Raw genomic sequence first — 115,343 nt, 5'->3', positions numbered from 1 at the left:
GCTTGTCGTCGATTGTCTCTGTCACTCTTGGGGCTATGGCTGCATATGGTTTAACCAGATTTAGATTCAAAATCAACGAACTCATTGTTTTTGGTTTGCTGATGCTCAGGATGATTCCACAAATATCCCTTTCTGTTCCCTTTTACATGATTTTCCGCTCACTTGGTTTGAATGACACTTTGATTGGTCTTTCTCTTGCGCATATAAGTTTTAACTTACCATATGTGATAGCCTTGCTGCTTCCTTTCTTTTCAAGCATTCCAAAGGAATACGAAGAAGCCGCAAAAGTTGATGGTTGCAAAGGTTTTCAAATATTCTTGCGAATATTCTTCCCGCTTGCATCGGCTGGTATCGTTGTCGCAACTGTTTTTGCTTTCTTGATGAGCTGGAACGAGTTCATATACGCCTTGGTCTTAACTGGTTCAAAGGCTAAAACCGCACCGGTGGTTGTCAACGCATTCTTGGGTCAGTACGCTCCACTTTGGGGGCAGCTTTCAGCCGCCGGAACAATAATGCTTTTGCCGGTTTTTGTCGTAACGCTCAGTTTGCAAAAGTACATAATAAAGGGATTGTCAGCTGGTGGAATAAAAGGATAAGGAGGGAAAAACATGCTATTCTTCTTGGACAGTGCAAAACTTGATGAGATTGAATATGCAATCAAAAATTGGAAGATCGATGGAATCACAACAAACCCCAAACACCTTATGACTGCAGGTATGAAAATGGACGAATTCATCAAAAAAATTAAACCTATGGTTGAAGGAACACACATAACGGTGAGTTTGGAAATCGATCCACATCTACAAGACCCAGAAAAAATGATAGAACAAGCAAGAAATTTGGCAACTTTATCGGAGAACTTCGTGATAAAAATCCCAGCAACAGAACCTGGCTTCATCGCCCTTGAAAAGCTTGCGAAAGAAAACGTGAAAGTTAACATGACGTTGATTTTCAACGTTTTGCAAGCACTCCAAGCCGCTAAACTTGGGGCTTACTACATAAGCCCATTCGTCGGTTGGAAAGAAGAAAGAGGAGATTTCGATAAGGACTTCATAGCAACCATTGTAAAAGCTGTTAAGAACTACGGTTTCAAATCCAAGATTTTGATAGCTGCGGTTAGAAATTTAAAACATTTTGAAGAAGCAGCACTTGCCGGTGCGGATATCATAACCGCTGGATTTGAGGTTTACAAAAGAGGTTTTGAAAATCCCTATGTAAAACTTGGCCTTGAGATATTCTGCGACGCTTGGCAAAAGATTCAATAATGGGAGGGAAGGGTTATGATCGATTTCTTGGTTCACAAACATGGGGATGACGTTGGAGTTGCTGTTAAAGATTTGAAAAAGGGTGAAATCGCTAGAGGAAGAACTTTTGACGGAGAACAAACTTACGAAATAGAAGTAGTTGAAGACATTCCCTATGGTCACAAAATCGCCTTAAGGGATATAGAGGAAGGTGAAAAAGTAAAAGAGTACGGTGAAATTATAGGAAAAGCAACTCAAAGAATATTGAAAGGATCACACGTTCATGTTCACAACATCAGATCTCTCAGATGGGGGTGAAAAGCATGGAAAGACAAATTCTTGCATACAGAAGACCCGATGGTAGTGTTGGTGTTAGAAATTACGTGATTTTACTAACAGTTGATGACATATCTAACGCTGTCGTTGAGGCCGCTGAAAAAGCCGTTGCAGGGACACTTGCCATACCACATCCTTACGGAAGATTGCAATTTGGAAAGGACTTAGAGCTTTTGTTTAGGACACTCATAGGTACTGGGAGTAATCCGAACGTTGCTGCAGCAATAGTGGTTGGAGTTGAACCAAAATGGACGCAAATCGTTGCCGATGGAATAGCAAAAACAGGAAAACCAGTGGAAGCATTTTGGATCGAAGGAAGTGGTCAGATAAGAACTATTGAAAAGGTCACAAGAGCTGCTGTGAAAATGGTCGAAGATGCAACCAATTTAAGAAGAGAACCTGTTGATATAAGCGAATTGATAATCAGCTTGAAATGTGGTGAATCAGATACAACCTCTGGTTTGGGAGCAAACAAAGTTGTAGGTAGGTTCACAGAAAAATTCCTCGAAATTGGTGGAACTGTTTTGTTTGGAGAAACCTCTGAGTTAACTGGGGCAGAACACATAATCGCTTCAAGGTTCAAAAGACCCGAGGACAGGGAAAAGTTTATGATGTTTTTCAACGAATATCAACAGTTGATAAAATCTCAAGGCGTAGATCTTCTTGGTTCCCAGCCTACGCAAGGCAACATAGCAGGTGGTTTGAGTACCATAGAAGAAAAAGCTCTTGGCAACATTCAAAAAATTGGAAATGCACTCATTGATGGTGCTCTTGACTACGCTGAAAAACCAACTGGAAAAGGACTTTATTTCATGAACACATCGTCTGCAGCTGCTGAAGCGGTAACGCTTTTTGCTGCCGCCGGAGCCGTAATACACCTTTTCCCAACAGGCCAAGGAAACCCAATTGGAAACCCAATCGTTCCTGTGGTAAAGATCACTGCGAACGAAAAAACAGCTGCATGCATGTCAGAGCATATAGATGTAGACGTATCTGCTTTACTCAAAGGACAGATTACGCTAGAGGAAGCAACTCAAATTCTCTGGAAACGAGTTGTAGAAACTGCCAACGGTAGAATGGTCAAAGCAGAGATACTCAATCACAAAGAGTTTGTCTTGACAAAGCTCTATCCAAGTGCATGAATTTGGAGGTTGGAATATGAAGATGATAATAGGAGGCAAATTCGTCGACAGACCAGAAAAATTAAAGGTTCATTATCCATACACAGGAGAAGTTGTCGACGAAGTACCTGTGGCTACTGCAGAAGATGTGGAAATGGCTGTTCAATCTGCATTAGAAGGGTTTAAAACGATGAAAAAACTTCCAGCATGGAAAAGAGCAGAAATTCTTGAAGAAACAGCTAAACTGATCTTAAGGGAGAAAAAACGTTTAACGGAAACTTTGGTAAGCGAAGTTGGAAAAACTGTAAGAGAAGCCGAAGTGGAAGTTTTACGCACCGCAGATATTTTCAAACTAGCGGCAGAAGAAGCTAAAAGGATACACGGTGAAACTTTGCCGTTTGATTCGGTCAAAGGTTCCGAGTTCAAAAGAGGTTATTTCCTAAGGGAACCAGCCGGTATAGTGCTTGCCATAGTACCATTCAATGTACCGCTAGCACTTTGTGCTCACAAAGTTGCTCCTGCTATTGCCGCTGGTAACTCTATCATAATAAAGCCTGCTTCTCAGACTCCTCTTAATGCTTTGATACTTGGAGAAATACTCCTTAAAGCTGGGCTTCCACCGCAAGCGGTGAGCGTTATCACAGGTCCTGGTTCAACGGTAGGTATGCAACTTGTCAAAGATCCCAGAATAAGGATTGTAAGCTTTACTGGAAGCGTTGAAGTTGGTCAAAGAATATGTAAAGAAGCAGGCTTTAAGAAACTTTCTCTTGAACTTGGTTCAAATTCACCTGTTATAGTAACCGATACTGCCAACATAGAAAGAGCAATAGCAGCCGTTGTGAGTGGCGGATATTCCATAGCAGGTCAAGTCTGCATATCTGTCCAAAGAGTTTTCGTTCACAAAAAGGTTTACAAAAATTTCGTGGATGGATTGATAGAAAAGGTTAGAAACATAAGGTTCGGTGACCCAAGGTTACCAGAAACAGATATGGGACCTGTGATAGACGAGGCAAACGCTATAAGAATTATAAGCTGGTTTGAAGAAGCGAAGCAAAAAGGGGCAACGATAGCAGTTGGTGGTAAAAGAAACTTCACGCTCGTTGAACCAACGGTGTTGCTGAATGTTCCAGAAGACACCCATATAATGAAAGAAGAATTGTTTGGCCCTGCCGTTGCAGTGAACGAGTATGAAGATTTAGATGAAGCCATAAGAATGGCCAATTCTACGCGTTATGGGCTTCAAGCGGGAATTTTCACCTCGAAAATCTCAGAGATGATGAAAGCAATAGAAGAACTCCAATTTGGTGGAGTGATAATAAACGACAGTTCAAGGTATCGTGCAGACTTCATGCCTTACGGTGGGTACAAAGACAGCGGTTTAGGCAGAGAAGGTGTTAGGTTTGCCATAGAAGAAATGACCGAAATTAAAACGATTGTCATAGACACAAGGGAGTGAGATCAACTTGGAAAAACTTCGAATAGCCGTTATTCCACTTGTAAGAAGTACGTTTGATGTGAACGAAGGAACCAGAGTCTTTAAGGAACAGATAAATATTTTGCAAAACATCGATACAAACACAGATTGGATTTTTCCAACTAGCACTATTGAATATGTTGAAAACTTAAAGTCGTTTTACAGAACTATTCAAAAAGAACCAGTGGATGGAATAATACTTTTGAGTGCAACTTTTCATCTGGGTGATTTAGCCTTACACATCTCACGAGATTTTCCGACTGTTCCTATCATGTGCTGGGCTGTACCTGAACCGCCTTACAACGGTGGTAGGGTTCGTCTCAATTCGTTGGTAGGAGCGCATCTTGATTTTTCTAACCTTTATCGCGCCGGTAGAAATGATTTGATTTTTGCCTATGGATACGCAAACGATCCAGATTTCAGCAAAAAACTTTTAAACTGGCTCATGGCACTTAGAGCGATAAAGACTTTGAAGAACTGCAAAATAGGCTTGTTAGGAGGACGTGCAAGAAGCTTTGTAAATGTCGATGTTTACGAGCCAGAACTGTACAAAGAACTTGGTGTCTTGGTTGAACCTATCTTGCTCGAAGAATTGTTCAACTTTAGCGTAGACAAAGAAGAGTTGGAAAATGAAATTCAGAAATACACAAACTTGTACAAGCTTGTTGCTTCACTTGACAAAGAAAAACTTGAAAAAGTTGCAAGGTTGAAAATAATGCTGGAAAAGCTTTACAAAATATCCAAAGTTCATGCATTGGCAATAAGGTGCTGGCCTGAATTTGCAAACTATTATGGAATATCTCCTTGCGCTGCGATGTCTTCAAACATGGCTGAAGGTAGGATAATGGCGTGCGAAGGAGACGTTCTTGGCGCTTTAACGATGGTAATTTTCAAAGCAATAGGTTGTGAGGAATTCTACTTAGCCGACATCAGTCAAATCTTTGAAACAGGCCACTTGTTACTTTGGCATTGCGGTGTGGCAGCACATAACCTTTGGGACCAAAGGTCAGAAAGACATTTGGATACTTACTTTGCAGGGGGTAAAGGTGTAACGGCTGGTTTCGTGTTAAAACCAGGAACTGTAACCCTGGCAAGGCTTGACTACATTAGAAACCATTGGATTTTGTTTGTTTACGAAACCGAAGCAATTCAAACAGATCAGGAACTCAAGGGAACTTATGTGAAAGTGGCGGCGAAAAACCCTGTAAAATTCGTCGAATCGTTGATCGAAAAAGGATTTGCACATCATATCGTGATGGCATACGGTTCTTACTCTTCAACTTTGAAAACGCTGGCACAGTTGAAAGGGTGGGGAGTGTATGATTCAAATTGTTGAAGCTTTCGAAGCAAGTTCTAACGTGAAAATCAAGGATTTTCATGGACACTGCAATATTTCAACAAAAATTTGGAATAAAGTCAAGCTTGCAAAAGATGCCATAAAAAAGATCAAAGACAGTCCATTGACGATATCGATTGAAGGGTCAAGAGAAGCAAATACGTTGATTTTAAAGTTTAAAACCAATAAAAAAGAAGCAATCTTTGGTGGCGGAGAGCAGTACACACATCTGAACCTTGAAGGTAGAAAATTTTTCGTATTTGTTCAAGAACAAGGAGTTGGAAGAGGATATAACCTAATTTCGTTTCTTGCTTGGTTAAAAGGTGTTAGGGGAAATTGGTACTCAACTTACTTTCCTCAACCAGTCTTTTTCTCAACCGCCGGTTATGGGTTGATAGTTAACACATTCGCTTTGACAAAAGTAGATTTCACAGTACCGGGAGAATGGACGATAGAGATTTACGATAGAAAAGCCCAAGTAATTTTTCTTGAAGGAACGTTAAGTCAAATGGTCGAGATGTTCCATAAAATGTATGGTTCTAAACCTTCAATCTACGACTGGATTTTTGGCGTTTGGATAGCAAGCCAAGGAAGTGTAGAGGCTGTCCAAAGGGTTATACAAGTTTGTGAACGACACAAAATACCGCTCACAGCACTTTGGTGCCAAGATTGGTGTGGAAAAAATCCAACAAAATTCGGCAGGCAAGTTTATTGGAATTGGTCCTACGACGAAAAAGATTATCACAATTTACCAGAGTACATAGAAAAGTGGAAGGAAAAAGGGATACATTTCCTTGGTTACATCAACCCATTTTTGATAAAAAATGGGCCACTTTACAAAGAGGCAGCTAATCGTGGTTACTTAGTTAAAACAAAAAACGGAGATCCTTATGACATATACGTAACCACATTCCCAGCCGGGATGATTGATCTGACCAACTCTCAAGCTTACGCGTGGTATAAGGATTTGATCAAAAAGAACATGCTTTCAATAGGCATGAGTGGCTGGATGGCCGACTTTGGGGAATACCTGCCTGTGGACGCAAAATTGGAAAAAGGATCTGGGATGGAATATCACAACGAGTACCCAGTCATTTGGGCAAGGTTGAACAAAGAGGCTGTCGAAGAATCAGGAAAAGATGCTGTTTTCTTCATGAGAGCAGGTTATCTGCAATCAACTCTTTATACCCCAATTCACTGGGCTGGGGATCAAAATGTTGATTGGTCAAAGTCTGATGGATTGCCGTCGGTCATACCAGCTATGATCAGCATGAGCCTTTGTGGGTCCAAATTGGTTCATTTTGATACAGGTGGTTACACTTCACTCTTTTGGTTGAAAAGATCCCCAGAGCTTTTCATGCGCTGGGCAGAGATCGGTGCCTTTTCACCTATAATGAGAACTCATCAAACAAACAGACCCTATAAGAATTTTCAATTCGACGATCCTAGGGTTCTAAACCACTTCTCAAGAATGGCTAGAATTCACTTCGCGTTGAAGGATTATCTCAAAACCGAATTAGAAGAAGCGGTAAAAACAAATAAACCTCTCGTTAGACATTTAGCACTTGATAACCCTGATGACAACGTTTGTTTGAAACTGAAGTATCAATATTTGCTCGGTAGATACCTTCTTGTTGCTCCGGTTATTAAACGTGGTGCAAAAAGTTGGAAGGTATATCTACCCAAGGGAGAATGGATTCATTTGTGGAGCAGAAGAAAGTTCGAGCAAGGTTGGATAGAGATTGAATCACCGCTTGGTTATCCACCCGTTTTTGTAAAAGCCAGTTACGAGAAAGCTGAGGAACTTTTGGCTAAAGTTCGAGATATTTCCTGATATTGTCATAATGTTCCTTTAAAGCTTCTAGTAAAGCTTCTAGGTTTTGTTTGGATATAGATTCGACTATTCTTTTGTGAATGGCAAGTGACCTTTCTTGGTAGGATTTATCCCAAAGATAATCTTTTTTGAGATGAAGCCAAACCTTTGTTTTCATGTAATCGACGAGTTGATTTAAAAAGGAAGATATTATCAAATTGCTGCAACCTTGCGAATAAATTTTGTGGAACCTCACGTCATGCTCAATAACCTGAACTAAATCGCCTTTTTTGAAATTTGTTTCCATGCCATGAACTGCACTCACCATGTCCTGCACCATATCGTAGGAAAAATTTGAGAAAAATCTTTGCGCAATCATCATTTCAAGCATTTGCCTGGCATCCACAAGTTCGTCGATATCATAATCCAAAGAACCGTTTCCAAGGTTCTCGTTTAAGCTGGGAACCTTCACTATGTAATTGCCGCTACCATGTTTGCTTTTGATTATACCGCAGGCTTTTAAATAACTTATCGCCTCACGTATTATTATTCTCGAAACTCCAAATTTTTCTGCCAATGTTCGTTCATTTGGCAACTTATCACCAATTTTCATATTCTCAGTCAATATCATTTTTTTGAGTTCTTCGATAACTTGCTTACTTTTCAAGATGTACCCTCCTGGAAAAAATTTTAACCTATCCATATTCTAAGGTTATCTTTTTACCTAGTCCGCAAAAGAATCTATTTGTTTTATTTGGGTCATACAGCTTATTCGTTTTTTTACGATTATACTAACATAAATGCTAAGCCATTCATTAATAGTTCGTTGAATTAGTAGATATCTTTTCTTTCATAATAAAGTATACTAATCAAAGCTGAGCTAAGGAAAAACACGATCGTCAAGATCAACGCAGTGATGTTGAATTGCCGGGTTTTTACGATTTCAGCTGGATCGAAAAAACCAAAAGGCGTGAAATTGGCAAGAATCTTGAATTTTTCGGTTATTCTTGGTATCACACTAAGAAAGTAAAAACCAAAGATGAAGAATAATATCTGACTGTCAGCACTCGTTCTTTTTCTGCTTACAACAGAAATTAAAAAGCCAACTGCTGCCACAAACATATGTACACCCCAGTACGCGGCGACAAGTTGCAACATGAGTTTGACATCAAATGGCTTGACTTTGTAGGTTTGGAAGTATATGTAGTTCGCCGCAGTTAAGATAAGATCGAACAAGAACAAATATATTGTCACAGCAAGAAATTTTTCAAGGATATATCTTCTTCTTGTTAAAGATCGTGTCAGTATGAATTCTGCTGTCTTGTCATGTTCTTCTTTGCAAACTATCGAAGATGCCAATCGGCCTCCAAAAAAACTCGCAACCAAGAATACAAAAATTTGTCCCTGCAAGGCAAAAAAGTGCAGTATGTCCGAAAAATCTATCTTGTCAAGTCCAAATAGTTTTCTAAACACAGCTGGCAGAAGCTGGAGTTTGGTGGCAAAAAGCCCTTCCTCTCCTGCAAAAGATGGAAAAGCAGAAAAATACACAAATTGCATTCCAACAAGAAACACTGTCCAGAAAAGGAAAGATTTAAAATTCATCTTCAGTTCCCATTTCAATACGTTCATTTCGTTCACCCCCAATTCAGTTTTTGTACAATTCTTCAAAAATTTCTTCAAGCGATACATCCTCAATGATCAAATCTTCGATGTCATACTCTTTCAGCTTTTCCAAAAGATTGTTGATCTTTCCGTTGTAATAGAACTCCTTCATTCCGCTTTGTTCCTTAAAATTAAACACGTTGGCTAAGTTTTTAAGATCAGAACAGTTCGAATTGGATAACATTCTGACTTTTTTCATATTAAAGTATTCACTTGGTTCCTTTATCAGCTGACCTTTCCTTATGAAAATTACCCTATCACACAGTTTTTGAACTTCGGAAAGGTTGTGAGATGAAAAGAAAAAAGTCGCACCACGCTCGGCTCTTTCTTTTCGAATTAGATCATACAGTTGCTTTTGCAATGGATCCAACCCATTCGTGGGCTCGTCAAAAATGTACAACTTTGGACGATGAACAAAAGCTTGAACTATTGCCAACTTCTTTTTGTTTCCGAGCGAAAGGTCTTCTACCTTTTTGTCCATCTCGATCTTCAACATGTCACAGAGAAAGTCAAAATAATCTCTGTCCACATCTTTGTGAAATCTAAGAGCGTATTTCAAAAACTCCTTCACTTTCACACCCGGATAATAGTTCACCTCACCAGGAATGTAACCTACTTGAGAGTTTATGTTTGCGTAGTCTTTTTGTACATCCTTTCCAAAGACGTATACTTTTCCACTTGTAGGCTTCAAAAGCCCAAGGATGATTCTGATCGTTGTCGTCTTTCCCGCACCGTTTGGACCAACAAATCCTACGATTTCACCTTCTTTGACAGAAAAACTGACGTTTTCAATTGCTTTCGTTTTCCCATAATACTTCGTAAGCCCTTTGACCTCGATCACCATGGTTTTTCACCTCCCTTTCTGGTTGCACTGTCTATATTATGACTCAAGAGTCATATGACTGTCAAGTCATATTTTGGAGATGCCATTTTTTACCAGTTCCATCCACTGTTTTCGAACTTCAGATACGTAATCCTTCGAAAGCTCGACAATCTTATTTCCCATTCGTTTAGCCAAATCCATGAAATATCTCTTCAAACTCCAAGTTGCTCCTTCAAGAAAAACAACGATGATTTCTGCGGGAATATCGTTTCTTATGAATCCACTCTTTTGATTCTTAGTAACTATATCGTTGAGCAAAGCTTTTGTCCTTTCTTTGAGCAAACTTTGAATCTCATCTTTGCAGGGTGAATCATCATGGAACGCCGCTTTTTCAAGCAATAAAGATTCATAGGGATTGTTTACAAAGAAATTCCAAGTTGACTCAAAGGATTTTTCCAAAAACTCGAATAGGCTCAACTGTTCGAAATCTATGTTTTCAACCAACTTCAAACTTGCCTTCATCGCTTCATTCACGGCATGAAGGTACATATCCTTCTTGTTCTCGAAATACTGGTACATACTGCCTTTTGCAACTTTGCATTCCTTTGCGACATCTTCTATATCAACTTGTTCGTAGGGTTTGGTTGCAAAATACTTGATCAACGTATTTGTAATCCTATTTCGTTTTTCCTTTGGAAGATTGAAAAAGGTGCTTTTTGGCATTCTTTCACCCCCGGACACACTATATTATGACTCTTCAGTCACGTTATGGTCAACACGAAAGCCAAGGTAAAATCAAAGTGTCGGAGGTGATCTTGTGAAAATTCAACATTACAAAGATGTTCAACCACAGCTTGTGATGGGTGGCAACATCGAGAAAAGAGTTTTGATTGGCTCAGCCGATAAAGCACCGAATTTCACGATGAGACTTTTCACTCTGAAACCAGGCGCAAGTACGCCTTATCATACTCATGAGTGGGAACACGAAATTTTTGTTGTCGAAGGTAAAATAAAAGTTAGATCAAAAGATGGCGAACAAATGATTGAAGCCGGTGGGTTTGTTTTTGTTGAACCAAATGAAGAACATCAGTTTGTCAACGTAAACGAAGGACCTTCTTCATTCATCTGTGTGGTACCCAATTATGGTGAGAAATAGAAAAAGAAGTTCTCTGTGAGATATTGACACAACAATGGAATTTGGAATATGATTGAACATGTGACAAAAAATTTTTTCATCGTTTGAAATATCACCCAAGTCAAAAGAGGAGGTTTTTTCCGAATGGTTAAGATAGCCATAGTAAATTCAAGCAGTTTTGGGAAATATTTTCCCGAACATATAGAGAAGCTCAAAAAGTACGGTGAAGTTGAAAGATTTGAATTTCCGGAAAACATAGATGGAAAAACTTTGGCTGAAAAGCTCAAAGGTTTTTCGATAATAATAGCCAGTGTTAAACCGTATTTCAACAAAGAGTTTTTTGAACATAAAGACAAAACAATATTGATCGCACGCCATGGGATTGGATACGACAACATAGATATAAAGAGTGCAACGGAAAAGAAAGTGATAGTTACAAAAGTTACAGGAACGGTGGAAAGAGAAGCGGTTGCAGAAACAGCTATTGCACTTTTAATGACGGTTATAAGAAGAATTATAGAGGCTTCAACTGCTGTGAAACAAGGCAGATGGAGAGATCGAGCAAAGTTCATGGGATGGGAAATAAAAGGGAAAACCGTTGGAATAATTGGATTTGGAAACATAGGAAGTCGCGTCGGTGAAATATTGAAAAACGGTTTTAACGTTAGACTACTTGCATTTGATCCAAACTTATCTTCAGAGGAAATAAGAAAAAGAGGAGCCGAACCTTGCTCTTTGGAAGAGCTTCTTAGGTCTTCCGACATAATTTCTTTGAACGCTTCTTTGACGAAGGAAAATTACCACATGCTTTCATACCGAGAATTTGAGATGATGAAACAAAATGTGATAATCATCAATACGGCAAGAGGAGAACTCATCGACGAAAAAGCTTTGATGGAATACCTAAACAAAGGAAGAGTCGCAGGAGTAGGAATGGATGTTGTAGAGGGTGAACCTATAGATGAAACTCATCCACTTTTGAAGTATGAAAATGTCGTTATAACACCTCACATTGCAGCTTACACTTACGAATGTTTGAAAGGAATGGGAGATAAAGTCGTCGAAGACGTTGAGAAAGTTATGAACAAGCAAATTCCAAATGAAGTTGTCAACAAAGAAGTTATCGATTTGTTGTTGAGGGAAGGAACATGGAAGATCTAGTGCTTGCACTGGATTTAGGAACTACAAATATAAAAGCGGGAATACTGGATGTAAATGGAAACCTTTTAAAAGTTGAAACAAAAGAACTTTCAGTTGAAAGAGACTCAACTGGCAAAGCAGAGCACAACCCAGATGTTATCTTTGAGTCGGTAATTTCAATTTGTAAAACAGTTGTTCAAGGCTATGAAGAAAGAGTCAAAATAATAGTCCCATCTTCCTATATGTTCGGTTTTGTTCCTTTGGACAAAGATTTCAAGCCACTTACCGGGATAATAACCTTGTTGGACACAAGGTCTCAGGAAACTTTCCACGAGCTTTTGCAAATCGTTGATTACGATCAGCTTTACAACAGAACAGGCTGTCCGCCTTTGTTTTTGTATCCGTTTGCAAAGATATATTGGTTGAAACAAAGAAAACCCGAGATTTTTAAAAACGCCAGGTATTTTCTCTGTTCGAAAAGTTTTATTTGCCTTCTTCTCACCGGTGAAATTTACTCCGACCCAAGTGTTTCATCGTCAACCCAAATGATGAACATTCATAGCTTGAACTGGGATCCATATGCTTTGAGTGTACTTGGGATCGATGAAAGAAACCTTGCAAAAATCGTTCCGGCGGAAAAGGTCGTTGGGCAGATCAGGCCAAAAGTGGCAGAAATGATCGGTTTAGGAAAAGATGTAAAAGTTCTAAACGGTGTGTACGACAGTGGCGCTGTTGCGCTTGGAACAGGAGCTTTGCAGGGATACTATGGGATCATAAACCTTGGTACAACAGCGATGATAAGAGTCGCTTATCCAAAACCCGTTGTGGATAAAGATAAAAGAAAAAGATTTCAAGCTTGTTATCTTTGCAACAACAGATGGTTCATAGGAGGTTCCATAAACAACGCTGGGATAATACTGAAATGGTTCAGAGATAACATTTTCAACCTTCCTTACGACAAGATGTCAGAACTTGCAGCGCAGGACGATTCAAAGGATTTGTTCTTTTTGCCATTCATAACTGGGGAAAGATATCCAGAAATAGGTAACGTTGCCTGTGGTGTATTCTTTGGGTTGAAAAGCCATCACACCAAATTACACATGATCAGAGCAGGTATGGAAGGCGTTGTTTTTTCTTTGAAGTTGGCTTTCGATGCTTTGAAAGAAAATGGAATAGAGGTAAGCGAGCTTAGAGCAGGAGGCGGTGGAACCAACTCGAACGTTTGGATGAACATTTTTGCCAACGTTTTCAACTTACCAGTAAAAATCCCTCAAGCAAAAGAAGCAGCCCTTCTTGGATCCAGTATCCTTGGACATTATGCTCTTGGTCATTACAAAACCTTGGATGAGGCAACAGAAAAACTCGTGAAAATCGAAAAAAGTTATTTGCCTTTACCAGCAGAGGTAGAGTATTACTCAAAAAGATACGAGTTTTTCAAATATTTGGTTTCTTTCATGCGCGAGGCTTACCAAAAACACTTTGAGCTTTTTTCGACAAAATAACTAAAGAAAGGAAAACCTTGCTTGATTCTTTCCGCTTCTTTTTGCAATGTAAAGAAATTGATCTGCTTCTTGCAAAGTTTCCAATGCAGATTGTTTGTTTTTCCCCAGTGCCACACCGCAACTTACCGTACATTTTTCAACGAATGGAAATTTGAAAGATCTCACTTTATCCAAAAGCTCGTTGATAATTTTCACCAAGTTGTTTTCATCCACCTGCGGAAAGATCGCCACAAACTCTTCTCCACCATATCTTCCAACCAAAGCTTTTTCTCTCAACTTTTCTTTTAACAAATTTGCCATGCTTTTGAGAACCTCATCTCCAACAATGTGACCATAGGTATCGTTTATCTTTTTAAAGTCATCGATGTCGAAAATCGCAACTGCATAAGTGTTTCCATCTTTTTTGGAACGAGCGTGAATTTCCTCTAAATTTGCCAACAAAGCTTTCTTGTTGAGCAAGTTCGTCAAACCATCTGTTGAAGATTGCACTGTAAGTTCCTTGACCACGTTCAAAGCGTTGAACAAAAGTCCCAAGCTTTCTTTTGCATCGTTTAAGGCTGAAGTTAAATTGAATATTTCTTCTGGTTCCTCGAAGGCTAAAGCGCCAACTTCGTTTTGAGAGTATTTTACAGTGTAAACAAAAAGATCACTTAAAGGTTCTATTTTGATCGGTTTCAAAGGATAAAAACTCCATTGCGAAGGTTGGATCGGCTTTTCCAAGTGGCAAACAAGTTTTTCCTTTAATTCATCAAAGTTTACCTCTTTTCCAAAGCTGAAGATTCTTCCTTCAACTGGTGAAAGTACCAGCGAGTGCATCGCTGCAAATGGAGAGAAATTCAAAAACAAATCCCTTAATTTTCTAAGAACATATCCTTCATCGCGCACAAAATCTATCAGCTTCAAAATCTCCCTGTTTAGTATTTCGTTTTTCATTTTGCTTTCCAAAATCCAATAGACGTCACGTTTTAGAAAGGATTCTTTTAATCTACAGACAAACTTTTCTTCACTGACAAACTTCAGTATTTCTTCCTCAAGCTGTTGTCTTTGCAACATTTTCGATATGAACCTATCTGCGCCACTTTTCGATGCCCAAAAAGCGCTTATCACATCGTCTGAACCGGTTAGTATCGCTATTCCAACATTTTCAAAGCCTTCTATTGAGCGAAGATACATGCACAAGAGTAGCCCCGATAACCCTGGCATGTTGTAGTCTGTTATCACAACATCTGGCTTTACTTGAAAAGCTAAGTTGATCGCTTCAACGGCATTCTCGGCAAAATGGACATCCAAATCGGATTTCTTCTTCAAAATGTCGTGCAAAATCATTCTCCAAAACTTGCTATCATCTACGACAAGACACCTTTTCACCACTGTAACCCCCCAAAGTTAAAGCGACTATCTTTTAAAAAATTATACATTTCAAAGCATCTTTTCAGCAAAAGCTGCAAGCAATCTCATTTTGTTGAAAGCCCCTTTGATTGACTTTGCCATCTCTTGAGCCACTAAAACAGCTTTTTTCAGACAATCTTCTCTGCTACCACCTTTCAACAAACAGTCGATTAAGATCACGTCGAAAAGATCTCCACAACCAATTGTGTATTTGTATTCCTGTCCATCTCCTTCGACGAAAAGTTCATCCCACTTTGCGCCTTTATAACCCATCTTTACAACATCACACCTTATTTTTTCGCATTCTTGTAAATTGCCTATCGTAACAACGTCTTCTGCAAAAGCTTTTATGGCATCTTCACAAATTCTCCTTGGACCTGCTTCCAAAAAGATTTTCTTATTTCGATGAACTTTCAAAACTTCCACAACCGTTTCAAGCGGTACCTCCGTGTTCACAAAAATGGCATCACAGCTTGAAAGTATTTGGTGGTTTAACTTGACTGGTAAATCGTTTGTCCCACGCTTCACGGCTATTGTTCTTTCGTTGTAAGCAATGTGGATTCCCGTATCCGCCTGACAAATAGCTATGTTAGATACATCGAAATTTTCTTTCTTTAATCTTTCAATTATCATACGCCCTTTGTAATCATCTCCAATATTTGAAAAAAATAGTACATCGTGTCCAAGTTTTTTAAAGCCAAAAGCAACATTTAATCCTGCTCCCCCACAATCTTCGATGATTTCCACAGAGTGTGGTTTTTCACCGTAGATGTAAATATCAAGGAAGATCCCTCCAACAACGCCTATTTTCAATTTCATCACCTCTTTCATGCATTATAATAGCCTTAGGAGGTGATGTTGATGAAAATAAAGTTTGGAAACCTTGCGGACATCATGGTTGGAATTAAGGAAATAGAAGTTGAAGGAAAAAGTTTAACAGAAATTTTTGACAATCTATCCAAAATCGTTGGCAAACGCGTCAGCTTAAAGATCGATACGAAAGAGGAAAACGTGTACCTTGTGGTAGAAGAAAATGGGAAAACGAGGAAAAACTGGGTTGTTGCGCTTTACAACGGCATAAACGTTTTGGATATAGATCCCAACGCCGTGCAAAATGGGGAACTGGTGGTCTTTGTCCCCGTGAGTGGAGGATGATTTTCGAAAGACACATCAAACTTTTTGAAAATTTTGAAAAAATAAGGAATGCATCGGTCTTTGTGGCAGGTGCAGGAGGCTTAGGCTCAACTGTTTTGACGCTTCTAGTTAGAATAGGTGTAGGAACTGTCTACTTTGCCGATTGTGCTGTGATCGACGAACCGGATTTGAATCGTCAAATACTTTACACCTACTTAGATATAGGAAAACCAAAGACTTTCGTTGCAAAGCAAAAGCTAGAAGAAATGAGTCCTTACACAAAAATTCATTCTATCAACGCAAAGCTGGATGAAAATTTTCAACTACCAGATGTGGATTTGGTAATAGATTGTCTTGACAGTTTTCAAGGAAAGTTTCTTTTGGACAAGTTGTGCCACAAATATGGAAAACCCTTGGTTCATGCTGGTGTTGAAGGTTTTCAAGGACAAGTTACAGTTATCATACCAGGCAAAACTTTTTCGCTTAGAGCTTTGTTTCACGGTGCAAAAGATGAGAATCGAACAAGACAGGTTTTTCCTTCCACCGTTCTGGTCGCAGCGAGTTTGGAAGTTTGCGAAGCGGTGAAATTGATCTGTCAAGAAAAAGACTTACTGACAAACAAAATCTTGTTTTTCAATTTGAAGTCAAACTCTTTTGAGGTTGTTGGAATCTAAATTTTGGTGGTGAAAAATTTGAAAAAAGTGCTTGTGACCATTTGGTTTCTAATTGCGGCAAGCCTTTACATCGTTGGGTATGGAAGCTTGGTTTTGCTGTTATCGCTGTTCTTGAGAATTTTCAAAGGTAGGGAAAAAGCCAAAAGCTTTGTCTTCAAACAAATCAAAATCTTTGGAAAAAATGCCTTCAAATGGATGTTTTGTCCCGTAAAAGTGTTTGGTCAGGAAAATTTGAAGGAGAATGAAAACTACTTGGTTGTTCCAAACCACCAAAGCATGATGGATATTCCACTAGTCCTTGGTTACATAGGTCCCATGCCCATGATAGCAAAAAAAGAACTCTCAAAAGTACCCGGAGTCAACTGGTTTGTCAAGTACATGGGTGGCTTGTTTTTGGATAGAAAAAACCCAGCTCAAGGTGCTTTTGTTATAAGGCAAATGGACAGAATTCTGGCAAGAGGAAACTCGTTGCTCGTTTTCCCAGAAGGAACGCGCTCAAAAGATGGAACCGTTGGAAAGTTCAAACCAGCTGTCTTTAAACTTGCGATTCGACACAAAGTGAAAGTTTTACCGGTTTCAATTTGGGGTACAATATTCTTGGTACCAAAAAAGAGTCTTTTCCTCAACCCTGGACCTGTTTCGATGATCATTCATCCTCCGCTGGATCCAACTCAGTTCTCAAACGAAGAAGAATTGGCTCTCAAAGCAGAGGAAATTGTCAGAGCTGGGGTTGAGAAACTTAAAATGCTTGAGGTGGGAGAAAATGAGAAGAGCATGGATAAAGGCTTTGGTTCTTGATAAGATTCACAATTCGCCGGTCGTAATACTTGGAGTCGAAGGGACCTCAAAAGTAGTACCAATATGGATAGGTGCCTGCGAAGCCAACGCTTTGGCTTTGAGCTTAGAAGGCATAGAACTGCCAAGACCTCTCACGCACGACTTGTTGCTCAACATTCTCGATGCGTTGGACGCCAGATTGGAAAGAGTAATCATCCACACCGTTAAAGATAACGTCTACTACGCCACGCTGGTGATAAGAGACCTCACCTTCTCAGATTCAGAAGAGGATGAAGAACCAAGTCACGCTTTAATAGAAATGGACGCAAGGCCTTCAGACTCGTTGGTTCTGGCAGTTAAAAAAGGCATACCAATTTACGTCAGCAACGAGATAGTGGAAGAACACGCGATTGATTTGAACTTGCCGGAAGACACAACGGACGAAGAATTCAGAAAATTCGTCGAAAATTTGGACATAGACAAGTTCAGACAAATGTTGAAAGACGAGCCGAACGAAAAATCAAGCGAAGAAGATGAATAACGAAGAATTCCTTGGAAAGCTCAATGAAAAACTCGCATTGATTTTCACAGACAAAGCAAAAGTGGAATCGGCAATGAAATATAGCCTTTTGTTGCCTGGAAAAAGGCTGAGACCCCTTTTCATAAAAACCGTTTGCGAGGATTTGGGCGGCAACTTGGAATTTGTTTGGATTCCAGCCATCGCAGTTGAGCTGTTTCACACAGGTTCTTTGGTTCACGATGATCTTCCTCAAATCGACGATTCACCGCTGAGAAGGGGGAAACCTTCCTGTCACATTGTGTACGGCAACGATTTCGCTATTCTCGCCGGCGACGGTCTAATGTTGAAAGCTTTTCAAACGTTAAGCCAAGCACATGAAACAACTAAATCTATGCTGTTTGAAAGTTTCTCAAAGGCAACCTTTGACGTTTTGATAGGCGAAGCCTTGGATGTGGAGTACACTGGAACGAAACGAACCTTACCGGAGATAATCGGCATGTACGAGAAAAAAACCGGCGCTTTGTTTGGATTTTGCTTTGCCGCTGGAGCAATAGTAAGTGGCAAATATCATTTGGTTGAAAGACTAGAAAGGATCGGTAGGGTTTTTGGCATATGGTTTCAAATAATCGATGATTTGAAGGATGCTCTCTTATCCGAGGAAGAGGCTGGAAAGACAACAGGACGGGATAAGGCTCTTGGAAAAGTAACCGTTTTAGATTGTCTTGGAATTCAAGAGACCAAAAAGTTTGCCGATAATTTGTTTGAGGGGCTACAAAAAATCTTTGAAAGGTTAGGTTTAAATAAAACCAAATCTCTTGCAAGAAACGTGTATGAGATGGTAAAGTTATGAACAGATTAATTGATTTTTTGCTCAGTTTATTGAAAAAAAGGCTTTTGTTAATAGTAATCTTAGGGACCACGGCGGTGGTCCTATCTGTTGTTTTTGGTTCTTTCATTTTCAAAGCTTTGACAAAACCTAAGAAAGTTGCTGATACAGTTGTGACTTCAACGCAAGAACTTACCATTGTGATTCCCGATGGCGCTTACAGCAAAAGCAAGTTCTTCCAAGTTAAAAGAATTTCACCAAGTGAGCTTCATCCAAGTTTGACTTCCGTTTTTGCGTCCAACGTGTACGAAGTTTTTCCATCCGATGGTGTGAACGAATTCGCCATGGAACCGATAACGATAAGATATAGATTACCATCGAACCTTTACCTCGGGGACGAATATGCCAACGTAGCTATTGGTTACATTCCAAATCCCAAAGAACCATTGTATCGAGTTTACGGCGGTGCGTACATACAAACCGACCCTTCAGGGGCATACGTGGAAGCGCAGGTTTTTCACGTTTCAACGATAGGATTGGTTGCATACGTTCCAGAGAAGCAAAAGCTTGGTTTACAACTTATAAAGGAAAATCCAAGATCGATCGAACCTGTTTTGCTCTTGATTCCAGACGTTGACAGAAATTTTCTTGGATTTGTCAGCACCGAGGGAAAACAGCAGATAAACTTTTGGTCTGAACTTTTCCCAGAGCGAACCATAATGTACTACGAATATCCGATAATTTCCACAAAATCGAAAGCTTACATGGATGGGTTTAGACAATTTTCAAGGATAAACGGAATAAACAGCTTTCTGTTTTATGAAGCAAGTAAATTAGCCACAGAATTGATGAGACTGAGCAATTTAGAATTTGACATCGTTGCACACGGAATAGGCGGAATAATAGCTCGTCTTGCCGTGGAAAAATATCCACAGGTTAAAAACGTTAGGAAAATCGTTCTAGTAAGCACACCAAGTGGTGGAACAAACATAGTCAACCCGATATACTTTGGAACGTTCTTTTACGAAAAACCTTCGCAAACTGTCGCCAGAAATTTTGGAACGGAAAGTTCTATAGTCGACGCTGCAAAAGCTCACATTTTGTTCTATCTAGAATCGCTTGGACCTATATATAGGGAAGTACTTCCAAAAGGAACTGCAGTGAATCTTTTGGGTGATAAAAGACAAGATATAGATTATCTATCCATTGTGGGCGATCGACCACCGATGTCCATAAACTTTTCAAAAACAATTCTTGAACAATTTTACCCTGAACTTTCTGTTGGAGATGGTATCGTTACACCACAAAGTGCACGAATACAAAATGCAGACTTTGCCGTTGTGGCAGGATCGTTCCTCGATTGCTATCTTTCAGTTGAGTTTCAAAGCAAAATAAAAGATTTTCTCAAATACGAAAAACCGGTTGTTCCACTTTACAGAAAGGATACTTACCCAGAAAGAGTACCACAAGCTAGAGTAACGGAACGCGTATCGCCACAACCGGTACAAAGCCCACAAAGAGTCATGGTGACAGTTCCAACGAGTTACAACCTTGAAACGATCGCAAGGCTGAAAGAAAGAATGGATGCAACCGGTGTGATAAGTTTGCATCAAGCTGGTTCGACAATTTTGCTGCATCGTATCGATGGGTTGTATTCATCAAGGTTTAGAATTTTCTCTGGAGAAGTGAGATACCCGCACACTGTTGCCGGGAAAATGGGATTTGTGAGCGGATCTAAGGCTTATTTGTTTGATGGAAAAAACTTTACAGAAGTTGGAACGCTATCGATTCCAGGGAACTGTTTAGACATTTTGGTAACTGCAGTGGGAATATATGCTTTAACCAAATCGGATAAAATCAATCTTTTTAGATGGGACAACCGCTGGCAGTTAGTGGGAAGATTCGATGGGGAATACGCAAAATTTGTCGATGCCGATAAACCAACTTTTTTGACCAACCACGAAGTCTACAGGATAACCAACAGTGGCGTGGAGCTTTTGGTACGCACGACAGAGTTAGGTTTAAAGGAAAAATCAACGGATTTAACGTGTTTTTACGAAACAAGCAACTTCATTTTCCTTGGAACAAGGGCGTATTATCTGTTGGTTTACAATAAAACTGATAAATCCTTTAAAATTGTGGCAGAAGGATGGATCGATCCACAGAAAATATTGTCAAGTGGAGATTGGGTTGTAACCGTCGGAACTTCAACGCTTTTGTTCTTCGATGTTAAGAACCAATCTTTCAAAAGTGAGATCCAAAAAATGGAAGGTCAAGTGAAAGACGCTGTAATCGTTGGCAAAGATTTGTACGTTTTGGCTGACAATCGAATCGACGTTTTTACTCTACCGTGAAGAGGTGTTAAAGTGAGAAAGTTTTTACTTTTTACGTTTTTAATCATCTGTGCAGTTGTATCTGCCAATGGTTTGGAATATTACCTTTCAGCTATGAACGCGTACAACAAAGGTATGTACGCGCAAGCCCTTGATTGGTTTGAAAAAGCAATTCAACTTGATCCAAAAATCGAGTCGATTGATCCTCTTGTGAAATTGAGAATGGGAATATGTGCTTTTGCGGTGCGAGACTACCAAAAAGCCAAAGCGTATCTTTCGCCTTACAAAGACAAAGACGTGGTAACAACAAGAATACTTCAAATGATTGATCAAGGAGAACCGTTGACAGACGAGTGGCTCACATGGTTAAGATCACGTTTACCTTCAACGTCTTTTGAACCACGTACAACCACCAAAAAATCCGTACCAATATTGCTTTTGATAGGTATTTTTATCTCGACGTTTTCTGCCACGCTGATGCTGATTTTGTTTGTAAATAAGCTGAGGGCACGAAGGTTGAGCATAGAAAAAGAAATCCCTGTGGAAGAACAGCTTGAAACACAGCTAAACGAAGTAAAACAGCTTCTTGAAGAAGCTGGACAAACGTCAGCTTCCTCGAAAGCTTTAACATCCCAAGATCTTGAAGATCTTGAAAAACTGGAACAAGAACTCAGCAAACTTGTAGAAGAAGTGCTGAAAGAAAGCTCTACAAAAACCGAAGAAAAAGTCACCTTGATCAGCGAGGAAAATCCGTACGAAATTTTGAAAAAACTTGAAGAAAAGCAAACTTACAGCGACGAGGATGCCGAACTGATCTCAAAAACTTTGGAAAAGATCATCAGTAACCAGGAAGAAAGATCACAGAGTTAGGAACGAAAAACTTGTTGTCAACCAAAAATAACTTTCCTTTTTGGCCCAAAACAACCCCTATGAAATCATAGCCAAGACTTTTCAAAACAGTTCCGCAGGTGAAAACATCCGATACAAACACCTCAAAGCCTGTCACATTGATTTCTTCGTATATCCTCAATCTGTTGCCGCTCACAAGCTCGCCGTCCAAAATTACTTGATCTGATTGAACAACAACTGGTATGGATAAATCAGGTGAAAAAATGCTTTTTACCCAACTTATATGCCCAACACATCGTTCTGTTATTCCAACAATCTTTTTCGAAGCAGGATCAACCGCTATGTCACCTGGTTTCGAAGGTGCCGCAACTACAATGTACCAATCTCTAACACCCAGAACAACTGCCGAGGTGAAAGAAAAATGATCTTGCAACTGGATGGTTTCGTAAAGATCTTTTCCTAAGGCTGTTTTTATTCCTTCGGCTATCTTGAAAGCCAAAATACGACTTTTTTCCACAGGGCTTACAAGTGGTCTAAAAATCTGCCAAACAAAATTTGCAACACCGTTTGAAGTTATTATATCCAACACAAACAGCATCGAAAAAACCATTATCAAGGCAAGCAGTCTACTTACATCGTCTTTGGACATTCAATCCACCTGCTGCAACCTCTTCAGAATGTCAACCTTTTCCAGCGCTTTTCCTGCTCCTTTCGCAACACAAGTAAGAGGATCATCTACCTTAACAACTTTTATTCCTGTTTCTTTTTCTATCAATTTGTCTATACCGCGTAAGAGCGATCCTCCACCAACGGTTACAATACCACGTTCAACTATGTCGGTGGCAAGCTCAGGTGGGGTTCTTTCCAAAGTGGACTTAATGCTTTCGATTATTGCCGATACTGGTCCCATCAAAGCTTCTCTGATTTCTCCACCCCTGATGACTATTTTCCTGGGCAACCCAGAGGACAAGTCAATACCAGTTACAACCGTTTCAAGCGAATCGTACTCCGGTTCGGGGTAAACATTTCCTATGTCGATCTTTATTCTTTCAGCGGTTCTTTCGCCAATCGACAATCTATACATCTCACGGATATATTGAACTATGGCTTCATCCATTTCATCTCCAGCTATTCTTATCGAATCCCAAACGACAATGCTACCGAGTGAAATAACCGCAACTTCCGTTGTCCCACCACCGATGTCGACGATCATGTTTCCGTTCGGTTCTTCAACATCCAAATCTATACCAATGGCACTTGCCATTGGTTCTTCTATTAGAAAAACCTTGGAAGCTCCTGCATCTAAACCGGCTTCCAAGATGGCTCGTCTTTCAACGTTCGTTATACCAATAGGTACCCCTATGACGACGCGAGGTCTTAAAAAAGAAATGGAAGGTCTGGTTTTACCTATGAAATATTTCAGCATCGCCAATGCTACATCGTAATCTGCTATAACACCATCGCGTAGTGGTCGAACAGCCATTATGGAAGCGGGGGTTTTACCGAGCATCATCTTTGCCTCAAGACCAACTTTTAAAATTTCTCCAGTTTCAGTGTTTATCGCAACAACAGATGGTTCGTTTATAACTATGCCTTTACCACGAACGTAAACAAGTGTATTAGCAGTTCCAAGATCTATTCCTAAATCTCTTTTAACCATGAACTCAACCTCCATTTGACGTGTCAAGTTAATTCTATCACGCTGGCTTGGTAAAGTGAATTGTATATAATAAATTCGTCACGATAACGAAGGAGTGATTAACCATAGTCACCGGTATAATTCTTGGAATTCTTCTCAGCATAGGCGTGACAGTTTTAATATCGTTATTTTCAGCGGGCAGAGAAATTTTATCGGTGCTTCAGATGGTTAAAAAAGACCGCTTGCTTTTTGCCGCCTTGATGTACACAATTTCCATCATTCTAGATGCGTTGAGAACAAAGCTGCTTTCAAAAGTTGCGAAGACAAAAATCAAATACCCCAAATGCGTTGAGAACACACTGCTTGGACTTTACACCTCAGCGATAACTCCTTTTTCAATGGGAGGTCAACCATTTCAAATCTACCATCTTTTCAAAATGGGAATGTCTCTTGAATCCGCATCGATGGTTGTCGGAATAAAGTTCATAACTTCTTTCACAACAACTTTAGGATTAGTGTTTTTCTTTTTGCTCTTGTACGGGAAGAAGTTGATTTCAACAACAGCTTCCTCGCTCATAATATACGGCGGCATGGTGCTAACTGTGTCAATGTACATGTTCTTCCTGTTACTGATACTCAACAAAGATTTGACTCATCGCATCTTTACGTCAAAATTTATGGTGAAAATTCTATCGATCATTCTTAGAAAAAGAAAAGAACAAGTATTGCAAAAAGCAGTTCAATCGGTATCCAAATACTTTGAACTGATCAATCAACTTTGGAAACAATCGAAAAAAACGGTGTTTTTAAACATCGTAATAACTTTGGGAGAAATCTTTCTTGTTCACACCGTGCCGTACGTTGTTGCTACAAGCCTTAGTTCTTTGAGAATAAGCTATCCACAGTTTTTCGGTGCTATCATCACGATGACAGTAGTTGTTTACTTTGTTCCAACACCGGGATCCTCTGGGGGTGTTGAAGCAGCTTTTTACATGATGTTTCGCAATATGTGCTCACCGGCTGTGGTAAGCGCAACCATATTGCTTTGGCGCTTTCTCACCTTTCATTTGGTAATACTCATAGGTACAATTCTGCTTTCAAAAACGATTTATGAAATCAAATCAAGAGTGCAATCAAAAGAGACAAACCAAACATGATGGAACAAATCAAAACGGCTTTCCATCCGCGCCTGTTATGCCCCTTCATTTTCTCTTCTTCTTTGTTTTTCATGGCCCTTAGCCCCAGTTCAAAGCTCAAAATTGCAAAAAGCAAAACTATTGCTCCAGCGAAAAACAACAAGTTTGAAATCAGTTTCAACATCGAATACACCTCTTAGAAAACATTGTGAATGTTTTGAAAACCTTCACCAAAGGTATACCTTGCCTCACTGACGATTATGAACGCCTTTTTATCAGTCTTTCTTATGAATGAAATCAGTTCTCCAAGTTCTCGGCGTTTTAAAACAATCAAAAGAATTTGTCTATCCTTGCCAGTGTAAGCACCTTTTCCTTCTAAAAACGTCGCACCTCTTTGAAGGTCATAAAGAACAAACCTTGCAATTTCATCGTTTTTCTCCGAAATGACCATCACGAGTGTAGATGTCTCTATACCTTTCATGGCGAAATCTATCATCATTCCGTTCATGATTATCGCAAGTATGGCATACATACCAGTTTTTGCGCCGAACGTCACACCAGCCGTTATACCTATCAAAACATCAACCGTGAGCAAAGTTGTTCCTATTGGAAGTGCGAAAAATCTGTTCAAGATCCTAGCCACTATATCTGTTCCACCGGTTGAAGCGTTTTGCGTAAAGGTTATAGCCATACCAACGGCTGTGATGACCGAACCAAAGAAGACTGCGATGAACATATCTCCAGCGTGGTACTTTGGAATTGGTACAATTCTGTCAAAAAAGTCTATGAAAAATGTCGTCAAAAAGGTGCAATATATCGTCTTTACACTGAAATCAAAACCTACAGTTAAAAAGGCAAGCAAGAACAGTAAAGCGTTGATTATGTACATCCAAATTCCAACGGGAAGTTTAAAATAATGGTGCAAAATTATCGCAAGACCGCTTGCCCCACCTGCCGCTATGTTGTTGGGTATCAAAAACGTCACCACTCCAACAGCAGTTAGAGCCACACCAAGTGAAGCTACTATGTATTCTTTGACGATCACAGATTTCTTCACCAAATCACCTCCTTCGATGATTTCCATCGCAGCGTTTTGCCACCTATTGAATGATATCACAAGAAACAAATTGTGAGATAATCCTTATTGGTATTCAAGAGAAAAATTTTAATGGTTTTTGTTTTGTCTTAAACATATAGGAGGGTTTTTGCATTGGACATCCTTGAGCTTGAAAAAGACCTACACAAAAGGTTGATAATCTTCTCCTCGATTGATGGATTCTTTTTGGGTATTTACGGTGTGCTTTTCAATCTTTTTCTGAAAGAATCCGGATACTCCTCAAGCTTTGTTGGAAAAATTGCCGCTTACAACCTTTGGGGTGGAGCTGTGCTCGGATCTATGCTAGCCATTCTCAGCCAGCGTTTTGCCAAAAAACCCTTGTTTTTCATCTACTACACTTTGAGTGTGTTTTTTGGTTTTTACAGACTCATTGATTTTTCAAGCCCAAACCTTGAAATATGTTCATTTCTTTTTGGAGCGTTCACAGGGATAACAGGGATAATGGTTCATACTTCCGGGGCACAAACAACAGATAAGCAAAGACGCGGAAAGTTTTTGTCGGTAACCTTTGGCATCGGCATGCTTGTGGGAGTCTTATCGAACATGCTTGGTGGTCTTTTTGGTCAACTTGTAGGACTTAGAAACGCCCTTTTGATGGCTTCCTTGCTCAGAACAATGGCAATATTGTCAATCGTGAAAATCAAATTTTCAAAAGTACCTTCAAGACAAAGAAGTATTTTGACCGATGTTCAAAAAAAGGTACTTTTGTATTATCTTCTTTCAACAGCATCAGTTGGATTCGGCGCAGGACTTTTTGTGAACTTTGGCAACGTTATCTTTTACGATTTGTTTGGATTGAACGTTGCTTTGATAGGAATGATACTTTCTATAGCTCAGCTTGCAACTTCAATTGGGGCGATATTTTCAACAATTCTTGCAAAAAGAATTGGCGAAATGAGACTTTTGATAATTTCTTACGTCGTTGTTCCTGCGATGATAGTATCTTTGAGCTTCATAAGAGAACCTATAACTTTCACAACCGTGTATGTTTTGCGCTTTGCCTTCATGAACATGGTCACACCCGTTTTGAACAACGTGGTTTTTTCGTTTTTACCGCTAAACCTTTTATTAGCAACCTCTGGACTGAACAACTTTGTTGGAAGTTCCGCAAGAGCTATTTCCGCAAATCTCTTTAGCGTTTTTTCTAGCCTTCCAAACGGTTACACCCACATATTCACGATAAGTTCTCTTTTTTACATTCTTAATGCCTATTTCATGATCAGAATGTACTGGCAGCTTTCTCAAAAGAAAAGCAGATTATTCAACCTTTCCTCAATTTTCCAAAAATCCCGCACAAAATGAAAACAAAATATATTCTAAATTTCATTGATAACATAAGCCGCAAGCAAAATCAATAGCTGATTGATCATGCAACTTGCCCCAAGTACATCCCCGGTTATTCCTCCTATCTTTTTATTCGAAATCTTTGAAAAACTCATTGAAAAAGCAAAAACAATTAGAACAAAAACAAAGAAGCATTTTTGACAAACAAATACCAACGGAATCGTGAAGAAAAGTGCTAAAACAGCGTATAACTTCCTTGTTGGATAAAGTGAAAAAGCTAGTCCAGTTGTTTTTGCAGGTTTTGAAAACGTCAATAAAACGTTCATTCCCCATCTTCCCAACACTGCTGCAACAAGGAAGAAAACTGGTTCAACTAAACTGGTCAGTTCCCACAGCAGAACAACATAAAGCATCCCAAAAAACACAGCAAAAGGTCCAACATTTCCTTTAGACATTATTTCAAGTCTTTTTTCCTTATTCGACTGATTCAAAAAGCCATCCAGTGTATCCAAAAGCCCATCGAAGTGAAACAAGTCAAAAAGCCAAAAGACCACAACTAAAGCAAAAAATCTTGACAACAAATCACCAAAACTTAGCAAAAACAAATAAATTAACCCGGGAAGATACCCTACGGCTGGAAAAAAGACAACAGAACTTTTCAACGAATCGTCGGAAAAATACCTTTCGGGCAACTTCAGAGGAATTCTTGAAAGAAAGCTCAAAGACAAAAGAAATTTTTCAAAGAACCTCATCTTCCATCGCCTCTTTGTATATCCTAATCGACATTAAAACTTGATCAAAGTCGAATATCTCAAAGCAAACCAACGGAATTTTACAAATATCAAACCAAAGTCGATCCCTGATTAGCTTCAACATTTTCCGGTCGATCGGTAGATGATCCTTTTTCGCCCGTTCGTCAAATCCCATCATGTGAAGTTCGACAATTTTTTCTGGAAGAACTTTTGAATTTTTCACACCAAGAAAATAATGCCCTACGTCGAACGTGATTCTTTCATGTTCGACGAACTTTTCTGTCAAATTTTCGATAGAAACTTTTTTGCTATTCAAAAGCAATTCATCAAGCCCATTCATGGGATGAAGCACGTAATTTAAAATCTTCATCGGGGAATTTTCAAAATACCTAAAAGCCTGCAAAGCCATGAGAGCGTCATCTGTAGGCAAATGAACAGTGTAAAAAAGCCCTTTCGACTGAAGTTCCACAAGGCCGTTCATTTCATCTTCTATCAACTTCTTCGTTTCCTCATCCCAAGCGTAGACCAAAAGTTCCACAAAATCAACCTTGTTGACAACCAACTTCGCGTTTTCGTAGTACGTACCAGCTACAAGCCAAGAAGTACTTCCAAGAAGTTGTTTCATTTTATCCTGACCCCTATTCCACAAACCATTAGATACACTTCGTCGCATCTTTGTGCTATCAAAGAGTTTAACTTTCCAAGTGTTTCAACATACTTTCTAGTAACAAAGTCTGCCGGAATCACCCCAAGGCCAACTTCGTTGGTTACGATCAGCTCCTTTCCACAAAGATTTTCAAGTAAAAGGTTCACATGGCGCTCTATCGTTTCAAAATCATCTTGATATTCAAAAAACAAATTTCCAAGCCATGTTGTTAAACAATCCACAACGATCACATCAAACTGATCTTTTATCCTTGAGATGACCTCATATATCTTTAAAGGTTCTTCAAAGGTTACAAAATCATCCCCTCTTTCTTTTTTGTGTCTTTCGATTCTCTCTTTCATCTCTTTATCAAAGCCAACTCCTGTGGCGATGAAAGCACGCTTTTCAAACTTTTTTGCTATTTCCAAAGCTTTTCTGCTTTTTCCAGATTTTACACCACCGGTTATCAAAATCAAGTTTGATCACTCCCTTTTGATACTCCAGCAGATTCAAAAGTTGCCATCTGTGAAATCATCTTTATGGCAGCTTCGATGATTGAGATAGCCAAGGCTGCCCCTGTACCTTCGCCAAGCCTCATTTCTAAATCCAATATGGGTCTTAACCCCAAGTATTTCAACATAACCTCATGACCTTTGACTTTCGACTTATGACCTGCAAAGACAAAATCTAAAATGTTTTTGTTCATTTCATAGGCAATCAAAAGTGCTGCCGTTGTTGGAAAACCGTCCACAACAACAGGACAACGATTTTCACAGGCTTCAAGTATAAAACCAACCATCTGACCAATGCAGAAACCACCAACTTTTGAAAGCACATCTATTGCATCTTTTCTGTCTGGTTTGTTCACCTCAAGGGCTTGCCTAACCACCTGTTTTTTCCTTTCCAAAGTTTTCTGGTCAATAGGTGTTCCAATGTCAACAACCTCATCCACATCGAATCCAAACGCAGCTGCAATTGCAGCTGCAATCGTTGTATTTCCGATTCCCATATCCCCAACCACCAACAAATCTGCTCCTTGTAATATAGCCGACCTTGCTATTTCCCTTCCGTATTGAATACATTTGACAGCTTCTTCTTTACTCATCGCTGGTCCGAATGCTATGTTTTTAGTAGCGTATCCAACTTTTCGTTTTATCAAAAATGGATGATCTTCAAAATCTGCATCGACACCAGCATCCACGACGAAGACTTTTGCCCCAACATGCTTTGCAAAAACATTGATCGCTGCCCCTCCGTTCAAAAAATTGAAAACCATTTGCTTTGTAACTTCCCTTGGATAAGCCGAAATACTACATTCTGTAACCCCATGATCTGCCGCAAAAACATAAATCCTTTTGTCCTTGAAAAGCTCTGGTATAACCTTTTGCTGTATCAATCCAATCTTTAAAGCAATTCTTTCAAGTTCGCCAAGGCTTCCAACAGGTTTTGTGAGATTGTTCAACCTGTTGATTATCATTTTTTCAAGTTCTTTACGATCCATCTTACTTACCCCCTCAAATCCAAAAGCCAACTTGTTTCAGTTTCAACAATATCCAAAACCTTGAACTGTACAGGCTTTTCGAATATTGGTCCATCATACACAAAAGTATGGTATTCTCCATTTTCTCCACAAATATCAATCCTCAAACTTTTGATGAGTTCAATTGTTTCACAGCTTAAACTTTTACCAAGAAGGACTTTTGCGTGTGGAAATTTTTTTGAAACAGCTACCACTAATGCTTTAAAACCAAGGTCTACAAATTCCTTTAAGATTTTCTCTCTATCTTTTTTCCAAAGTGGTTCAAAAACCCTCACACTTTTCTGCATGCAAACTCTTTCCACCCAATTTCTGTGTTCTTCTAGGTCTATGTCCCCAAAGATCCCTATTCCGCCTTTAGCATAATTGTCCAAAAAGTTTAGAAAAACTTTCTCATAATCATCCCAGGTAGCACATTCAAAATGCCATGGAATTTTCAAACTGCTTGCTTGATTTTTGAAAAGCTCTTTTTTTATTCCATGGGCCCTTGACCTATCGCAGTCTTCATGAAGCATTGTAAAAAGCAAATCGACCTTTCCAAAGGTTTTAATACCGTAGTACAAAGCTAGGCAACTGTCCTTTCCTCCGCTCCAAGAGCAAAAAATCATTTGATCACCTGCCGAATCTCAAAATTCTATCCCTTTTCTTGCCATAACACCCTTTGTGTAGTAATGTTTAACTTCGACCATCTCCGTCACAAGGTCGGCGTAGTCTATCAATTCTTTTGGAGCGTACCTGCCAGTCACCACAACCTCAGTTCTTTCAGAGCGTTTGTTTAAAACCCCTATCAACTCTTGAACGGTGAAAAGATTAAAATAAATCGCTATGTTCGCTTCATCCAAGATAACTAAATCGTACTTTCCGCTCGTAAGCTTCTCTTCAACCTTTTTCAGCCCTTCCCTTGCAAGCTTTACGTCAAGCTCATCCGGCTTTCCTTTGATGAAACACCCTCTTCCAAATTGTTCAAGTTCGATGTTTGGAAAGTACTTGACAATGTCAAGCTCGCTATATTTCATTCCTTTGATGAACTGACCGATGTAAACTTTTAATCCAGCGCACGCAGCTCTGACTGCCAAGCCAAAAGCCGCCGTAGTCTTGCCTTTTCCGTTACCGGTGTAAACATGAACGTAAGCCATTCATCCACCTTCCTTCATAACCAAGAGATTTGATATTTCTTTAAGTTTTTCAAGAAGAAAATCGTTGGCTTGACTATCCTTAATTCCAATTCTTATAAAATCTCCTATCTCGAAACTTCTAGCATCTCTGACAGATATTCGATGTAATCTTAAAAAATCAAGCACTTTGTCAATTTCTTTGACTTTCACCATAAAATAATTTGCATCTGACTTGAAAAAATCGAAACTCGCGAATTTCTTCATCTCGTTTTTGATGTATTTCTTTGTTCTTTTCAAAAAATCTTTCCAATCGTTGGCTAGCAACTTTTCAAGAAACACATAACCTGTTCCACCCACTGCCCAAGGCATTCTTCGAGAAAGGAAAACATTTTTGTATTCGGCGCTTTTGACGTACCCAACTCTAACACCTGGCAAACCAAAACTTTTTGTAAAGGTTCTAAGTCTTATTATCTGCTTTGATACCTTCAAATTATTTTCAAAAGATCTTAATTTTTCTTCATCAACGAAATCCAAAAAGGCTTCGTCGATTATGCATAGAACACCCTTATCAACTAAAGTGTTCAAAAGTTCAGATAGATCAAGAAAAATTCCAGTTGGGTTATTTGGATTCGATGTGATAAAACACATTCTCTTGCCAATCTTTCTGTATTTTTCCACAAGCTTCAGAAGTTTTTCGAAATTTTCAACTTTGTACTCACAATTTTCAACCATTGGTACTTTGACTATTCCAAAGCTTGAAAAACTTGCAACACGAAAGTATTCGTAATAGTTCGGCACAGGTATGAAAACCACACTGTCCTTGAAAAACTCCCATCCGATTATGTGCAAAGCCTCCATAGCACCTGCTACTATCACCGTGTCGTTTCCAAAAGTATTTTGAAAATTTTCTTCCAACCATTCAATGTAAGTGTACCTTCTAAGATCCTCGTTCAACTTGGAAAGATCTTCGAACCATTCTGGCACAAAAGGATTAACGGAAATCGAAAAATCCAAGAAATCCTTCTCTCTAATCCCACCGTGGATCACCATAGTTTAAACCTCCATAGAAAAGCAATCATCGTGAAAAACATAACCAAAACCACGTACTTATAAAGTCTTAACCCTTTCAAAATGTCCTCTTTGGTGGGTTCTCTCCCTTCAAAAGAGTAATAGCCAATTTTTTCAAATTTCACGCCAAGTACACCTGCAAAAGCACTCATGGGATAAGTGGCGTTGATCTTTACAGGACCGTATTTTCGAACATAATTTAGAGCCCTTTTTGGATTGAACAGTAAGATGAAAAAGCAACTGATCCTAGATGGAATGAAGTTTAGAGCATCATCCATTCTCGCGGCGAACTTGCCAAACCATTCGTACCTGTCGTTTCTGTACCCAAACAAAGCATCGTAAGTGTTGACAACCCTGTATAACCAAGCACCTGGAAGACCGAGTAAAATAAAATAAAACCACGGACCTGTTATGGCATCGGACAAATTCTCAGAAAGGCTCTCAAGTGCAGCTGAATAAAGATGCCATTTATCAAGCTTTGAAACATCACGGCTAACTATAAGGGAAACGTTTTTTCTAAGCGCTTCAACATCATCTGTGAAACATCTATGGACGTGCTCGTACAAACCTCTTATTGAAAATGAAAATTTGAACAAGATTATTGACAGCACGATTCTAACTGGATAGGTTAACCTTTGAACCAGCAAAATCAAAGCTAACCACAGCAAAGCTTCAACTATCAAAGCCGACATTCCCAGCACAAAAAGCAAAACTTTGTTGGTCACTTTTTCTCTCGCTTTGTCCAAAAAGCTCCCGATTCTTCCAATGTAGTAAACTGGATGGAGAAGATTTTGAGGCTCGCCGAACAACAAATCTAGCAAAACTGCTCCAAGAAAAACAATCAATTTCTCGTTTATAATTCATCCCTCCAAACTGCAAAGAAAAACCGCTACTTCCAGGGACCGTGGAAGTAGCTTTGATTCTCCAAATCGCAGGTATCCCGGCTCGTGGATCATCCTACTCCTCGCGCCTTCCCAGCCTAAGCCAGTGGCTTTTGCGAGTTTCGTCCCCACTCACGGTCGCGGCCCGGCGCTGGATTTTCACCAGCTTCCCCGCGATTTGGAGCTCTTATTACTTCAGAACAATAATATCATAAATATAGGGGTAATCAGCTATGAAACTAATGATTCTTGGAACAATGTCGAACGTTGGAAAATCTCTTTTCACCGTAGCCTTGTGTAGATATTTTTCAAACCTAGGATACAAAGTAGCCCCATTTAAAGCACAAAACATGTCTCTAAACAGCATTGTATCAGTTGAAGGCGGAGAAATGGCACTTTCTCAGTATATTCAAGCAATTGCCGCAAGAACGGTGCCGTCTGTTTTGATGAATCCAATCCTGTTAAAACCAGACGTACAAGGCATTGAAATCATTGCGAAAGGTAAACCAATTGATTTCGAGAAATCCAACAGAAGATACATGTACGATAAAAAGTTAGAACTTCTCAACATAGTTCTAGAATCTTTCAATGAACTTGCCAAAAGTTATGAAATCGTGATTCTTGAAGGCAGCGGTGGCACAGCTGAGATAAATTTGAAGGAAAGAGAGATCAACAATATCACTCTTGCAAAAATTTTAAACTGTCCTGCCATTCTAATAGCAGACATCAGCAATGGAGGGGCTTTCGCGCAAGTTGCTGGAACATTTGAACTTTTGGATGATGAGGAGCGAGATCTCATCAAAGGTTTTTTGTTTAATAAATTTCATGGCGATCCAACGCTTTTACAAGATTATCCAGAAAAACTTGCTAAGCGCTACAACACGAGGTTTCTCGGGACGGTTACATATATCGAGCACAATTTACCTGAAGAAGATATCTTATCGAAAAAAATAGGTGTTCAAAGCGAGTTAAAAGTCGATATCATAAAACTTCCGCGGTTTTCAAACACCTTTGATTTTGATCCGCTTTTCGAGAATTTCGATGTCGCACTTGTTGAGGAACCTCGAAGTGACACCGATGTGATAATAATCCCAGGTACAAAGTTGCCCATTCACGATCTAAGGTGGTTAAAAAACAAAAAGGATGCAATACTTAAAAGCCTCAAAAACAAAGCCTTTTTAATTGGAATATGTGGTGGTTTTCAAATTTTAGGAGAAAAACTTATAGAATTGGATCAAAACGGTAAAGTTGTAAATCGAGAGGATGGACTCGGTCTGTTACCAATCGAAACAGTTTTTCACCCTTACAAGATCACCTGCTGGCTTACCGGCAAAGAAAATCTTTTCGGAACAATTGTGGAAGGATACGAGATTCACAGGGGAATTTCAACACCGACTAAAGACGTTAAACCTTTTGCTATCATCTTCAAAAAGAACAACGCTCCAACCGAGAATTTTGACGGTGTGATACTCGACAGGATAATTGGTACTTGCTTTCACCACTTGTTCCACAATCATCAGTTTTTTGAAAAGTATTTCACTATGGTTGCAGAAGAGAAGGGAAAAAGTTTAGACGCAATAAAAAGGTATGACCTTGATGCACAAATAGAGCTCATTGCATATCACTTCACGAATAGCATAGATATGGAAAGCATATTCGAGTTAATTCGTTTCACACAATAAAATGAGGGAATAAAAGCCTTTCCCAAGTTTGGTTAGACATAGCTCAATGTGAAAAACGAAGAAATAACGAGAAAAAACGAGAAAAAATAGCCAATTGGTAAATAAAAACGAATGAACTGAAATAAACCGAATTTTTTACCAATAATAGCCGAAAATTATCCCTTGATTTCTACCCAAAACCAGTGTATGCTATAATTAGCACTCGAAGATATAGAGTGATAAAATTACGGAAGCGAAAGGAGGTAGCACCATGAAAGTGATTCCATTGGGTGAAAGATTGTTGATCAAACCAATTAAGGAAGAAAAGAAAACTGAAGGCGGAATAGTTTTGCCTGACTCGGCGAAAGAAAAACCGATGAAAGCAGAAGTTGTTGCTGTTGGAGAAAAGGTAGAGAACATCGATGTTAAGCCTGGGGACAAGGTTATATATTCCAAATATGCTGGTACGGAAATTAAGATTAATGATGTTGATTACATCATTATTGATGCGAATGATATTCTAGCGAAAATCGAAGAGTAAAGGGAGGTGTGAGCGATGCCAAAACTGTTGAAGTTCAATGAAGAAGCTAGAAGAGCTCTTGAGAGAGGTGTTAACAAGGTTGCCGATGCTGTTAGAATAACTCTTGGTCCAAAAGGTAGAAATGTTGTCATCGAAAAAAGCTGGGGTTCTCCAACCATAACAAACGACGGTGTTTCCATAGCAAAGGAAATTGAGCTTGAGGACAAATTTGAAAATCTTGGAGCTCAACTCGTAAAAGAAGTTGCTTCCAAAACCAACGATGTTGCTGGTGACGGTACAACGACAGCGACAGTTCTTGCCCAAGCTATGATCAGAGAAGGTTTGAAAAACGTTGCTGCTGGTGCAAATCCAATTCTTTTGAAAAGAGGTATAGACAAAGCAACGGAAAGAGTTGTGAAATTCATAAAGGAAAAAGCTAAGAAACTTTCTGGTCGTGATGACATTGCTCACGTCGCAGCTATAAGTGCTAACAACCCAGAGATTGGAGAACTGATCGCCGAAGCTATGGACAAAGTTGGAGAAGATGGAGTTATAACAGTCGAAGATTCGAAAACACTTGAAACCTACGTTGAATTCACGGAAGGTATGCAGTTTGATAGAGGATACATTTCACCATACTTTGTTACCGATGCGGAAAAAATGGAAGTAGAACTAAAAGAACCATTCATTTTGATCACCGACAAGAAATTGAGCGCAATCAAACCGTTGATACCAATTCTTGAAAAAGTCGCTCAAACTGGTAAGCCACTTCTTGTCATCGCCGAAGATGTAGAAGGAGAGGCTTTGACAACTCTTGTTTTGAACAAACTAAAAGGAACACTTATGTCTTGTGCCGTCAAAGCTCCTGGTTTCGGTGACAGAAGAAAGGCTATGCTACAAGATATCGCAATTTTGACAGGTGGGACTGTTATAAGCGACGAACTTGGAATAAACTTCGAGGATGTTACACTTGAAGATCTTGGTAGGGCAGATCTTGTAAGAGTCAAGAAAGATGACACAATAATTATCGGTGGAAAAGGAAAACCAGAAGAAATCAAGAAGAGAATCGCCCAGATCAAATCTCAGATTGAACAGACAACTTCTGAGTACGAAAAAGAAACGCTCCAAGAAAGAATGGCTAAACTTGCTGGAGGAGTTGCTGTCATAAAAGTTGGTGCTGCAACTGAAACAGAACTCAAAGAAAAGAAACACAGAATTGAAGACGCATTGAGCGCAACAAGAGCAGCTGTTGAAGAAGGTATCGTACCTGGTGGAGGAGTAACACTGCTTAGAGCAAGAGAAGTTCTCGAGGATCTTATCAAGCAACTTGAAGGAGACGAAAAAGTTGGAGCTATGATTGTATACAAAGCTTTGGAAGCCCCAATTAGACAAATAGCTGAAAATGCTGGTTACGATGGCGCAATCATTGTTGAAAGAGTTCTTGCAAGCAAAGATTTTGGCTTTGGATTCGACGCTCTTAAAGGTGAATTCACCGATATGTTCAAAGCAGGAATCATCGACCCAGCGAAAGTTACAAGAAGTGCGCTGCAGAATGCTGCTTCTATCGCTGGAATGCTCTTGACAACTGAAGTTCTTGTTGTGGAAAAACCTGAAGAAAAGAAAGAGCACACACCACCAATGCCTGAATATTGATGCCTGAAAAAAGATAAAAGGGGGCGTCAAGCCCCCTTATTTTTTATGCTTTGATCAACAGTTGAGATATTTTTCCCTTTCCCAATCTGTCACAGCTATGCTAAAATCGCGCCATTCTCTTCTTTTTAAATCAATTAACTTTTTGAAGATATGATCTCCAAGCACTTCCTTTACAAGTTCTGAATTTCTCGCTTCCTCTATTGCTTCTCTCAAAGAACCAGGAAGTGAATCGATTTTGAACAGGCTTTTTCTTTCCTCACTCATGTGATATATGTTTTCCTCTATCGGAGCCGGAGGTTCTATCTTCTCTTCAATTCCCTTCAAACCAGCCGCAAACAAGACGGCAAAAGCAAGGTAAGCATTGCAAGTAGGATCTGGCGCGCGATACTCGAGCCTTGTCGATTTTCCTCTGGCAGCTGGAATCCTTATGAGAGCCGTTCTGTTCGCCTTGGACCAAGCTATGTTCACAGGGGCTTCGTAACCTGGGACCAAGCGCTTGTAGCTGTTAACAGTTGGATTTGTGACAAGCGTTATTTGTCGAGCGTATTTCAACAAACCTCCGATGAAGTATTTCATTGTTTGCGATAATCCATCGGAAGAATTTGGATCGTAAAATACGTTCTCATCGCCTTTGAAAAGACTCATATGCGTGTGCATTCCAGACCCATTGATGCCAAAGAATGGTTTTGGCATAAAAGTGACGCGCAAGTTGTGTTTTACGGCAATCGTTTTTAAAACAAGCTTTACAGTCTGAACATTGTCAGCTGTGACGAGAACTGGACCATATCGAAAATCAAGTTCGTGTTGGGAAGGAGAAACCTCATGATGAGTTGCCTCAACGTTTATTCCCATAGTTCTCAAAGCAACGGCTGCTTCACTCCTTAAAGATTCCACTTCGTTCAAAGGCAGCAGATCAAAGTAACTTCCCTTGTCTAAAAACTCCGCTTTTGGATATCCCTTTTCATCCCTGGGAAGTATGAAAAACTCAAGTTCTGGACCGGCATAAGGCTCAAATCCCATTTTTCGCGCCTTTTCCACAATTAGTTTCAAACGATATCTTGGATCTCCTTCGAACGGCTCATCGGCTGGCGTGTACACATCGCATATAAGTCTTGCGCTTTTCATACCATCGGTTGACCAAGGAAGAACGGCAAAAGTATTTGGATCTGGTCTAAGGTACATATCGGATTCCTCAATTCTTGCAAATCCTTCGATCGACGATCCATCGAACATTATTCCTCTCTCGAAAGCTCTCTCAAGTTCCTGCGAGGGTATCTCGACATTTTTCAAGTTGCCGTTTATATCGGAAAACTGAAGACGAATGAACAGGATTTTTTCTTCCTTAACGTAGCTTAAAATGTCCTTGTAATCCATACTCACCCCTCCACAGTGAACAACTTATGGCTGTATTTTATTCCACGTTGGTTTAGAAAATGATAAATGACGGTTAATTTCATTTGATCTTCAGTTTCTTCTGCATGATTTTAACAACACTTAGAGCCCTTTCTTTGCTGATTTTGCTAAGTATTTTTTCGTTTACATACGGCAAAACGGGTGAAAAGGTCAAACGATGAAAAACAGTTGCTCCATATTCAGCCAAAGCCTTTAAATGATCTTGAGTTGGATAACCTTTGTGTTGGGCAAAAAGATACTGCGGATAGACTTTGTCAAAACCTTTCATGATTCTGTCTCTTACAACCTTCGCTACGATGGAAGCAGCAGCAACTGCTGCACTTTTAGCATCGCCTTTGACAATGCAAACTCCCTGTTGGACCAAATTCAACCCCTTTCCATCCACAAGCACGAACAAATTTGGTTGATTCAAAGCTTTAAGTGCTCTGTTCATGGCAATTTTTGTGGCGTTTAAGATGTTGTAAATGTCTATCTCCTCAGCTGTTGCCAAACCAATTCCGATCTTTGCCACCTTTTTGATTTCTTCAAAAATCCTTTCCCTTTCACTTGGTGTAAGTTGTTTGGAGTCGAATACCTCCACCTCTTTTTCCAACACAACCGCGGCAGCAACAACCGGACCAGCTATGCATCCTCTACCAGCTTCGTCGACGCCGATTATTTGACCAAAGTGTTTTTTGTAAAACTCATCGAAGAGAAAAAGTTCGTTTTTCATATCATTTATCTGGACCTGTCAACTTAAGAAGGAAAACTGCACTAATAGAAGAAATAGAAGAAATGGAAATAGCCACTTAACTATGTCCTCATCCCTCCTCTTGTACCATAACCTGCTTATGTTAAAACGCCTCAGCCTGTACCTTGTTATCCCTATCACGCTCTCAACAAGACTTCTTTCCCCAAACCTCTCATGCTCGTGTTCCCAATATCCCATATTCTTTTTTCTCGCTTCCCAGTACCATGGCCCTGCTTTGCCTTTCTCTCGTGTCTTACTGACCAACGCATAGATCACTTTCTTCCTCTTAACCTCATTTATGTTCACCTTCATCTTGTCTATAGCTACTACTGCATTGCCTTCTATCTTCTCAGCAAATATCTCTTCTTTCATTCTTGCCCACCATTTCCTCAAGGCTTCATGACTGACTCCAATTATGGCTGCTGCCTTCCTTAATGCAAGTTCATACTTTCGCCTCATGTGGAACTCTTTGTCTTTGAAAAAGGTTTGGTATAATTTGGTATAGGTACTCGGTGATATTTGTTGTTGTAACTTTCATATTCACGGGAACCTCCTTTCGGTGAGAAGGTTGGTTTTTGTTTATTTTATCGTATTTCCCGGCTTAAGTTGACACCTCCTCTCCTTTTTCACAAATTGTAATCATCAAGTTGATTATATCAGCGCATTGATATGCTACAATTCATACGGAAAGGGGGATTCTCTTTGAAACGAAATTGGTTTTTGGTTGTTGTTTTTTTGTTTTCTTTCCCGATTTTTGCGACTACGGTAAAATTTGTCACCGGAGATTTTTACCCACCGTTCATATGGATAAGCGAAAGCGGTGAACCTGTTGGAATAAGCATAGAAATCTTAAAGCTTCTTGAAAAGAAAACAAATCTAACCTTTGACATTGAAGTTTTACCTTTTCATAAAGCTTTGGAGAAAATCCTATCCAACGAAGCTGACATGATCAACTTGATCTTCAAAACAACTGAACGGGAAAAGTACCTTGTTTTTACAGACCCCGTTTTCACGGTAAACGTGAACGTTTATTACAGACAAAACATCGAACTTAAAAACCACTCTGATATAATTGCACACGTTGTTGGGGCTGTGAAAGGCGATGCCTCTGTTGAAATATTCAAAACTTTTTACCCAAAAGCCACGTTGGTTTATTACGAAAATTTCGAGGATTTGATCAAATCTGTCAAAAACAACGAGTTGAACGTTTTTGTGATGGAAGATTTCACGGCAAGATATTACCTTGTTAAGTACGATCTTTTCCACAAATTCAAATCGCTTACGCTTCAATCTCAAACTCTTCACTTCGCTTTTCCTATAGCAAAAAGAGAGCTTGCTACAACGATAAATAAGCTTTTGAAGGACATCAAAAAATCAGAACTTAAAGAAATCACGTCTTTGTTCATACCAACTCGCTTCCATTTTCCAAAGTGGTTACTCTGGCTCATCGTTGTCCTTTTGGTTGCCGTTGCGTCCATCATAGGAATTTTAACAATCTTGAACCACTATCTTAAAAAACTCGTTGAACGGAGAACTGTGGAACTCAAAAAAGCATACGAAGAAATGAAAGCTGCAAATGATGAAATAAAAGCGTTGAACGAACAACTTACGGCGAACAACGCGGAGCTAGAAGCAATGAACCAAGAACTGATCTCACAAAATCAAGAACTCAACGCATTGAACGAAGAGTTATCACAAAAGAACAAAGAACTTGAAAAACTTCATAGTGAAAATGCAAAACTACAAAACTTGATCTTCGACGTACTTGAAATTTTCTCAACTTTGCTTTTGAAAGCCTCGCTCGATGAAGAAGAATTTTTCAAACAAATTTTAAAAAGCCTATCACCTTACGAAGAAAGCGCAAGGGTTATGGGGATTTTATTTGAGGGACCTCCTTTTATAATTTGCTTAAGATATAGTGATGATAACAACGGATCGAGATGTGAAAGATTGAAGAAAGAGTTTTTAACCTACAGAATTTCATCCCTTCAAGAGCTTTCAAATTTTTTGAAAGACCAAGTTGGTTTGGTTTTGAAAGACAACGAAAAATTTTTCGCTGTGAAAATTTCAGCGTTGGTAAGAAACTTTGGCTATCTTTTCTGCGTGATGTTGGATGACAATCAGTTTTTGCAAAGAACTTTCGAAAAGCTTGGAATATCAATCGCATATCTTTTGATTGCAAGAGATTACATCAAAGAAGAGGGTCTGTTTCACAAAAGGCTGATTCTTTTCGCCGTAAGAGCGCTCGAAAGTTATGACAAGTACACAAAAGGTCACTCGGAAAACGTCGCACGTTACAGCTCGATAATAGCCGAAAAAATGGGACTGCCAAGGGAAGACATTAGAAAGTTGTATTGGGCAGGGTTGGTTCACGATATAGGAAAAATCTTTGTACCGCAACATATTTTGAACAAAAACGGATTTTTGGATCCTCAAGAGTACGAGCTGGTAAAACTTCATCCAGTGAAAGGATACGAATGGTTATTGGCTGCTGATCTTCCAGAGATAGCTGTTATAGTAAGGCATCACCATGAAAGATACGATGGCAAAGGCTATCCGGATGGTTTGAAAGGGGAAGATATACCACTTCTTTCAAGAATACTGTGCGTTGCAGACAGTTTCGATGCCATGACAACCGATAGACCGTACAGAAAAGCTTTAACTTTGGATCAAGCCAAAGAAGAACTTTTAAGATGTTCTGGTACGCAATTTGACCCAAAGATTGTGCCAATCGTGCTTGAGATAATAGACGAAGTGCTTGTTAAGGAACGAATTTGATCATCTATAGGCTATCTTGCCCGTGGATTTGTCTATATAGAATTCTTTGACGTTCAATTCTTCTTGAACTTTTAAGCTCTCATAACCTATGATTATCTTGACACCGGGGTGGCAAATCCCTTTCAAGGTTATCTTTGAATTTATCGTGATTCCTTCTAGTCTTCTTATTTGTAAAAGCGTGTTCATAACTCGCTTCAACTTAAAAAGTTGCTTTTCCAAACTGAACCTTTTTTGTTCCAACTCGGAAAGATTTTTCCTGAGTTCTTCCCTTTGTTTAGCTTCCTTCGCTTGAACAAGTTTATACCTTATCTTTTGTTCTTCCTCGGCGATCCTTGCCAAAACTTTTGTGATTTCAAATGCGGCGATTTCGCACTGTTCGTACTTTGATTCCGTTTCGTAGTTTACGCCGCAGGCAACGATTGTTTTTACACCAGCTTTGCTTCCAAGCTCTGTGGCAGTTATGTTTCCTTGGGCTTTGACAACACCTCCTGCTATTATTCCTCTTCCTGCCACAAAAATATCCTTACCACACACCACAATGGAGTTCATTATGTACTCCTCCACCAAAATTTTCCCTTTGCAAAAAATGCGCGCTTCGTTGACGAATTTTGCGGTGAGATCTTTACCAACTTTGATTATTCCCTTGGATCTTCCGAAGATTCCTCCTTTGACCATCAAAGATCCTCCACATTCAACCTCAACCTCTCCCAAGATTCCGTTTATCAAAACATCTTCTCTTGCGACAATTTTAAACGGTCCCTCAGCGTTTCCTCTGATCACAACCGTTCCGTTGAAGTTTATGTTCCCAACCGAATATCCAAGGTCACCGTCGACCACGAAAACTTCTTTGACATGCACTTTTGAATCTTTGAAAATAGGTTGACCAGAGCATGCGGCAAGTATTTCGTTTTTGCTTTCAGACAAATAAACATTTTCACCTACAAAAAGGCTTAAATCGAGATCCTTTGGTTTGGGTACGCTTATGATTTTTCCCGTTACAGTGATTCCATCTTCACCTTCAACGGCTGGTTCCTTTACCGCAAGTAGCTGATCTTTTTCACACGTGAATATCTTGTAAACAGACGCTGGATCTATTCTTCCAGATTCATCCACCTGAGCCATCAAGTATCCTGTTTGGGGAAAGAGAAGCTTTATCTGCGCATCAACAGGTGGTTTTGGTGATTTTCCAAAAGCAACGGGAATCGGTGTGAAGAAATTCTTCTCCTTCAAAGCTTGCTCTATTTTCTGCCTATAGATGCCATATTTTACCCCGGCGTCCATCAAAGCTTTTTCGACTTCTTCCACGGTTGGTAACGATCTTTTCAAACCGGGAACGATGATGATACCAGCCGTCATCTCGTCTTTGGAAATTTCAACCCGAATGATCGGTTGTGCGTATTTTGCTTCAAGTTCAGATAGATCCGGCAACTTAACCTTTTGATGATTCATCGTAATTTGTTCAACTAGTTGTTGTTCAATCTCATCGATGGGAGAAACTTCTGCCACAATTTCAAAAACCGATTCTTTGATGAACCTCACTTTCACTTTTTGGTACCAATCCGGTCCAAATTCCTCGGTAAGCTTATCAAGCAAAGATTTAACAGACCTGGCTTGTATCTGTTTTCTTTCCAAATTTCTTCTCCCTTGGATTTTGATTGAACTTCAGTCAATTATACGACTCTGTTGGCAAAGCAAAGGTTTTATGTGAAAATTAATCTGTGGAGGTGTGAGTTTTGTACAAAGTCTTGATTTGGCTAGTGGTTCTTTTCTGGGGATTGTCCTTCGTTGCAACCAGAATCGTTGTGATGTCAATACCACCGCTTACGGCTGCGCTGATTAGGTTTCTTATCGCCAGTTTTGCGCTTTTTTTGGTGAACAGGAAGATCCCAAAGCTTTTCAACTGGCACACTTTTTTCGCCGGCTTTTGGGGAATTACGATGTATTTTTTCTTTGAAAACAGCGGTTTGGTTTACTCTTATCCAACCAACGCATCTTTGATCGTTTCAAGTGCACCGATACTCTACACGCTTTTCACCCACGTTGTTCAGAAAAAAAGAACCACCTTAATTCAGTATCTTTCCTCGCTCATGGCTTTCTTTGGAGTTGCGATAGTCATACTCAACGGTCGATTTGTTTTAAAGGTTAATCCTATCGGCGATATCCTGCTTCTTGGTGCAGCCGTTGCCTGGGTTTTCTACACCTACCACGTTGAAAAAATGCCACAAGCAGATTCGATCGAAGGTGTTTTTGCCATAACCATTTGGGGCTTTTTAACCTTGATACCTTTTGTGGCTTTTGAGAATAAATCCTCTTTATCTTTCTCTTTACCCGTTGTAGCCGGACTTTTGTACCTTGGAATAGTTTGTTCAGGGATTGCGTACGTTTTTTGGAACATAGGTTTGAAAAGAGTTGGAACGCGGTATACGACCAACACGATATACTTCATTCCTGTTGTAACAAGTGTTGCTGAAACGATTCTTTTGAAAAATCCCCCGAATTTGTACACCATCTTAGGTGGTTGTTTCGTCATACTCGGCTTATGGTTGTTCAACCTGTCTGAAAGCAAAATAATTGTGCAAGCGAATTGCAAAGAAGGTGGAGAAAAATGAAAGTACTTGTGGTTGACTATGGTTCTCAATACACCCAGTTGATAGCACGAGTCGTCAGAGAACTTGGTTATTATAGCCAAGTTGTGCAATACGATGAACAAGTCGATCTTGAAGATGTACAAGCCGTGATACTTTCTGGTGGCCCTGCCAGCGTTTACGAAGAAGATGCACCAAAACTTCCGGATTGGTTTGAAAAATACGAAGGAAAAGTTCTTGGAATATGCTATGGAATGCAACTTGTAGCACATTCACTTGGTGGAAAGGTTGAGCCTGGAGAAAAAGCTGAATACGGTAGGACAACGATAAGACTCATCGAAGATGACCCGATCTTTTTTGGGGTGGAAAAAGAAACCACCGTTTGGATGAGCCATGGAGACCACGTCAAAGTTCTACCAAAAGGTTTCAAAGTTCTGGCAAAATCGACGGATGAAATAATCGCAGCCGCGACCGACGGAAAAAGGTATTGGCTTTTGCAGTTTCATCCAGAGGTACGACACACCTTGCGAGGAAGAGAAATTCTTCACAACTTTCTTTCAAAGATTTGCAATCTTAAACCAAATTGGAACTTGGAGGATTTTGTCAGCAAAAAGATCGAAGAGCTCAGGGAAACTCTGGCTGGAAAAAAAGTCATAGCAGCGCTTTCTGGAGGGGTGGATTCTTCTGTAGCTTGCGTTTTAACCCACAAAGCGATAGGGGAAAATTTGCTCAACGTTTTCGTCGATCATGGGTTTTTGAGAAAGGGTGAAGAAAACGAGGTTCCAAAGGTTTTCAAAGAAATGCTTGGGCTGAATTTGGTGAAAATAAACGCAAGAAAAAGATTTTTGGAAAAGCTTCGTGGAGTAAGCGATCCTGAAAGGAAAAGAAAAATAATAGGGGAAGAATTCATAAGAGTTTTCGAAAAGCAAGCTCAACAGCATGGTGCGACACACTTAGTTCAGGGAACGATCTACTCGGATGTGATAGAGAGCGCAAAATCTGGTAAGAAAACGGCTGCCATCAAAAGTCATCACAACGTTGGTGGACTTCCTGAGAGAATGAATCTACAGATCGTTGAACCTCTGAGAAATCTTTTCAAAGATGAGGTAAGGTTGGTTGGAGAAATCCTTGGGATACCAAGACAAATACTTTACCGCCATCCGTTCCCTGGACCAGGTCTTGCGGTGAGAATCTTAGGAGAGGTCACTGAAGAAAAGCTTGAAATCTTAAAGGAAGCAGACAGAATTTTCATAGAAACTTTAAAGGAAACTGGCTGGTACGAAAAAGTCTGGCAGGCTTTCTGTGTGCTTCTGCCGGTTAGATCTGTTGGAGTCAGGGGTGACAAAAGAGCCTACGACTATGTTCTTGCCCTCAGAGCCGTCGATAGCACGGAAGGCATGACCGCCGATTGGTCGAAAATTCCCCATGAGGTACTAGATCTTGCCGCAAGAAGGATTTTAAACAGCGTCAAAGGAATAGGGAGGGTAGTGTACGACATCAGCTCAAAGCCACCAGCGACTATCGAATGGGAATAGTTTAAAACTTTTTGTTTCAACTTTGATAAGGAATTTCACGATAGGAAACTACGACATGTTGCTCCAGTTTAGAATGAGAGAACTGGGAATAGACGTGTTTTCCATCAGTTTTCTATCGACGATAACAAGTGGAATAGGGAGTCTAGCTTCGCCGTTTTGGGGAGCTTTGAGCGATGAGATGAAAGAGAGAAAGAAAACTTTGATGTTTCCCTTGATCGCAGGTTCTGTTGTATTTTTGTTCTACTCTTTGGTGAAAAAATCGTGGGAATTTTTCTTGGTGGCAGCCGTTTTCACATTTTTGTCTTCAGCCTACGATCCAATAGTCACCGCAATACTCATAGAAAGTTCCATGTTCAAACCAAATGTTGCGATACTTTTGTTGAACGTTTCAGGCTCACTAGGTCTTGCACTGGGTAGACTTTTTGTATCCCCAATCTTAAATTTCACAAGCGTTCTCAACGTCATGATCGTTTTGTACGTGGTATCTTTGATTTCTCTTCTTTTTGTTATGTTAACTCCAAGCATACCTCATCCGCAGTACGAGATAACCAGAACAAACCTTCAGCGAATTTTCTCTGCCATCACTTCAAAAACCGTTTTGAAAAGGAAAAATCTTTGGGCAATGTACCTTGGTTCGTTTTTAAGACAATTTGGAATAGGTGGAACCTTTGCCGCGATAGGTGTTTATTTGAACGAAGTGATTGGGCTTACGAAAAGTCAAACGCTGCTTTTAGCTTCAAGCAACCCTTTCATGCAGATACCATCTCACCTGCTGTTTGGATGGTTGGTATCAAGAATCTCATCAAAAGTTGTTGCAACAACTGGCATGTTTTTGTCTGGCATTGGTGCTTTTTTGTTTGCCATAGCAAAGGTTGAAGATTACACCACTGTTTTGCTCGGTTATGTTGTTTCTGGAATGGGCTTTGGTGCCTTCATAAACGGTGCGGTGAACTTTGTTTCGGAAAACGTTCCTCAAAACAGGAAGGCAGAATTTTTGGGTTTGCTCACCTCTGTTAGAATGTTTGGCAGCTTGTTTGGACCTTTGGCGGCAGGATTGTTGTCAAGCATCTCGTTCAAGTTGATGTTTGTAGTCATGGGATGTGCGATGATCTTCGGCGCGTTGGTTACAGGGATATACTGTGAAAAATAAAGCGCAGGGCTTTAGCCCTGCGCCGTTTTAAAAATCAATTACTTTCACCTTTGTTCTGGTCTTTCTTGCAGCCTGAAGTAATCGGTTCTTTCAGCGTTGGAAGTTAAAGCTTTGTATCTGTGAGCCGCTGTTGAAGCCATTCTTTCCAATATCGCTGAAAGATCACTTGAACTAAGGTGATCTGCCAAAAGACTTTGTAAAAAAGTCGATAGACGGTAATTGCTACCCACATTCAGCTCAAAAAAGATTTGATCTGAAAATGATTTGTCAATCCTTGGATCGATTTTGCTAAGTAAATTCAGCGCAAATTCCACAAAAACTTTTCCAACTTCTTCTGGTCTTTTGACCAGAGAAAGTCTTTCACGATAAGCACTCTCAAGCTCTTTCTCATACTTCACGTAAGAAAGCACTTTCTTTCCTTTTTTCATCAAGCGATCCCCCCTTCAAATACGCCCATTAGTAAATCCAGCCAAACAAAGTGACAAAATCGCAGCCGTTTCAAATCTCAGAATCTTTTTGCCAAGGCTTAAAAGTTTACCTTTTTGCGAAAGCTTTTCAAGTTCCTGTTTTTCAAAATCTCCTTCTGGTCCAACAACAATTGTTACCGGAGCCAGAAAATCCTCTAAGCTTGCTTGCTCTCCTTCTTTGTGAAGTATTACAACCTTCCCTTTTAACTTTTCAAAATCGATATGACCATAAACTGAAAGTCTTGGAAAGAGAAACCTTTCGCATTGCTTTGCCGCTTCTCTTACCACCAGTTCAATCTTTTCTTTCTTTTCGACAAAGGATCTAGACCTTTTGGATTTGTAAACAACAATTTCATCCACACCTATTTCGACGGATTTTTCTACTAACCACCTCAACCTATCCCAATTTTCGCAAGCAACATACAAAGTTATAGGATTTTCCTGCGGTCTTTCTATTAAATTAGACTGCTCAATTAAAGCCGTGGATCTATTTTTACCAATTTCAACCAATTTGCAAATGTAAAGATTTCCCTTACCATCAGTGATTTTCACAACATCCCCTACTTTGTGGCGAACAACTTTTAGGTGATGGGTTTCTCTTTCGTCCAACAAAACGTATTCGCCAGCTAGCTCACCATAGAAAAGGTGAGGCACTCAGCCAAGCACCTCACAACCAACGTAAGGCTGAAGTGCCTTAGGGACATCTATCTTTCCATCTTTTCTTTGATAGTTTTCCATTATCGCAACAAGGGTTCTTCCAACCGCAACTCCAGAACCGTTGAGTGTGTGGACAAAGGCAAGTTTGCCATCTTTTCTTCTATACCTTATGTTCCCTCTTCTTGCTTGAAAGTCTGTGTCATTGCTGCAGGAAGATATCTCCTTGTAAGCGTTGTAACTTGGAAGCCAAACCTCTATGTCGTAAGTCTTGGCGGCACCAAAACCAAGATCTCCTGTGCAAAGCAAAACTACGCGGTATGGAAGTTCGAGTCTTTTCAAAACCTCCTCGGCATGCGAAACCAGCGTTTCGAGGTCTTGAAAAGATCTTTCAGGGGTTGTTAACCAAACAAGTTCTACTTTGTCAAATTGATGCTGCCTTATCATTCCTCTAACATCTTTTCCATAGCTTCCCGCTTCTCTTCTGTAACATGGGGTATACGCTGTGTAAAGGATGGGAAGATCCTCCTCTTCCAAAATTTCGTCCGCCCTCAGTGCAACAAGTGGAACTTCTGCGGTTGGTATCAAGAAAAGATCGTCCATATCACATCTATACATTTCCTCCTCAAATTTTGGGAGCTGTCCTGTTACAGTCAAAGTATTGCGCGTTACAAGATGCGGTACCCAAACTTCTGTATAACCATGCTCTTTGGTGTGAAGATCCAACATGAAGTTTATCAAAGCTCTTTCAAGTTTTGCCAAAGCAGAATACATAACTGTGAAACGTGAGCCACTCAGCTTTGCTGCCCGATCGAAATCCATAAGACCAAGCTTTGGCCCAATTTCCCAATGTGGTAGCGGTTCGAAGTCGAATTTTCTTGGCTCTCCCCATCTTCTAACTTCAACGTTGAAAGTTTCATCCTTTCCAATGGGGACCGAAGAATCGGGTACGTTTGGGATGTACAAAAGTAGGTTTTTGATCTTTGCCTCAATTTGCTTTTGCTCATCTTCAATGGCATCGATTCTTTCACTTATTTGCTTACCTTGAGACGTTAAACTTACAACCTCGTCTTCTTTTCCTGCTGCTTTAGCCTGCGCTACCAGCTTTGATATGTTGTTTCTTTGGGCTCGAAGCTGGTTGAGTTCCGTAGTAAGGGCACGATACTTTTTGTCAAGTTCAAGAACCTCGTCAACCATCTTTGGATCGTAATTTCTGTTTTCCAAAGCTTTCTTGACAAAATCCGGATTTTCCCTTATAAGTTTGATATCTATCATGCACTTCACTCCTCCAACACAAGTTCAACCCTTGCATTTGTTGCAATCATTTTATCATCCGCAGTGGTTATTTGAACACTTTCAGCCCACATTTTTATGTTTTTGTCGCGGTCCACGATCTCCACATCTTTTTCAAGTTTTATAATCCCATTCTTCCTATCGTACGAAAAACTTTTAGCCCTTGCCTCTATTTTACCTTTGATGATCAAAACTTTTTGAAAAGATTCTCCTGAAAAAACGTCGTTTTCAAGATCAATGTTCATCGTGTCGCAAACCAATTCAATGACGTCTTCGCTTTGTTTGTCTTGAACCTTTGCTTGAACCGTTTCTGTTAAAGTTCCTGTTTTAAGCTTTAAATCGTACCTTAGCTTCTCTGCTATAGCTTCGCCGTCTTCAAAAAACACTTTTGCCTTTGTTGCTTCGACTATTCTCCATTCGTTTTGAAGCTTTGTGACGACCATGGTTTCACATTCTAACTTGACTTTGTCGTCTGGAATTTCTACCTTGACGTTTCCCTCGTAGTACGCTCTGTCCTTTTCAGGTTTAACGTAGGCCGAAATTATGTGAACAGTTTTTCCAAAAACAAAGATTGAAGCAAGTATAAACACCAAGACAACGAAAATCCTTCTCATCCTCGATCACCTATTTTCCAAAGGCTATTATCAGCGCAAGAACACCTGCAACCGCTCCAAGCCCACCGAGTAAATAAGCCGTTAAAATGCTGCTTTCCGTGTTTTTCTGCCTGGCTTCAAGTTCGCTGATCCTTTTTTCTAAAGCGCTTATATCCAAAGCCGCCAATCGTTCTTCAAAACTTCTCAGATTGACTGTTGTTTGCTCAATTCTTTTTCTTGTCTCTTCAACCAACTTTTGAAGATCTTCCACCTGCTTTTTGGTGGCATTTATTTCCAAAAGATCGATCGTTTTTTGAAGCATCTCAATCTGCCCTTTCAATCCAAGCAGATTCTGCGTCAAATCGGCAAGTTCTTTTCTTTGAAGTGAAACATCGCTCGCCAAGTTTTTCAAATTCATATCGTACCTGTTCAAAGCACTTGAAAGTTTTTCGTCCATGAGCTTCTCTGCAAGAGAAATTTTCGTATCAACTTCCTTTTTGAGATTCTCAAGCATAACAAGCTGTTCGTCCATCTTTCCTTTCAAAATTGTAACTTCTGATTTCAACGAAGAAAGGTCTTTCGTCGTTGATTCTTGCTTTGCTTCAAGTTGAGACAATTTAGAAACGGTACCTTGAACGATGGATTGAACAGTTTCGTACTGCTTTGCGACAGCTTCTGTCTGCTCTCCAAGATTTTCGACTTGTTTTTGCAACAAGTCAACTCTTGTAAAAAGTTCTCCAATTTTTTGAGCGCTCAACGCCTTTTCAACTTCGGCGACAACTTGCAGAGCAAGCTGTTTCGACATTTCGTCCATTTTTACATTCAAACCATTCAAAGCCGACTCAAGTTGTGCAATTTTTTCTTCTACAACCTTGTAAGCGGATTCTACTCCGATATATTTGATTTTTTGTTCCTCAACACTTTTTTTCAAACCTTCTAATTCTGGTACAACTTCCTCAAGCTTGAAAACCTTTATCAACCTGTACAAATACTGAGCAATGTCAAATCTGGTTGTCAAAAGCCCTCCCCTGAAATTACCGTTCTCATCAAGCTCCATTATTCCCCTTTGAACAACAAAAGAAACCGGCTCGTAAATGTCAAGTATTGGAGAAATGTCTCTGATCCTCACTTCTTGCGCTACCAAGATCAAAGAAACCACCGTCAACAAAGCCAAAACCAACTTTCTCACGAAAAATCACCTCCATTTCATCTAACTACAAGGATCTCTCCTTCGGAGACAAAAACTGAAACACTTTTGTCCGCGACCTTTAAGCTGTACCTTCCAGGTTTCACTGGATAGAATAACACAGGAGTTAGACCAACAAGTTGCAAGTCAAGCATCACTTCAACTACAAGAGTGTGAAAAACGTTCAAATAACCGTATCCTTCCTGTTTAAGGTAAGTCACCGTGCCTGCTTGAAGGTCCACAATTCTTTCAATATCGTTCACCTTAACAACGTACCTTCCTGGTTTAAGATAAACGACAGCCGGAGGACGGTATTCGACGTTTTGCACAACGTATCTTCTTGACTTATCTCCAAGCAATATCAAAGTGGCTACTTCGAAATCTGGTTCTATAACTGTCTGCTGCGAAAGGTTGACAATCCCAGCCCATCTTCTACCAGCCTGCTGTATTTCAACAAAGTGTATTTCACCTGAAAGGCGCAGCTTTCTTGGTCCCTCACCAACGATCATACCATCTACCGTCACGATGGCATTTTGACTTACCACAAATTCAACGTCGTACACCGATGGTTGCAAAACGACATGAATTTCATTCAAACCCTGCTTCGGTTCTATTTCAACAGCCTGTCTTTGATAACCAAGTGCTTCGACGTAGAAGACCTTATCGTTCAGATCAAGAGGACCAAAAACAGAACCTTGAAGTTTTCTTTGATCTTCAAAAACAACAAAAGCATGACTTGGAGTTGTCGTGATCTTCACGTAAGCACAGGGTTGAAGGTTGAACGCAAAGGTTTGATTTTGAATATTGCTCACCTCTATTGTTTGCACCAAATCAAAGTAATTTTCCCTTCTAAGAACTAGGCTGTGTTTCCCAGGCTCAAGTTCAATCTCAACAGGAGTTGTACCCACCCTTCTTCCGTTCACATAGGCTTCCGCAGTTGGGTTGGAAAATATTCTAACCTTTGGGATTTTGGAAAATTTCACGTTTATCTGCACCTTTTCAAAAGCTTCAACTGCTACTTTTTCTTGGTAAACGCAAAAACCTTCCTTTTCAACTCTCAAAGTATACACACCAGGTAAAACATCTATTTGGATCGGTGTTTTCCCAACGAGTTCATCGTTCAAGAAAACTTTCGCATCTTCTTGATCGGATTGAACGAAGATAACCGCTGCTGGAACCATTTGGACATAATAGGTTCCTTCAAGGTCGGTTATCTCAAGCTCTTTTGGAAAATACCCAGGCTTTGAAAGAACCACCTTACTTGGTGCTTGAAGATCCACCTTTGCTAGCCCACTTCTATCAGTTATGGCAAGCAAAACATTGTTTTGCCTTATTTCCACATAAGGAACGTTCGTTTGTATGTAAACAGCAAAGCCTAGGCAAGCTGCCAAAAGCAAAATCAGCGTGAGCTTCTGCACTTTTCCATCGCCTCTTTGAACTGCTGAAGAATTTCGTAAAGCTCTTCGGCTTTCTTTTGTCCAAACTCTTCGATCACTTTTCCTATGAATTGCACCCTGTTTTCGATCACAGCTTCGATAATCTGCTTACCATGCTCAGTTATGGAAATTAGAAAAACTCTTTTGTCTTTACCACGTTCCCTGCTTAAATATTTCATACCCTCAAGCCTTTTCACAATACCACTCAAAGTACTCTTAGCTATGCCAAGGTGTGTACTGAGCTCCGTCATCTTCATAGGCCCGCGAAAGTATAACCTTTGAAGCAAATCAAACTGCGCTGGTGTTATGGGATAATTTTTCAAAACCAGCCTTCCTTCAACCTTGATGATGAAACAAATCTCTCTAATGATCTTCTCGAGATTTTCCCTCATCCTTCCTTCCCCCCTGAAGTTTCAAAACCACCGTAAGTTCACCTTTTGTATCCTTGAACAATTGCAGCGCTTCGCTAACCTTTCCACGGTAAAGCTGCTGAAAAACCTTTGTCATTTCTCTTGCTATGAAAATTTCGTTGTCGCCAATGATCTCAAGTATATCTTTTAACGTTGCCGCGATTCTTATGGGCGCCTCGAAAAACACCAAAACCCCTTTTTTCCCTTTTACCTCCCTTAAAAGTTTTCTTCTCTTTTTTCCACGCGGTAGAAATCCAACAAAATAAACTTTGGATGTATCAAAACCGCAAAGCGCAAGGGCACTTGTTAAAGCGCTTGGCCCTGGCATAACATCAAGCTCTATTCCTTTTCTCCAGCATGCATCCACAAGCAAAGCACCAGGATCCGAAACACATGGCATACCTGAGTCGGTAACAAGACAAATTGTCTTACCCTCGTTGAGCATTTTTAGAATCATCGGAATACTTTTCGTCTCATTGTGAGCACCATAGGAATAAACTGGTTTACCTTCTATTCGGAAAAATTTCAAAAGTTTCATCGTTCTTCTTGTGTCTTCAGCCAAAATCACATCGGCGCTTTTAAGCGCCTTTATAGCTCTTATGGTTATATCCATCATGTTTCCTATCGGGGTTCCAACGATCACAAGCTTACCTGCCAAGTAAACTCATCCTTTCTTTGCCAAGCTTCTAGAAACAGTTTTGAACTAAGCTCAAAATTTTCGGTTTTTCCAAAAAGTTTTTCAAATTCCTTTTCAAGCGCTTCACATAATTTTTCAACCTCAATATACTTATACTCATAAAGCCCCGCCATTTTATCTTTCAAATCCTCTGTTTTCATGCTTAAAATTTTCGCATATTCTTTCAAATGTGCTTTCAAAACTATTGATCCATGTTGCAAAATAGCTTTATCCGTTCTTGCCTGCGCACTTCCAACCACTTTTTTGCCATCGATTTTGATCTCGTAAACCGAAGGCGAATCAAAACAAGCTGGTGTATTCGATAAATTTTTGGCCTTTTCAATTTCCACGTTGTATCCCACACTTTTCAAAGCTTTCGAGATACATTCACTTATGACAAGATAGCTTTCCAAAACTGAAACCTTGAAAAGTTCATGGTTTGAAGGAATTACCACGCTGTAAGTCAGCTCGTCCCAGTGTAGAACAGCCCTTCCACCAGTTGGCCTGACAATTACGTCAAATTTCTTTCTTTTTAGATATTCATAATCAATTTGAATTTTTCTTTGATGCCTTCCAAGCGAAAGCGTAGGTCTTGCCCAATCGTAGAATCTCAAAACGGGTTCTTTTGAATTTTCCAAAAGAATCACATCTAAAGCCATATTCAACTTTCCATCAAATCCCCAGGTACGAAGAACCTTCATAGTTACCTCCTTTGCGTAGACTTGACAGTTCTATTTATTAGTTTATCATCTTTGACAAATCTTTACTGTCATAATGGCTTTTTGAGAATTTGATTGTACCTTCTTGGGAACTTTGGATCGGTAGGTCCAACCTTTTCGAAGATTATCAAAGATCTTTTTTCCCCAGTTGCAAGTTGATAGTCTATCACTTCTTTTAGCCTAACGTTCAAAATTCTTTCAATGTTGACACAAGCTTTGTATTCCTCTTTCCAATTTGGACCTTTGTAAAAATACAATAGTCCTCCAACTTTTGCAAACGCAGCACAAAGCTCAAGCAAAATTCTAACTTCTGCCACTGCCCTAGCTGTGACAACATCGAATTTCTCTCTTGCCTGTTTTGCATAATCTTCAGCTCTTGTTGCAACTGTGTTAATATTAGACAAATTAAGTTTCTTTATGGTATCATTTAACCAGAAAATTTTCTTTTTTGAAGAATCTAACAAAGTTGCTTTGATTGGAAAAACAATGACAAGGATCAAACCTGGTATTCCAGCACCAGTTCCAACATCAAGCAGATTTCCAGTGAGAGATTTTATAGGTAACAAAACGTCGGCAACGTGTTTGTGAACAGCTTCGTTGTAATCGTCGATGCTCGTCAGATTCAACGGAGCTTCCAGAAGAAGTCGAAGATATTTGTCGATGGTTTGTAAGGTATCTTGTGAAAGGTGCAAATTATAGGTTTTTTCAAGAATTTCTTTGAGTATCAACTTGAACACCTCGAAGATTTTTGATTTTTGGTTTCACTGAATATCTTACGACAAGGAGGGAGTAACGGTGAAGAATCTGAAGATGTTTTTCAAGGTTTTGATCATCGTGATCGTGAGTTCCACAATTCCATTGCTGCTGACCTTCTTTGTAACAGATCAGCGTCAGAAAAAGGTGATTGGAAATCTTGCAAGAACTGCAGTTATCGATGTGGCTATTGGAAAAGGAAAAGCTTTCGAAGCAAGATTAGAGAACATGGAAATCACACTAAGAACTTTCGCTGTTGGTGGCATTGCGACTCAGTACTATGACGCAGTCCAAAAGGGTGGAAATGTGCAACAAGCACTTGATGATATGGTCAGAAGATTGAAAGAAGTGGTCACAACCTATGGGGCCTTCATACAATCTGCTGCCTTTGGTTTTGACAACGGCGATACGATCACCGACAAAGGAAAACTCAACATTGATGCAAGGCAAACTAATGAATACAAACTAGCAATAGCAAATCCAGGCAGAGTGATCGTCACTGAACCAAAGCAAGAAAGCAGTGATCGAATCTTTTCAGTAGCTGTCAGCGTCAGACACGATGATGGAAGAATCATTGGAGCAGCTTGGATGACGTTAAAAATGAGCGATTTTAAGAAGGAACTTGCTGGAGATCTTGCTGGAAGATCTGATGCCTTTCTTGGCATACTTGGTGACAAAGGTTTAACATATGCGCACAGCATAGCATCTATGGAAGGAAGAGATTTTTCCACCGCAGATTGGTTCGGAAAAGTGAGTTCTTCAAAAGATCAAGTTACTTTGGTTCAGTACGAAGTCGATAAAATCAAACGTACCGTTGCTTACTACAGGACAAAGTACGGTTGGTATGTTTCATACGGTATGCTAGATGAATTTTTGTACGCAAGTGCAAATCAATTATCAAGGCTCTTGTTGATAATGATGATGGCCTTTGTAGCCGCAGGATTGTTCTTAAGCTGGCTTATATCCAGCAACTACATATCTAAGCCACTTCTCAAATTTGTTGATCTTGCGGCAGCTTTGAAACAAGGTGATTTGACGACGGCCTTTGACTTTGACTCCAAAGATGAAATAGGAACGATAGCAAAGTCGATATCAGAATCTACCGCTGCACTTAGAAATGCGATAAGTCAAATCAAAAACCTAACAGGTCAGGTCAACGCTGTGGCTCAAAACCTTGCAAGCGTATCCGAAGAAATGGCTGCATCCAACGAAGAGCTTGCAGCACAGATGGAAAACATAAGCAAAAATGCTCAGAGTGTGTCTGCATCGATCCAAGAAGTGAACTCGGGAATTGAAGAGATAACAGCCAGTGCTCAAAACCTTTCGAAAGCTGCGCAAAATTTGACTGAAAGGTCAGAAAGAGTCAGAGCAGCTGCAGATAAAGGTGAGCAAGCTATAAAGGTAATAGATCAGATGATATCTGTGGTCAAAGTTAGTTCTGACAAGATAGACAAGTCTCTAAGACTTTTGGTGGAAGATGCAAAGAACATAGGTCAAATCGTCGAGACGATCAACAGTATAGCAGAGCAGACAAATTTGTTGGCATTGAACGCAGCGATAGAAGCAGCAAGAGCAGGAGAAGCTGGACGTGGATTTGCGGTGGTTGCGGATGAAATAAGGAAGTTGGCGGAAGAGAGTAAGAATGCAACCCAGAAGATATCTTCCATACTTGGAAGGATTCATGATTCTGCTGAGGTGGCTGCAAAAGATTCACAGGAATCGATAAAACAAGTTGCAGCAACTGTAGAACAATCAGCAGTAGTTAAAGAAGAAATAGCAAATATCTTAAAAGAAATCAAGGAAATAGCTCCAGTGATAGAAAGTATTGCTGCCAATGCAGAGGAACTAAGTGCATCTACAGAGGAAATGAGTAGTGCAATGACAAATGCTACGAACGCGGTTACCGAAATAGCAAGACAAATTGAAGAAGCTACAACAGCTGTAAAACAGCAAGCAGATGCAGGACAGCAAGTGAGCAATCAAAGCGTCGAGCTTTCCAGCTTGGTACAACAACTCTACGCAGAAGTGGAGAAATTCAAAGTGTAAGTTGCATCATTCTGACAATAAAAAAAGCGGGCTTTCGCCCGCTTCTTTATACTTTTTTCAAAACCGTTATTTAGAACTTATCGAGATATCGTCAAAGTATACCGTCGTAACAGGACCTGTTCCTAGTTCAAAGCTGATTTGAACGATTTCGTCAGCTGTTTCAGGATGTGTGTAAGTGAATGTAAACGTCTGCCATTCTTTTGTTAGATTGACCGTTTGAACGAAGTAGTTAATCCAAGGATCGTGGTTTTGAAGGATCTTCACATTTATGGTTCTTGGTGTGTCAGATTTGGCTTTAAAAGAAATCAAATACGTTTTTCCCCTATAAAGGCCTATCCACTGGTTAAACTGAATATGCCATGTCTCAGTTCCCGTGTTTGCCAAATTTATGTAAGCATAACCATCTTTTGTACCGTAATTTGAAACTTTTGCACCGCTGATTCCGTAGGTTCCTGCCTGCCAAATGAACCATTCATCTGGTTGGTTGGCTTGATCGTTGACAATTGGCTCATCAAAGGAACCGTTGTTGATTTCTTCGAACGTCACTTTTGGACCAGCCTTTTTAATTATCAATTCATATTCGCAGTCATTTACTTCGCCAACAACTTTCTCTGGATTCTTATCTTCAAAGACTCTTATATAGTCTATGTACATCCTTTGCGGGAACACTGTGGTTTCGTCAGGATAACCAGGCCAGTATCCTCCAACGGCAACGTTCATGATCAAAAAGAACGGTTGATCGAAAACCCACTCTAAACCAAGTTCTTCTATCTCATCTTTGCTCAACACATGGTAAAGTTGATCATCCACATACCATTCGATCTCATCCTCATCCCATTCGATGGCAAAAACGTGAAAATCTTCTGAAAAATCAGCCACACTTTCAGGAAGTTTGTAAGCCACACCTATACTTGCTCCGCCAGAGTAACCAGGACCGTGCACCGTTCCGTAAACTGTTCTTGTATCATGGCCAAGCATCTCCATGATGTCTATCTCTCCGCACCTTGGCCATCCAACTTGTCCTATGTTGCTTCCAAGCATCCACAGAGCAGGCCAAATACCCTTCCCTTTTGGAAGCTTGGCTCTGATCTCTATTCGCCCGTACTTTATTTCGAATTTTCCTTCGGTGGTCATCCTTGCAGAAGTGTAATCGTAAGTTCCGTATTCATCGGAGGCTCTTTCTTTTCTTGCTTCAATAACAAGACAACCTTGCTCGATAAACGCGTTTCTGTCCGTGTAGTACTGAAGCTCTGCGTTTCCCCAACCTGGAATGCCTTTTGCATGACCGTTACCGATCTCGAAATTCCACAGGCTTGTATCAATTGTCTCATCGTCAAACTCTTGACTCCAAACAAGTTGCCAATCTTCCACTTTGTCCTCGTCCTCCTCGGTGTAAATTTTTTGTTTTTCTTTTCTCTCAACAACGCCAATCATTTCCATGAAGACGTTGTCTATCCAAACTACTCCAACAGCTTTACCAAGTTGAAATTCAAAGCGCGCATTTGTATCACTTTCTTGACGCATGACGAACTCAAATTCGTATGTTTTCCAATCCGTGCCAAGCTCAAAAACTATTCCTCCAGATTCATCGGTGCCAGGATTGTAGGCAACCCAACCTCTACCTGCAGTTCCTCCTATCTTGACACCAATTTTTCTTTTTGACGATGCTTTTGCCGTAAACGATACTTTGTATCTGTGAAACTTCTCAACAGAAATTGGCGATTGCAAAATCTGGACAGACCATGTGTGATTCCCGCCGTTTGTGATCTCAACAACAAGAACCCCATCTTGTACATATGCTTTGCCTTCGCCGCCAGAATTTGTGAAGAAAACCCAGTTTTGCTTGGTGTCTATGGAGCCATCCGGTGCAGGTGGTTCGATGTTCAATCCTGCGATGAAAATCGTTTGATCGAAAGAACCGTTGAAAAGCATGTTCGCTGGTTCACTCAAGCCGTAGGATGTTATCATCAAAAAACATATGAGAAAAAACACACGCCAAGCCCTCTTCATAAAGGTCCCCCTTTAAGGTTTGAATGTTCTTTCCTTTTCTATAGAAAATATCTTGCGCAATCTTATGTCTCTTGACGAAGCTCCAATTCTAATCTCGTATTCTCCTTTCTCGACGAACCATTCATCTTTGACAAAGCTTGCAAGCTCTCTCAACGGTATCTCAAGATTGATCGTTTCAGATTCTCCTGGATTAAGCAACCTTGTTTTATGGAAAGCTTTGAGTTCTTGGAAAGGCTTGTTTATCTTTCCTTTTGGAGCTTTCACGTATACTTGTGAAATCTCTTTGCCAGGGTATTTACCAACGTTGGTCACAACATAAGATATCTTAACCAAATCACCATCAAGTGAGACATTCAGATCCTTGTATTCAAACTTTGTGTAAGACAATCCAAACCCAAATTCGTATGCCGGCTCAACGTTGAAGGTGTCGTAGTATCTGTAGCCAACATAGATATCCTCTTCGTAGACGACTTTCTGTGGGTTATCCACTGGCTCTCCCGGAAAGTTCCAGGATGGAATGTCTTTGTAGTCTTTCGGGAAGGTAGTTGGAAGTTTTCCAGATGGGTTGATTTTGCCAACCAAAGTATCTGCAACTATCCTTCCAGTTTCTTGACCAGCCTGCCAGATCAAAAGAATTCCGTCAACCATGTCCCTCCAACTTGCAATCTCGATTGGACTTCCAATGTTTAAGATCACCAATACTTTCTTTTCAAGCTTGTGAAACTGACTAGAAACTTTTTGAATTAACTCAAATTCATCATCCGATAGATAAAAATCTCCTTTGATCGGTTTTCTATCATATCCTTCGCCAGAAATTCTACTGATAACAATGATTCCAACATCATTTCTCTCGGCAATAACTTTTATTTCATCTTCTGACAAAAAGTTTTCTGGAAGCTTTGGCTTTTCAATCGTTCCCCACAAACCAGCTCTTGGCTTGTACTGCTCTGTTTCCCTCATTTTTGCTATGTAATCTTCGTAGCGTTTCATCAATTGTTCATCAACTTTCAAACCAGCTTCCTTTATTCCATCTAAGATGGAAACAATATACCTTGGATGCGTATCCCCGCTTCCAGTTCCTCCTTTGATGGTTTCAATCTGCCCTGTCCCAAAAAGCGCAAAAGGTGTGGTTTTGTCAAATGGAAGAACATCATTGTTTTTCAAAAGTACAACACCCTCTGCACCTGCTTCGTATGCTATTTTTGCATGCGCGTCAAGATCTGGCTTGTTTGAATAGCTATACTTCCTAAAAGAAGGAGTTTTCAAGAGCACATTCAATATGTTTCTTACGCATTCGTTTAATTCATCTTCGCTCAACTTACCTTCTTTGAGGGCCTGCATGATCTCTTCGATTTCATCTTTTCTTTGAAAGTTTACTTGGTAAGTCTTCCCAGGCATGATCAAGTCGTTGCCAGCTTTGATTTGTTCCACAGGATTGTCGCCGGCATACCAATCGCTCATCACAAAACCTTCAAAACCCCAATCTTCTCTAAGAACCTTTTTCAACAACCACGCGTTTTGCGAGCAATACTTACCGTTGAGTTTGTTATAAGCGCTCATCACCGTCCATGGTTTTGCCTTTTTGATGGCTATTTCAAAGGCTTTCAAATATATTTCCCTTAAAGCCCTTTCCGATACAATTGTGTCGACTTGCATTCTATTTGTTTCCTGTTCGTTTGCCACAAAGTGCTTCACACATGCACCAACACCTTGTGACTGAACTCCCTTGACAAAAGCGGCAGCCATCTCTCCAGAAAGAACAGGATCTTCAGAATAATACTCAAAATTGCGCCCACACAAAGGATTTCTGTGTATGTTCATCGCCGGGGCTAAAAGAATGTCCACACCGTATTCTCTAACCTCTTCACCAACCGCTTGACCAACCTTTTCTAAAAGCTCTTTGTTCCATGTTGAAGCAAGCATTGTTTCAACTGGGAAGGCTGTGGCGTGGTAAGTTTTTTCATCGTTCTCCCTGGTGGGATTTATTCTGAGCCCTGCCGGTCCATCTGCCAGCACAGCTGCAGGCATTCCAAGTCTTGGTATAGGATGTGTTTCACCCGCAGCGCCATGCACTTTTGAAGGAGGATTCCCAAAAAACCCCGGCATGCCAACTCCAACAACCAACTTGACCTTTTCTTCCAAAGTAAGCTTGGAAAGAATTTCATTCACCTCCTTCATCCTTTCGCCTCCTTTTTTCCCGAAAGATCAAAAACACTAAAATAGGTATCGTGAAGATCATAAGAAAAATGTTTAAATAAAATTCTACGGGTCTAAATCCACGCCAAAGATAATAGAGCAAGACCAGTACTTCCAGCACCAACGCCCAAGCAAAAAGTGTTATCAAAGCTTTGGTGAACATCATAGATCTTCCATTTTTTCGTAGAGTTTTGGAATACTTTTCACAAGAATTTTCGCATACTCATGAGATGGTTCAAGAACAATCTTGTCTGGATGTCCTCTCTCAACGATTTCTCCATCTTTCATAACGTAAATATTGTCGGAAACATAGTATGCAAGGCCAAGGTCGTGCGTGATAAAAATAATTGAAGTACCTTGTTCTTCCCTTAATTCTTCCAAGAGCTTGATTATTCCACCCCTGCTGGATGCGTCTATCATCGATGTTGGCTCATCTGCAACGATCAAGAGCGGTTTTAAAATCCAGCATCTTGCGATCATTATCCTTTGCTTTTGCCCGCCGGATATTTGGTGGGGATATTTTCCTAACACATCGTTTGGATCGATTCCAACCCTAAAAAGAGATTCTTTTATGAGCTCAAGAGCTTCTTTCTTGTTGGATGGCTTTTTTTCCAAAAGGTTGATTGCTTGCCAAATGGTTCTTTCAACTGGATAAAAAGGATTGTAACTTGAAAAGGGATCTTGAAACACTGCGTGAACTTTTCTTCTAAACCACAGCACAGATTCCCTATCTTTTATATCTTTCCATATATCCTTGCCTTCAAAGATTATCTCGCCACTTGTCGGTGGAAGAAGCCTTAAGATCATCTTTGCCGTCGTTGTTTTACCTGAGCCACTTTCACCCACCAATGAAACGATTTCTTTTGCTTTCACTTCAAATGAAACATTTTTAACGGCCTCAATCCGCCGTTTTGAAAAAAACCCAAGGGTGAAGATTTTTGTGAGATTTTTTACCACCAACCTATTCATACTACCTCCTCCATGTAAAGCCAACAGGCAACTTTTCTTCCTGGCTCAACCTCTCTCAAAGGAGGTTCGTCCGCTTTACAAATTTCCATTACCTTAGGACATCTTGGATGGAATCTGCAACCAGATGGTGGATTTATCAGATTTGGTGGCGCACCAGGTATAACAGTGATTCCCCTTTTTTTCACTTCCGGCTCAGGAGTTAGAACAGAATTGAACAAAACTTGAGCATAAGGATGAAGTGGTTTTTTCAAAATATCTTCCATCTTAGAAAATTCCACAATCTTTCCAGCGTACATGATGATCATTCTATCTGCAATCTGTCTGACAGTAGCAATATCGTGTGTGATGAACATAATACTCTTCACAATTCCTTGCTTTTTCATCTGCATCAAAACTTTTAGAAATACCTTCTGGTTCACAACATCTAGTGCAGAAGTTGGCTCATCTGCTATCAAAAGACTTGGATTCAGTATGGTCGCGATAGCTATCACTGCTCTTTGCCTCATACCACCGCTAAGTTCAAATGGATATCGCTTCAACCACATTGGTTTTAACCCAACTTCTTCAAACCTCTTTTTAGCTTTATCCAAAAGTTCTTCTACATCTATCTCGTGGGACTGTGCAAGATGCTTAACATAACTTTCCATTTTTATCGTAGGCATTAATGCATTCATTGCCGATTGAGGAATAATTGTTATCTCCTTTCCCCAAAATCTTTTTCTTACCTCTTCTCTGTTCATCGAAGAAATCTCTTCATATTTTCCATTGGCTTTCAAAACAACTCTTCCATCGACGAATTTCAAAGGCTTGACGATGTTCATGAAAACCACGTTTGAAAGCGTGGTCTTCCCACAACCCGATTCCCCAACAACTCCTACAACTTCATCTTCGAATATTTCAAAAGATACTCCATCAACGGCCTTTACACAGATTTTTTCTAATTCATAGTAAGCTCTAACATTCTCAACAGCAAGAAGTACTTCTTTCAAAACTCATTCCTCCCTCAATCTCGGATTAAAAACCTCATCCATAGCGGTACTTATAACCAGCAAAGATGCTGTGATAGCAACAATCGCTACTCCAGGTGGGACAAACCACCACCAAAGCCCTCTTCTGACAGCTTCCATCAAAACGGCCCACTGAAGCATTATGCCAAGGGAAATACCACGCGTTGGACCAAGACCTATCAAGCTCAATCCAGCTTCTCCCATTATTCCTCCATTGATGAACAAAACAAAAGACATAAACGCGTAAGTTGCTATCGAGGGTATAAGATCCTCCACTGCAAGTCTTAAATCTGAATATCCTGCTAGTATTGAGAGATTCACGTAATCTCGCGCCATCAGACTCATAAGTTGTGCTCTTATCGCCCTTGCGTACCACGGCCATTGGAAAAGCCCTAATATAACTGCCACCATCTCTATACTTCGTACCCTAAAATAACTTGCTATGAGTATGGCTATCAAAATAGAAGGTGTGGTTAGCACAATGTTTGTTATAGCCATCAAAGTATCATCAACGATACCTCTTTTAACTGCAGACAAGCTACCAATAACAGTTCCTATCGAAAGAGATATGACGGCAGCCAAAAATCCTACATAAAGAGAAGCTCTTATTCCGTGCAGAAGTTGAGCTAAAATATCTCTCCCATATGTATCAGTACCAAGTGGATGCTCTGAAGAAGGTGGCTTTTCCCAATCCCAAGTCATTTCCATTGGATCAACTTTGTAGAAAACTGGCCCTAAGATACCAAGAAGCAAAAAGAACAGAAAGATGGAAATTCCTACCAAGAACTTTTTGTTTTTGAACAACGGCTTTATCATTATCAAAAACATAGTTTTCAAGCCTCCTGACCTAGTCTTATTCTTGGATCTATCAATGCATATAGAAAATCCACGACAAAGTTAGCAAGGTATACGGAGGCAATAAGTATAACAAATATCCCTTGTATCAACGAATAATCAAGCGTTGTCAAAGCTCTGAAAAGCAAATAGCCTGTACCGGGGTAATTGAAAACGATCTCTGTTATTAAGGCTCCTCCAAGAATCCCACCTAAACTTAGAGCAAGCCCTGTCACCTGTGGAAGCAGTGAGTTTCTAAAAACGTATTTGAAAATCCTCTCATCCTTCATTCCCAAATACTCCGAGAACATGGCATAATCGCTTCCAAGTTCGTATATAACCATCAGCCTCATTCCTATTGCCCAACCACCCATTGCTGACACAACTATGGACAGGAACGGAAGGATATAGTGTTTTGCCACATCAACGAAGAACGACCAGCTTAGACTTGGTATCGTGCCTTGAGAGTAAGCACCCTGAACGGGTAACCAGCCGAGTCTCACTCCAAAGAAAAAGATGAATATCATTCCAAGCCAGTAATATGGAATTTGCGAGACAATAAGTGATGTTGTAAGCACACCCTTGTCTATCCATGAATTTCTTCTAAAGGCTGCCAAAGCGCCTAAACTGTTTCCAAGTATCCATGCCACAACCGTTGCAGGGAGAAGAAGCGCAAGAGTCCAAGGTATAACCGGTATTATTAAATCCACAACCTTTCTGGGATAAAAGGCAATAGAAGTTCCAAGATCTCCTCTCAAAGTTTTTCCAATGAATTCAAAATATTGAACATACCAAGGTTTATCAAGACCAAATTCTTCCATTAATCTTCTCTCAGCAGCTCTGACAGCTTCAGGATTTGCTTGGGCCACTCTGGAAAGATTTCCCAATAATTGAGCCAGTGGATTTCCCGGTATAGCTCTTGGCAGAATAAAAACAATCGTGGTAGCCACTAGATACGTAATGAGAAGAAAGACAAACCTTCGCAGAAGATATTTCATCATGGGCTTTAACGACATTTATCTCTCACTCTCCCTGTTTTGCATATCATCCCCGGGCCTTGCAGCCCGGGGCAAGTGTCACTTTGCGGCTTTTTGAAGATCATTGAAGACCTTTGCGGTTGGTATTCCCATTCCACCTTCATCGACTGTTTTCAGCCAGGTTGGAATTGGCTTTGGATCAGTTTTCTTCGAGATTATGAACAAGGTAGGCCATGTGTCACCATGCCATGGTGCTGGTCTGAACCAAGCCAGGTTGTTTTCGTTTGGCCAGTTGATCCAATATCTGGTCGAATATTCGTACCAGTGAGCAGAGAAGAACGCAGGAATGCTTGGCATATCTCTGTAGATTATCTGCTGGATCTTGAAGTAAGCTTGTTTCCTGACCTCTGGATCAAGTGTTGAAACTGCAGAGTCCAAAAGTTTTACAACCTCGTCGTTGTCATATCTTTGCCAGTCTCCAGCCCATGTGACTTCTCCAACTGGTGCGGAAAGCCTTTTGTCAAGAACAAATCTGTAGATGTTGAACGGATGATCGAAGCTTGGTCCAACACTCCAAGAAATGATGAGATCGAACGTACCTTTTGTCATCCTGTCTGCCCAAACTGAGAAGTCTGGGAATTCGGTTGAAACATCGATTCCTATTGCTCTCAAGTTCTTTGCTATCATTTCGCACATCATCATCCAGTCTGTCCATCCATACGGAACCGAAATTGTGTACGGTCCAAGCCTGGTACCATCTTTTCCAACCCTTATACCGTCTCGTCCTTTCACGTATCCTGCTTCGTCAAGAATCTTGTTGGCTTTGGCAAGATCAAATGGGATTCTTCCATCCGCAGTTCCCCAAGTTTTCTTCGCAAGATCGTAGTCTATGTACTGTTTGTTGGGTTCGAACAAATCGATTACCATCGATGGGTGAGCTTGACTGCCGTAGCCGAAGTAAGCTTTCTGAAGCATTTCGTCATATGGAATAGCATGAGCAATGGCTTTTCTCACGGCTGGATCCTTCAAACCAGGTTTGGTGTTGTTTGCGTACACAAATCCCACACCATCTGGTAAGAAGTAAGGTGATTTGTTGTACCATGTTCCTACTGGCAAGCCTTTCTTTTCCCACAATTCCCAAACACTTGGGATGAACAATCCAGCCCAATCAACGTCTCCTCTCTCAACTGCCAAGCTTGCGCTTGGGTTGTCTTTGTAAATAACGTGTGCTATGTATTTTGGTCCTGGGACTCCAAAGATATCTTTACCCCACCAATTGTCAATTCTTTGGTAGATCAAAATGTTTGGATCGTAATAATATAACTTATAAGGACCGGAGACCACTTGCTCTTCTGGTTTGTCGTTTACCCAATCTCTAATGTTCATCTGTGCTCTGATCTTTTCATAGACATGCTTTGGCATAGGTTGAGCTCCAAGAGAATAACTAAGGAACTGGAAATAGTTGAGATTCTCTTCGTTAGCTTTGAACTCAACTACCTTGCTGTTCACGGCCTTTACATACTTGATGTAAGTGTCCCAATCAACCCCTGGACCAATTCCAAGTTCCTTGGACAATTGCAGGCATACACAAAATCATCGGCCGTAATCGGTGTTCCGTCACTCCATTTTGCTTGCGGTCTGATGTAAATCCTAAGCGTTGTGGAATCCAAGAATTCGTACTTTTCTGCGATGGTTGGGATCCAAGCGTCCCTACCAAGATCGTATTGGAAAGCTGGAAGGTACATGAACTGGTCGGTACCCCATGTACTCTGTGGTGCATACAGGTTCCAAGTGGTTGCAGGTCCCCACAAAGCTCCTGCAACATAGACTGTCTCTTCACGCGGAACTGAAACCTGCGCCATCAAGCTAGATAGAATCAGGAGAATCAACAATACCGCAACAAATTTTCTCATAACAACACCCCCTTAAGATAGAATTGAACTAGTTTACGCTTTTCAAAAAACTTTCGATCGCCAACACATTTCCACCAACTAAAGACGGCGAAACTTCCTTGAAGACGGTGTCCCTTATTATAACTTTAGCGATTTCTTCATCGGTTATCTTTTGCAGTTCTGTTTTCACAAAAAATCCGAATGTTTCCCACAAATTGTTCACAAGTCCACCAAGGATGATCACGCCCGGATTTAAAAAATAAATGATATTTCTCAAAACTACTGCCAAATGGCGCAGATATTCTTCCACCACTTTTTTTACTCCATGATCTCCCAACAGCCACAAATGTAACAAATGATGGAACTTTTCCTTTGGAGTTTTTCCTTTTAACTGAACTAATTTTTCCACTCTTTCAATGAGTTTTGATATTGAAAGAAATTCTTCCACTTCTCTGCTACCATTAAGATCAATTATTACGTGACCTATCTCACCAGCTGCGAAGTTTTCACCACGTGCAATATTTCTGTTCAATGAGATTGCTCCTCCCACACCTTCGCTGAGGTACAAGAAAAACGATGTTTTAGACTTTTTCACATCTTGAGAGAAAAACAACTCAGCCAATAGAGATAAGTTAGAATCATTGTCCGCAAGTATTTCCATACCAAGATCTTCAAATTCTTTGCGAAAATCGATGTGTTTCCAACCAATGTTTGGTGCATGGATTAGGAAAGCTTTTTCATTGTTCACCATACCAGGAAGAGAAAAAACAAGCTTTGGTAACTTCCCGTCTACAACTTGTTGAATTTTTATTGCTTCTTGAAGGGAACTTCTCACCTCCTCTTTGAATTCCTCAAAAACTTTAGGAGTCGAAAACCTTTTCACAACCTTCCATGAACCATTTAGGAACCCCATCGCAACGGTCGTTTCTGAAACTTCAACGTTGAACACAACAGCTGTCATAAAAGATTTTGTTGGAGCAACTATAGTCGCCCTCTTTCGACGAGTTGATATTTCCAACAAACCTTCTTCTATAAGCTCTTCTGTGATTCGCCATACTGCACTTTGAGCTAGCTTTGTTTTTCTAACAATATCCATCCTACTTTGTGAACCGTTTTCTATTAGATATCGAAGGATCATCCTTTTGTTTTCAGACTTCATTGACTTGGGGTTCAACTTTTTCAAGTACAAATTTTTAAGCCTCCTTTTTACTCAGTTAACAGTTTTCTTTTTCATCTTCCTCAGAAAGAATATCATAGTTTCAAAAAAATTAAAAGGTCAATTATTAGCAAAAAAATCCAATTATAGTCGATTAAACCTTATTATCATAAATTATCTCTGGTTTTCATAAGTTTACACAAGTTTTCTTTAGTTTTCTTTATATTATAGCACTATGCTCGTATGTTAACCTAGACATAGAAAAATAAAAAAAGCGGGCAAAAGCCCGCTAAAAGTCCTTAAACTTATTTAAATCAAGTAACTTTTTGTTCCGCCTTCTTGAATTACCGATCAAAGTTCATCAAGTTGGTCAAACAGTGTCAGCAGATATCTTTTTTAAAACTCTTATAAGTTAAGCCAAGTTAACAAGCCTGATAATACACGCCAAAACTTATGGAGGTGTCAACTTAAGCCGGGAAATACGATAAAATAAACAAAAACCAACTCTTCTCACCGAAAGGAGGTTCCCGTAAAGATGAAAGTTACAACAACAAATATCACCGAGTACCTATACCAAATTATACCAAACCTTTTTCAAAGACAAAGAGTTCCACATGAGGCGAAAGTATGAACTTGCATTAAGGAAGGCAGCAGCCATAATTGGAGTCAGTCATGAAGCCTTGAGGAAATGGTGGGCAAGAATGAAAGAAGAGATATTTGCTGAGAAGATAGAAGGCAATGCAGTAGTAGCTGTAGACGAGATGAAGGTGAACATAAACGGTTACTGCTGGTATGTATGGATAGCGTTTGAGGTTAAGAGGAAGAAAGTGATCTATGCGTTGGTCAGCAAAACGCGAGAGAAGGACAAAGCGAGCTTGGTGATGAAGATGGTGAAGAAGAGAGTGACAGGTAAGTTGAGGATAATAACGGACAAAGGGCCATGGTACTGGGAAGCGAGCGAAGAGAATATGGGATATTGGGAACACGAGCATGAGAGGTTTGGGGAGAGGAGTCTTGTTGAGAGCGTGATAGGGATAACGAGGTACAGGCTGAGGCGTTTCAACAGGAACAAGTTATGGTACAAGAGGAGGGATGAGGACATAGTGAAGTGGCTATTTCCATTTCTTCTATTAGTGCAGTTTTCCTTCTTAAGTTGACAGGTCCGATTCCTTAGTTATCATAGATTTAAAACCAAATTTTGATTTGCGCTTCATTAGAACTGTAACCAATGTTTTCCTATCCTTGTCTTTTGGCACTCCGGCAAAATGTAAATGGCATAAAGTTTGAAAATTAAATTCAATATCTTTGCCACTATTGAGTCCGCCGCAGACAAAATCAAGCGCTTTTTCATCTTCCTCGAGGTCAAATTCTCTATTCTTAAGTTCGAATGTTTCTACAAACATTTCCTTTGTAATCCTTTTTTTGAGCAAACTTTCCCACAATCAGACACTCATCAGATTGCCAAGGTACCAATGTATACACAAGCAAGTAAAAACATCGCTTTCAAACGTGGTTTTCATGAACATCTTCAACAAATGTTTTTTGATAATCATCACACTCTTTCTTACAGCAAAACAACGAATTGTTAAACTTTCCGCAACCCTCCACCATAAACTATCTCAAAGTGTTATTTTTCTTAGAAATTTTTGGCTTTATGTAAGTGCCACCTTACCTTTCAAAGTCCAAAATATTTTCCATCCCTCTTAAGTTCGATTGAAACTACATCTAAACCCCTCCTCTTTTTCACCCCGTCTGGTTTCCATCCCTCTTAAGTTCGATTGAAACTCCGTCTCTTATTTCGTATCGCATTTCTGCAAATGTGTTTCCATCCCTCTTAAGTTCGATTGAAACGCGCCACCTTTCGACAGAAAAGTGGCTTGAGCAGAAGTTTCCATCCCTCTTAAGTTCGATTGAAACTGAACATGTTGTCACGATTACTCGCTTGGGATCACTGGTTTCCATCCCTCTTAAGTTCGATTGAAACGGGTAGCGGAGCGGGTAGACATATTTCTGCTCGAAACGTTTCCATCCCTCTTAAGTTCGATTGAAACGTTAGTTGCAAGGGGACTTAAGCCACCGGTGGTTTGGTTTCCATCCCTCTTAAGTTCGATTGAAACCCAGAAGCACACATCTCTTTCAACATTAGGTTCTAGGTTTCCATCCCTCTTAAGTTCGATTGAAACATCGTAATAGCGCAAATGTATTCGAGAGAACACGCAAGTTTCCATCCCTCTTAAGTTCGATTGAAACTTAACGCCGATCAGTACCATAAAGTAAATCAGGTTCAGTTTCCATCCCTCTTAAGTTCGATTGAAACTGTTCCCTCAATGACATGTGCATATGCGGCCACGATTGTTTCCATCCCTCTTAAGTTCGATTGAAACTGTTAAGAAAAAGTAAAATGTTGGAAACGAAATGGTGTTTCCATCCCTCTTAAGTTCGATTGAAACAACGCAGCGGAACGGTAAGGTGTTACATTGTGCCAAGTTTCCATCCCTCTTAAGTTCGATTGAAACACCTTGAGCTTCAATATGGCAAGCTACCAAACACGGGTTTCCATCCCTCTTAAGTTCGATTGAAACATTTAGACCGAAAAGCGGTTCTCTACACCGGCAAGGGTTTCCATCCCTCTTAAGTTCGATTGAAACTTACAAGGGGGTATGATTAATGTCCTCAAAGAAAATCGTTTCCATCCCTCTTAAGTTCGATTGAAACGGTATTCGGAGAAGGAGAAACCGAGCAAATGCCATTGTTTCCATCCCTCTTAAGTTCGATTGAAACCACTATTCGTGGCTGAGCTTCAACAGCATAGGCACGCGTTTCCATCCCTCTTAAGTTCGATTGAAACGGCAAGCTTGTGCCATGTAATATCTTGCAGACAATAGTTTCCATCCCTCTTAAGTTCGATTGAAACTAAAAAAATATTGGCGATAAGTGACAAGGGGCTATGGTTTCCATCCCTCTTAAGTTCGATTGAAACTATACCTTATCTATAACTTGTCAAGTTACAGAATCGTGTTTCCATCCCTCTTAAGTTCGATTGAAACAAGGGAGGCTCACGCCTCCCTTATTTCAATCACATTTGTTTCCATCCCTCTTAAGTTCGATTGAAACGAAGATTATATCGATTTTCCGTGCAGCGCAGACTGGTGTTTCCATCCCTCTTAAGTTCGATTGAAACGAACTTCTTCCTGCAGTTGCTTAATCTCTTGAAAAAGGTTTCCATCCCTCTTAAGTTCGATTGAAACAAAGAATTACGATCCGGAATAACACGTTTTGAACTAGTTTCCATCCCTCTTAAGTTCGATTGAAACCTCTATCTAAGTATTCTAGTTGTGCTACTAAGTCGCCGTTTCCATCCCTCTTAAGTTCGATTGAAACTGTAGGATCTTACGACTTCGTTGAAGAAGAAGTATAGTTTCCATCCCTCTTAAGTTCGATTGAAACGAATGTACAACCTCGAAAAAGCAGTATTTATGCTCCGTTTCCATCCCTCTTAAGTTCGATTGAAACTTACAAGGGGGTATGATTAATGTCCTCAAAAAAAATCGTTTCCATCCCTCTTAAGTTCGATTGAAACATTTGGGTTAATGAAATGTAAAAGGAAGGTTAAAGTGTTTCCATCCCTCTTAAGTTCGATTGAAACGAGTGGGAGTTTTTAGAGGTAATCATGAAGGAACGGGTTTCCATCCCTCTTAAGTTCGATTGAAACTTCTTTAGCCAAAACGAACAAGTACGTATCATAGTCGGTTTCCATCCCTCTTAAGTTCGATTGAAACAAGGTGGCTTTCGGACAATAAGATCGACTACACACATGTTTCCATCCCTCTTAAGTTCGATTGAAACGCCAAGGAATGAGAAGAAAACATTTGAAAAAGGCGTGTTTCCATCCCTCTTAAGTTCGATTGAAACGTGCAGGCTGCAACAAACAATGTTGTGTCTTCTTGAGGTTTCCATCCCTCTTAAGTTCGATTGAAACTTAAATTCATATAAATTTTTTCAAGCGCACTTAGCAGTTTCCATCCCTCTTAAGTTCGATTGAAACACAATTCAATGTGTCCATACACTTCGGTAGGCAACCTGGTTTCCATCCCTCTTAAGTTCGATTGAAACATCGATACCGTATACCTGCCCGGCGCACTATAACCGGTTTCCATCCCTCTTAAGTTCGATTGAAACCATGCCAGCATTTGAGTCTGTTGTATACCAACAAGCGGTTTCCATCCCTCTTAAGTTCGATTGAAACCAGGAGGCAGTAAAGTGGCGTGGAAATTCACGCACATGTTTCCATCCCTCTTAAGTTCGATTGAAACCCTTTGTTTATTATAGCATTTGCTGTTGATTTTGCACAGGTATTCTTGAATCAAAACTATGTTCAGATTTTAGTTGAAAAACAAACATTAGACACGTCTAACAAACAAATTGCAGTAGGTTTGAATAAGCGATTTTAATGTAATGAAGGGGTTCATGTGACAGTTGAAGTCAGGGGTGCACCTCCGGCATTTTTTCCTCTATGTCAGGTTTACCAGAAAAAAGCCTTCCTTAGGGGTTTTTCGTAACATTGAAAGTAGATTCGAAGTTGTTGGAAATTCTTTCAGATTGAAATGAATATTAACTTTTCAAAGACCAAAAATTAAAGTTAAAAGCACAAAACAATTAGCACTTTTTTACAGAATAGAAGCCTTATTCGTAAAAGCAAACAAGGTTCACGGCTTCAATATTACTGAAAAGTTACAAATTGAATTATATTTCAATGATTCCATCTTTCCTTCCAAAACCAGTGGTTTTATCGTACCACAGATCGAGTTGATCGCTAGGAACCACTATTAGCCCATGCTCGACTACAAGGGCGTTTTCAACAAGTCTTTTGTCTATTCTAACATCAACAATGTAAGATGACATTTGCTTATACTTTTTAGATAATTTAGCTAGTTTTTCAAATTTTGTCAAGCTGTTATCTTCGACGATTTGGTTATACTCTTTGCGTAGCTGAATTGCTTCGTCATCATACTCGATGTATACTGCCACTGTTTCACCTTTATCTTCTATGAGTCGAAAACTGGTTGCTATTTCATCGAACATGAGGTTTCTAAGCTTTTCGCAAAGATTTTCTTTATCTTGATTTGATATCAATTTGATTTCTTGAAAGTACTCTTCAACAACACCGTGGAATTGCTGCTCCGAAAAAGTTTTGTTTTTCTCAAGTATTCTACGTGTGACGTCGATGTTTATGGAATCGTAGATGTACTTACTTAAGGCTCTCCTTTCATCTTTGACCGTGAATATATCTGCGATACCAAGCTTTTTTTCAAAATTTCTATTGCACCTTCCAACTGCCTGCACTACGCTATCCATAGGTCCTTCGTCACGAATAACATAATCAAATGACAAATCTACACCAGCTTCAACGACTTGTGTACTTATGCAAATCACGGGTTTTGACAGCGATTTTAGTTTGGATATTCTTTCCAATCTATGCTTTGGAATTACACTTGCGGAAAGATAGTAGATGTCTTTACTTCCTATAGCCTCCCTCAATGCCAAGTAGAGATTTTGTGATTCTCGAATAGTGTTACAAATAACCAGCATCTTTTGCCCTTTGATTAGTTTTTCCTTGGTGAGTTTTGAAAGCTTCTCAGCGAAATCTTCGATAAAGATTTCCCCACAAAAGTTTATTTTTGTTCTATCCAAATCTTTAAAAAGATTTCGATCGGCTAATTCGGTGCAATTGTCCAATATACCTGGCTGTGTAGCAGTCGAAAGAATTATTTTTGTCCCTAATTTACTTAACATGCTAAGCATGATCTTGATTGGCTCCCAATATTTGTAAGGAACTGCTTGCACTTCGTCCAAGATGATTACAGCATTAGAAAGCTTGTGAAGGAATGGTACTTTTCGATTTGTAAATAATGATTCAAACAACGACACGAAAGTAGTAACAACTATTTTAGAGTGCCAATCTTCGATCAAAACCCTCGTTTGCTGTTCGTTTGGCTTGTCATATTCGTATTCTTTGTATTCTGGATCTGCTAGATGGTGATACGGTAACAGTATATTGGCATCGATTTCACTTGAAAATAATCTTTCTATAACCTTTACTGTTTGATCAATGATACTTATAAATGGTAAGCAATAAACAATCAAACCGTTTTCTCCCACAAGTTCAGCAGCTATTCTAAGATTTACAAGTGTTTTTCCAACACCAGTTGGTGCTGTTACAGAAAAAACATTGCCTGCCGCTTTTTTCAATTTTTCTAAGGTGCTTTTGTAGAATCTTTGACGAAGTTCATCAATACTAGTTTTCCGAGGAATTTTTGACACGTAATTATCTATCAAGCTGCCAGTTAGCCCTCCCTCGGGCCAAGAAGGCGCTAAACCATGAAAAGCTGCATCTTCCATATCTGCAGAAGCTAAAAGTGAAAGCAACAAGTGGACAAAAAGGTAATCCCTTTCATCAACTGTGTTGAGCAGAAAGAGCCTCTTTATTTTCTTGATTTCGTTTTCAAGGGATAATTCTAATTCAATCCCTAGTTTCTGCTCAACCCACCTTTTGAATTCATCTGAGATCGTTTTGATTTGGTTTTGAAGTATTTGCATGTGTTCAATTTCAAATGGTCCAAAGTTATCAAGCCTATCGTGATGATGCTTTATCACCAAATATATGAAGGCAGATGTTTTTCCATCAAGTCCAAGTTTTCTTGAAGCTTCAAAGCCGACTATCGCTGAAAGCAGGGCGTGGTTTGTTTCCACGCCCTTTTTTCTTCGTTTTTCAATGTATTCTTGAAAATATGAGGTTGCCTTAGCATAATCGTGGCAATATCCACAAACCTTTAGAATTTTCTCCATTTTCTGCCAGGGCAAATCAAAAAATTCCCAATTTATTAGTTTGCCTTTTTTAAGCATTAAATTTGTTACACTGTCAAGATGGTCAATTAAATATCTATCTTCGTGAGACTTTAGTCGATCCAGCATATTCGTTCGTTCAACTCCTCTATTTCCAAAATGTCTTCGCTGTATTCAAGTATTTGCAAAGCCTTACCATTTTTTTCAACCCAGTACTCTGCAAATTCTAACGGGGTTCTTTTATCGTCCATCCTAAGAACCATTCTTTCACGGATCAGCGCGGTTCCTCTTTCGGGGAACGATTTAGTTCCATCGATTATTTTGACGACGCTGTTGACTAAAGTAGGTAAAGATACTTTTTTTGCTTCAAAAACCCCAACATAACTGAAATCGGCGATGAATTCACTAAGACCAAGGTACGGGGTGAAAACACATTCATGAGAGCGAATTAACTTAACAAGCTCGTCGAATTTTTCGAACTCAGAGATGTAAATTCTATATGCCGGATCTTTTATGATCTCGGCGAGAATCTGCGTTCTTGGGGTGTCTTTATCAGGTTTTGTCTCAACGTAGTTTATCCCAAGCCGGATTTTCTTGATCGGATTCAAAAGTCTTATCGAAATTCTCGCATTGTCAAACTTTCGTAGATACCAGCTTGGTCTGTCGGGTGGATTTTCTATTCCAAGTATTGCTGCTATTATTCCACAAATAGCAGTCCTAGGTGGAAAAGGATAAGTAGTTGAGCTTGTGGTTGTATAAGATCTTCTAAAAAGCGCAAATTTTCCTTTGACATCAAAAACCAAAATCTTCATGTTCATCATCCCATCAGCTGTGCTATATTTTCGAATTTTATTCCAAGTTCTTGTAGTTCTCTTACGATGCATGTTGGAGAATTATTTTTAAGCATTTTTAGTCGCTCATCTATGATCAATTGTACTTTTTCTATTTTATCTTTATTCTTCCCTAAAGCATCCATTAGCATCGTTACATCCAATTGCAAATCGGAAATATCCCTTAGCTCTTTTGGACTTTTTTCTGCCACGAAAGATATATAGCTGTCCAATTCTCCGATGTGAAAGTTTTGCCCTTCTTTGTAGATTATTCTTAAAAGAAGTCTTGGGTTGTGCTCCATTTTCGAGCGAGTGATCAAATTCTTTGTTCCGTTCCACATCGCCTTTAGAAGTTTTTGCATATCTTGTTCTGTCAAATTTGTCTTTTTGGCACTATTCTCGTTGGCCACACCGTAAAAGCATATCAGCGCGTATGGGATCACGTATTCTTCTCTAAAGCTTCTCTGTTCAGCTTTTGCTTCGCTTGTGAAAGCAGCTGTACCTTGCATGAACACGACTTTCACTGGATGAAGGCTCATACCGAATCGAAATTGCACAGGACCTGTGAGATTGATCGATTGCCCTTTTGCTCCCTTTTCTTTCGGTTTGATGGGCATAACTCCGCCAAACAACCGTACGTCGATACACTTCTTTGTTGCGTCTTCTTCGCTTGTTATCTCAAGTTCTTTTGCCCTTTCATCAGGTGTTACCGCTTCTCCGGATACCCAGATAGTTTCACCCATTGCCATTAACTCGTCTCTAATGGTTCTTTTAAGCCTTACGTCGCTTACAATACATCTTTCGGTTTCTTCATCAATCCTTGGTTTGTTCTCTTCCAATGGATCTCCATTGGGATTTGCCCATTTGACATCGTAGAGAAACAGCAGTTCAGAACGATTTCTGATTACTTCATTCAAATTATTCATTCACAGACACCCCCTCAACCTTTCTTTCAAAGTTTTTAAGCAGAAGATTTCTGGGGAAAGTCATGCCAAGAGTAAGAACAAAGTTTAGCAAATCAATACTGGCTTTAACATCTGAAGCTTGCAGGAAATACTTTGATGCCTCGGAGAACAATATTTCATCACTACTTTGGAACGCATCGTACTGCTGCAATTTTTTCCAAGATTCTGTGAGTAAATACTTAATTTGGTTGTAATTCATCTTAAGCCCACCAAGTTTCTTGAGAAAAGGCGACTTTCCCTTTCTTGATTCCTGTACTTCCATAACTCGTTTGACAAGAACACCTGTTAAAAAGACTGCTTTTTTCCAAGGTTCGTCGAAGAACTCTTTGAATTTGTCAAAGAAACTATCGAAAATACCCTCTTCTTGAGGCATTTTCGCACCTCCTTGGGTTGGCCGTAAAACATTTATCGCTGTCAAGTAAAGCAAGTTTCCAAACGCGCTCAGAGCGTCATTTTTGAGATTTTCGGGAAACTGGTGGAAAGTTTGTCTCAATTTTTTCATGATGTACCAAAGAAATCTGTCATAGTTAAACTGATTTTGTGTAAAACAAGCTTCAACGAGGTTGAGATATTCTTTCCTACCTGCCTCATCAGCAGCTGGTTTTCCAAACAAATACCAAAGCTGTTCAAATCCCGGTTTGAAAGAACTTTTCTCCATTGAAATATCCAAACCATTTTCCTCAAAAAGCTTAGAGATACTTTTGGAACATTCATAAAGTTTTCTCAACCTTGTTGGGGAAACTTCGCTTACATGAAGCTCTATTCTCTGTTGACTTTGAGACTGCTTAATGAGCAGAAAATCATAGAGAACATTTTCCCCTTCTTCTGAAAGAATCTCTTCTGCGCTTAATTCCAGTTTTGAAAAATCTCGGAGTGTTTTCGATGCGGTTATTTCAACACTGCCAATCCCTATAGAAGCGATTTTTTCCGTTACAGCTTTGAGTATTTCTGGATCATCTCCAACGATGGATGGGATAATCCAAAGGTTGCTTCCCACAAAGTCAAAGGTTAACTTGTTTTTGATCAAATTTGAGGCATTCTCCAGCAGCAAAAGGCAATTTTCGCATATTGGGAAAACTTTTACAGCTTGCGATTTATCTAAATTTGGACAAAATCCTGGTTTGTCAAAAGTTATAAACTTGAAAACTTGATTGGCACTGGCTGTGACTTTTGTTTTCTTACCGCATGTTGCGCAGATTCCGTCGATTCCAGATTTTGATTTCTCCATAACTCTTTCCACAAAAATTTCCCTTACTATAGGATGATCCTCTGGAAATTTTCCATCAATTATCACGGTGAAGAAACTTGGTTTGTCTTTACCTAAGCTTTCAGAATATTTTTGAAAAGCTTTTTCAGTTATGGCTTCTAGGTTACCGACGATGGTTTCATAAACGTTCTGTAAAGCCGTTTCGTTGAAAAACTCAGCAACTTTTTTAACGACTTTTTTGAAATCATCAACATTAGAACCGCTGATTTTCACAGTTGGACTTTTCCCAGAAACATTTCCTTTTTGGTCGTAAAAAAGCAGCTTTTTCGTTTGATCTATCACAATGACATCCTCAAAAGCATCCCTGCTTATTTTGATCGCAAAGCCCTGTTTCGCAGTTAAGGGTCTGGAAAGGTTTTCAATCAAATCCTTTGGTGGATAAATCTTTGACAGTCTTATAAGTTTATCTATCAAGTGTACCACCTCCAAGTTTTCAAATTATAAGATCGTTCATGCATTTGTCTTGTCCCAAAATTTCGAGTTCGAAGACATCTTCACTTTGGAATATGTAGAATCTGATACTATCGCTATCTTTGACGATTTTTGATAGTTCATGTTTTAATCGCTCAAGATTTCCTCTTGTTATTTGTCCTTCAAAAACCGAGTTTTGTACCCAGTTTAGATACTTCCTACAAATTTTTAAAGCTTTTGCGACTCTTTCAACTTCTATGTCATAACAAACTATTACGTACATCTTTATCCCTCGAAAATATACGGTTTGTACTCCTCATCTTCCATCAAATGTTTTTCTATTTTATAAATTTCCATTCTTATCAGGCTTCTATAAGAAACGTTTCGTTTTAGACTTCGATGGTAAACAGTTTCTTTAAGTCTATCTTCAAAGGCTCGAATGAAAGTTTGTCTTGCTTTTTCTTTTAAAACAAGTCCGTTGACAATTGGTTCAAAATCATTTTTCTTTATTTGTTTTCTATTTACAAGAGCAAAGATCAACCTATCAACAATGACTGGCTTGAAAATCTCAGCAACATCTAGGTTTAATGTGAATCTGCGATTATTCGTTGTATGAAGATAACCTATCCTTGGATCTAGGTGTGTTTTGTATATTTCCGAAAGAACAGAAGTATACAACAACGAGTTTCCAAAGCTAATCATTGCATTCAATTCGTTTTCAGGAGGCTGTCTTGTCCTTCTTTCAAACACAAAATCTGATCCTTGAAGGATTTTGTCAAAGCAGGAATAATAGATTTCCTTTACATTACCTTCGATAGCCATTAATTGCTCAATTGAATCACACTTGTCTATTAACGATAGATGTTCCTGAATTTTCTTAATCTCTGATTCAAGATTCTCGTTTCGGGATTTAAGAACGTTTATCGCGTTCTTAATGGCGCCGAACACAAATTTTTTTGCCAGGTTTAACCTTTTTGCGGGGTTAAGATAAAATTCAGCCTGCTTTAAGATCACATAGCCGCTGTTCAGATGTTCACGAGGATAGAAAGTACCTACGTAGTACCCATAGTAATTGAAAAAGTGAACAACAATACTCTTTTCGGTGAGAAATTCAAGAGCTCTTTTATTGATATCAACTTCGCCAAAGATCTTTATTTCAGAGACATTTTCAACTGGAATGTACTTGCTGCCTTGTTCTGTTTCCAAAACAAGGGTTTCGTTCTTTCTTCTCAAAAAACCGCTTGAGAAAATGTACACCGGTTCCAAAGGTTACCACCTCATGACCAGCAGAATTCTTCAAAGCCACATTTCGTGCAAAAGCTGGTTCGCTTCTTTGGAGGAATCTTTTCAATCTTTGATAATTCCTCAAGCTCTTCAATGGCTGTATAAAGCTCTTTAAGGTTTTCTTCTGTAAGTTCCACGTTGATCTGTTTTTTTTCTTTGGGTATCAATATTTTCCCAACTGCTTTTATTCCCCTTTTTCGTAATTCGCTAAGATAGAATAACAATTGTAACTTTGCTCCTTTAAGATACCGAGAAGATTTCTTGATTTCGCCGACAATTGTCAAACCTCCGGATTCCCAGACAAGATCTATTTTCATACCTGGTAAGGTAATTTCTCTGATAGCTTTATCCTTATATGACTCAGAATGTATGAGTCTTCCGATCACGAGGTATTCGTTCGCTTGGTCTGGCTCAACATTTCTCTGCATCAACCAAGCTTGCCTTTTACAAACTGTGTAGCTGAGCAAGGATGAACCTGTTACCATACGCTCACCTCAATACAAAAAGCAATATAAAGGTTGTGGTTTTTATTGGGTGCGGATATCCCCCCACGGCTAAGAATCTCGTTCATGAAAATTATACCAAAAAGTTAATTTTGCAAAAAATCGACTTGGAAATACTCCAACATCGTCACTTAGGTTACGCAAAAGTTGTCATCACCACCTATGATAAAATATGAAAGGGGATGCTTTTGAGGCTGAAAATTTCCTTTTCTGCCTATCCCTGCTCAATACCTTTAAACTACAACTACCATCTGGCTGCTTTCATATACAAGCGCTTGAAAATAGCAGACGAAGCTCTCGCCAGTATTCTGCACGAATCAGGATACGGCGGTTTCAAACTTTTCACGTTTTCACAACTTTTTTTGACTATGTACACTGTTAACAAAGATGTTTTGATATTGAAAGAAGGTTGCAAGGGAACTTGGTTTGTCAGTTCGATCAACGACGATTTTTTGAAGGCTTTCATGAGTTCTCTTTTGCAAAAACCATATTTGGAAATTTGCGGCGAGAATTTCGAGATCGTTGAAATTGAGGTACCAACAAACATCGAATTTTCAAGTAGGATGAAGTTCAAAATGCTTTCACCAATGGTTTTGAGCATCCCGGTGGAATTCAAAGGTAAGTTATCGCATAAATATTTGGTACCAAGTGATCCAGAGTACCAAAATGCGTTTGAAAGAAATCTGAAAAAGAAATTTATGGCGATATATGGCAAAGAATCTACAGGCAGTGTGAAGATTTATCCAGATTGGGAATATATTTCCTCAAGAAGTAAAATTACCAAGCTTATTCAAATAAAAGATACATTCATCAAAGCCTGCCTGTTTCCATTTGAAGTTGAAGGTGATGTTGAACTGATCAAGATAGGTTATGAGGCCGGCTTTGGTGAAAAAAACGCTATGGGGTTTGGAATGGTTGAGTGCGTTTGATTTAAAGTCGAAAGCGGGGGTAAAGTCTTTTTGATATTCATAATTCAGCCCTCATTTTTTCCAAAGCGATTCTTAATTCAGGAAGTTGAGAAGTAATAATTCTCCAGACTATTTGCAAATCCACCACAAAATATCCATGAACAATTATGTTTCTTAATCCTACAACTCTTTTCCACGGTATTTCAGAAAACCTGCTACGGATATTTTCTGGAATTTTGGATGCAGCTTCCCCAATAATTTCAAGATTCCTTAATACTGCATCAACTACGATATCCTGTTTAGAGAATTCTTCATAACTTCCTATCCCCTTGCAGTATTTTTCTATTTTCTCAATAGCGTTAAGCATATCTTCAACGAAGAGTTTTACATTTCTTTTAGACATACACAATATCCTTTCTTATAGACTCCCACAAAGCTGGTTTGCTCATCAGCGCATTCTTAGTAAGAACATCAACCTTTAATCCCAACAAGTTTTCAAGCTCTTCGCATAAATCCACAAACTCCCATCCTATGGGTCTTTCAAATTCCAATAGAATATCTATATCGCTCTTTGATGTTTCGTCCCCTCTTGCAAAAGAACCAAATATCGCTATCTCTTTAATTCCATACTTTTCCTGCAATCTTTTTTTGTTTTCAGCAAGAATTCTTTTAATGTCTTCCAATTTCACACTTTTCTTACCAGTAGCTCTCATAATACCCTACCTTTCTTTTAAAGCAATCCTTATTATGTTTTCAATTTACTGCTGCAAAACAGGGGTTCGGATAATTTAGTGCCCGACATTTGCCGTCAATGAAAAACGATGACCAAAAAATATCTTACAACAACCTCGTCATTCACACGCAATTGCTTAATAGCGACACAGGTATTTCGATTAAACAGAAAGAACATCTTTCTCAAAAACATGTTCATTGGCAGAAATAGGTTCGAAAAGATCGAAAAGTTTCAACAGAAAAGAGAAAACGGTGTTTTTTCGATCCTCCCCAGGCACAGAGTCCACCTTGAATCTCTCGTTAAAGCCTGTCTTTTTCCGTTCGAAGTGGAAGACGATGTTGATTGATCAAAATAGGATACGAAGGCGGTTTTGGTGAAAAGAACTCTACGAAGATTTTGGATGGTTGAGAATGTTTGCTGGGTAGATACCAATTTATTTATAGCATTCCTCAACCTAAGTTGGCTCGCCTTAGTTGTTCTATCAACTTTTCAAGCATGTCTTTAATTCCCAGATTTTCTGCTGACTTCTGAAGATATTCAAAATCCAGGTTCTCGGCTTGTATCTTCGCTACTCCCAAAGCATCCCGAAATTGCTTTTCAGATTCCCCAATTTTTGCCCACAAAAGCTTCGAAAGTATTGTATCTTCGGGTGATGCAAAAAAGCATTTTCTACCTGCAAATGTATAAGCCCTCCGCCTCTCAAATTCCATATCAAAATGAGCACCTTGCTTTTTTACGATGAAATCTATCTTAAACCCCGTCTCATAATGGATCAAGTTAAAAATGCTTTTCCGCTCGAAAGCATCTCTTACCATATCTAAATCCACGTAAAAACTGTTTTTTATTTCATCTATGAATTTTTTCAAATTTTCAAAATTTGCAGAAATCACGATATCTGCATCAAATGTGGTTCGTGGCACACCATGAATATTGCTCGCAAGTGAACCAGTTATCATGTACTCTATGTTATTCCTCTCAAGCTTTTCTAACACTTCTTTTAAGATTTCCTCAATACTCATGGTTTAATCTCCTTGAATTGAGGATATACTTTCTTGAAAAGTTCTTCACCCAGCAAAATCTTTATAACTGCAAACTTAACTTCTTCGTCGCTGTACTCAGGATGACGATTTCTCACGCCTTCTTTGAGTAATTTTATCGTGTTTTCAGTCAGTTCGATTGACATCTTCAAACGTTTTTCAGGAGGCATTTTCCTTAGAATTTCAATTTGAGCTTTTTCCAGCTCAGTTGGGGTATCTAAGTTTTTCATCAGCAATTTCCCCCTTAAGTTAGTTGACCAACAAGTGGAAATCCAAGCGTAAAGAGTAAAGTCGTTTAAACTGTCAAGTGGCTCTTACTGTAAGACATTATAACCAATTTTCTTGCAGCCCAACAACTTTGATTCTTCAAGTAAAATCAGTAAAATATATGTAGTAAAATGTATGTTAAAAGGAGGTGAATTAAAGTGGTTGAAAAACAGAAAAGTCAACCAAGAGTTGTAAGAGCCCCGCGCGGAAGCCAGCTTACCTGTAAAAGCTGGCAAACTGAAGCAGCTATGAGGATGCTCATGAACAACCTTGATCCAGAGGTTGCAAGAGATCCGATGAATTTGATCGTTTACGGTGGTAGTGGAAAAGCGGCAAGAAACTGGGAATGTTTTGACAAGATAGTTGAAACGTTAAAGGTTTTGGAAAACGACGAAACTTTGTTGATTCAAAGTGGAAAACCTGTTGCCGTTTTCAAAACCCACGAATGGGCTCCAAGGGTGTTAATAGCCAACTCGCTTTTGGTTCCAAAGTGGGCGACATGGGAATATTTCAGAGAACTTGAAGAACGTGGTTTGATAATGTTCGGCCAAATGACTGCTGGAAGCTGGATATACATAGGAACACAGGGAATCTTGCAGGGAACTTACGAAACATTCCATGCAGTTGCAAACAAATACTTTGGTGGAACGTTGAGAGGCAGGTTTGTCCTAACGGCAGGGCTTGGAGAAATGGGTGGAGCTCAGCCTTTGGCGGTTACAATGAACGACGGAGTGATTCTCGCTGTAGAAGTTGACAAAAGAATGATAGACCGACGCTTGAAAACAGGCTATCTTGACACATGGACTGACAATTTAGACGAAGCTTTAAAAATGGTGAAGGAAGCGATGAAAAAAGGTAAACCACTGTCAATAGGTTTGCTTGGCAACGCAGCAGAGATACATCCAAAGCTTGTTAAGATGGGAATTATTCCAGATGTGGTGACAGATCAAACGGCTGCGCACGATCCGCTGAACGGTTATGTTCCAAAGGGAATAAGCTTCGAGGAAGCTTTGGAACTTAGAAAGAAAAATCCACAGGAATATTTGAGAATGGTTTACGATTCAGTTGTTGACCATGTGAACGCGATACTTGAAATGAAAAGACAGGGAGCAAAGGTATTTGAGTATGGAAACAACATCAGAAGGCTTGCGTATGACCACGGTGTGAAGGATGCGTTTGAAATACCAGGTTATGTACCAGAGTACATAAGAGATCTGTTCTGCCAAGGTAAAGGACCGTTCAGATGGGTGGCTTTGTCTGGGGATCCTCAAGACATATACGAAACAGACAAAAAGGTTTTGGAACTGTTCCCAGAGGACGAACATTTGAGAAAATGGATAACAATGGCTCAACAAAAGGTGAAGTTCCAGGGATTACCTGCAAGGATATGCTGGCTTGGACAAGGAGAAAGAACTTTGATGGGACTTGCTATGAACGAAATGGTCAAGAAAGGTCAGCTTAAGGCCCCAATAGTCATAGGTAGAGATCATCACGATACAGGTTCAGTTGCTTCGCCATACAGGGAGACGGAAGCGATGAAAGACGGTAGCGATGCAATAGCAGATTGGCCAATTCTAAACGCTTTGCTGAACACGGCAAGCGGTGCAACTTGGGTTTCGGTGCACCACGGAGGAGGAGTTGGCATAGGTTATTCGATCCACGCCGGAATGGTGATTGTTGCAGATGGCACAGAGCTTGCAAGGCAAAAACTTGAAAAAGTTCTTACGAACGATTCTGGTTTGGGGGTCATAAGACACCTTGACGCAGGCTATGAAATAGCTCGGGAAACGGCTAAGAAAAAAGGTTTGAGATATCCTATGGCAGAGTAGAAACAATTTTTCACCCATAAATCGGCAGCAGTCTGCCAAAACCATGAGAGGAGGGAACGTCCGTGGAGAGGACGAGGGCTGCGTTGAAGTTTTTATTTTTCAGTGCTGTAGGCATTTTTATGTTCTTCATTCCAATCAAGTTGAACAACACATCATCGATTCCTTTGGATCACATCGTCACATGGATTAGGAACAATCTCACACAGGTTGCCATCGTTTATGGACTATTGGTGACAATCATTGGAGCCGTATTCCCGTGGATCACTAAAATCTACAAAAAGTCAAAGACCGAGTTTGTTTTTGCGATTCTCAAAATTCTTGGCGCGGTCATCGCAGTTCTCGTGTATTTCAAAGCTGGTCCCAGTTGGATGATGAGGCCAGACATTGGACCGTTTTTGCTCAACAGACTGGTTGTTCCGGTTGGATTAATTGTTCCAATTGGTTCTGTTTTTCTGGCTTTCTTGGTTGGATATGGATTGATGGAGTTTACAGGTTCTTTCCTAAGACCAGTCATGAGAACGGTTTTCAAAACGCCTGGCAGGTCAGCAATCGACGCTGTTGCCTCGTTCGTTGGTAGCTACTCTATAGCACTTCTGATAACCAACAAAGTTTTCAAAGAAGGCAAATACACAATCCGTGAAGCAGCAATAATAGCAACAGGATTTTCAACGGTATCTGCCACCTTCATGATCATCGTCGCAAGGACTTTGAAACTCATGGATATGTGGAACAAGTTCTTCTGGTCCACACTTTTTGTGACCTTTGTTGTCACCGCAATAACGGCAAGGCTTTGGCCTCTTTCCAAGAAAAAGGATGATTACATTGGCACACCGAATCCAGAACACGAGATCCGTGGGAATCTGTTTGCAGTGGCGTGGAACGAAGCACTTGCAACAGCTTCAAAAGCACCGGGACTTTTGCAGGGAATCTGGCAAAACTTGAAAGCAGGTTTTCGAATGGCTTTGACGATACTTCCAACAATCATGTCCGTAGGTTTCATAGGTTTGGTTCTGGCCACTTATACACCTGTTTTTGATGCAATTGCTTGGATATTCTATCCGTTCACAGCACTTTTAAGATTGCCTGAAGCTTTCTTGGTTGCAAAGGCTTCTGCTGTTGAAATTGCAGAGATGTTCCTGCCAGCATTGCTAACTGTTAACGCTTCTTTGATCAGCAGATTCGTCGTTGGAGTTGTTTCAATATCCGCAATACTGTTCTTCTCTGCATCTATTCCGTGTATTCTCTCCACAGAAATTCCGATAACAATCCCAGAGCTTTTGATTATCTGGATTGAAAGAACCATACTCTCCTTGATAATTGCAACAGCTGTGGCATGGATAATCCTGTGAAAAAGGCAGCCGCGAGGCTGCCTTTCACTTTAACCAATTTCTTTTCCCTTTGTTTCCACCCCAAAGATCGTCACCACAACACCAGCTAAGATTGGCAAAATCGCAAGAATCGAAAAAATTTGAAGCAAAGAAGCATTTCTTTGAAGCATGAATCCGCCGTACTGTGGAGCCAATATTCCTGCTATTCTTGCTATGACCCCAGCCAAACCGTTTCCAGAACCTCTGATGGATGTTGGATACAATTCAGGAGTGTAGGCGTACACAAGCCCCCACACACCAAGTGTGAAGAAAGAAAGAACCAAGGCGATCACGACAAGCGATATGGTACCAGTTACATATGCCCAAAGGATGGCACTCAATCCCATTCCAAAGAAATAAATTGCCAAAGAAGTTTTCCTTCCAAGTCTTTCGATGAAATAAGCTGCAGAGAGATAACCAGGAAGTTGTGCGACCATCATGAAAAAGGTGTACCAAAGCGATTTTGTAGCCTCAATTCCTTGTTGTGCAAAGATCTTAGGTGCCCAAGTGAACAGTGTATAATAAACAAAGCTCACCACAAACCAAGCGGTCCATATCACCAAGGTTATCTTTAAGTAATCCTTTGAAAGAACTGATATAACTGGACTTTTTGTAGTTTTTGGAACAGTTATCTGTTGGTCTATTTTCACTTTCAAAACCTTTTCCAAACCTTCTTTACCTTTCTTCAAAAAAGCAAACTTTGGAGATTCTGAAATCACAAGAAAGATTGGAAGTAACGCAAAACCAACCGCGAAAATCCAATAACTCCATCTCCAACCAAGACTTTGCAAGGTCAAGACGCTGAACAAACCTATCAATATGCTTCCAACCGCCCAACTTGCTTCCAAAATCACCAAATATTTCCCACGAATCTGTTTTCCTGTGAATTCAGAAAGATATGCGTTGACCGAAGGCATAAGACCACCATATCCTATTCCAGCAAGAACTCTGAAGAAAAAGTATTGCGAAGGCGAATTTGAAAATCCCGACAAGGTTGTAAAACCAATCGTGAACAGAAGGTACACAACGTTTGAGATCTTTCTTCCAAACAAATCTGCCAGAAATCCCACCGACAATGCTCCGATAAGCATACCTATAAACGTTGCGCTTGAAAGACTTGCGCCTTGCTGCGGGGTTAATTTCCATTCTTGAAGCATCGAAGGAAGTGTGAAAGACATCACCATAACTCCAGCAGCATCGAACATCCAAGCGATGGATATTATCAACAAAAGCATTCTTTGTTTTTTGATTGTAACAACTTTTTCAACAAGCTCGTCCAAAGTCATCTTTTCACCTCCTGATTTTTGCTTTCACATATATTTTTCCAAAACTTTGTTACACTTCAACTGATGAAAAATTTGTGATTTAATATAAGGGAAATCTGAAAAAGGCAGTTGGAGATTGTGAGGTGGATAGTAAAGCACGTTCCTCAGGAGCAAGTTGATCTTTTATCGCAGCAGCTTGGTATAAGTGAATTTCTCGCAAAGCTTTTGATAAACCGAGGCCTAACCGATCATGAGCAAGTCATACGTTTTTTGAATCCAACCAAGCAAGATCTTCATGATCCAAACTTGCTGTTGGACATGGACAAAGCGTGCGAACTTTTGCTCCATGCAAGGGAGCAAAAATTTCCCGTACTTGTTTATGGCGACTACGATGTGGATGGCATAACCGGTACTGCAGTACTTGAGGAATTTTTGCTTTCGAATGGTTGGCTTGCCTTTCACTACATACCAAAGCGTTTGGACGAAGGATACGGGGTACAGCCGGAAGTGGTAAAGCAGTTTGTGCAAAGCGGTGGAAGGTTGATAATCACCGTTGACTGCGGTATAACCGCCGTTGAATCAGTTAATTTGGCAAACTCGCTTGGATGCAAAGTTATCATAACTGATCATCACGAGGTAGGACCAGTTTTACCAGCCGCTGAAGCCATAATAAATCCAAAAAGACCAAACGATCCTTATCCCTTCAAAGATCTGGCTGGAACCGGCGTTGCCTTCAAATTAGTTTGTGCCCTTGCAGAAAGGCTTGGCTTACCGCTTGAATATGTATTCGAATACCTTGATCTTGTTGCACTTGGAACTGTGGCTGATATGGTAAAACTAATCGATGAAAATAGATTTATAGTCAAAAAAGGCCTTGAAATGATGAAAAAAACAAAAAGACCAGGACTTGATGTGCTTTTGTTCCGCCTTGGTATAGATGAACCTGATTCGAGGGATATAGGTTATCGAGTTGCACCAAAGTTGAACGCCGCCGGCAGGCTTGATTATGCCGAAGATGCCTATAGACTTTTGGCTGTCAAAGATAGACAAACCGCGATGGACTTGGTTAATCTTTTGTTCGAGTACAACACAGCTCGACAAGAAATCGAAAGTGAAATTTACTCCATGGCAGTTGAACAAATAGAAGAGCTTGAGCTTCACAAAAACTCGATCATAGCAGTTTGTGGTGAAAACTGGCACGTTGGAGTACTTGGCATAGTTGCAACCAAACTCTGTCAAAGATACGGAAAACCTGTGCTTGTAATTTCGGTTGGAGAAGATGAGGCACGTGGTTCAGCCAGAAGCCCTGAAAATATAAACTTGATCGAAATTCTTCAACCTTTCTCAAGCTACTTCAAAGAATTTGGAGGTCATCCTTTTGCCGTTGGGTTCACGATAGATTTGAGCATTTTAGATTCTTTCATCGAAAGCTTGAAAGATTATCAAATACCGATTGCGGAAAGTTCTGACACAATTGAAATAGACTGTGAGGTTGATTTGAGTCAAATCGATCAAAATTTGGTTGAGCAACTTAAGATACTTGAACCGTTTGGAAATGGTAATCCAGAACCAGTTTTTATCTTGAAAAATGCAGTCATTGAAAACCCAAAAACCTTTGGTCAAGGCGAATCCAACGCAAAGTTTTTCGTGACTGACGGTGTTAAAAAATTTGAAGCTTTAGGATTTGGTCTTGGACATCTTTTTGAAAAATCCCATTTGAATGGATCTTTAAAAGGCGACTTGGTTTTCACGATAAAGAAAAACGGGGAACAATTGTCCTTGAACGTTTTGGACCTTGTCCTTGACTTACAAGAAAGCGGTTTGACAAAACAGAATAAAAGGCCATCGATCAGCCACAAATGGTTGCAGCTTGAAGAGATTCTTGCAAACTTAAAAGGTCGCGAATTTTTTGCAGTGGACATAAGAACGAGAAATTTCATATACAAATGGCTCGCCGAAAACGATAAAAGAAAAATCATGATCGTTTCGCCGAACAACATTATCGCTTTGCAAACTTACCAAAGCCTTCTGAGGTATGTCGATAGCACCTTGGATTTTCTCAACTCTTTGAACAAAGTACCGTCGCAAAGAATGGGATTTTCAACTGTTGTGTATTTTGTCGAACAGTTTGAAAAGTTTCTTCAAATGTACGATTTGGTGATTGTAAACGAACTTGCACTTTTCAAGACTTTTTCAAAAAACCAGTACGTTTCAAAATTCTTGCAGTTGGTAAAGGACAACCCAACCAAGTTTGCCGCCGTGAGTGTAAAATTTTCCGAGGATTTGTACGATTTTGCAGTGGATTTGGGATTTTATCTGACTTATCAAAGGATCATTAAGCCGACCTTTGGACTGGTTGAAGTTCCTTCTTTGGAAACAGTTTTGGATGAAGCCTGTTGCTTTCTGTTTTCATCGAAATCAAAACTAGCCGATTTTTACAAAAAAGTATCCCACGTTTGGAAAGCCTCAGATCTGATTGTTTACACGCACAACTTAAAGCCGCAACAGAAAGCCTTGGTGTTGAATCAAATAAAGAAAAGAAAATTCAAAAAGCTTTTGTGTGTGACCAACACCGATGGGATACCTGCCATGCTTTGGCAGGACGCTGAAATAGCAATTGGAGATGTTCCACTCAGCCTTTTTGAAATCATGGACAGTCTTTCTTTCGACGGATCAAGTCAAATAGTGGATCTTTGTTTTGATCTGAAAGATGTGGAGATCAGAGAACAAGAATTGAAAGAACTTTTCCCAACGAAAGAATACATTGGACAAATTTTGAAAATGTTCAAAAACGAAGAAATAGATGAAAATAAATTCATCGAAACACTTGTTGAAAACAACTTTTTGAAGAATTCTGCTTACGGAAAGGTTTTGATATCCGTGATGAAAGAGCTTGGAGCGGTTGTAAAGGATGGAAAAATAGATTTAAGCAAAGTAGATCTTTCAAAGCACTCTCTTAGAATGGCAGAGGGACAACTCGACACAGCTTACTTTGAAAGCGTGACAAAGTGGTACCTTCTTCAAAAAGCGAAGGGAATTTGCAAAGCTTTGATGAATCCAAAAGTGGTGATTTAATGATCGCAGCAATAGATTATGGAAAAGCAAGATGTGGCGTGGCAATCGGCGAAAGAATTCCATCAAAGGTTTTCACAGTACCTCCTGAAAAAATAAAAGAAGAGCTTTCAAAATACAACCTTGAAGCCATTGTCGTTGGATTACCACTTTCGATGAGTGGAAGATACTCCTTGCAGACTTTTGAAGTTGTGGGATTTGCAGAAAGGCTTCAAAAAGAACTGAATAAAAAGGTTTACATGATAGACGAAAGGTTGACGAGCGAGCTGTTCAAAGGAAAGGAAAACGTTGACGAACTTGTTGCCGTACAGCTCTTTCAGGAATTTACGTCTTCGAAGATAACTTTGTATCAAATCAAACCTGCCAAGAAGTTGCCAGAGGATATTTTGGAAACAATCAAAATTTTTCAAGGTAAAATTCTTTTGGCGGAAATTTCCGATGTTAATGCTGCTGGTAACAACACAACAATTTTCCAGACAGATCCGTACTACGCTTATTTGTTTCACAAAGCAGGTTTTTTTGTCGAAAGAAGCTGGAAAGAACTGGAAAAACTCTCACCTTTTGATATGATTGTTGTCGAAGGAGATTGCAATAAATTCAAAACTTTTCTTTCAAAAGGTGGAAAATTAGTGTGCCTGTAGCTCAATAGGATAGAGCGCCGGACTCCGGATCCGGAGGTTGCGGGTTCGATTCCCGCCAGGCACACCAAATCTTTAAAGGGAGGTATCAGCGGTGCCAAAAGGTGATTTAGGGATAGATCTTGGTACAGCAAGTTTCATCGTTTATCAAAGGGGTAAAGGTATTGTCATCTTTGAGCCATCGGTCGTTGCAGTGGCCGTAAAAACTGGTGAAATAGTTGCCATAGGCGAAGAAGCCAAAAAAATGATAGGTAAAACCCCTGAGTACTACAAAGCGATAAAGCCGATGAAAGATGGCGTGATAGCTGACTACAAAACCATAGAAGCTGTCATAAAAGAATTCATCAAAAGGACCGTCAAAGGATCGTTCTTGTTCAAACCAGAACTTGTGATAGGAATACCAACCAAAGCAACAAGCGTTGAAAGAAGGGCGGTTTTTGAAGCGGCTTTGAACGCTGGAGCAAGGAGGGTCCACGTCGTCTCAGAACCGTTGGCTGCGGCAATAGGTGCAGGAATCGATGTTACCAAATCCGAGGGAAGCATGGTTGTGGACATAGGTGGAGGAACAACCGATATAGCGGTGATAAGTCTTGGAGGAGTTGTGGTTGGGGATTCGATAAAAATCGCAGGAGATGCCATGGATGAAGCCATCGTTCGTTATGTGAGAAAAAAATATGGTCTTGTCATAGGCGAGCCAACCGCCGAACAAGTGAAGATAAAAATAGGAAAAGTACACCCAGACATGGAAACATATGAAATGGAAATCAAAGGAAGAGATGCCGTAACAGGACTTCCAAGAACCGATAAAATCACGTCCGAAGACGTTATGGAAACATTGCAACCTTTGGTAGGTACCATTTTGGCAAGGATAAAAGCTGTACTTGAAAAAACCCCGCCGGAGCTTGCGGCGGACATAATAAACAACGGAATAATTTTAACAGGTGGAGGAGCATTGCTTAGGGGCCTGGACAAACTTATGGCAGAAGAGCTTGGTGTGAAAGTTGTGGTAGCCGAAGATCCGTTGACCTGTGTTGCAAGAGGAACAGGAATTCTTTTGGATGATGAAAATTTGCTGAAGGTGGTAGCCGTTTCTTACACGAGGTGATGAAATGATAAGAGGTATCTACACGGCAGCAATGGGAATGCTACTGGATATCAGCAAACTCGATGCAGCATCAAACAACCTTGCAAACGTTGAAAGCGCAGGGTACAAAAAAGATAGGTTGGCCTTTAGAGCCTATCACGAAAGGGAAATTTACGTGCTTCCCAACAAAAGACAACCGATAGGAACACTCGCTTATAGTGCCGTTTTGGACCACGTGTACCCAGATTTTTCCCAAGGAACTGTTCAATACACCGGAAATCTCTTGGACTTGGCGATAGAAGGGGAAGGATTTTTTGCGGTTGAAAGAAACGGAGAGATTTTTTACACCAGGGCTGGCAATTTCAAATTGGATGCTGAAGGTTTTCTTGTCAACGCCGATGGACTTAGAGTTCTTGATATCAACAATCAACCTATAAGGTTTGAAAATGGTTATTCAATCGATGAACAAGGATATGTTAGAAATTCTTTAAACCAACCAGTAACAAGAATCGCCGTCTATTCCTTCGAAAACGTAAGATATCTGAGGAAGTTTGGTTATACTCTCTTTCAACCGACTCAAGAAAGTGGTGAACCGTTTGCCGCCGAAAATTTTAGGATTTTGCCAGGATATGTCGAATTATCAAATGTCAACGCTGTGAGGGAAATGGTTACGCTCATTGAAGCGCAAAGACACTTTGAAATAGCCCAAAAAGCCGTGATAGTTCAAGACGAACTTGTTGCAAAATTAATCTCTCAGGTGGGAACGTTGAGGTAGGAGGCGATTTGAGATGATGGTTTCGCTTTATTCGGCGGCAACGGGAATGTGGGCTCAGCAGTACAAATTGGATATAGTTTCAAACAACTTGGCGAACGTTGATACAACCGGTTATAAAAAAGTTCGAGCGGAGTTCCAAGACCTGATCTACCAGTATTACAAAAATGCAGGAGCTCCAACAGCCGTCGATTCAACCATACCGACGGGAATTTACACCGGCCATGGAACCAGGCTGAGTGCCACCACAAGGATATTCACCATAGGAAACATCGAGCACACTGGTAACGCTTTGGACCTTGCGATAATGGGAGATGGGTTTTTCCAAATTCAGCTTCAAGACGGAAGGATTGCCTACACCCGTGATGGCGCATTCAAGATAGACAGTGAAGGAAGAATTGTCACCGCAAATGGTCTTGCCCTTGTTCCAAACATAGTTGTTCCACAGGATGCGGTGGCGATAAACATTTCTCCAGATGGTATCTTTTCAGTTGAAATGCAGGATGGAACGATTCAAAACCTTGGGACGATTACCCTGGTACGCTTTGTAAACCCAGCTGGCTTGAAAGCAATTGGAGATAACTTGTTCGTTGAAACAACCGCTTCAGGGGCTCCAATAGAAGGTGTACCAAACCAAGATGGATTTGGAGCCATACAACAAGGTTATCTTGAAAAATCAAACGTCGATGTGGTTAAAGAAATGGTTGATATGATCATTGCTCAGCGTGCTTACGAACTGAATGCAAGGACAATTCAGACTGCCGACAACATGCTTGGAACAGTAAGCACGCTGAAGAGATAATTCTAAAGTAGGTGAACGATGATGAGAAGGTCGAGTTTGCTCGCCCTTCTCATTTTTATTTTCTGTGTAGCCTTTTCCTCCCAAATAGAAGATTCCATTAAAAAAGCTGTCGAAGATTATCTTGTTTCCAACTTTGGAAACTCGATAAAAATTCTTTCCTTCGATATAAATACCAACCTCGAAAACGTGGACGACTTTGAGATACTTTCGCACTTTGTCAACAGGGATGATGTAAGAATACTTCTAAAACTTTTGAATAACGGCAAAATCTTGGGATATTGCCGGGTCAATTTGAAAGTAGTCGATTACAGGAAAGTGGTGGTTGCAAGAAGAATAATAAAAAGCGGACAAGTAATTCAACCTGAGGATGTAAAAATAGTTGAGTTAAACGTCTTTGGAAAAAGAGGAAATTTTGCGGAGAAAATGGAAGACGTGGTGGGAAAAGTAAGCAGAAAAATGTTTCGAGAAGATGAACCAATCGATCTTTTCTACGTTGTTCAACCGCCGGACGTCAAAGCTGGGGAAATATTAACAGCTGTAGTTCAACTCGATGGTCTAATCGTCACGGCTTTGGTCAGACTCATGCACGATGCTTACTTTGGAGACGTTGTGAGAGCCAGAAACTTATCGACGGGATTTTTGATCCAAGGAATCTTGGGAACTGACTATAAAATCTACGTTTCAGGGAGCTGAGAAGATGAGAAAAATTCTGATTCTAACGCTAACAATATTTCTGATTGGAGTACTGAATGCCACATCGCTTTGGAACAGTTCAAACAACAGCGCGTTCAAAAACATCTTTGCGGACAAAAAAGCCCGCAAAATTGGTGACATAGTAACAATTATCGTAAGAGAAACTCCCACCTTCAACTCCGCAAGCGAGTACGATTCACTTGCAAAAGCTCTTGTCAACTTTATCACGGGTGCTGTTAAAGGAATAACCCAATTTGATCTCTCACAGTTTATACCGATCAACCCCAACACAATGCAAAAGCATTCTGCAAAACTCAGCAACAACGTTAGTTTCACCATATCAGCAACAGTTGTGGATGTACAGGACAACAAGCTGGTTTTTGAGGGAAGCAAGAAAATAAAGGTTCAAGATCAGCTGAGCGAAATCATAATTCGTGGAACTGCTAGATACGAAGACATAGATGCGAACAACACAATTGAAGCTTCCAAGCTTGCGGATAGTCAAATATGGATAAACGGTCGGCTGGTCTTCAGCCAAAAACCTGGCCAAGAGTCTTGGCTGGATTACGTTTTAACAGTCCTTGCAAGGTTTTTCTTGTGAGGTGAGGAATGTGAGAAAATACCTTGCGGTCTTTTTGTTGATAATAGCTGTTTTTTCCTTCGCAACAACGAGGATAAAGGATATCGCAACTTTTAGGGGAGCAAGGGATAATCAACTTTTTGGTGTAGGTATCGTCGTTGGATTGAATGGAACAGGAGATTCTGGAAACGTCAGCTCCCAACTTTTGACTAACGTTTTGAGGACTTTCAACATCACGATAAATCCCAACGATTTTAAATCAAGAAACGCCGCCTTGGTAATGGTTGTTGCCGATATTCCACCGTTTTACAAAGAAGGAATGAGATTGGACGTTGTGGTTGCATCAATAGGCGATGCAAAATCTCTTGAAGGCGGTGTGCTTTTGCAAACACCACTTTACGGTGCCGATGGAAACGTCTACGCCGTTGCACAGGGAAATGTGAGCTTGGGCGGGGCGAATGTGAAAGTTTCAGCCAACCTTCAAACTAAAAATAGAATAGTTGGTTACATACCAAATGGAGCCATTGTGGAAAGAGAGATTCCATTTGAATTTGTGAACGCTAACACCGTGACGTTGCTTATCTCAAAACCAGATTTCACCACGGCTGCCAGGGTTGCCGAGGCGATAAACAGAACTTTTGAAAGAAGAATAGCAAAGGCAATTGATGGAGCAACGGTTAAAATCGAGGTACCATCTGCATTTGAAGACGATGTTGTCACCTTTCTTGCTTTAGTTGAGGAAATTGAAGTAACTGTCGATATGCCGGCAAGAGTGGTCGTAAACGAAAGAACTGGTACTGTCGTTTTCGGTGGAAACGTTAAAATTCTTGATTTCACGCTGTCCTACGGTGTATTCAACATAACGGTCAGAAATGGAAAAGTCGTTGCAGACAAGGAAACAGAAGCAACGGTCGCTAATTTGATAAACGCTTTAAAAAGCCTTGGTGCATCGCCGCAGGATATAATTGCCATCCTTCAAACGATGCACAAGGCAGGCGTTTTACTCGCCGATTTGGTGGTGATGTAAGTTGATTTACGGTGTAGACTTGCCTTCAGGTTCAAGCAAAGATAAGCTTTGGAATGCATGTAGCGAATTCGTTGGAACGATCTTTTACGACATTTTCAAAAAGATGTACCATTCCATTCCAAAGTCCAACCTCTTGCCGGAATCTTCAGGTGAAAGATGGTTCAAAGAAATGCTATTTTACGAGTATTCAAAAGTAGTGGCTAGAGAAAATCTAAAACCATTGGTGAACATGATCTACCAAAACCTTGCAAAGAAAGGTTATGGAAGTTAGCTTGTGCTCACTTTTTGTTTGAGTTGTTGGACAAGTTCGTGTTCTAAAAGTTTTGTTATGATTTCGTCCAAATCTCCGTCCAGGATTTCTTGGAGTCTGTAAGAAGTGTAGTTGATCCTGTGATCGGTTACACGATTTTGCGGGAAGTTGTACGTTCTTATCTTTTCGCTTCTTTCCGCCGTACCAATTTGGCTTTTCCTTTGTTGAGAAAGCTCTTTGTTTATTTCCATTTGTTTCAACTCGTAAAGTTTGGAGCGAAGAATTGCAAATGCCCTTTCGCGGTTTTGATGCTGCGATCTTTCCGATTGACATGTCACAATTATGCCAGTTGGTATGTGGGTGATTCTAACGGCAGATTCAGTTTTGTTGACATACTGTCCACCGTGTCCTGAGGCTTTACAAGTTTCAATCTTTAGATCCTTCGGATCTATTACCACTTCAACTTCACTCACTTCTGGCAAGACCGCAACCGTAGCGGTCGATGTGTGTATTCTTCCAGAGGATTCGGTTATCGGTACCCTTTGGACCCTGTGAACACCACTTTCAAGTCTTAAAATTTTGTACGCAGATTTTCCTGTTATCGAAAGCACTATTTCTTTGAATCCACCTAACCCTGTGTCGTGAAAATCCAAAACTTCGACTTTCCAACCTTTTCTTTCAGCATACCTGCTGTACATTCTGAAAAGATCGGCGGCGAACAAAGCCGCCTCTTCTCCGCCGGTTCCAGCACGGATTTCCATGATCACATTGTTGTGTTCTTCCGTTGGCAAAAGAAGAGAGATCAGCTGAGAGAGGAGCGTTTCATAATTGGCCTTTGCCTTAATTAACTCTGATTCAAGTGAGGGATCTTCGTTCAACGCTTCCTGCCAAAATTCGATTTCTTCCTCGCATTGTTTCAGCTTATCATAAGTTTCAAGAATTTCCTTTATCTTTGAATATTCAACGGCCAAACTCTTGATTTGATCCGATGTCAATTTCGGATCACTTAACTGAATTTCTATTTTTGCCAGTTTTTCTTTCAGTTCATTTACTGCACTTTCAACAACTTCGATCATCCTATCTTTCTCCTCATCTCCTCAGGGTTTCTAGCGTACTCGTAAACCTGAGATTTGTCTATCAAACCATTTACGTAGGCTTTGAACAGAGCATCGTCAAACAACACCATACCCTGCTTGGCACTGGTTTGCATTATAGATTCTATCTGATGCAGTTTGTTTTCGCGTATCAAGTTCTTTACCGCTGGGGTACCAACCAAAATCTCAAGGATTGGCACCATACCTTTTCCATCAGCTCTTCTTAAAAGCCTTTGGTATATAACCGCCACCAAAGTATTGGCAAGCTGAAGCGCCACTTGCTTTTGTTGATGAGGTGGAAAAACATCTATAATTCTTTCCGGTGCAGTTGCGGCACTGTTTGTGTGTATCGTACTGAGCACCAAATGACCTGTTTCTGCAGCTGTGAGAGCCAAAGCCATCGTTTCAAGGTCTCGCATTTCTCCAACGAGTATCACATCCGGATCCTGTCTGAGGGCATACTTTAGTCCATCGTAAAAACTCTTTGTGTCCTGACCTAGTTCTCTTTGGTGAACTACAGACTTTTTGTTCGTAAAAACGTACTCTATGGGATCTTCTATAGTGATTATGTGATACGGGTAATTGGAGTTTATATGGTCGATAATAGCAGCCAAAGTTGTGGATTTACCACTCCCAGTTGGCCCTGCAACGAGTATGAGCCCCGAATCGCGCTCGGCGAATTCTTTTAAAATGGAAGGCAAACCAAGTTCTTCGAAGGTCCGTATTCTTTTGGTTATCAAACGAAGTGCCAATGCAGGCTTTCTGCGTTCGTAATAAAGGTTGCCACGTACCCTTATTTCTTCTCCAACATCAAACGCAAAGTCTATTTCTTTTTTGTTCTCAAGGGCGTGAAAATCTATGCGTTCAAAAAGTCTTTCGATGCTGTCCAAAAGGTCTTTTTCAGTTATAACAGGATAATTCCTTTGAAGTTCAAGTAATCCATTTATACGGTAAACTGGATGACAACCGACGGACAAATGAACATCCGATGCCTTCTTGTTGAAGGCATCGGATACCAAAGCAAATATGTCCAACATACCTTCATCCCTCTGAGCTTAGAACCTCAACGCACCTTGGACAAGCTTTTGGAAATCTTGGGTCAAAACCGGCCATTGGATGGTATTTCCAGCATCTTTCACATTTTTGTCCGTCTGCCTTGTCAACTTCAACTTTTATCAAAGATGTGCCACCATCTTTGGTAAACTTAACTTGAGAAACGATCAAGAATTCTTCCAAAATCTGTGAATATTTTTCCAAAAGCTCATAATAATCCTTCGAAGCAATCTTGATCGTCACTTTTGCATCGAGTGAATGACCTATCAAATCGTTTTGCCTTGCTTCTTCCAACTTTTTCAAAACGACGTCTCTTACTTCCATCAACTTGTCAAAGTCAGCTAGAAGTTTTTCATCAACCCATTCTGGGTGGTATTTTGGCCATGTTTCTGCGAAAATCGTTTCGAACTTTTTGCCACGGAAATGTTCATAAGCTTCTTCGCAGGTAAAGGTGAGTATTGGAGCCAGCATTATCAACACCGATTTCAAAATCTCGTACAAAACCGTTTGTGCAGACTTTCTTTTCAAAGAGTTTTTGCCTTCCACGTACAACCTATCTTTGATTATGTCAAGGTAAACTGAACTGAGTTCCACTGAACAATACTTCACCAATATGTTGTAAGCCCTTGAAAATTCGTAATCTTCGTAGGCATCTGTGACCGATTTTACAATCTGTTGAAGTCTTCCCAAAGCCCATTTGTCTATCGGCAGAAGTTTTTCGTAAGGTACAGCCTGCTTTTCGTCGAAATCGTTGAGGTTGGCCAAAAGATATCTTATCGTGTTCCTAAGTTTTTTGTAAACCTCAACTTGTTGAAGGATTATTTTTTCAGAAATCCTTATATCGTTGAAATAGTCGCTGCTGGCAAGCCACAGCCTCAACACGTCTGCGCCGTACTTTGAGCATATCTCCAATGGATCGACGACGTTGCCCAAAGATTTGCTCATCTTTTTGCCTTCTTCATCTTTTATAAAGCCGTGAGTTAGAACAATTTTGTACGGTGCAACACCATGTTTTACGACGGAAAGCACTATCGAAGAGTTGAACCATCCTCGATGCTGATCGCTTCCTTCAAGGTACATGTCTGCTGGGAAAGAAAGATCAGGTCTGTTGTTCAAAACAGCTTCAAAGGATGCACCTGAATCAATCCAAACGTCCAAAGTATCCATCATTTTGGAAAAGTTCCTTGAACCACAGTTTGGACAAACAAAACCAGGAGGAAGCAGTTGTTCTTCTTCCAATTCAAACCAAGCGTTTGTTCCTTTCTCTTTCACAATTTCTGCAAAATGCCTTACAGTTTGCGGTGTCAGAGAAACGTGTCCGCAATCTTTACATTTGAACGCGGGGATTGGGACTCCCCAAACTCTCTGCCTTGAGATGCACCAATCAGGCCTTTCTTCGATCATCGCACTGATGCGGTTTTTACCCCAATCTGGAACCCACTTGACCTTTTCTATCTGCTCAAGAATCCTTTTTCTCAAGTTGTTCCTATCTATGGAGATAAACCACTGATCCGTTGCCCTGAATATCACAGGATTTTTGCAGCGCCAGCAATGAGGATAAGAGTGTGAAACACTTGAAGCTTTCAGCAGTGCACCAATTTTTCTGAGGTCTTCGATTATAACATCGTTTGCCTCAACGATGTTCATTCCTGAATATTTTCCAGCCTCAGGTGTGAAGTTTCCAGCTTCGTCGACCGGAGAAAGTACCTCCAATCCATGGATCAAATAACCGTACTCGTAGTCTTCTTCACCATGTCCAGGTGCTATGTGGACACAACCAGTACCAGTCTCCATGTCGACGTAATCGGCGGTTATTATGCGCGAAGTTCTTTCGTACAGCGGATGTAAAGCCAGCTTTCCATTCAACTCTTTTCCATTGAATTTTTCAACCACCTTGTATTCGTTGATGCCAAGCTCTTTCATCATACTTTGAAGTAGCTTTTCCGCAACGATCCAAATTTCCCCGTTAACCTCAACTTTCACGTAGGTGTGATCTGGATGCACTGCAACACCAGTGTTTCCAGGCAAAGTCCAAGGTGTCGTAGTCCAAATGACGATGTATTCGTTTTCAGAATCCTTCATTTTGAACTTGACATAGATCGATGGGGAAACGTGATCATAGTACTCTATTTCAGCTTGTGCCAAAGCTGTTTGACAGTTCATACACCAAAGGACTGGCTTTCTTGCCCTGTAAATGTATCCATCCTCAACGAGTTTTTCAAACACTTCGTAAATCTTGTATTCATAATCTGGTGTTAGCGTGGCATAGTAGTTTTCCCAGTCTCCAATTACACCAAGCCTTTGAAATTGCTTCTTTTGCATTTCAATTTGAGATTTTGCAAATTCCTCACAGGCTTTTCTTATCTGAATTGCAGACATTGTTTTTGCTTTTTCCCCAAGCATAGTCGTAACTTTATGCTCGATTGGAAGACCGTGCGTGTCCCAACCAGGTACGTATGGCGATTTGTAACCTTGAAAGATTTTGTACTTGACTACGATATCCTTCAAAATCTTGTTCGAAGCAGTACCTATGTGTATTGCTCCGTTGGCGTATGGCGGACCATCATGAAGAATGAAAGTGGGGCAATTCTCTCTTTGCTTAAGCAAATAGCGATACACATCGATCTTTTTCCATTTTTCCAAAATTCTTGGTTCTTTTTCAACCAAATTTGCCCGCATTGGAAAATCGGTACTTGGCAGGTTAAGTGTATCCTTGTATTCCAAGGTCATATACCTCCTTACATACTCAAAAGTTTTGTCACAGTTCTCTTGAGTTCTTCAAGATCGGGTGATTTAACAATATAAGCATCGGCAGCCCACGATGCAAGATCGTATTTGTAGTGACTGTATGCGGTGAGCAAGATTATCTTTATCCTTGGAAATTTCTGCCTCAAGGTGCCTGCAAGCTCTATGCCATTCATCCCAGGCATCTCGATATCTATGGTCACCAAATCGAAGCTTTTCTCCTGCAGTTTCTTCAAAGCTTCCTCAGCGTTTGAAGCAGTTTCAACTATATGTCCCATATCCTGAAGTTCTTCACTGATGAGCAACCTTACGTTTTCCTCATCCTCAACGACCAATATCTTTGCTTGTTTTTCCATCCTCTCCCTCCTTTTCAACGGGTAATTCGAAGAAAAATTCTGTACCGTTCAACCTTGGTTCAACCCAGATCCTTCCACCATGTTCATCTTCCACTATTTTTTTGCAAATTGGAAGTCCAAGGCCTGTTCCATAGGTTTTCGTCGTAAAGAATGGTGTGAAAAGCTTTCTTGCAACCTCATCTTTTATTGGTTCACCTGTGTTGAAAACGGATGTTATAACTTTGCCTTGCTCATAAAATGTTCTCACGACAACTTTACCATTTTCAGGCGAAGCTTCTATGGCATTCTGTATCAAGTTTATCAGTACTCTCTTTATCCTGTTTCTATCGGCAAAAATTTCAGGAATTGGTGATGGTTGAAATTCTATCGTGATTCCTTGCTTTGAAGCTTTTTCGTTCATCAAAACTATGACCTCGTTTATCAGTTCGTTTAACTGAAATTTTACACGATCGATCTTTACCGAAGTTTTACTGAAATCGAGTATTTCGTTGACAATTTCTTGCAAATGCTCAATCTCCCTTGACAATATTTCCAAATACTTTTCTCGTGCAACAGGATCGGAGATGTTCTTCTTCAATCTGTTCAAAAATCCACCAAGAACCGTTATGGGATTTCTCAACTCGTGTGCCACCCTTGCCGCAACTTCTCCAAGCAATATCAATTTTTCCTTGCTTTTTCTTTCCTGTTCCATTTTATATTGTTCGGTGACATCGTCCAAGGTTACTATTACACCCATCAAAGTTTCTCCGTAATTTTCCCACATTGGTGAATATTTAACGTCAAAGTACCTTTCACCCGCAACTGTTTCAACCATGTAGTTCGATAAAGAAATTGGTTCTCCAGTCTCAAAAACTTTCATTGCCACCCCAAAAAGATCCTGATACGCAGGTCCAAATTCGTCGTAGGTGCGTCCAATGACAGCTTCTCTTGGAAGACCGAATATCGATTCAACCATTTTATTGCATTCGATTATTTTTCCACTTTTATCCAAAACTACAACGGCTGTACTCAAATTTTGAAGGATACTTTCGCTGAATTTTCTAAGATAATCGATCATGTTTTTCTGCTGTTCAAGGCTTTCAGTTTTCTTTCTAAGTTCCTCGTAGTTCATCGCGTTCTCTATGGCTAAGCCTGCGCTGTCTGCAATCAATCTGAGTATTTCAATGTCAGTTTGCGTTATAGAAGCTTTGGTGAACTTGTTGTCCAGTATCACAACGCCTATGGTGTCCCACTTTCCAATCAACGGAACAACGACAAATTCATCGACGTCAAGCAATCTGAGCAAATCTTTTATGGAATTTTTCAAAGTTTCGGCAAGTTCTGGTGTTACGTGAATTAATTTTCTTCTTAGAACCACTCTTTCAAAAATCGGATGTTCTTTGTAAAAGAAAAGCTTTCCTGCTATTCTTTCCGTTAAACCTTTCGAAACGTCCAACATCATGGCTTCCTCTCTCAGATACTGCGATAGATCACCATAGTTCAAAGCCCTGCGCTCGGCTTCTTTCCAAATTTGTTCGATGTTGTCGGTTTCCAGCGGTCCAAGCCAAAACTTTCCCTCAAGTGCATCAATTTTTCTATTCCTTATAAGCAGCATCGCTCTGTTGAACCCAAGGCTTCTTCCAGATGTTAAACCCAAAAGCAGAATTTTGTACACATTGGTAAGATCGTAGCTTGACCGCATTGCGTTGCTTATTGCATGAACTAAATCCATTTTCTTAAGGTAGATTCTCTGCTCTTCGATAAGCTTTTCGTAATCCTGAGTATACTTTTTGAGTGTTTCAATCTGCTTTGCCAGATTTTGTTGATAGATCAACCTTGAAAAAGCCAATGAAAATCTTCTGGCAGCTTCCTTTAAGATCTGTAAATCAGTTTGATCAAAGCTATAACTTGGTCTATAACCTTTTGGTTGAATTTTGTTCACCACAATAAGCAATCCAAGAAGTTTATCTTCAAGGTTTACAGGAGTGGCAACCATTGACTTGCATTCAAAGCTTATGAAATCTATCTTGGGTTTTGTTTGCAAAATCCCATCTGGCTCTTTTGCAATTTTTCCAACAAGTGGATGGGATGAAGGCAACATGCTGGTCAAAAGCTGGCCTTTATCCACACCGTAACCACAGCTGAAGACATAATTATCATCTTCTTTTTCGAAGAACATTACAACCTCTGCTTTCAATATTTGGGCGATTTGATTTGTAAACTGCTCCTTAAGCTCCAAAGGATTGTTGCAACCATAGAAGAGTTCCGTCAAAAAAGTCATATTTCTATAGCGCTCACAGTCGTCGAGAATCTGAAAATACCTTTGAACCCAATCAAGTGAAATTGAAAGCTCTTCAAGAATGTCTTCTACTTTTGTGCCCTTTGGCTTGTACAAAACGACCACACCCAAAAGTTTACCGGGAAGCTTTAAATCGTAAACTTCTCTATTTTCATCTGCCTGCAACTCTTTGATGGAAACTTTTGTTGTACCTGTCAAAGATTCATCCCTTGTAGTTCCAACCAGCCTTAATTCGTCTTTTTTATTTTCAAACAAGAAAATATCGCAACCTTCGGCCTGGCAGATTTGGCGAATTTCCTCTGCCACCTTGCACATTGCTTTTGAACTGTAACCATTTTCGAAAAAGTCGAAAACCAAGTTGAAAAATCTCACAGATTTAACCTCCTAAATTCTTCCAAAGCATGTTCTACATGTGTCCCTTCCCAATACAACCTTCCGCAAACAGGACATTCGTAAAACTCATTCCTTATTTGTTGAACATAAAGTGGAACTTTTTGCTTGACTTTTTCTGGATTTGCCAAAATCAATTCGGCATTGCACAAACTACACCTTGTCATTCTATCAGCATTTTTCAAATCCAAAACTTTCGAAAGTTCAACCAACTGTTGTCTCCATGAGTCTGACTTTAAAAGCAAACTTCTTATCCCTTGCTTTAAAGCTTTCATGTGAAGTTCTCTATTCCTTGTGATCAAAATTCTACCTGTTTCGAAACACAATTTCAAAATCTCATCTTCCTCTATTTGCGAAAGATAAAGGGTGTCAAAACCAAGAAGTCTTAGCTTCTTTGCCAATTTTCCAAGCATCCTGTCGGCAAAAAACATCATAAACCGACTCTCCTTATTATATAATTATAGTCGCACTATAATATTTTCATGAGGTGATTCAATTTGTGTGATACACTTGTTGCCCTAAAGAACTCCACGAAGAATGGTTCTGTGATTTTTGCAAAAAACAGCGATAGAGAAAAAGATGAACCACATGTGATCGTTTATGTCCCACGCAAGAGACACCCAAAAGGTTCAAAGCTGAAATGCACTTATATAGAAATTGAACAAGTTGAAGAAACCTATGAATGCATTTTGTTCAAACCCTCGTGGATCTGGGGAGCGGAAATGGGTGTCAACGAATACGGAGTTGTTATAGGAAACGAAGCCGTTTTCACCATTGAAAAACAAGGACCAGATGCTTTGCTTGGTATGGATATTCTGCGCATAGCTTTGGAAAGAAGCAAGAATGCATTAGAAGCAGTTAAAGTTTGTATCAAAATGCTTGAAATCTATGGACAAGGTGGAAAATGTGGCTATACGAAAAATCTTAGGTATCACAACAGCTTTTTGATCGCAGATTTCAACTCGGCTTATGTTCTTGAAACTGCGGGAAAGTTTTGGACTGTGAAGAAGGTTCAAGATGTTTGGTCCATATCAAATTCTCTAAGCTTGAGAGATGATTATGATTTTTCAAGTTTCACGCACAACAGTGATCTTGAACCACTTTCAAAACCTAGTCAAAAAGTCGATTTTAAACTCAGATTTGAAAATAAACTCATAACCGCAATCGCACAAGGAGATTTTCGAAGGAAAATAACTTTTGAATTTTTAAAGCAAAACCAAGGAACACTAACAATAGAAGATTTTATGAAAATACTTTGCCATCATTACAATCTAAAGAGTTTGAATTTCTTCAACGGTTCAATGAAAAACATATGCATGCACCACGGTAGTTTGATTTCAAGCGAAACAACTGGTAGTATGATCGTTGAACTCAAAGATGGAAACATAGAGATCTGGGCAACGGGTTCTCCCTTGCCTTGTTTGTCTGTGTACAAACCGATATGGTTCGTTGGAAAAGAATTGCTTTGGAAAGAGGAAGAACAAAAGGAAGCGATAATCTACTGGATCAAAGAAAGGGAGAAAATCTATCGTGCACTGAAAGACAGCAGAGAAAGAGAAAAATACATCAAAAATAAAGATGAACTTGAGAAACAACTGTTGATGAAAGCAAAAACGGCTTTGACGGACGAGGAAAGACTAAACGTAATGAAAATGGCTTGGGAAAAGTAGATTTTATGTCTTAAAAAAAGCAGAGCCATTTGGCTCTGCAAAGAGAAGTTTGCATTTATACAAATTGTTTCAAATGTTTCAAGCCAATTGTCAAACCTTTTTTTGCTTTATCAACAGTTCCAACCCACACTGGATCTTCATGCTCAATGCTGATGACAAAATCATAGCCAATCTTTTTAAGCGCTTTTATAAATTCTTGCCAATCTATTTCACCAAAACCAGGTAACCTGTAAGTCCACCAACTCTTGCCGTGGAAATTTGTTCCAAAGTGTCCAAAGATTCCTTGATCGGTCAAAAGCTCATGGTTTATTTCTGTATCCTTTGCGTGAACATGAAAGATTCTGTCTTTGAATTCATCGAGCACTTTGATGTAATCAATTCCCAACCAGTGGAGATGAGATGGATCCAGGTTAATTCCAAAGGAATCTGGTGTTATCCTAAAAATCTCGCGCCAAAGTTGCGGAGAATAGAATATGTTTCCTATCTTTTCTTCCTGCTGCCAACCAACCATTGGACAATTTTCTATCATCAACTTGACATTCTTGCTTTCTGCATAAGCAATGATTGGTTTGAAAACCTTTTCAAATTCCTTGATGTTCTCCTCCACGCCTTTTCTGATATCCCTTCCTATAAAAGTTCCAACTAGTTCAACACCAAGCATACTAGCCGCGTCTATGACTTTCTTTAAATGTTCGTTGATTGTTTTTCTTTTCTCTTCATTAGCATCCAAGTTGTTGTCATAATAAGCCAAAGATGAAATGATAAGACCATACTTTTCAAAAAGCGCTTTTATTTCCTCCGCCTTACTTTTTGTTAATCCTTCAACATTTATGGTTGTTGACGAAAAATCTCTTTCATTCACAAGTGGCCAGGCTGCTACTTCTAATGCTTCAAAACCTACGCTTGCAGCCCATGGCACTATCTCTTCAAGCTTTGTATTTCCTAAAGCAACCGTTAAAAATCCTATCTTCATTACAGCACCTCCAAAAAGCGGGGGAGATTATCCCCCGCTTTTATTCTTTCAAATTAGAACACGGAATCTGGGAAGTAATACAAATGAGCATTTTCTCTTGTAACCATTTCCGTTGCAAGGATTATCTTTCTCGGAATACCTCTTTGGTAGAATCCGTTCAGCGATTCTCCACGAAGAGCCATAACAGCCAAGTTAATTGCCGTAGCTATCATGTTTGGTGGATAAGTGAAGTTGACTTCTATCAGTGGATCGCCATCCATGATTCTTTTGACCATGTTCTTTTCGCATGCACCACCAACCAAAACTATATCCTTTGCTCTACCAGCTTGTTGCAGGGCTAGCAAGACTCCATAAAGCATATCGTCATCACCGGTCCATACAGCGTCGATCTTGGGGAACTTGGTAAGCAACGTTTGCATGACTTCAAAGGCTTTTTCTCTGTTCCAATATCCAGGTTGCTGAGCTATTATCTTAATATCAGGATAAGGTGCAAGAGCATCCTTGAAAGCTTTGACTCTTTCTTCGTTGATTGGTGAGGGTATTCCTTCAATGATGACCACATTACCTTTACCCTTCAGCTTTTCTGCGATGTACTTTGGAGGTGTCAACTTAAGCCGGGAAATACGATAAAATAAACGGGAACCAACTCTTCTCACCGAAAGGAGGTTCCCGTGAATATGAAAGTTACAACAACAAATATCACCGAGTACCTATACCAAATTATACCAAACCTTTTTCAAAGACAAAGAGTTCCACATGAGGCGAAAGTATGAACTTGCATTAAGGAAGGCAGCAGCCATAATTGGAGTCAGTCATGAAGCCTTGAGGAAATGGTGGACAAGGATGAATGCTGAGAAGATAGAAGGCAAAGCAGTAGTAGCTATAGACGAGATGAAGGTGAACATAAATGAGGTTAAGAGGAAGAAAGTGATCTATGCGTTGGTCAGTAAGACACGAGAGAAAGGCAAAGCAGGGCCATGGTACTGGGAAGCGAGAAAAAAGAATATGGGATATTGGGAACACGAGCATGAGAGGTTTGGGGAAAGAAGTCTTGTTGAGAGTGTGATAGGGATAAAAAGGTACAGGCTGAGGCGTTTTAACATAAGCAGGTTATGGTACAAGAGGAGGGATGAGGACATAGTTAAGTGGCTATTTCCATTTCTTCTATTAGTGCAGTTTTCCTTCTTAAGTTGACAGGTCCTTCGTTGGAAAATAATTATCGAGTGTAATTCCAAAGCCATAGTAAAATTTATTCTGTGGTGAGGTGACCCGATTTGAACAAAGAAGATTTCGTTGACAAGGTCAAAATATTTGTCAAAGGCGGAGATGGCGGAAACGGCGCTGTCAGTTTTAGAAGGGAAAAGTATGTGCCAAAAGGTGGTCCGGACGGCGGAGACGGCGGGGATGGCGGTTTTGTCATCCTGAGAGCCAACGCCAACCTTTCCACTTTGCTTAACTTCAAATACCAAAGAAAGTTCATCGCTCCGAGCGGCGAAAACGGCAAAGGAAAAAAGATGGCTGGTAAAAACGGCGAGGATTTGATAATAGATGTTCCTGTTGGAACTGTCGTTCGCGATGCTGAAACCGGAGAAATTTTAGCAGACCTTGATAAAGACGGCATGATGGTTTGTGTTGCAAGAGGTGGAAAAGGCGGCAGGGGCAACGTTCACTTTGCCAACAGTGTTTTAAGAGCCCCGATGATAGCCGAAAACGGAGATGAAGGAGAAAGCCGCTGGCTTGAACTTGAACTTAAACTTCTTGCCGACGTTGGACTAGTTGGTTTTCCAAACGTTGGAAAATCTTCTTTAATTGCAGCGATGAGCAACGCAAAACCAAAGATAGCGCCATATCCATTCACAACACTTGTTCCAAACCTTGGTGTTGTGAAAATAGACGAACTTAACGAATTCGTCCTAGCCGACATCCCAGGTTTGATCGAAGGTGCGCACAAAGGCTTGGGCTTGGGTAATTTGTTCTTGCGCCACATCGAAAGATGCGGAGTCTTGGCACACGTTGTGGACATTGCGGAAACTGAAGGAAGATCATTTTTGAAGGATTACGATACTATCATGGATGAACTTGCAAAATACAGCGAAGAACTTGTCAAAAAAGCCTTAATCGTTGTTGCCAACAAAATAGATCTTCTTGAGGAAGACGAAGTGATAAAACGCGTTAAGGAACTTGAAAAACATTCACAAAAAGAAGTGATACCAGTTTCTGCCTTGGCGAGGATTAACATAGATACTTTGAAGAGAAGGCTTTATCAACTCGTTGGTGAAAGCAGATTGGCAAGAAAACCAAAAGAAGCCCCGCCTTTTGAAAAACCAAAACCAATTCGTAGGAAAATAGAGGAAAAATTTGATTATGAAATTAGAAAGGTCGAAGACGGCTTTGAAGTTTACGGTGAAGCGATAGAAAAATGGCTAAACAGATATCCAATAGAAAACAAGCACGCCATGGCGCGCTTCTTAGAACTTTTGGAAAAGAACCATCTGAGCGAAAGACTCAAGCAAATGGGTGCAAAGGACGGTGATACAGTTTACATCTATGGCTATGCTTTCGAATACCACGAGTAGGATAGGGCTCTTTGGTGGAACTTTCAACCCACCGCACGTCGGTCATATAATCATTGCACAATATGCTGTTGAGGAACTTGAGTTGGATCTTCTCTACGTGATTCCAACTTATAAACCTTGGCACAAATCCGAAATGTTGGCGCCCTTTGAAACAAGGTTTAACTGGTGTAAGGTGTGTTTTGAGAATGAAAAGATAAAGATCAGCGATTTTGAAAAAGTTCGCGGGGAAACGTCGTATTCGATATACGTTATAGAACATTTTGCAAATCTTCATCAAACTAAACCTTTCTTCATAGTTGGAGAAGACTGTCTTTCATACATAGAGAAATGGTACCGCTACAACGAACTTTTCGAAAAAAGCCATTTTGTTGTCTATCCAAGGTATTGCAATCGACCGTATGAGCAACATGCCAAAACAGCCCTTGGAAAACTTTACGAAACGATAATATTCCTGAACGCGCCTTTGGTACAAATTTCCTCAACTGAGATAAGGGAAAGGATAAAGAAAAATAAATCCATCAAGGGTATGGTTCATCCACAGATAGAAAAAGAGGTGATAGATTATTTCAAGCAATTTTGAATACCCTGGAAAGATTGGGCTTGCACCGATGGCAGGAATAACATCTAGACCTTTTAGAAAAATCTGCTCCCTCTGGGGAGCAGAATTTTCATATACTGAAATGATAAGCGCTGAAAGCGTGCTAAGGGCTTTCAAAGTGGTTCAAAAGATGCTACCAGATGAGGAAGAAAAAAACGTGGCAGTACAACTTTTTGGAAACGATCCAAATCGAATGGCTCAAGCAGCAAAAGTTGTAGAACCCTTTGCTTGTTGGATAAACATCAACGCAGCTTGTCCTGCGAAAAAAGTTTTGAAAAAAGGCAGCGGTGGTGCGCTGCTCAAAGACCTTGAGAGACTGAAAGCGATAATCTCTGCAGTCAAGAATGCTGTGCAAAGACCTGTGACTGTCAAAGTAAGAATAGGCTTTGAAGAGAATGAACTTGAAAAGATCATGCAAGTTTGCATTGATGCAGGAGCAGACGGTGTAGAAGTTCATGGAAGAACCGTTGAACAAGGCTACGGTGGAAAAGCCATTTGGGATTTAAAACTTGACCAGTACGAAGTTGCGACTGTCATAAGCGGGGACATTTACGAGCCACAGGATGTGGAAAAAGCTTTGTCAATTTCAGGTGCACAAGCTGTTTTGATAGCCAGGGGAGCTTTGAGAAAACCTTGGATTTTTGCCCAACTTAAAGGAAAAAACCCCACGGTTGAAGAGATCAAAAACATGTTTTTACTGCATCTGAAAATGCTGATCGACCTTGAGGGTCCAAGGAGTTTTTACAAACTAAGGCAATTCGTTGCAGGCTACACCCACGGAATGCCCGGCGCAAGGATGTTCAGAGAAAGGTTCATGCTGGCAAACAGTCCAGAAGAACAACAGCAATTGATCAATGAGTTTTTTAATCAACTTTTAATGAACAACCAGGAAAATGAAGTTGTCAAACCAATTGAAGAACTATCCAAGGAGGTGTAGTGCAAATGAAGAAAGCATTCATCTTAGCAATCTTGATTTTGAGTGTGGGAATTTTTGCCTATGTGAATCCTGGTTATGAAAGCCCGATAGTGGCTGTTGTGGAATACGCCGCACCCGCAGTCGTGAAAATCGAAGCGGTGAAACAAACCACATCGCCCTTCTATGATCCGTTCTTTGAAGAATTTTTCAGAAGATGGTTTGGTTACTCACCATTTGGAGGTCAGCAGACAACAAGCCTTGGCTCAGGTTTCATCTTTGACAAGGAAGGTTATATTCTCACAAACGAACATGTGGTAAGCGGTGCAAGAGAGATCACAGTTACCCTGCTGGATGGATCCACATACAAAGCCGAATACATAGGTGGAGACGCTGAACTTGACATTGCGGTGATAAAGATCAACCCAGATAAGGAACTACATGCCCTTGAATTTGGCGATTCTGATGCTGTGAAAATAGGTGAATGGGTAATAGCAATTGGAAACCCACTTGGTTTCCAACATACGGTGACAATAGGTGTTGTCAGCGCAACAGGTAGAAGAATTCCAAAACCAGATGGTTCTGGTTACTACACAAACTTGATTCAAACGGATGCTGCGATTAACCCTGGAAACAGCGGTGGACCGCTTTTGAACATCCACGGGCAAGTCATTGGTATCAACACGGCTATTGTCAACCCACAGCAAGGTATCAATCTTGGATTTGCAATACCTATCAACACAGTGAAAAGATTCTTAGATCAACTTGTGGCAACTGGAAAGGTTCAAAAGGCTTACCTTGGTGTAAGAGTTAAAACCGTAACTCCAGAACTTGCGAAAGCAATGGGACTGAAAGTTGACAAAGGTGTGCTAGTTGTTCAAGTTCTGGAGAATTCTCCAGCCCAAAGAGCAGGACTTAAAGAAAACGACGTCATAGTTAGGTTTGACGGAAGTTCAGTAACATCCGATTCGGAATTTGTCAGTTTGATAAGAAGTCATGCTCCAGGCGACACAGTGACACTTGTTGTAAACCGTGGTGGAAAAGAATTGACAATACCAGTCACACTTGGAAGTGCAACCGAAGAAATACCAACAGCGACAGTTCAAGCAAGAGAATTCGCAGGTCTTGTGGTTGACGAGATAACCAACGCAGACAGGGAAAACTATAGGATCCCAACATCGGTTAACGGTGTAATCGTTAGACAGGTCAAGCAGTCTTCGCAGATTCAGGTTGGTGATGTCATTTATCAAATTGCGGTCAGTGGAAGAACTTACGAAATCAATTCAGTAAAGGATTGGAACAGCGTGGTGGACAGAATCAAGCAAGGCGATTTTGTAGCATTCTTCGTCTATCGAAGAGGTACGAAGATGATTTACAGTTTCACTTATCGATGAGAAATTGCGGCTGGTTCATACCAGCCGCAATCGTCTAAAAGGGTGGTGGTATGAAAGGTAAATGGTTTTTACTGATTTTGGCAGCATTAGTTGTAGTGGCTCTGTTGGCGTCGTGTGGTGGAGTATCACCAAGGGTAAAACCAGCATATTGGCACAATATAGGCGAAATCATTGCCAAGAATGCCGACAATGAAGCCAAAGAGATTGCAAATGCTAACTACGGCAACAAACGGACAATCTTTCTATGGTACGATTATGATGCCACACCGACTGGATACAGCGCTCGTGAAGGTTGGCTGACTGGCTCGCTAACGGGTGTCCAAGATAAGGACGTGTACCTAAACAATGTGTTCAAGGGTAATTATAGCGATCCTAGCAATATTCAAGGTATCATATCTGCTATCGGAAGTGATTTAAAAGACTCTCCGGCAAGTTCTAACTTAACGATGTATCTAAGGTCAGAAGACGGTGTATTCTGGAGTTTAGTGATAGGTGTTGGAACTGAAACAAAGCAAGCTGGTGGAACATACGTTTTTGTGGTATTTAATCCAGATCCCGTTTTTCCAAACGTTCCTCTATACAAAGTCGAAGATGTTCAAGTGGAGGCGAATTGGAAAAACATTAATATTAACCCTTGGAAAAACAAGCTGCCTGCTGCGCACAAAGGTTATGCACTTTTCGAGATCTCATTATCTGAATCTGTATATAAAATCGTTGATGCCCTGGTTTTGAATCCTCGTTGGTATTGGTAAGCAAACAGAAAGGGGGCTCTCTGAAATGAAAAAGTCCTTGATTGTTTTCCTGGTAATTTCACTTGTGGCTGTCAGTTTCGCGGAGATAAACCTGAGAAATATCATAATCGTTCCCAAACCGTCGGATCTTGAGGTTAAAGTCTGGCTGAATAAGCCCGAAGGTTCTGTATATCAAATCGACGAAAAAATCGAAATATTTTTCAGGGTGAACAAGAGTTGTTATGTTTCAATTTATAGCATCGGTGCCGATGGAAAAATCACGTTACTTTTCCCAAATAGGTTTGATCAAAATAACTATGTAATGCCAAATGTGAACTACAAGATTCCAACATCGGACAAGTACTTTTTGAAGGTTGCCCCTCCAGAGGGTAAAGCGTTCGTCCAAATAATAGCCAGTACAAGTTTCATACCAATACTTCAACAACTAAAAGATCTTGGTACACGTCAGCTTTTTCCAATCTTGAGCGAAGAAGGAGAAAGGTATATTCAGCAACAAATAATCCCATATCTGACTGGTAACTGGGTTAGCGACGTAACTTACTACTACGTCGGCAGAACTCCAAGAACTGGCACTGTGAGGCTTGAATCCGTACCAACCGGTGCATATGTTTATGTCGATGGAAGATACGTTGGCAGAACTCCACAAACAGTGACGCTGGATGAAGGCTCACATTTTGCCACTTTCTACCACGACGGTCGGACGATTACAGAGACGTTCACAGTTGTAGCGGGTAGGACTATAACTGTCACCGCAGTATTCCAAAGAACAACGATAGACGTCAGATCAACCCCAACTGAAGCTCAAGTCTTTCTCGATGGCGTTTTCATCGGTCTAACACCGCTTCAAACGGAAGTAACACCTGGTCAGCATACTTTGCTCATCACAAAGGAAGGCTATACACCTTTCCAGCAAACCTTTACGATTGTGGCAGGTGAAACAAGAATTTTCAACGTAACATTGACACGGGCAACGGCTACCTTGAGAATCTTCACCAACCCAACGGGAGCACAGATTTACATCGATGGAAGATACGTTGGAACAGCTCCTTCAAATGGTTTGTCGGTAACGGTTGATGCAGGGACAAGAACTATAACCGCAAGACTTCCAGACTACGAAGATGCCATGACAACAGTTACAATCAATCCTGGCGAAACAAGAACTGTCACTTTGACTTTAAGACCAATTCCAAGAACAGGTGTTTTGAACATTTTCACCACTCCGGTTGGTGCCTCAATCTTCATAGATGGTAGGTACGTTGGTACCACCACGGACCGTGGTTTGTCTGTCACAGTCGACGCAGGTGTTCGAGAAGTGAAGGCAACTTATCCAGATTACGAGGATAAAGTTATCAGTGTAGAGGTAAGAGCTGGAGAGACAAAGAGAATAGATTTGGTACTTGAACCTATAATAAGAACTTCAAGCGTTAGCATAAATTCAACCCCATCAGCTGCTTTGGTTTACGTGAACGGTTATTTGAGAGGTATAACACCTTTGAGAATTGATCTTGAATATGGAACATATGAAATAGTTTTGATCAAGGGAGGATACTACGCCGAAGTTT

At 40.1% G+C, this 115,343-nt stretch carries 108 protein-coding genes, 1 tRNA gene, 2 pseudogenes, 1 CRISPR repeat array and 1 riboswitch (1 of these 113 only partly in view); of the genes and pseudogenes, 49 read left to right on the top strand and 62 right to left on the bottom strand.

The genetic code is table 11. From position 1 onward, the window contains the following. Nucleotides 1-2: 2 nt before the first annotated feature. Genes THETH_RS08875 through THETH_RS08845 form a run of 7 tightly spaced genes read left to right on the top strand, consistent with a single transcriptional unit; the run spans nt 3 to nt 7,345 of the window. Nucleotides 3-596, top strand: coding sequence for a carbohydrate ABC transporter permease (locus THETH_RS08875; protein WP_245530483.1), 594 nt, complete (start codon nt 3-5; stop codon nt 594-596). A gap of 12 nt (nt 597-608) precedes the next feature. Then, nucleotides 609-1,265, top strand: a complete 657-nt coding sequence (locus tag THETH_RS08870; protein ID WP_013933017.1) for a transaldolase family protein — start codon at nt 609-611, stop codon at nt 1,263-1,265. Between the two features lie 15 nt (nt 1,266-1,280). Beyond that, nucleotides 1,281-1,562, top strand: a complete 282-nt coding sequence (locus tag THETH_RS08865) for a UxaA family hydrolase (RefSeq protein ID WP_013933016.1) — start codon at nt 1,281-1,283, stop codon at nt 1,560-1,562. Between the two features lie 5 nt (nt 1,563-1,567). Continuing rightward, nucleotides 1,568-2,722 carry a UxaA family hydrolase gene (locus THETH_RS08860; protein WP_013933015.1) on the top strand — a complete coding sequence of 385 codons (1,155 nt, stop codon included), beginning with the start codon at nt 1,568-1,570 and terminating at the stop codon, nt 2,720-2,722. Between the two features lie 16 nt (nt 2,723-2,738). Further along, nucleotides 2,739-4,157: an aldehyde dehydrogenase family protein gene (locus THETH_RS08855; protein WP_013933014.1), complete on the top strand. Its 1,419-nt coding sequence runs from the start codon at nt 2,739-2,741 to the stop codon at nt 4,155-4,157. A 7-nt stretch (nt 4,158-4,164) separates the two neighbouring features. Beyond that, nucleotides 4,165-5,511 (top strand): L-fucose/L-arabinose isomerase family protein, encoded by a 1,347-nt coding sequence (locus THETH_RS08850; protein WP_013933013.1) that lies wholly within the window; start codon nt 4,165-4,167, stop codon nt 5,509-5,511. Then, on the top strand, nt 5,495-7,345 hold the full coding sequence (locus tag THETH_RS08845; protein WP_013933012.1) for an alpha-glucosidase: 1,851 nt from the start codon (nt 5,495-5,497) through the stop codon (nt 7,343-7,345). Before THETH_RS08850 ends, THETH_RS08845 begins: the two co-directional genes overlap by 17 nt. Here THETH_RS08845 and THETH_RS08840 read toward each other — a convergent pair. From THETH_RS08840 to THETH_RS08825, 4 genes are all read right to left on the bottom strand, one after another. Further along, nucleotides 7,323-7,991, bottom strand: a complete 669-nt coding sequence (locus tag THETH_RS08840) for a FadR/GntR family transcriptional regulator (RefSeq protein ID WP_013933011.1) — start codon at nt 7,989-7,991, stop codon at nt 7,323-7,325. The two genes, THETH_RS08845 and THETH_RS08840, sit on opposite strands and share 23 nt — an antisense overlap. A gap of 164 nt (nt 7,992-8,155) precedes the next feature. Then, nucleotides 8,156-8,953, bottom strand: a complete 798-nt coding sequence (locus THETH_RS08835) for an ABC transporter permease subunit (protein WP_013933010.1) — start codon at nt 8,951-8,953, stop codon at nt 8,156-8,158. A 16-nt stretch (nt 8,954-8,969) separates the two neighbouring features. Next, on the bottom strand, nt 8,970-9,830 hold the full coding sequence (locus tag THETH_RS08830; protein ID WP_013933009.1) for an ABC transporter ATP-binding protein: 861 nt from the start codon (nt 9,828-9,830) through the stop codon (nt 8,970-8,972). A 66-nt stretch (nt 9,831-9,896) separates the two neighbouring features. Further along, on the bottom strand, nt 9,897-10,532 hold the full coding sequence (locus tag THETH_RS08825) for a TetR/AcrR family transcriptional regulator (protein ID WP_013933008.1): 636 nt from the start codon (nt 10,530-10,532) through the stop codon (nt 9,897-9,899). Nucleotides 10,533-10,626: 94 nt separating this feature from the next. Between THETH_RS08825 and THETH_RS08820 the strand changes: the two genes are divergently transcribed. The 3 genes from THETH_RS08820 (at nt 10,627) to THETH_RS08810 (ending at nt 13,586) form a co-directional block, all read left to right on the top strand. After that, nucleotides 10,627-10,965 (top strand): cupin domain-containing protein, encoded by a 339-nt coding sequence (locus THETH_RS08820; protein ID WP_013933007.1) that lies wholly within the window; start codon nt 10,627-10,629, stop codon nt 10,963-10,965. Nucleotides 10,966-11,088: 123 nt separating this feature from the next. Continuing rightward, the gene (locus THETH_RS08815; protein WP_013933006.1) at nt 11,089-12,105 is read left to right on the top strand and encodes a D-isomer specific 2-hydroxyacid dehydrogenase family protein; all 1,017 of its coding nucleotides are present in this window, start codon (nt 11,089-11,091) and stop codon (nt 12,103-12,105) included. Continuing rightward, a complete protein-coding gene (locus tag THETH_RS08810) occupies nt 12,093-13,586 on the top strand; it encodes a gluconokinase (protein ID WP_013933005.1) in 1,494 nt (497 codons plus the stop codon). The genes THETH_RS08815 and THETH_RS08810 overlap by 13 nt, the downstream gene beginning before the upstream one ends. Here the strand turns inward: THETH_RS08810 and THETH_RS08805 are convergent, their stop codons facing one another. Next, the gene (locus tag THETH_RS08805; RefSeq protein ID WP_041446705.1) at nt 13,587-14,954 is read right to left on the bottom strand and encodes a GGDEF domain-containing response regulator; all 1,368 of its coding nucleotides are present in this window, start codon (nt 14,952-14,954) and stop codon (nt 13,587-13,589) included. Nucleotides 14,955-15,005: 51 nt separating this feature from the next. Next, the gene (locus THETH_RS08800) at nt 15,006-15,788 is read right to left on the bottom strand and encodes a PfkB family carbohydrate kinase (RefSeq protein ID WP_052295993.1); all 783 of its coding nucleotides are present in this window, start codon (nt 15,786-15,788) and stop codon (nt 15,006-15,008) included. A 48-nt stretch (nt 15,789-15,836) separates the two neighbouring features. Between THETH_RS08800 and THETH_RS08795 the strand changes: the two genes are divergently transcribed. The 7 genes from THETH_RS08795 to THETH_RS08765 are packed head-to-tail and all read left to right on the top strand — an operon-like array spanning nt 15,837 to nt 22,109. After that, a complete protein-coding gene (locus THETH_RS08795; RefSeq protein WP_013933002.1) occupies nt 15,837-16,130 on the top strand; it encodes a hypothetical protein in 294 nt (97 codons plus the stop codon). Next, nucleotides 16,127-16,783 (top strand): HesA/MoeB/ThiF family protein, encoded by a 657-nt coding sequence (locus tag THETH_RS08790; protein ID WP_013933001.1) that lies wholly within the window; start codon nt 16,127-16,129, stop codon nt 16,781-16,783. The genes THETH_RS08795 and THETH_RS08790 overlap by 4 nt, the downstream gene beginning before the upstream one ends. A gap of 27 nt (nt 16,784-16,810) precedes the next feature. Beyond that, complete coding sequence (locus THETH_RS08785) at nt 16,811-17,581, top strand: lysophospholipid acyltransferase family protein (protein ID WP_245530599.1); 771 nt, start codon at nt 16,811-16,813, stop codon at nt 17,579-17,581. After that, a complete protein-coding gene (locus THETH_RS08780) occupies nt 17,547-18,101 on the top strand; it encodes a bifunctional nuclease family protein (RefSeq protein ID WP_013932999.1) in 555 nt (184 codons plus the stop codon). The genes THETH_RS08785 and THETH_RS08780 overlap by 35 nt, the downstream gene beginning before the upstream one ends. Next, nucleotides 18,094-18,930, top strand: a complete 837-nt coding sequence (locus tag THETH_RS08775; protein ID WP_013932998.1) for a polyprenyl synthetase family protein — start codon at nt 18,094-18,096, stop codon at nt 18,928-18,930. The genes THETH_RS08780 and THETH_RS08775 overlap by 8 nt, the downstream gene beginning before the upstream one ends. Continuing rightward, nucleotides 18,927-21,260, top strand: a complete 2,334-nt coding sequence (locus THETH_RS08770; protein ID WP_013932997.1) for a lipase family protein — start codon at nt 18,927-18,929, stop codon at nt 21,258-21,260. The genes THETH_RS08775 and THETH_RS08770 overlap by 4 nt, the downstream gene beginning before the upstream one ends. A 12-nt stretch (nt 21,261-21,272) precedes the next feature. Further along, nucleotides 21,273-22,109, top strand: a complete 837-nt coding sequence (locus THETH_RS08765; RefSeq protein ID WP_013932996.1) for a tetratricopeptide repeat protein — start codon at nt 21,273-21,275, stop codon at nt 22,107-22,109. Here THETH_RS08765 and THETH_RS08760 read toward each other — a convergent pair. After that, a complete protein-coding gene (locus THETH_RS08760) occupies nt 22,078-22,737 on the bottom strand; it encodes a hypothetical protein (protein WP_013932995.1) in 660 nt (219 codons plus the stop codon). The two genes, THETH_RS08765 and THETH_RS08760, sit on opposite strands and share 32 nt — an antisense overlap. After that, nucleotides 22,738-23,748: a rod shape-determining protein gene (gene mreB / locus THETH_RS08755; protein WP_013932994.1), complete on the bottom strand. Its 1,011-nt coding sequence runs from the start codon at nt 23,746-23,748 to the stop codon at nt 22,738-22,740. 104 nt (nt 23,749-23,852) lie between these two features. Here mreB (THETH_RS08755) and THETH_RS08750 point away from each other — a divergent pair, with 104 nt between their 5' ends. Beyond that, on the top strand, nt 23,853-24,884 hold the full coding sequence (locus tag THETH_RS08750; protein ID WP_322785264.1) for a lysylphosphatidylglycerol synthase transmembrane domain-containing protein: 1,032 nt from the start codon (nt 23,853-23,855) through the stop codon (nt 24,882-24,884). Here THETH_RS08750 and THETH_RS08745 read toward each other — a convergent pair. Further along, complete coding sequence (locus THETH_RS08745) at nt 24,844-25,047, bottom strand: hypothetical protein (RefSeq protein ID WP_013932992.1); 204 nt, start codon at nt 25,045-25,047, stop codon at nt 24,844-24,846. The two genes, THETH_RS08750 and THETH_RS08745, sit on opposite strands and share 41 nt — an antisense overlap. A gap of 12 nt (nt 25,048-25,059) precedes the next feature. Next, entirely contained in the window at nt 25,060-25,947 is an 888-nt protein-coding gene (locus THETH_RS08740) for a YitT family protein (RefSeq protein ID WP_013932991.1), read from the bottom strand. 126 nt (nt 25,948-26,073) lie between these two features. Between THETH_RS08740 and THETH_RS08735 the strand changes: the two genes are divergently transcribed. Next, on the top strand, nt 26,074-27,282 hold the full coding sequence (locus THETH_RS08735) for an MFS transporter (RefSeq protein ID WP_013932990.1): 1,209 nt from the start codon (nt 26,074-26,076) through the stop codon (nt 27,280-27,282). Between the two features lie 14 nt (nt 27,283-27,296). On the opposite strand, the gene THETH_RS08730 is transcribed toward THETH_RS08735, so the two are convergent. From THETH_RS08730 to cbiB, 8 genes are read right to left on the bottom strand one after another with little or no spacing between them, the layout of a single operon-like run. Then, nucleotides 27,297-28,016 (bottom strand): adenosylcobinamide-GDP ribazoletransferase, encoded by a 720-nt coding sequence (locus tag THETH_RS08730; protein ID WP_013932989.1) that lies wholly within the window; start codon nt 28,014-28,016, stop codon nt 27,297-27,299. Then, nucleotides 28,003-28,641 carry a hypothetical protein gene (locus THETH_RS08725; RefSeq protein ID WP_013932988.1) on the bottom strand — a complete coding sequence of 213 codons (639 nt, stop codon included), beginning with the start codon at nt 28,639-28,641 and terminating at the stop codon, nt 28,003-28,005. The genes THETH_RS08730 and THETH_RS08725 overlap by 14 nt, the downstream gene beginning before the upstream one ends. Then, entirely contained in the window at nt 28,638-29,138 is a 501-nt protein-coding gene (locus THETH_RS08720) for a bifunctional adenosylcobinamide kinase/adenosylcobinamide-phosphate guanylyltransferase (protein ID WP_013932987.1), read from the bottom strand. Before THETH_RS08720 ends, THETH_RS08725 begins: the two co-directional genes overlap by 4 nt. Continuing rightward, a complete protein-coding gene (gene cobT, locus THETH_RS08715; protein WP_013932986.1) occupies nt 29,135-30,163 on the bottom strand; it encodes a nicotinate-nucleotide--dimethylbenzimidazole phosphoribosyltransferase in 1,029 nt (342 codons plus the stop codon). The genes THETH_RS08720 and cobT overlap by 4 nt, the downstream gene beginning before the upstream one ends. Nucleotides 30,164-30,168: 5 nt before the next feature. Beyond that, nucleotides 30,169-30,807: a Dph6-related ATP pyrophosphatase gene (locus THETH_RS08710; protein ID WP_013932985.1), complete on the bottom strand. Its 639-nt coding sequence runs from the start codon at nt 30,805-30,807 to the stop codon at nt 30,169-30,171. An 18-nt stretch (nt 30,808-30,825) separates the two neighbouring features. Continuing rightward, nucleotides 30,826-31,335, bottom strand: a complete 510-nt coding sequence (gene cobO / locus THETH_RS08705; RefSeq protein WP_013932984.1) for a cob(I)yrinic acid a,c-diamide adenosyltransferase — start codon at nt 31,333-31,335, stop codon at nt 30,826-30,828. After that, nucleotides 31,336-32,364, bottom strand: coding sequence for an aminotransferase class I/II-fold pyridoxal phosphate-dependent enzyme (locus THETH_RS08700; protein ID WP_013932983.1), 1,029 nt, complete (start codon nt 32,362-32,364; stop codon nt 31,336-31,338). It abuts the gene before it with no gap. Next, complete coding sequence (gene cbiB, locus THETH_RS08695; RefSeq protein ID WP_013932982.1) at nt 32,358-33,227, bottom strand: adenosylcobinamide-phosphate synthase CbiB; 870 nt, start codon at nt 33,225-33,227, stop codon at nt 32,358-32,360. Before cbiB ends, THETH_RS08700 begins: the two co-directional genes overlap by 7 nt. A gap of 68 nt (nt 33,228-33,295) precedes the next feature. Then, nucleotides 33,296-33,484: riboswitch (cobalamin riboswitch) on the bottom strand. Between the two features lie 12 nt (nt 33,485-33,496). On the opposite strand from cbiB, the gene THETH_RS08690 reads away from it, so the two are divergent. From THETH_RS08690 to groL, 3 genes are all read left to right on the top strand, one after another. After that, nucleotides 33,497-34,945 carry a cobyric acid synthase gene (locus tag THETH_RS08690; RefSeq protein ID WP_013932981.1) on the top strand — a complete coding sequence of 483 codons (1,449 nt, stop codon included), beginning with the start codon at nt 33,497-33,499 and terminating at the stop codon, nt 34,943-34,945. 250 nt (nt 34,946-35,195) lie between these two features. Beyond that, on the top strand, nt 35,196-35,465 hold the full coding sequence (gene groES / locus THETH_RS08685; protein ID WP_013932980.1) for a co-chaperone GroES: 270 nt from the start codon (nt 35,196-35,198) through the stop codon (nt 35,463-35,465). Between the two features lie 15 nt (nt 35,466-35,480). Continuing rightward, on the top strand, nt 35,481-37,097 hold the full coding sequence (gene groL / locus THETH_RS08680) for a chaperonin GroEL (RefSeq protein WP_013932979.1): 1,617 nt from the start codon (nt 35,481-35,483) through the stop codon (nt 37,095-37,097). Between the two features lie 54 nt (nt 37,098-37,151). Here groL and glnA read toward each other — a convergent pair whose 3' ends face one another. From glnA to THETH_RS08665, 3 genes are all read right to left on the bottom strand, one after another. Beyond that, nucleotides 37,152-38,471, bottom strand: coding sequence for a type I glutamate--ammonia ligase (glnA, locus tag THETH_RS08675; RefSeq protein ID WP_013932978.1), 1,320 nt, complete (start codon nt 38,469-38,471; stop codon nt 37,152-37,154). A 79-nt stretch (nt 38,472-38,550) separates the two neighbouring features. After that, nucleotides 38,551-39,222: a ribonuclease HII gene (locus tag THETH_RS08670; protein ID WP_013932977.1), complete on the bottom strand. Its 672-nt coding sequence runs from the start codon at nt 39,220-39,222 to the stop codon at nt 38,551-38,553. An 18-nt stretch (nt 39,223-39,240) separates the two neighbouring features. Continuing rightward, the gene (locus THETH_RS08665) at nt 39,241-39,699 is read right to left on the bottom strand and encodes a hypothetical protein (RefSeq protein WP_083815741.1); all 459 of its coding nucleotides are present in this window, start codon (nt 39,697-39,699) and stop codon (nt 39,241-39,243) included. A 243-nt stretch (nt 39,700-39,942) separates the two neighbouring features. On the opposite strand from THETH_RS08665, the gene THETH_RS10595 reads away from it, so the two are divergent. Then, complete coding sequence (locus tag THETH_RS10595; protein ID WP_013932976.1) at nt 39,943-42,018, top strand: HD domain-containing phosphohydrolase; 2,076 nt, start codon at nt 39,943-39,945, stop codon at nt 42,016-42,018. Here the strand turns inward: THETH_RS10595 and THETH_RS08655 are convergent, their stop codons facing one another. Then, complete coding sequence (locus THETH_RS08655) at nt 42,019-43,650, bottom strand: DUF342 domain-containing protein (RefSeq protein WP_013932975.1); 1,632 nt, start codon at nt 43,648-43,650, stop codon at nt 42,019-42,021. It lies immediately after the preceding gene. A 101-nt stretch (nt 43,651-43,751) separates the two neighbouring features. On the opposite strand from THETH_RS08655, the gene THETH_RS08650 reads away from it, so the two are divergent. From THETH_RS08650 to THETH_RS08640, 3 genes and pseudogenes are all read left to right on the top strand, one after another. Continuing rightward, nucleotides 43,752-44,627, top strand: a complete 876-nt coding sequence (locus tag THETH_RS08650; protein ID WP_013932974.1) for a DMT family transporter — start codon at nt 43,752-43,754, stop codon at nt 44,625-44,627. Further along, nucleotides 44,624-46,138 (top strand): glutamine-hydrolyzing GMP synthase, encoded by a 1,515-nt coding sequence (gene guaA / locus THETH_RS08645; RefSeq protein WP_013932973.1) that lies wholly within the window; start codon nt 44,624-44,626, stop codon nt 46,136-46,138. The genes THETH_RS08650 and guaA overlap by 4 nt, the downstream gene beginning before the upstream one ends. Nucleotides 46,139-46,148: 10 nt before the next feature. Continuing rightward, nucleotides 46,149-47,288 (top strand): annotated as a pseudogene (locus tag THETH_RS08640) (MFS transporter); the annotation flags it as partial. 44 nt (nt 47,289-47,332) lie between these two features. Here THETH_RS08640 and THETH_RS08635 read toward each other — a convergent pair. The 10 genes from THETH_RS08635 to rsmG all read right to left on the bottom strand — a co-directional run bounded on the left by THETH_RS08635 (nt 47,333) and on the right by rsmG (nt 55,459). Beyond that, nucleotides 47,333-47,716, bottom strand: a complete 384-nt coding sequence (locus tag THETH_RS08635) for a hypothetical protein (protein WP_013932971.1) — start codon at nt 47,714-47,716, stop codon at nt 47,333-47,335. 15 nt (nt 47,717-47,731) lie between these two features. Then, nucleotides 47,732-48,409: a 16S rRNA (uracil(1498)-N(3))-methyltransferase gene (locus THETH_RS08630; protein ID WP_013932970.1), complete on the bottom strand. Its 678-nt coding sequence runs from the start codon at nt 48,407-48,409 to the stop codon at nt 47,732-47,734. Then, nucleotides 48,410-49,684: a serine--tRNA ligase gene (gene serS, locus THETH_RS08625; protein WP_013932969.1), complete on the bottom strand. Its 1,275-nt coding sequence runs from the start codon at nt 49,682-49,684 to the stop codon at nt 48,410-48,412. Between the two features lie 5 nt (nt 49,685-49,689). Further along, entirely contained in the window at nt 49,690-50,316 is a 627-nt protein-coding gene (locus THETH_RS08620; RefSeq protein WP_013932968.1) for an LptA/OstA family protein, read from the bottom strand. Between the two features lie 10 nt (nt 50,317-50,326). Then, on the bottom strand, nt 50,327-51,484 hold the full coding sequence (locus THETH_RS08615) for an S-layer homology domain-containing protein (protein ID WP_013932967.1): 1,158 nt from the start codon (nt 51,482-51,484) through the stop codon (nt 50,327-50,329). A 17-nt stretch (nt 51,485-51,501) separates the two neighbouring features. Then, nucleotides 51,502-52,899, bottom strand: coding sequence for a PEGA domain-containing protein (locus tag THETH_RS08610; RefSeq protein WP_013932966.1), 1,398 nt, complete (start codon nt 52,897-52,899; stop codon nt 51,502-51,504). Beyond that, entirely contained in the window at nt 52,881-53,309 is a 429-nt protein-coding gene (locus THETH_RS08605) for a MarR family winged helix-turn-helix transcriptional regulator (RefSeq protein WP_013932965.1), read from the bottom strand. Before THETH_RS08605 ends, THETH_RS08610 begins: the two co-directional genes overlap by 19 nt. After that, nucleotides 53,281-53,943 (bottom strand): 16S rRNA (cytidine(1402)-2'-O)-methyltransferase, encoded by a 663-nt coding sequence (gene rsmI / locus THETH_RS08600; RefSeq protein WP_052296020.1) that lies wholly within the window; start codon nt 53,941-53,943, stop codon nt 53,281-53,283. Before rsmI ends, THETH_RS08605 begins: the two co-directional genes overlap by 29 nt. 23 nt (nt 53,944-53,966) lie before the next feature. After that, nucleotides 53,967-54,704, bottom strand: coding sequence for a lipoate--protein ligase family protein (locus THETH_RS08595; RefSeq protein ID WP_013932963.1), 738 nt, complete (start codon nt 54,702-54,704; stop codon nt 53,967-53,969). Nucleotides 54,705-54,772: 68 nt separating this feature from the next. Next, nucleotides 54,773-55,459, bottom strand: coding sequence for a 16S rRNA (guanine(527)-N(7))-methyltransferase RsmG (rsmG, locus tag THETH_RS08590; RefSeq protein ID WP_407635676.1), 687 nt, complete (start codon nt 55,457-55,459; stop codon nt 54,773-54,775). Nucleotides 55,460-55,517: 58 nt separating this feature from the next. On the opposite strand from rsmG, the gene THETH_RS10400 reads away from it, so the two are divergent. Further along, entirely contained in the window at nt 55,518-57,521 is a 2,004-nt protein-coding gene (locus tag THETH_RS10400; protein WP_013932961.1) for a methyl-accepting chemotaxis protein, read from the top strand. A 66-nt stretch (nt 57,522-57,587) separates the two neighbouring features. On the opposite strand, the gene THETH_RS08580 is transcribed toward THETH_RS10400, so the two are convergent. The 9 genes and pseudogenes from THETH_RS08580 to THETH_RS08540 form a co-directional block, all read right to left on the bottom strand. Next, the gene (locus THETH_RS08580) at nt 57,588-59,489 is read right to left on the bottom strand and encodes a carbohydrate binding domain-containing protein (protein WP_407635689.1); all 1,902 of its coding nucleotides are present in this window, start codon (nt 59,487-59,489) and stop codon (nt 57,588-57,590) included. Nucleotides 59,490-59,543: 54 nt separating this feature from the next. Beyond that, on the bottom strand, nt 59,544-61,709 hold the full coding sequence (locus tag THETH_RS08575) for a beta-glucosidase (protein ID WP_013932959.1): 2,166 nt from the start codon (nt 61,707-61,709) through the stop codon (nt 59,544-59,546). Then, nucleotides 61,693-61,890, bottom strand: coding sequence for a TM0026 family membrane protein (locus THETH_RS11135; RefSeq protein WP_041446449.1), 198 nt, complete (start codon nt 61,888-61,890; stop codon nt 61,693-61,695). Before THETH_RS11135 ends, THETH_RS08575 begins: the two co-directional genes overlap by 17 nt. Then, a complete protein-coding gene (locus THETH_RS08565) occupies nt 61,890-62,696 on the bottom strand; it encodes an ABC transporter ATP-binding protein (protein ID WP_013932957.1) in 807 nt (268 codons plus the stop codon). Before THETH_RS08565 ends, THETH_RS11135 begins: the two co-directional genes overlap by 1 nt. Next, nucleotides 62,693-63,685, bottom strand: a complete 993-nt coding sequence (locus THETH_RS08560) for an ABC transporter ATP-binding protein (RefSeq protein WP_013932956.1) — start codon at nt 63,683-63,685, stop codon at nt 62,693-62,695. The genes THETH_RS08565 and THETH_RS08560 overlap by 4 nt, the downstream gene beginning before the upstream one ends. A 3-nt stretch (nt 63,686-63,688) precedes the next feature. After that, nucleotides 63,689-64,531 carry an ABC transporter permease gene (locus tag THETH_RS08555; protein ID WP_013932955.1) on the bottom strand — a complete coding sequence of 281 codons (843 nt, stop codon included), beginning with the start codon at nt 64,529-64,531 and terminating at the stop codon, nt 63,689-63,691. 5 nt (nt 64,532-64,536) lie between these two features. Then, nucleotides 64,537-65,553, bottom strand: a complete 1,017-nt coding sequence (locus THETH_RS08550) for an ABC transporter permease (protein ID WP_013932954.1) — start codon at nt 65,551-65,553, stop codon at nt 64,537-64,539. 60 nt (nt 65,554-65,613) lie between these two features. Next, nucleotides 65,614-67,427: pseudogene (locus THETH_RS08545) on the bottom strand (ABC transporter substrate-binding protein). A 28-nt stretch (nt 67,428-67,455) separates the two neighbouring features. Next, entirely contained in the window at nt 67,456-68,595 is a 1,140-nt protein-coding gene (locus THETH_RS08540; protein WP_013932953.1) for an ROK family protein, read from the bottom strand. 581 nt (nt 68,596-69,176) lie between these two features. Here THETH_RS08540 and THETH_RS08535 point away from each other — a divergent pair. Then, nucleotides 69,177-69,719, top strand: a complete 543-nt coding sequence (locus THETH_RS08535; RefSeq protein ID WP_083815735.1) for a DDE-type integrase/transposase/recombinase — start codon at nt 69,177-69,179, stop codon at nt 69,717-69,719. Here THETH_RS08535 and THETH_RS10800 read toward each other — a convergent pair. The 8 genes from THETH_RS10800 to cas4 form a co-directional block, all read right to left on the bottom strand. Then, on the bottom strand, nt 69,711-70,004 hold the full coding sequence (locus THETH_RS10800; RefSeq protein WP_169310363.1) for a hypothetical protein: 294 nt from the start codon (nt 70,002-70,004) through the stop codon (nt 69,711-69,713). The two genes, THETH_RS08535 and THETH_RS10800, sit on opposite strands and share 9 nt — an antisense overlap. Before the next feature lie 248 nt (nt 70,005-70,252). After that, nucleotides 70,253-72,875: a CRISPR direct-repeat array (repeat unit 30 nt; unit sequence GTTTCCATCCCTCTTAAGTTCGATTGAAAC). 430 nt (nt 72,876-73,305) lie between these two features. Next, on the bottom strand, nt 73,306-75,534 hold the full coding sequence (locus THETH_RS08525; RefSeq protein WP_013932951.1) for a CRISPR-associated helicase/endonuclease Cas3: 2,229 nt from the start codon (nt 75,532-75,534) through the stop codon (nt 73,306-73,308). After that, entirely contained in the window at nt 75,519-76,217 is a 699-nt protein-coding gene (cas5b, locus tag THETH_RS08520; RefSeq protein WP_041446695.1) for a type I-B CRISPR-associated protein Cas5b, read from the bottom strand. The genes THETH_RS08525 and cas5b overlap by 16 nt, the downstream gene beginning before the upstream one ends. Nucleotides 76,218-76,222: 5 nt before the next feature. Beyond that, nucleotides 76,223-77,161, bottom strand: coding sequence for a type I-B CRISPR-associated protein Cas7/Csh2 (gene cas7b / locus THETH_RS08515; RefSeq protein WP_013932949.1), 939 nt, complete (start codon nt 77,159-77,161; stop codon nt 76,223-76,225). After that, a complete protein-coding gene (locus THETH_RS08510) occupies nt 77,154-78,881 on the bottom strand; it encodes a TIGR02556 family CRISPR-associated protein (RefSeq protein WP_013932948.1) in 1,728 nt (575 codons plus the stop codon). The genes cas7b and THETH_RS08510 overlap by 8 nt, the downstream gene beginning before the upstream one ends. A 19-nt stretch (nt 78,882-78,900) precedes the next feature. Continuing rightward, nucleotides 78,901-79,161 carry a CRISPR-associated endonuclease Cas2 gene (gene cas2, locus THETH_RS08505; protein ID WP_013932947.1) on the bottom strand — a complete coding sequence of 87 codons (261 nt, stop codon included), beginning with the start codon at nt 79,159-79,161 and terminating at the stop codon, nt 78,901-78,903. A 2-nt stretch (nt 79,162-79,163) separates the two neighbouring features. Further along, nucleotides 79,164-80,144, bottom strand: a complete 981-nt coding sequence (cas1b, locus tag THETH_RS08500; RefSeq protein WP_013932946.1) for a type I-B CRISPR-associated endonuclease Cas1b — start codon at nt 80,142-80,144, stop codon at nt 79,164-79,166. Nucleotides 80,145-80,155: 11 nt separating this feature from the next. Further along, on the bottom strand, nt 80,156-80,647 hold the full coding sequence (cas4, locus tag THETH_RS08495; RefSeq protein ID WP_013932945.1) for a CRISPR-associated protein Cas4: 492 nt from the start codon (nt 80,645-80,647) through the stop codon (nt 80,156-80,158). A 200-nt stretch (nt 80,648-80,847) separates the two neighbouring features. On the opposite strand from cas4, the gene cas6 reads away from it, so the two are divergent. Beyond that, the gene (gene cas6 / locus THETH_RS08490; protein ID WP_013932944.1) at nt 80,848-81,594 is read left to right on the top strand and encodes a CRISPR-associated endoribonuclease Cas6; all 747 of its coding nucleotides are present in this window, start codon (nt 80,848-80,850) and stop codon (nt 81,592-81,594) included. Nucleotides 81,595-81,631: 37 nt separating this feature from the next. On the opposite strand, the gene THETH_RS08485 is transcribed toward cas6, so the two are convergent. The 4 genes from THETH_RS08485 to THETH_RS08470 form a co-directional block, all read right to left on the bottom strand. Further along, on the bottom strand, nt 81,632-81,976 hold the full coding sequence (locus THETH_RS08485) for a HepT-like ribonuclease domain-containing protein (RefSeq protein WP_013932943.1): 345 nt from the start codon (nt 81,974-81,976) through the stop codon (nt 81,632-81,634). Continuing rightward, nucleotides 81,969-82,286 carry a nucleotidyltransferase family protein gene (locus tag THETH_RS08480; protein ID WP_013932942.1) on the bottom strand — a complete coding sequence of 106 codons (318 nt, stop codon included), beginning with the start codon at nt 82,284-82,286 and terminating at the stop codon, nt 81,969-81,971. Before THETH_RS08480 ends, THETH_RS08485 begins: the two co-directional genes overlap by 8 nt. Nucleotides 82,287-82,755: 469 nt before the next feature. Continuing rightward, nucleotides 82,756-83,325: a hypothetical protein gene (locus tag THETH_RS08475; protein WP_013932940.1), complete on the bottom strand. Its 570-nt coding sequence runs from the start codon at nt 83,323-83,325 to the stop codon at nt 82,756-82,758. After that, nucleotides 83,322-83,573: a hypothetical protein gene (locus THETH_RS08470; protein ID WP_013932939.1), complete on the bottom strand. Its 252-nt coding sequence runs from the start codon at nt 83,571-83,573 to the stop codon at nt 83,322-83,324. Before THETH_RS08470 ends, THETH_RS08475 begins: the two co-directional genes overlap by 4 nt. 195 nt (nt 83,574-83,768) lie before the next feature. Between THETH_RS08470 and hutU the strand changes: the two genes are divergently transcribed. Next, on the top strand, nt 83,769-85,439 hold the full coding sequence (hutU, locus tag THETH_RS08465; protein ID WP_013932938.1) for a urocanate hydratase: 1,671 nt from the start codon (nt 83,769-83,771) through the stop codon (nt 85,437-85,439). Between the two features lie 62 nt (nt 85,440-85,501). Continuing rightward, nucleotides 85,502-86,788, top strand: a complete 1,287-nt coding sequence (locus THETH_RS08460; protein WP_013932937.1) for a YjiH family protein — start codon at nt 85,502-85,504, stop codon at nt 86,786-86,788. A 29-nt stretch (nt 86,789-86,817) separates the two neighbouring features. Here the strand turns inward: THETH_RS08460 and THETH_RS08455 are convergent, their stop codons facing one another. Next, nucleotides 86,818-88,092: an MFS transporter gene (locus tag THETH_RS08455; RefSeq protein ID WP_013932936.1), complete on the bottom strand. Its 1,275-nt coding sequence runs from the start codon at nt 88,090-88,092 to the stop codon at nt 86,818-86,820. Nucleotides 88,093-88,209: 117 nt separating this feature from the next. Between THETH_RS08455 and recJ the strand changes: the two genes are divergently transcribed. The 10 genes from recJ (at nt 88,210) to THETH_RS10740 (ending at nt 97,010) form a co-directional block, all read left to right on the top strand. Then, nucleotides 88,210-91,146 (top strand): single-stranded-DNA-specific exonuclease RecJ, encoded by a 2,937-nt coding sequence (recJ, locus tag THETH_RS08450; RefSeq protein WP_013932935.1) that lies wholly within the window; start codon nt 88,210-88,212, stop codon nt 91,144-91,146. Continuing rightward, on the top strand, nt 91,146-91,784 hold the full coding sequence (locus THETH_RS10590) for a RuvX/YqgF family protein (RefSeq protein WP_013932934.1): 639 nt from the start codon (nt 91,146-91,148) through the stop codon (nt 91,782-91,784). Before recJ ends, THETH_RS10590 begins: the two co-directional genes overlap by 1 nt. Continuing rightward, nucleotides 91,775-91,851: transfer RNA gene (locus THETH_RS08445), tRNA-Arg, on the top strand. Before THETH_RS10590 ends, THETH_RS08445 begins: the two co-directional genes overlap by 10 nt. A 24-nt stretch (nt 91,852-91,875) precedes the next feature. Continuing rightward, complete coding sequence (gene mreB, locus THETH_RS08440; RefSeq protein ID WP_013932933.1) at nt 91,876-92,886, top strand: rod shape-determining protein; 1,011 nt, start codon at nt 91,876-91,878, stop codon at nt 92,884-92,886. A 4-nt stretch (nt 92,887-92,890) separates the two neighbouring features. Then, on the top strand, nt 92,891-93,640 hold the full coding sequence (flgF, locus tag THETH_RS08435; RefSeq protein ID WP_013932932.1) for a flagellar basal-body rod protein FlgF: 750 nt from the start codon (nt 92,891-92,893) through the stop codon (nt 93,638-93,640). A 13-nt stretch (nt 93,641-93,653) separates the two neighbouring features. Beyond that, complete coding sequence (gene flgG / locus THETH_RS08430) at nt 93,654-94,439, top strand: flagellar basal-body rod protein FlgG (RefSeq protein ID WP_013932931.1); 786 nt, start codon at nt 93,654-93,656, stop codon at nt 94,437-94,439. Nucleotides 94,440-94,460: 21 nt separating this feature from the next. Beyond that, on the top strand, nt 94,461-95,132 hold the full coding sequence (flgA, locus tag THETH_RS08425) for a flagellar basal body P-ring formation chaperone FlgA (protein ID WP_041446445.1): 672 nt from the start codon (nt 94,461-94,463) through the stop codon (nt 95,130-95,132). Between the two features lie 4 nt (nt 95,133-95,136). Then, on the top strand, nt 95,137-95,733 hold the full coding sequence (locus tag THETH_RS08420; protein ID WP_013932929.1) for a flagellar basal body L-ring protein FlgH: 597 nt from the start codon (nt 95,137-95,139) through the stop codon (nt 95,731-95,733). A gap of 10 nt (nt 95,734-95,743) precedes the next feature. Next, the gene (locus THETH_RS08415) at nt 95,744-96,739 is read left to right on the top strand and encodes a flagellar basal body P-ring protein FlgI (RefSeq protein WP_013932928.1); all 996 of its coding nucleotides are present in this window, start codon (nt 95,744-95,746) and stop codon (nt 96,737-96,739) included. Between the two features lies 1 nt (nt 96,740). Then, nucleotides 96,741-97,010, top strand: a complete 270-nt coding sequence (locus tag THETH_RS10740; RefSeq protein WP_013932927.1) for a rod-binding protein — start codon at nt 96,741-96,743, stop codon at nt 97,008-97,010. Here the strand turns inward: THETH_RS10740 and prfA are convergent. The 6 genes from prfA to THETH_RS08380 are packed head-to-tail and all read right to left on the bottom strand — an operon-like array spanning nt 97,007 to nt 105,339. After that, on the bottom strand, nt 97,007-98,065 hold the full coding sequence (gene prfA / locus THETH_RS08405) for a peptide chain release factor 1 (RefSeq protein ID WP_013932926.1): 1,059 nt from the start codon (nt 98,063-98,065) through the stop codon (nt 97,007-97,009). The genes THETH_RS10740 and prfA overlap by 4 nt on opposite strands. Beyond that, nucleotides 98,062-99,120 carry a type IV pilus twitching motility protein PilT gene (locus tag THETH_RS08400; RefSeq protein ID WP_013932925.1) on the bottom strand — a complete coding sequence of 353 codons (1,059 nt, stop codon included), beginning with the start codon at nt 99,118-99,120 and terminating at the stop codon, nt 98,062-98,064. Before THETH_RS08400 ends, prfA begins: the two co-directional genes overlap by 4 nt. 4 nt (nt 99,121-99,124) lie before the next feature. Next, the gene (gene ileS, locus THETH_RS08395) at nt 99,125-101,860 is read right to left on the bottom strand and encodes an isoleucine--tRNA ligase (protein ID WP_041446444.1); all 2,736 of its coding nucleotides are present in this window, start codon (nt 101,858-101,860) and stop codon (nt 99,125-99,127) included. A 14-nt stretch (nt 101,861-101,874) separates the two neighbouring features. Beyond that, nucleotides 101,875-102,237 (bottom strand): response regulator, encoded by a 363-nt coding sequence (locus THETH_RS08390; protein WP_013932923.1) that lies wholly within the window; start codon nt 102,235-102,237, stop codon nt 101,875-101,877. Then, a complete protein-coding gene (locus THETH_RS08385) occupies nt 102,206-104,887 on the bottom strand; it encodes a sensor histidine kinase (protein ID WP_013932922.1) in 2,682 nt (893 codons plus the stop codon). Before THETH_RS08385 ends, THETH_RS08390 begins: the two co-directional genes overlap by 32 nt. Continuing rightward, nucleotides 104,884-105,339: a Mut7-C RNAse domain-containing protein gene (locus tag THETH_RS08380; protein ID WP_013932921.1), complete on the bottom strand. Its 456-nt coding sequence runs from the start codon at nt 105,337-105,339 to the stop codon at nt 104,884-104,886. Before THETH_RS08380 ends, THETH_RS08385 begins: the two co-directional genes overlap by 4 nt. 63 nt (nt 105,340-105,402) lie before the next feature. Between THETH_RS08380 and THETH_RS08375 the strand changes: the two genes are divergently transcribed. After that, nucleotides 105,403-106,575 (top strand): C69 family dipeptidase, encoded by a 1,173-nt coding sequence (locus THETH_RS08375; RefSeq protein ID WP_013932920.1) that lies wholly within the window; start codon nt 105,403-105,405, stop codon nt 106,573-106,575. A gap of 55 nt (nt 106,576-106,630) precedes the next feature. Here the strand turns inward: THETH_RS08375 and THETH_RS08370 are convergent, their stop codons facing one another. Together THETH_RS08370 and THETH_RS08365 are read right to left on the bottom strand one after the other, a co-directional pair. Further along, entirely contained in the window at nt 106,631-107,548 is a 918-nt protein-coding gene (locus tag THETH_RS08370; protein WP_013932919.1) for a sugar phosphate isomerase/epimerase family protein, read from the bottom strand. 53 nt (nt 107,549-107,601) lie between these two features. Beyond that, a complete protein-coding gene (locus tag THETH_RS08365; RefSeq protein WP_281012070.1) occupies nt 107,602-108,204 on the bottom strand; it encodes a substrate-binding domain-containing protein in 603 nt (200 codons plus the stop codon). 100 nt (nt 108,205-108,304) lie between these two features. Here THETH_RS08365 and THETH_RS10965 point away from each other — a divergent pair, with 100 nt between their 5' ends. The 7 genes from THETH_RS10965 to THETH_RS08330 all read left to right on the top strand — a co-directional run. After that, nucleotides 108,305-108,742: a hypothetical protein gene (locus THETH_RS10965; RefSeq protein WP_013932601.1), complete on the top strand. Its 438-nt coding sequence runs from the start codon at nt 108,305-108,307 to the stop codon at nt 108,740-108,742. Nucleotides 108,743-108,822: 80 nt separating this feature from the next. Further along, a complete protein-coding gene (gene obgE / locus THETH_RS08355) occupies nt 108,823-110,124 on the top strand; it encodes a GTPase ObgE (protein ID WP_013932918.1) in 1,302 nt (433 codons plus the stop codon). Further along, nucleotides 110,096-110,704 (top strand): nicotinate (nicotinamide) nucleotide adenylyltransferase, encoded by a 609-nt coding sequence (gene nadD / locus THETH_RS08350; RefSeq protein WP_013932917.1) that lies wholly within the window; start codon nt 110,096-110,098, stop codon nt 110,702-110,704. Before obgE ends, nadD begins: the two co-directional genes overlap by 29 nt. A gap of 28 nt (nt 110,705-110,732) precedes the next feature. Then, nucleotides 110,733-111,659, top strand: coding sequence for a tRNA dihydrouridine synthase (locus THETH_RS08345; RefSeq protein WP_041446442.1), 927 nt, complete (start codon nt 110,733-110,735; stop codon nt 111,657-111,659). Between the two features lie 5 nt (nt 111,660-111,664). Next, on the top strand, nt 111,665-113,029 hold the full coding sequence (locus THETH_RS08340) for a Do family serine endopeptidase (protein ID WP_013932915.1): 1,365 nt from the start codon (nt 111,665-111,667) through the stop codon (nt 113,027-113,029). Nucleotides 113,030-113,079: 50 nt separating this feature from the next. After that, on the top strand, nt 113,080-113,781 hold the full coding sequence (locus THETH_RS08335; protein ID WP_013932914.1) for a hypothetical protein: 702 nt from the start codon (nt 113,080-113,082) through the stop codon (nt 113,779-113,781). 25 nt (nt 113,782-113,806) lie between these two features. Next, nucleotides 113,807-115,343 carry the 5' portion of a PEGA domain-containing protein gene (locus THETH_RS08330; RefSeq protein WP_013932913.1) on the top strand. It continues 62 nt past the right edge of the window, so only the first 1,537 of its 1,599 coding nucleotides appear in the window; the start codon lies at nt 113,807-113,809; its stop codon lies off the right edge, out of view.

The organism is Pseudothermotoga thermarum DSM 5069 (assembly GCF_000217815.1).
Taxonomy (GTDB): domain Bacteria; phylum Thermotogota; class Thermotogae; order Thermotogales; family DSM-5069; genus Pseudothermotoga; species Pseudothermotoga thermarum.
Note: the sequence above shows the minus strand (reverse complement) of the source record. Positions and strands in the feature narration are given on the sequence as shown.

Excerpts from the sequence above, each read along its gene's own strand:
- THETH_RS08605 (WP_013932965.1), bottom strand. The coding sequence starts at position 53,309 with ATGAGGGAAAATCTCGAGAAGATCATTAGAGAGATTTGTTTCATCATC.
- THETH_RS08485 (WP_013932943.1), bottom strand. The coding sequence starts at position 81,976 with ATGTCTAAAAGAAATGTAAAACTCTTCGTTGAAGATATGCTTAACGCT.
- THETH_RS08865 (WP_013933016.1), top strand. The coding sequence starts at position 1,281 with ATGATCGATTTCTTGGTTCACAAACATGGGGATGACGTTGGAGTTGCT.
- THETH_RS08780 (WP_013932999.1), top strand. The coding sequence starts at position 17,547 with ATGAGAAGAGCATGGATAAAGGCTTTGGTTCTTGATAAGATTCACAAT.
- THETH_RS08725 (WP_013932988.1), bottom strand. The coding sequence starts at position 28,641 with ATGAAACAACTTCTTGGAAGTACTTCTTGGCTTGTAGCTGGTACGTAC.
- THETH_RS08870 (WP_013933017.1), top strand. The coding sequence starts at position 609 with ATGCTATTCTTCTTGGACAGTGCAAAACTTGATGAGATTGAATATGCA.
- rsmI (WP_052296020.1), bottom strand. The coding sequence starts at position 53,943 with ATGATGGATATAACCATAAGAGCTATAAAGGCGCTTAAAAGCGCCGAT.
- THETH_RS08810 (WP_013933005.1), top strand. The coding sequence starts at position 12,093 with ATGGAAGATCTAGTGCTTGCACTGGATTTAGGAACTACAAATATAAAA.
- nadD (WP_013932917.1), top strand. The coding sequence starts at position 110,096 with ATGGCTATGCTTTCGAATACCACGAGTAGGATAGGGCTCTTTGGTGGA.
- THETH_RS08420 (WP_013932929.1), top strand. The coding sequence starts at position 95,137 with ATGAGAAAAATTCTGATTCTAACGCTAACAATATTTCTGATTGGAGTA.
- THETH_RS08830 (WP_013933009.1), bottom strand. The coding sequence starts at position 9,830 with ATGGTGATCGAGGTCAAAGGGCTTACGAAGTATTATGGGAAAACGAAA.
- prfA (WP_013932926.1), bottom strand. The coding sequence starts at position 98,065 with ATGATCGAAGTTGTTGAAAGTGCAGTAAATGAACTGAAAGAAAAACTG.
- cas2 (WP_013932947.1), bottom strand. The coding sequence starts at position 79,161 with ATGTACGTAATAGTTTGTTATGACATAGAAGTTGAAAGAGTCGCAAAA.
- cas4 (WP_013932945.1), bottom strand. The coding sequence starts at position 80,647 with ATGGTAACAGGTTCATCCTTGCTCAGCTACACAGTTTGTAAAAGGCAA.
- THETH_RS08790 (WP_013933001.1), top strand. The coding sequence starts at position 16,127 with ATGATTTTCGAAAGACACATCAAACTTTTTGAAAATTTTGAAAAAATA.
- cas6 (WP_013932944.1), top strand. The coding sequence starts at position 80,848 with ATGCTTTTGAGGCTGAAAATTTCCTTTTCTGCCTATCCCTGCTCAATA.
- THETH_RS08470 (WP_013932939.1), bottom strand. The coding sequence starts at position 83,573 with ATGAAAAACTTAGATACCCCAACTGAGCTGGAAAAAGCTCAAATTGAA.
- THETH_RS08535 (WP_083815735.1), top strand. The coding sequence starts at position 69,177 with ATGAGGCGAAAGTATGAACTTGCATTAAGGAAGGCAGCAGCCATAATT.
- THETH_RS08745 (WP_013932992.1), bottom strand. The coding sequence starts at position 25,047 with ATGTTGAAACTGATTTCAAACTTGTTGTTTTTCGCTGGAGCAATAGTT.
- THETH_RS08795 (WP_013933002.1), top strand. The coding sequence starts at position 15,837 with ATGAAAATAAAGTTTGGAAACCTTGCGGACATCATGGTTGGAATTAAG.
- THETH_RS08335 (WP_013932914.1), top strand. The coding sequence starts at position 113,080 with ATGAAAGGTAAATGGTTTTTACTGATTTTGGCAGCATTAGTTGTAGTG.
- flgA (WP_041446445.1), top strand. The coding sequence starts at position 94,461 with ATGAGAAGGTCGAGTTTGCTCGCCCTTCTCATTTTTATTTTCTGTGTA.
- THETH_RS08835 (WP_013933010.1), bottom strand. The coding sequence starts at position 8,953 with ATGAACGTATTGAAATGGGAACTGAAGATGAATTTTAAATCTTTCCTT.
- THETH_RS08480 (WP_013932942.1), bottom strand. The coding sequence starts at position 82,286 with ATGAGAGCTACTGGTAAGAAAAGTGTGAAATTGGAAGACATTAAAAGA.
- THETH_RS08770 (WP_013932997.1), top strand. The coding sequence starts at position 18,927 with ATGAACAGATTAATTGATTTTTTGCTCAGTTTATTGAAAAAAAGGCTT.
- cas7b (WP_013932949.1), bottom strand. The coding sequence starts at position 77,161 with ATGAATAATTTGAATGAAGTAATCAGAAATCGTTCTGAACTGCTGTTT.
- THETH_RS08475 (WP_013932940.1), bottom strand. The coding sequence starts at position 83,325 with ATGAGTATTGAGGAAATCTTAAAAGAAGTGTTAGAAAAGCTTGAGAGG.
- THETH_RS08340 (WP_013932915.1), top strand. The coding sequence starts at position 111,665 with ATGAAGAAAGCATTCATCTTAGCAATCTTGATTTTGAGTGTGGGAATT.
- THETH_RS08575 (WP_013932959.1), bottom strand. The coding sequence starts at position 61,709 with ATGAAGGAGGTGAATGAAATTCTTTCCAAGCTTACTTTGGAAGAAAAG.
- THETH_RS11135 (WP_041446449.1), bottom strand. The coding sequence starts at position 61,890 with ATGTTCACCAAAGCTTTGATAACACTTTTTGCTTGGGCGTTGGTGCTG.
- cas5b (WP_041446695.1), bottom strand. The coding sequence starts at position 76,217 with ATGAAGATTTTGGTTTTTGATGTCAAAGGAAAATTTGCGCTTTTTAGA.
- THETH_RS10590 (WP_013932934.1), top strand. The coding sequence starts at position 91,146 with ATGATCGCAGCAATAGATTATGGAAAAGCAAGATGTGGCGTGGCAATC.
- THETH_RS08825 (WP_013933008.1), bottom strand. The coding sequence starts at position 10,532 with ATGCCAAAAAGCACCTTTTTCAATCTTCCAAAGGAAAAACGAAATAGG.
- THETH_RS08565 (WP_013932957.1), bottom strand. The coding sequence starts at position 62,696 with ATGAATAGGTTGGTGGTAAAAAATCTCACAAAAATCTTCACCCTTGGG.
- THETH_RS08775 (WP_013932998.1), top strand. The coding sequence starts at position 18,094 with ATGAATAACGAAGAATTCCTTGGAAAGCTCAATGAAAAACTCGCATTG.
- THETH_RS08380 (WP_013932921.1), bottom strand. The coding sequence starts at position 105,339 with ATGATGTTTTTTGCCGACAGGATGCTTGGAAAATTGGCAAAGAAGCTA.
- THETH_RS08635 (WP_013932971.1), bottom strand. The coding sequence starts at position 47,716 with ATGAAAAAAGGAAAGAAAGTGCTTTCTTACGTGAAGTATGAGAAAGAG.
- cobT (WP_013932986.1), bottom strand. The coding sequence starts at position 30,163 with ATGGATCGTAAAGAACTTGAAAAAATGATAATCAACAGGTTGAACAAT.
- groES (WP_013932980.1), top strand. The coding sequence starts at position 35,196 with ATGAAAGTGATTCCATTGGGTGAAAGATTGTTGATCAAACCAATTAAG.
- THETH_RS08550 (WP_013932954.1), bottom strand. The coding sequence starts at position 65,553 with ATGTCGTTAAAGCCCATGATGAAATATCTTCTGCGAAGGTTTGTCTTT.
- THETH_RS08555 (WP_013932955.1), bottom strand. The coding sequence starts at position 64,531 with ATGTTTTTGATAATGATAAAGCCGTTGTTCAAAAACAAAAAGTTCTTG.
- THETH_RS08455 (WP_013932936.1), bottom strand. The coding sequence starts at position 88,092 with ATGACTTTGGACGAGCTTGTTGAAAAAGTTGTTACAATCAAAAAACAA.
- THETH_RS08595 (WP_013932963.1), bottom strand. The coding sequence starts at position 54,704 with ATGAAGGTTCTTCGTACCTGGGGATTTGATGGAAAGTTGAATATGGCT.
- THETH_RS08580 (WP_407635689.1), bottom strand. The coding sequence starts at position 59,489 with ATGATAACATCCTACGGCTTGAGTGAACCAGCGAACATGCTTTTCAAC.
- THETH_RS08700 (WP_013932983.1), bottom strand. The coding sequence starts at position 32,364 with ATGGTGATCCACGGTGGGATTAGAGAGAAGGATTTCTTGGATTTTTCG.
- THETH_RS08390 (WP_013932923.1), bottom strand. The coding sequence starts at position 102,237 with ATGGAAAAACAAGCAAAGATATTGGTCGTTGAGGATGAGGAAAACGTA.
- THETH_RS08860 (WP_013933015.1), top strand. The coding sequence starts at position 1,568 with ATGGAAAGACAAATTCTTGCATACAGAAGACCCGATGGTAGTGTTGGT.
- THETH_RS10965 (WP_013932601.1), top strand. The coding sequence starts at position 108,305 with ATGAGGCGAAAGTATGAACTTGCATTAAGGAAGGCAGCAGCCATAATT.
- THETH_RS08760 (WP_013932995.1), bottom strand. The coding sequence starts at position 22,737 with ATGTCCAAAGACGATGTAAGTAGACTGCTTGCCTTGATAATGGTTTTT.
- serS (WP_013932969.1), bottom strand. The coding sequence starts at position 49,684 with ATGATAGATATCAAACTTATAAGGGAAAATCCGGATTTTGTCAAGAAA.
- THETH_RS08620 (WP_013932968.1), bottom strand. The coding sequence starts at position 50,316 with ATGAGAAGGATTTTCGTTGTCTTGGTGTTTATACTTGCTTCAATCTTT.
- THETH_RS08400 (WP_013932925.1), bottom strand. The coding sequence starts at position 99,120 with ATGTTGGACATATTTGCTTTGGTATCCGATGCCTTCAACAAGAAGGCA.
- THETH_RS08345 (WP_041446442.1), top strand. The coding sequence starts at position 110,733 with ATGGCAGGAATAACATCTAGACCTTTTAGAAAAATCTGCTCCCTCTGG.
- THETH_RS08370 (WP_013932919.1), bottom strand. The coding sequence starts at position 107,548 with ATGAAGATAGGATTTTTAACGGTTGCTTTAGGAAATACAAAGCTTGAA.
- flgF (WP_013932932.1), top strand. The coding sequence starts at position 92,891 with ATGATAAGAGGTATCTACACGGCAGCAATGGGAATGCTACTGGATATC.
- glnA (WP_013932978.1), bottom strand. The coding sequence starts at position 38,471 with ATGGATTACAAGGACATTTTAAGCTACGTTAAGGAAGAAAAAATCCTG.
- THETH_RS08690 (WP_013932981.1), top strand. The coding sequence starts at position 33,497 with ATGAAACTAATGATTCTTGGAACAATGTCGAACGTTGGAAAATCTCTT.
- THETH_RS08855 (WP_013933014.1), top strand. The coding sequence starts at position 2,739 with ATGAAGATGATAATAGGAGGCAAATTCGTCGACAGACCAGAAAAATTA.
- THETH_RS08740 (WP_013932991.1), bottom strand. The coding sequence starts at position 25,947 with ATGGAAATCATCGAAGGAGGTGATTTGGTGAAGAAATCTGTGATCGTC.
- THETH_RS08670 (WP_013932977.1), bottom strand. The coding sequence starts at position 39,222 with ATGAAAAACGAACTTTTTCTCTTCGATGAGTTTTACAAAAAACACTTT.
- guaA (WP_013932973.1), top strand. The coding sequence starts at position 44,624 with ATGAAAGTACTTGTGGTTGACTATGGTTCTCAATACACCCAGTTGATA.
- THETH_RS08730 (WP_013932989.1), bottom strand. The coding sequence starts at position 28,016 with ATGAGGTTCTTTGAAAAATTTCTTTTGTCTTTGAGCTTTCTTTCAAGA.
- THETH_RS08525 (WP_013932951.1), bottom strand. The coding sequence starts at position 75,534 with ATGCTGGATCGACTAAAGTCTCACGAAGATAGATATTTAATTGACCAT.
- THETH_RS08845 (WP_013933012.1), top strand. The coding sequence starts at position 5,495 with ATGATTCAAATTGTTGAAGCTTTCGAAGCAAGTTCTAACGTGAAAATC.
- groL (WP_013932979.1), top strand. The coding sequence starts at position 35,481 with ATGCCAAAACTGTTGAAGTTCAATGAAGAAGCTAGAAGAGCTCTTGAG.
- THETH_RS08710 (WP_013932985.1), bottom strand. The coding sequence starts at position 30,807 with ATGATTTTTTGCTCTTGGAGCGGAGGAAAGGACAGTTGCCTAGCTTTG.
- THETH_RS08665 (WP_083815741.1), bottom strand. The coding sequence starts at position 39,699 with ATGAGGCGAAAGTATGAACTTGCATTAAGGAAGGCAGCAGCCATAATT.
- mreB (WP_013932994.1), bottom strand. The coding sequence starts at position 23,748 with ATGGTTAAAAGAGATTTAGGAATAGATCTTGGAACTGCTAATACACTT.
- THETH_RS08815 (WP_013933006.1), top strand. The coding sequence starts at position 11,089 with ATGGTTAAGATAGCCATAGTAAATTCAAGCAGTTTTGGGAAATATTTT.
- flgG (WP_013932931.1), top strand. The coding sequence starts at position 93,654 with ATGATGGTTTCGCTTTATTCGGCGGCAACGGGAATGTGGGCTCAGCAG.
- cobO (WP_013932984.1), bottom strand. The coding sequence starts at position 31,335 with ATGGCTTACGTTCATGTTTACACCGGTAACGGAAAAGGCAAGACTACG.